110 protein-coding genes and 1 riboswitch (2 of these 111 running past the window's edge) are annotated in these 112958 nt (G+C 68.3%); of the genes, 42 read left to right on the forward strand and 68 right to left on the reverse strand.

Annotation, left to right across the window (positions count from 1 at the left end):
- Together IM776_RS13885 and IM776_RS13890 are read right to left on the reverse strand one after the other, a co-directional pair.
- Positions 1-343: the beginning of a branched-chain amino acid ABC transporter permease gene (locus IM776_RS13885; RefSeq protein WP_194420666.1), read on the reverse strand. Its footprint begins 515 nt before the window's first position; 343 of the gene's 858 nt are visible here — the first part of the coding sequence; its start codon is at positions 341-343; its stop codon lies beyond the left edge, outside the window.
- Between the two features lie 48 nt (positions 344-391).
- The gene (locus tag IM776_RS13890) at positions 392-1612 is read right to left on the reverse strand and encodes an ABC transporter substrate-binding protein (RefSeq protein WP_194420667.1); all 1221 of its coding nucleotides are present in this window, start codon (positions 1610-1612) and stop codon (positions 392-394) included.
- Between the two features lie 127 nt (positions 1613-1739).
- Here IM776_RS13890 and IM776_RS13895 point away from each other — a divergent pair, with 127 nt between their 5' ends.
- The gene (locus tag IM776_RS13895) at positions 1740-2519 is read left to right on the forward strand and encodes an SDR family NAD(P)-dependent oxidoreductase (RefSeq protein ID WP_194420668.1); all 780 of its coding nucleotides are present in this window, start codon (positions 1740-1742) and stop codon (positions 2517-2519) included.
- A 71-nt stretch (positions 2520-2590) separates the two neighbouring features.
- Here IM776_RS13895 and IM776_RS13900 read toward each other — a convergent pair whose 3' ends face one another.
- Together IM776_RS13900 and IM776_RS13905 are read right to left on the reverse strand one after the other, a co-directional pair.
- Positions 2591-3811 (reverse strand): ABC transporter substrate-binding protein, encoded by a 1221-nt coding sequence (locus IM776_RS13900; protein ID WP_194420669.1) that lies wholly within the window; start codon positions 3809-3811, stop codon positions 2591-2593.
- 95 nt (positions 3812-3906) lie between these two features.
- A complete protein-coding gene (locus tag IM776_RS13905; RefSeq protein WP_194420670.1) occupies positions 3907-4473 on the reverse strand; it encodes a PadR family transcriptional regulator in 567 nt (188 codons plus the stop codon).
- Between the two features lie 78 nt (positions 4474-4551).
- Between IM776_RS13905 and IM776_RS13910 the strand changes: the two genes are divergently transcribed.
- From IM776_RS13910 to IM776_RS13930, 5 genes are all read left to right on the forward strand, one after another.
- Positions 4552-5484 carry an alpha/beta hydrolase gene (locus IM776_RS13910; protein WP_194420671.1) on the forward strand — a complete coding sequence of 311 codons (933 nt, stop codon included), beginning with the start codon at positions 4552-4554 and terminating at the stop codon, positions 5482-5484.
- Positions 5481-7079: a flavin-containing monooxygenase gene (locus tag IM776_RS13915; RefSeq protein WP_194420672.1), complete on the forward strand. Its 1599-nt coding sequence runs from the start codon at positions 5481-5483 to the stop codon at positions 7077-7079. Before IM776_RS13910 ends, IM776_RS13915 begins: the two co-directional genes overlap by 4 nt.
- 93 nt (positions 7080-7172) lie before the next feature.
- Positions 7173-7919 (forward strand): SDR family NAD(P)-dependent oxidoreductase, encoded by a 747-nt coding sequence (locus IM776_RS13920; protein ID WP_194420673.1) that lies wholly within the window; start codon positions 7173-7175, stop codon positions 7917-7919.
- The gene (locus IM776_RS13925) at positions 7916-8353 is read left to right on the forward strand and encodes an acyl-CoA thioesterase (RefSeq protein ID WP_194420674.1); all 438 of its coding nucleotides are present in this window, start codon (positions 7916-7918) and stop codon (positions 8351-8353) included. Before IM776_RS13920 ends, IM776_RS13925 begins: the two co-directional genes overlap by 4 nt.
- A 1-nt stretch (position 8354) precedes the next feature.
- A complete protein-coding gene (locus IM776_RS13930; protein WP_194420675.1) occupies positions 8355-8786 on the forward strand; it encodes a nuclear transport factor 2 family protein in 432 nt (143 codons plus the stop codon).
- On the opposite strand, the gene IM776_RS13935 is transcribed toward IM776_RS13930, so the two are convergent.
- Entirely contained in the window at positions 8773-9801 is a 1029-nt protein-coding gene (locus IM776_RS13935; protein WP_194420676.1) for an MBL fold metallo-hydrolase, read from the reverse strand. The two genes, IM776_RS13930 and IM776_RS13935, sit on opposite strands and share 14 nt — an antisense overlap.
- Positions 9802-9879: 78 nt before the next feature.
- Between IM776_RS13935 and IM776_RS13940 the strand changes: the two genes are divergently transcribed.
- The gene (locus IM776_RS13940) at positions 9880-11277 is read left to right on the forward strand and encodes an MFS transporter (protein WP_194420677.1); all 1398 of its coding nucleotides are present in this window, start codon (positions 9880-9882) and stop codon (positions 11275-11277) included.
- Positions 11274-12434, forward strand: coding sequence for an NADH:flavin oxidoreductase/NADH oxidase (locus IM776_RS13945; RefSeq protein ID WP_228479774.1), 1161 nt, complete (start codon positions 11274-11276; stop codon positions 12432-12434). The genes IM776_RS13940 and IM776_RS13945 overlap by 4 nt, the downstream gene beginning before the upstream one ends.
- A gap of 3 nt (positions 12435-12437) precedes the next feature.
- On the opposite strand, the gene IM776_RS13950 is transcribed toward IM776_RS13945, so the two are convergent.
- From IM776_RS13950 to pulA, 6 genes are all read right to left on the reverse strand, one after another.
- Positions 12438-12887: a nuclear transport factor 2 family protein gene (locus IM776_RS13950; RefSeq protein WP_194420679.1), complete on the reverse strand. Its 450-nt coding sequence runs from the start codon at positions 12885-12887 to the stop codon at positions 12438-12440.
- On the reverse strand, positions 12884-13636 hold the full coding sequence (locus IM776_RS13955; protein WP_194420680.1) for a hypothetical protein: 753 nt from the start codon (positions 13634-13636) through the stop codon (positions 12884-12886). Before IM776_RS13955 ends, IM776_RS13950 begins: the two co-directional genes overlap by 4 nt.
- 99 nt (positions 13637-13735) lie before the next feature.
- The gene (locus IM776_RS13960) at positions 13736-15373 is read right to left on the reverse strand and encodes a cytochrome b/b6 domain-containing protein (RefSeq protein ID WP_194420681.1); all 1638 of its coding nucleotides are present in this window, start codon (positions 15371-15373) and stop codon (positions 13736-13738) included.
- A 2-nt stretch (positions 15374-15375) separates the two neighbouring features.
- A complete protein-coding gene (locus IM776_RS13965; protein ID WP_194420682.1) occupies positions 15376-16347 on the reverse strand; it encodes an electron transfer flavoprotein subunit alpha/FixB family protein in 972 nt (323 codons plus the stop codon).
- A 2-nt stretch (positions 16348-16349) separates the two neighbouring features.
- Positions 16350-17126: an electron transfer flavoprotein subunit beta/FixA family protein gene (locus IM776_RS13970; protein WP_194420683.1), complete on the reverse strand. Its 777-nt coding sequence runs from the start codon at positions 17124-17126 to the stop codon at positions 16350-16352.
- 153 nt (positions 17127-17279) lie between these two features.
- The gene (gene pulA, locus IM776_RS13975) at positions 17280-23444 is read right to left on the reverse strand and encodes a pullulanase-type alpha-1,6-glucosidase (RefSeq protein WP_194420684.1); all 6165 of its coding nucleotides are present in this window, start codon (positions 23442-23444) and stop codon (positions 17280-17282) included.
- A 141-nt stretch (positions 23445-23585) separates the two neighbouring features.
- Between pulA and IM776_RS13980 the strand changes: the two genes are divergently transcribed.
- The 3 genes from IM776_RS13980 to IM776_RS13990 are packed head-to-tail and all read left to right on the forward strand — an operon-like array spanning position 23586 to position 25048.
- On the forward strand, positions 23586-24122 hold the full coding sequence (locus IM776_RS13980; RefSeq protein ID WP_194420685.1) for a MarR family winged helix-turn-helix transcriptional regulator: 537 nt from the start codon (positions 23586-23588) through the stop codon (positions 24120-24122).
- 13 nt (positions 24123-24135) lie between these two features.
- Positions 24136-24594, forward strand: a complete 459-nt coding sequence (locus tag IM776_RS13985) for an SRPBCC family protein (protein WP_194420686.1) — start codon at positions 24136-24138, stop codon at positions 24592-24594.
- A 10-nt stretch (positions 24595-24604) separates the two neighbouring features.
- Positions 24605-25048, forward strand: coding sequence for a YdeI/OmpD-associated family protein (locus tag IM776_RS13990; RefSeq protein WP_194420687.1), 444 nt, complete (start codon positions 24605-24607; stop codon positions 25046-25048).
- A 100-nt stretch (positions 25049-25148) separates the two neighbouring features.
- Here IM776_RS13990 and IM776_RS13995 read toward each other — a convergent pair whose 3' ends face one another.
- The 5 genes from IM776_RS13995 to IM776_RS14015 form a co-directional block, all read right to left on the reverse strand.
- The gene (locus IM776_RS13995; protein WP_194420688.1) at positions 25149-25925 is read right to left on the reverse strand and encodes an enoyl-CoA hydratase; all 777 of its coding nucleotides are present in this window, start codon (positions 25923-25925) and stop codon (positions 25149-25151) included.
- A 41-nt stretch (positions 25926-25966) separates the two neighbouring features.
- Positions 25967-26854: a 3-hydroxyisobutyrate dehydrogenase gene (gene mmsB, locus IM776_RS14000; protein ID WP_194420689.1), complete on the reverse strand. Its 888-nt coding sequence runs from the start codon at positions 26852-26854 to the stop codon at positions 25967-25969.
- Positions 26851-28029 carry an acyl-CoA dehydrogenase family protein gene (locus tag IM776_RS14005; RefSeq protein WP_194420690.1) on the reverse strand — a complete coding sequence of 393 codons (1179 nt, stop codon included), beginning with the start codon at positions 28027-28029 and terminating at the stop codon, positions 26851-26853. Before IM776_RS14005 ends, mmsB begins: the two co-directional genes overlap by 4 nt.
- A gap of 8 nt (positions 28030-28037) precedes the next feature.
- Positions 28038-29540, reverse strand: coding sequence for a CoA-acylating methylmalonate-semialdehyde dehydrogenase (locus tag IM776_RS14010; RefSeq protein ID WP_194420691.1), 1503 nt, complete (start codon positions 29538-29540; stop codon positions 28038-28040).
- Positions 29541-29819: 279 nt separating this feature from the next.
- Positions 29820-30914: a ScyD/ScyE family protein gene (locus tag IM776_RS14015; RefSeq protein WP_194420692.1), complete on the reverse strand. Its 1095-nt coding sequence runs from the start codon at positions 30912-30914 to the stop codon at positions 29820-29822.
- Positions 30915-31138: 224 nt separating this feature from the next.
- Between IM776_RS14015 and IM776_RS14020 the strand changes: the two genes are divergently transcribed.
- On the forward strand, positions 31139-32293 hold the full coding sequence (locus IM776_RS14020) for an AI-2E family transporter (RefSeq protein WP_194420693.1): 1155 nt from the start codon (positions 31139-31141) through the stop codon (positions 32291-32293).
- An 18-nt stretch (positions 32294-32311) separates the two neighbouring features.
- On the opposite strand, the gene IM776_RS14025 is transcribed toward IM776_RS14020, so the two are convergent.
- The 6 genes from IM776_RS14025 to IM776_RS14050 all read right to left on the reverse strand — a co-directional run bounded on the left by IM776_RS14025 (position 32312) and on the right by IM776_RS14050 (position 38099).
- Positions 32312-33502 carry a bifunctional 2-methylcitrate synthase/citrate synthase gene (locus tag IM776_RS14025; protein ID WP_194420694.1) on the reverse strand — a complete coding sequence of 397 codons (1191 nt, stop codon included), beginning with the start codon at positions 33500-33502 and terminating at the stop codon, positions 32312-32314.
- Between the two features lie 3 nt (positions 33503-33505).
- Positions 33506-34408, reverse strand: coding sequence for a methylisocitrate lyase (prpB, locus tag IM776_RS14030; RefSeq protein WP_194420695.1), 903 nt, complete (start codon positions 34406-34408; stop codon positions 33506-33508).
- Positions 34408-35925, reverse strand: coding sequence for an MmgE/PrpD family protein (locus IM776_RS14035; RefSeq protein WP_194420696.1), 1518 nt, complete (start codon positions 35923-35925; stop codon positions 34408-34410). The genes prpB and IM776_RS14035 overlap by 1 nt, the downstream gene beginning before the upstream one ends.
- The gene (locus IM776_RS14040) at positions 35922-36587 is read right to left on the reverse strand and encodes a GntR family transcriptional regulator (RefSeq protein WP_194420697.1); all 666 of its coding nucleotides are present in this window, start codon (positions 36585-36587) and stop codon (positions 35922-35924) included. The genes IM776_RS14035 and IM776_RS14040 overlap by 4 nt, the downstream gene beginning before the upstream one ends.
- Positions 36588-36664: 77 nt before the next feature.
- A complete protein-coding gene (locus IM776_RS14045; protein ID WP_194420698.1) occupies positions 36665-37030 on the reverse strand; it encodes a VOC family protein in 366 nt (121 codons plus the stop codon).
- A 13-nt stretch (positions 37031-37043) separates the two neighbouring features.
- Complete coding sequence (locus IM776_RS14050; protein WP_194420699.1) at positions 37044-38099, reverse strand: EamA family transporter; 1056 nt, start codon at positions 38097-38099, stop codon at positions 37044-37046.
- A gap of 38 nt (positions 38100-38137) precedes the next feature.
- On the opposite strand from IM776_RS14050, the gene IM776_RS14055 reads away from it, so the two are divergent.
- The gene (locus tag IM776_RS14055; protein WP_194420700.1) at positions 38138-38668 is read left to right on the forward strand and encodes a CGNR zinc finger domain-containing protein; all 531 of its coding nucleotides are present in this window, start codon (positions 38138-38140) and stop codon (positions 38666-38668) included.
- 116 nt (positions 38669-38784) lie between these two features.
- Here IM776_RS14055 and IM776_RS14060 read toward each other — a convergent pair whose 3' ends face one another.
- On the reverse strand, positions 38785-39390 hold the full coding sequence (locus tag IM776_RS14060) for a glucose-6-phosphate isomerase family protein (RefSeq protein ID WP_194420701.1): 606 nt from the start codon (positions 39388-39390) through the stop codon (positions 38785-38787).
- Between the two features lie 99 nt (positions 39391-39489).
- Between IM776_RS14060 and xylB the strand changes: the two genes are divergently transcribed.
- The 4 genes from xylB to IM776_RS14080 are packed head-to-tail and all read left to right on the forward strand — an operon-like array spanning position 39490 to position 43991.
- On the forward strand, positions 39490-41085 hold the full coding sequence (gene xylB, locus IM776_RS14065; RefSeq protein WP_194420702.1) for a xylulokinase: 1596 nt from the start codon (positions 39490-39492) through the stop codon (positions 41083-41085).
- Positions 41085-42062, forward strand: coding sequence for an NAD(P)-dependent oxidoreductase (locus IM776_RS14070; protein ID WP_194420703.1), 978 nt, complete (start codon positions 41085-41087; stop codon positions 42060-42062). Before xylB ends, IM776_RS14070 begins: the two co-directional genes overlap by 1 nt.
- Before the next feature lie 40 nt (positions 42063-42102).
- Complete coding sequence (locus tag IM776_RS14075; protein ID WP_194420704.1) at positions 42103-43032, forward strand: shikimate dehydrogenase family protein; 930 nt, start codon at positions 42103-42105, stop codon at positions 43030-43032.
- The gene (locus IM776_RS14080) at positions 43032-43991 is read left to right on the forward strand and encodes a phosphotriesterase family protein (protein ID WP_194420705.1); all 960 of its coding nucleotides are present in this window, start codon (positions 43032-43034) and stop codon (positions 43989-43991) included. The genes IM776_RS14075 and IM776_RS14080 overlap by 1 nt, the downstream gene beginning before the upstream one ends.
- A gap of 257 nt (positions 43992-44248) precedes the next feature.
- Here the strand turns inward: IM776_RS14080 and IM776_RS14085 are convergent, their stop codons facing one another.
- The 3 genes from IM776_RS14085 to IM776_RS14095 form a co-directional block, all read right to left on the reverse strand.
- Positions 44249-45250, reverse strand: coding sequence for an ABC transporter substrate-binding protein (locus IM776_RS14085; protein ID WP_194420706.1), 1002 nt, complete (start codon positions 45248-45250; stop codon positions 44249-44251).
- Positions 45251-45331: 81 nt separating this feature from the next.
- Positions 45332-46363 (reverse strand): ABC transporter permease, encoded by a 1032-nt coding sequence (locus IM776_RS14090; RefSeq protein WP_194420707.1) that lies wholly within the window; start codon positions 46361-46363, stop codon positions 45332-45334.
- Complete coding sequence (locus IM776_RS14095; RefSeq protein WP_194420708.1) at positions 46363-47865, reverse strand: sugar ABC transporter ATP-binding protein; 1503 nt, start codon at positions 47863-47865, stop codon at positions 46363-46365. The genes IM776_RS14090 and IM776_RS14095 overlap by 1 nt, the downstream gene beginning before the upstream one ends.
- Positions 47866-48062: 197 nt before the next feature.
- Here IM776_RS14095 and IM776_RS14100 point away from each other — a divergent pair, with 197 nt between their 5' ends.
- Entirely contained in the window at positions 48063-48935 is an 873-nt protein-coding gene (locus IM776_RS14100; RefSeq protein WP_194420709.1) for a sugar phosphate isomerase/epimerase family protein, read from the forward strand.
- On the opposite strand, the gene IM776_RS14105 is transcribed toward IM776_RS14100, so the two are convergent.
- From IM776_RS14105 to IM776_RS14115, 3 genes are all read right to left on the reverse strand, one after another.
- Positions 48932-49351 carry an RbsD/FucU family protein gene (locus IM776_RS14105; protein ID WP_194420710.1) on the reverse strand — a complete coding sequence of 140 codons (420 nt, stop codon included), beginning with the start codon at positions 49349-49351 and terminating at the stop codon, positions 48932-48934. The genes IM776_RS14100 and IM776_RS14105 overlap by 4 nt on opposite strands.
- A 91-nt stretch (positions 49352-49442) precedes the next feature.
- A complete protein-coding gene (locus IM776_RS14110; RefSeq protein WP_194420711.1) occupies positions 49443-50405 on the reverse strand; it encodes an aldo/keto reductase in 963 nt (320 codons plus the stop codon).
- Positions 50392-51687, reverse strand: a complete 1296-nt coding sequence (locus IM776_RS14115) for an L-fuconate dehydratase (protein ID WP_194420712.1) — start codon at positions 51685-51687, stop codon at positions 50392-50394. The genes IM776_RS14110 and IM776_RS14115 overlap by 14 nt, the downstream gene beginning before the upstream one ends.
- A 124-nt stretch (positions 51688-51811) precedes the next feature.
- Between IM776_RS14115 and IM776_RS14120 the strand changes: the two genes are divergently transcribed.
- Positions 51812-52672, forward strand: coding sequence for a fumarylacetoacetate hydrolase family protein (locus IM776_RS14120; protein WP_194420713.1), 861 nt, complete (start codon positions 51812-51814; stop codon positions 52670-52672).
- Positions 52669-53421, forward strand: coding sequence for an SDR family NAD(P)-dependent oxidoreductase (locus IM776_RS14125; protein WP_194420714.1), 753 nt, complete (start codon positions 52669-52671; stop codon positions 53419-53421). The genes IM776_RS14120 and IM776_RS14125 overlap by 4 nt, the downstream gene beginning before the upstream one ends.
- A gap of 280 nt (positions 53422-53701) precedes the next feature.
- Here IM776_RS14125 and IM776_RS14130 read toward each other — a convergent pair whose 3' ends face one another.
- A complete protein-coding gene (locus IM776_RS14130; RefSeq protein ID WP_194420715.1) occupies positions 53702-54577 on the reverse strand; it encodes an amidohydrolase family protein in 876 nt (291 codons plus the stop codon).
- A 47-nt stretch (positions 54578-54624) separates the two neighbouring features.
- Here IM776_RS14130 and IM776_RS14135 point away from each other — a divergent pair, with 47 nt between their 5' ends.
- A complete protein-coding gene (locus IM776_RS14135; RefSeq protein WP_194420716.1) occupies positions 54625-55302 on the forward strand; it encodes a FadR/GntR family transcriptional regulator in 678 nt (225 codons plus the stop codon).
- 23 nt (positions 55303-55325) lie between these two features.
- Here IM776_RS14135 and IM776_RS14140 read toward each other — a convergent pair whose 3' ends face one another.
- Entirely contained in the window at positions 55326-55994 is a 669-nt protein-coding gene (locus IM776_RS14140; protein WP_194420717.1) for a transaldolase family protein, read from the reverse strand.
- A gap of 100 nt (positions 55995-56094) precedes the next feature.
- On the opposite strand from IM776_RS14140, the gene IM776_RS14145 reads away from it, so the two are divergent.
- Genes IM776_RS14145 through IM776_RS14170 form a run of 6 tightly spaced genes read left to right on the forward strand, consistent with a single transcriptional unit; the run spans position 56095 to position 60197 of the window.
- A complete protein-coding gene (locus IM776_RS14145) occupies positions 56095-57078 on the forward strand; it encodes a ribokinase (RefSeq protein WP_194420718.1) in 984 nt (327 codons plus the stop codon).
- Positions 57079-57090: 12 nt separating this feature from the next.
- Positions 57091-57489 (forward strand): D-ribose pyranase, encoded by a 399-nt coding sequence (gene rbsD, locus IM776_RS14150; protein ID WP_194420719.1) that lies wholly within the window; start codon positions 57091-57093, stop codon positions 57487-57489.
- The gene (locus IM776_RS14155; RefSeq protein ID WP_194420720.1) at positions 57490-58311 is read left to right on the forward strand and encodes a GntR family transcriptional regulator; all 822 of its coding nucleotides are present in this window, start codon (positions 57490-57492) and stop codon (positions 58309-58311) included.
- Between the two features lie 29 nt (positions 58312-58340).
- Positions 58341-58598 carry a hypothetical protein gene (locus IM776_RS14160; RefSeq protein WP_194420721.1) on the forward strand — a complete coding sequence of 86 codons (258 nt, stop codon included), beginning with the start codon at positions 58341-58343 and terminating at the stop codon, positions 58596-58598.
- Positions 58595-59656, forward strand: a complete 1062-nt coding sequence (gene cds1, locus IM776_RS14165; RefSeq protein ID WP_194420722.1) for an L-cysteine desulfhydrase Cds1 — start codon at positions 58595-58597, stop codon at positions 59654-59656. The genes IM776_RS14160 and cds1 overlap by 4 nt, the downstream gene beginning before the upstream one ends.
- 34 nt (positions 59657-59690) lie before the next feature.
- Positions 59691-60197, forward strand: coding sequence for a glycine cleavage system transcriptional repressor (locus IM776_RS14170; protein WP_194420723.1), 507 nt, complete (start codon positions 59691-59693; stop codon positions 60195-60197).
- 172 nt (positions 60198-60369) lie between these two features.
- Here IM776_RS14170 and IM776_RS14175 read toward each other — a convergent pair whose 3' ends face one another.
- The 4 genes from IM776_RS14175 to rlmN form a co-directional block, all read right to left on the reverse strand.
- On the reverse strand, positions 60370-61383 hold the full coding sequence (locus tag IM776_RS14175) for an aldo/keto reductase family protein (RefSeq protein WP_194420724.1): 1014 nt from the start codon (positions 61381-61383) through the stop codon (positions 60370-60372).
- 18 nt (positions 61384-61401) lie between these two features.
- Positions 61402-61896, reverse strand: coding sequence for a hypothetical protein (locus IM776_RS14180; protein WP_194420725.1), 495 nt, complete (start codon positions 61894-61896; stop codon positions 61402-61404).
- 109 nt (positions 61897-62005) lie between these two features.
- Positions 62006-63538, reverse strand: a complete 1533-nt coding sequence (locus tag IM776_RS14185) for a DUF4407 domain-containing protein (protein ID WP_194420726.1) — start codon at positions 63536-63538, stop codon at positions 62006-62008.
- A 73-nt stretch (positions 63539-63611) separates the two neighbouring features.
- Complete coding sequence (gene rlmN / locus IM776_RS14190; protein WP_194420727.1) at positions 63612-64853, reverse strand: dual-specificity RNA methyltransferase RlmN; 1242 nt, start codon at positions 64851-64853, stop codon at positions 63612-63614.
- A 117-nt stretch (positions 64854-64970) separates the two neighbouring features.
- Here rlmN and IM776_RS14195 point away from each other — a divergent pair, with 117 nt between their 5' ends.
- Together IM776_RS14195 and IM776_RS14200 are read left to right on the forward strand one after the other, a co-directional pair.
- Positions 64971-65609 carry a bifunctional 4-hydroxy-2-oxoglutarate aldolase/2-dehydro-3-deoxy-phosphogluconate aldolase gene (locus IM776_RS14195; protein ID WP_194420728.1) on the forward strand — a complete coding sequence of 213 codons (639 nt, stop codon included), beginning with the start codon at positions 64971-64973 and terminating at the stop codon, positions 65607-65609.
- Positions 65610-65611: 2 nt separating this feature from the next.
- Positions 65612-66358 carry a sulfite exporter TauE/SafE family protein gene (locus IM776_RS14200; protein WP_194420729.1) on the forward strand — a complete coding sequence of 249 codons (747 nt, stop codon included), beginning with the start codon at positions 65612-65614 and terminating at the stop codon, positions 66356-66358.
- Between the two features lie 175 nt (positions 66359-66533).
- Here IM776_RS14200 and IM776_RS14205 read toward each other — a convergent pair whose 3' ends face one another.
- Complete coding sequence (locus tag IM776_RS14205) at positions 66534-67367, reverse strand: SDR family oxidoreductase (RefSeq protein ID WP_194420730.1); 834 nt, start codon at positions 67365-67367, stop codon at positions 66534-66536.
- An 85-nt stretch (positions 67368-67452) separates the two neighbouring features.
- The gene (locus tag IM776_RS14210; protein ID WP_194420731.1) at positions 67453-68217 is read right to left on the reverse strand and encodes an SDR family NAD(P)-dependent oxidoreductase; all 765 of its coding nucleotides are present in this window, start codon (positions 68215-68217) and stop codon (positions 67453-67455) included.
- Between the two features lie 98 nt (positions 68218-68315).
- On the opposite strand from IM776_RS14210, the gene IM776_RS14215 reads away from it, so the two are divergent.
- The 3 genes from IM776_RS14215 to IM776_RS14225 are packed head-to-tail and all read left to right on the forward strand — an operon-like array spanning position 68316 to position 69814.
- Positions 68316-68675 carry a DUF488 domain-containing protein gene (locus IM776_RS14215; RefSeq protein WP_194420732.1) on the forward strand — a complete coding sequence of 120 codons (360 nt, stop codon included), beginning with the start codon at positions 68316-68318 and terminating at the stop codon, positions 68673-68675.
- Positions 68675-69409, forward strand: a complete 735-nt coding sequence (locus IM776_RS14220; protein WP_194420733.1) for an aminoglycoside 3'-phosphotransferase — start codon at positions 68675-68677, stop codon at positions 69407-69409. The genes IM776_RS14215 and IM776_RS14220 overlap by 1 nt, the downstream gene beginning before the upstream one ends.
- A 27-nt stretch (positions 69410-69436) precedes the next feature.
- Positions 69437-69814 carry an MmcQ/YjbR family DNA-binding protein gene (locus IM776_RS14225; protein ID WP_228479775.1) on the forward strand — a complete coding sequence of 126 codons (378 nt, stop codon included), beginning with the start codon at positions 69437-69439 and terminating at the stop codon, positions 69812-69814.
- Between the two features lie 2 nt (positions 69815-69816).
- On the opposite strand, the gene IM776_RS14230 is transcribed toward IM776_RS14225, so the two are convergent.
- Genes IM776_RS14230 through IM776_RS14240 form a run of 3 tightly spaced genes read right to left on the reverse strand, consistent with a single transcriptional unit; the run spans position 69817 to position 72736 of the window.
- The gene (locus tag IM776_RS14230; protein ID WP_194420735.1) at positions 69817-70626 is read right to left on the reverse strand and encodes an energy-coupling factor transporter transmembrane component T family protein; all 810 of its coding nucleotides are present in this window, start codon (positions 70624-70626) and stop codon (positions 69817-69819) included.
- Positions 70623-72194, reverse strand: a complete 1572-nt coding sequence (locus IM776_RS14235; RefSeq protein WP_194420736.1) for an ABC transporter ATP-binding protein — start codon at positions 72192-72194, stop codon at positions 70623-70625. The genes IM776_RS14230 and IM776_RS14235 overlap by 4 nt, the downstream gene beginning before the upstream one ends.
- A complete protein-coding gene (locus IM776_RS14240) occupies positions 72113-72736 on the reverse strand; it encodes an ECF transporter S component (protein WP_194420737.1) in 624 nt (207 codons plus the stop codon). The genes IM776_RS14235 and IM776_RS14240 overlap by 82 nt, the downstream gene beginning before the upstream one ends.
- A gap of 2 nt (positions 72737-72738) precedes the next feature.
- Positions 72739-72851: riboswitch (TPP riboswitch) on the reverse strand.
- A 69-nt stretch (positions 72852-72920) separates the two neighbouring features.
- On the opposite strand from IM776_RS14240, the gene IM776_RS14245 reads away from it, so the two are divergent.
- Complete coding sequence (locus IM776_RS14245) at positions 72921-74561, forward strand: D-alanyl-D-alanine carboxypeptidase family protein (RefSeq protein WP_194420738.1); 1641 nt, start codon at positions 72921-72923, stop codon at positions 74559-74561.
- Between the two features lie 50 nt (positions 74562-74611).
- Here IM776_RS14245 and IM776_RS14250 read toward each other — a convergent pair whose 3' ends face one another.
- From IM776_RS14250 to IM776_RS14260, 3 genes are all read right to left on the reverse strand, one after another.
- Complete coding sequence (locus IM776_RS14250) at positions 74612-76759, reverse strand: ABC transporter ATP-binding protein (RefSeq protein ID WP_194420739.1); 2148 nt, start codon at positions 76757-76759, stop codon at positions 74612-74614.
- Positions 76756-78483 (reverse strand): ABC transporter ATP-binding protein, encoded by a 1728-nt coding sequence (locus IM776_RS14255; protein ID WP_194420740.1) that lies wholly within the window; start codon positions 78481-78483, stop codon positions 76756-76758. The genes IM776_RS14250 and IM776_RS14255 overlap by 4 nt, the downstream gene beginning before the upstream one ends.
- 158 nt (positions 78484-78641) lie before the next feature.
- Complete coding sequence (locus tag IM776_RS14260; RefSeq protein WP_228479777.1) at positions 78642-79703, reverse strand: enoyl-CoA hydratase/isomerase family protein; 1062 nt, start codon at positions 79701-79703, stop codon at positions 78642-78644.
- Positions 79704-79812: 109 nt separating this feature from the next.
- Between IM776_RS14260 and IM776_RS14265 the strand changes: the two genes are divergently transcribed.
- Complete coding sequence (locus IM776_RS14265; protein ID WP_194420742.1) at positions 79813-81201, forward strand: ABC transporter ATP-binding protein; 1389 nt, start codon at positions 79813-79815, stop codon at positions 81199-81201.
- Positions 81202-81203: 2 nt separating this feature from the next.
- Here IM776_RS14265 and IM776_RS14270 read toward each other — a convergent pair whose 3' ends face one another.
- The 11 genes from IM776_RS14270 to hemE form a co-directional block, all read right to left on the reverse strand.
- Entirely contained in the window at positions 81204-81653 is a 450-nt protein-coding gene (locus IM776_RS14270; RefSeq protein WP_194420743.1) for a hypothetical protein, read from the reverse strand.
- 90 nt (positions 81654-81743) lie between these two features.
- Entirely contained in the window at positions 81744-83069 is a 1326-nt protein-coding gene (hemL, locus tag IM776_RS14275) for a glutamate-1-semialdehyde 2,1-aminomutase (protein ID WP_194420744.1), read from the reverse strand.
- Between the two features lie 150 nt (positions 83070-83219).
- The gene (hemB, locus tag IM776_RS14280) at positions 83220-84200 is read right to left on the reverse strand and encodes a porphobilinogen synthase (protein ID WP_194420745.1); all 981 of its coding nucleotides are present in this window, start codon (positions 84198-84200) and stop codon (positions 83220-83222) included.
- Positions 84197-84997, reverse strand: coding sequence for a uroporphyrinogen-III synthase (locus tag IM776_RS14285; protein WP_194420746.1), 801 nt, complete (start codon positions 84995-84997; stop codon positions 84197-84199). The genes hemB and IM776_RS14285 overlap by 4 nt, the downstream gene beginning before the upstream one ends.
- On the reverse strand, positions 84997-85989 hold the full coding sequence (hemC, locus tag IM776_RS14290; RefSeq protein ID WP_194420747.1) for a hydroxymethylbilane synthase: 993 nt from the start codon (positions 85987-85989) through the stop codon (positions 84997-84999). Before hemC ends, IM776_RS14285 begins: the two co-directional genes overlap by 1 nt.
- 8 nt (positions 85990-85997) lie before the next feature.
- Complete coding sequence (hemQ, locus tag IM776_RS14295) at positions 85998-86675, reverse strand: hydrogen peroxide-dependent heme synthase (RefSeq protein ID WP_194420748.1); 678 nt, start codon at positions 86673-86675, stop codon at positions 85998-86000.
- Between the two features lie 55 nt (positions 86676-86730).
- Positions 86731-87006, reverse strand: coding sequence for a hypothetical protein (locus IM776_RS14300; RefSeq protein ID WP_194420749.1), 276 nt, complete (start codon positions 87004-87006; stop codon positions 86731-86733).
- On the reverse strand, positions 86993-87400 hold the full coding sequence (locus IM776_RS14305) for a phage holin family protein (protein ID WP_194420750.1): 408 nt from the start codon (positions 87398-87400) through the stop codon (positions 86993-86995). The genes IM776_RS14300 and IM776_RS14305 overlap by 14 nt, the downstream gene beginning before the upstream one ends.
- Before the next feature lies 1 nt (position 87401).
- On the reverse strand, positions 87402-87809 hold the full coding sequence (locus IM776_RS14310; protein WP_194420751.1) for a hypothetical protein: 408 nt from the start codon (positions 87807-87809) through the stop codon (positions 87402-87404).
- 96 nt (positions 87810-87905) lie between these two features.
- Positions 87906-89399 carry a protoporphyrinogen oxidase gene (hemG, locus tag IM776_RS14315; RefSeq protein ID WP_228479778.1) on the reverse strand — a complete coding sequence of 498 codons (1494 nt, stop codon included), beginning with the start codon at positions 89397-89399 and terminating at the stop codon, positions 87906-87908.
- On the reverse strand, positions 89396-90415 hold the full coding sequence (gene hemE / locus IM776_RS14320; protein WP_194420753.1) for a uroporphyrinogen decarboxylase: 1020 nt from the start codon (positions 90413-90415) through the stop codon (positions 89396-89398). The genes hemG and hemE overlap by 4 nt, the downstream gene beginning before the upstream one ends.
- Positions 90416-90513: 98 nt before the next feature.
- Between hemE and IM776_RS14325 the strand changes: the two genes are divergently transcribed.
- Positions 90514-91818 carry a glutamyl-tRNA reductase gene (locus IM776_RS14325; RefSeq protein ID WP_194420754.1) on the forward strand — a complete coding sequence of 435 codons (1305 nt, stop codon included), beginning with the start codon at positions 90514-90516 and terminating at the stop codon, positions 91816-91818.
- Position 91819: 1 nt separating this feature from the next.
- Here the strand turns inward: IM776_RS14325 and IM776_RS14330 are convergent, their stop codons facing one another.
- The 3 genes from IM776_RS14330 to IM776_RS14340 all read right to left on the reverse strand — a co-directional run bounded on the left by IM776_RS14330 (position 91820) and on the right by IM776_RS14340 (position 95345).
- On the reverse strand, positions 91820-92386 hold the full coding sequence (locus IM776_RS14330) for a signal peptidase I (RefSeq protein ID WP_194420755.1): 567 nt from the start codon (positions 92384-92386) through the stop codon (positions 91820-91822).
- 125 nt (positions 92387-92511) lie between these two features.
- On the reverse strand, positions 92512-94701 hold the full coding sequence (locus IM776_RS14335; protein ID WP_194420756.1) for an ATP-binding protein: 2190 nt from the start codon (positions 94699-94701) through the stop codon (positions 92512-92514).
- Positions 94698-95345, reverse strand: coding sequence for a LuxR C-terminal-related transcriptional regulator (locus IM776_RS14340; protein ID WP_194420757.1), 648 nt, complete (start codon positions 95343-95345; stop codon positions 94698-94700). Before IM776_RS14340 ends, IM776_RS14335 begins: the two co-directional genes overlap by 4 nt.
- Positions 95346-95410: 65 nt before the next feature.
- Between IM776_RS14340 and IM776_RS14345 the strand changes: the two genes are divergently transcribed.
- The 4 genes from IM776_RS14345 (at position 95411) to IM776_RS14360 (ending at position 98471) form a co-directional block, all read left to right on the forward strand.
- A complete protein-coding gene (locus IM776_RS14345) occupies positions 95411-96025 on the forward strand; it encodes an HhH-GPD-type base excision DNA repair protein (protein ID WP_194420758.1) in 615 nt (204 codons plus the stop codon).
- 2 nt (positions 96026-96027) lie between these two features.
- Positions 96028-96450 (forward strand): DUF1801 domain-containing protein, encoded by a 423-nt coding sequence (locus IM776_RS14350; RefSeq protein ID WP_194420759.1) that lies wholly within the window; start codon positions 96028-96030, stop codon positions 96448-96450.
- Between the two features lie 84 nt (positions 96451-96534).
- Positions 96535-96996, forward strand: coding sequence for an SRPBCC family protein (locus IM776_RS14355; RefSeq protein WP_194420760.1), 462 nt, complete (start codon positions 96535-96537; stop codon positions 96994-96996).
- On the forward strand, positions 96996-98471 hold the full coding sequence (locus tag IM776_RS14360) for a phytoene desaturase family protein (RefSeq protein ID WP_194420761.1): 1476 nt from the start codon (positions 96996-96998) through the stop codon (positions 98469-98471). Before IM776_RS14355 ends, IM776_RS14360 begins: the two co-directional genes overlap by 1 nt.
- A 6-nt stretch (positions 98472-98477) precedes the next feature.
- On the opposite strand, the gene IM776_RS14365 is transcribed toward IM776_RS14360, so the two are convergent.
- The 5 genes from IM776_RS14365 to IM776_RS14385 all read right to left on the reverse strand — a co-directional run bounded on the left by IM776_RS14365 (position 98478) and on the right by IM776_RS14385 (position 104094).
- The gene (locus tag IM776_RS14365) at positions 98478-99296 is read right to left on the reverse strand and encodes a serine hydrolase domain-containing protein (protein WP_194420762.1); all 819 of its coding nucleotides are present in this window, start codon (positions 99294-99296) and stop codon (positions 98478-98480) included.
- 53 nt (positions 99297-99349) lie between these two features.
- Positions 99350-101035 carry an ABC-F family ATP-binding cassette domain-containing protein gene (locus IM776_RS14370; protein ID WP_228479779.1) on the reverse strand — a complete coding sequence of 562 codons (1686 nt, stop codon included), beginning with the start codon at positions 101033-101035 and terminating at the stop codon, positions 99350-99352.
- 246 nt (positions 101036-101281) lie between these two features.
- The gene (locus IM776_RS14375) at positions 101282-102667 is read right to left on the reverse strand and encodes a glycine--tRNA ligase (RefSeq protein WP_228479994.1); all 1386 of its coding nucleotides are present in this window, start codon (positions 102665-102667) and stop codon (positions 101282-101284) included.
- A gap of 94 nt (positions 102668-102761) precedes the next feature.
- Positions 102762-103382, reverse strand: coding sequence for a hypothetical protein (locus IM776_RS14380; protein WP_194420764.1), 621 nt, complete (start codon positions 103380-103382; stop codon positions 102762-102764).
- A 22-nt stretch (positions 103383-103404) separates the two neighbouring features.
- Entirely contained in the window at positions 103405-104094 is a 690-nt protein-coding gene (locus IM776_RS14385) for a GNAT family N-acetyltransferase (protein ID WP_194420765.1), read from the reverse strand.
- A gap of 56 nt (positions 104095-104150) precedes the next feature.
- Here IM776_RS14385 and IM776_RS14390 point away from each other — a divergent pair, with 56 nt between their 5' ends.
- A complete protein-coding gene (locus tag IM776_RS14390; protein WP_228479780.1) occupies positions 104151-105593 on the forward strand; it encodes an MFS transporter in 1443 nt (480 codons plus the stop codon).
- Between the two features lie 12 nt (positions 105594-105605).
- Here IM776_RS14390 and IM776_RS14395 read toward each other — a convergent pair whose 3' ends face one another.
- Together IM776_RS14395 and IM776_RS14400 are read right to left on the reverse strand one after the other, a co-directional pair.
- On the reverse strand, positions 105606-105992 hold the full coding sequence (locus IM776_RS14395) for a hypothetical protein (protein WP_194420766.1): 387 nt from the start codon (positions 105990-105992) through the stop codon (positions 105606-105608).
- 49 nt (positions 105993-106041) lie between these two features.
- Positions 106042-106665, reverse strand: a complete 624-nt coding sequence (locus IM776_RS14400) for an NADPH-dependent F420 reductase (protein ID WP_194420767.1) — start codon at positions 106663-106665, stop codon at positions 106042-106044.
- A gap of 108 nt (positions 106666-106773) precedes the next feature.
- Between IM776_RS14400 and IM776_RS14405 the strand changes: the two genes are divergently transcribed.
- Positions 106774-107247, forward strand: a complete 474-nt coding sequence (locus IM776_RS14405; protein ID WP_194420768.1) for a MarR family winged helix-turn-helix transcriptional regulator — start codon at positions 106774-106776, stop codon at positions 107245-107247.
- 227 nt (positions 107248-107474) lie between these two features.
- On the opposite strand, the gene IM776_RS14410 is transcribed toward IM776_RS14405, so the two are convergent.
- From IM776_RS14410 to IM776_RS14420, 3 genes are all read right to left on the reverse strand, one after another.
- Positions 107475-108383, reverse strand: coding sequence for a serine hydrolase (locus IM776_RS14410; protein WP_422730919.1), 909 nt, complete (start codon positions 108381-108383; stop codon positions 107475-107477).
- Between the two features lie 109 nt (positions 108384-108492).
- Positions 108493-110457: a M13 family metallopeptidase gene (locus IM776_RS14415; RefSeq protein WP_194420769.1), complete on the reverse strand. Its 1965-nt coding sequence runs from the start codon at positions 110455-110457 to the stop codon at positions 108493-108495.
- Between the two features lie 114 nt (positions 110458-110571).
- A complete protein-coding gene (locus IM776_RS14420) occupies positions 110572-111114 on the reverse strand; it encodes a DnaJ family domain-containing protein (protein ID WP_194420770.1) in 543 nt (180 codons plus the stop codon).
- A gap of 163 nt (positions 111115-111277) precedes the next feature.
- On the opposite strand from IM776_RS14420, the gene IM776_RS14425 reads away from it, so the two are divergent.
- Positions 111278-112603 carry an MATE family efflux transporter gene (locus IM776_RS14425; protein WP_194420771.1) on the forward strand — a complete coding sequence of 442 codons (1326 nt, stop codon included), beginning with the start codon at positions 111278-111280 and terminating at the stop codon, positions 112601-112603.
- Positions 112604-112605: 2 nt separating this feature from the next.
- Here the strand turns inward: IM776_RS14425 and IM776_RS14430 are convergent, their stop codons facing one another.
- A protein-coding gene (locus IM776_RS14430) for a TrmH family RNA methyltransferase (protein ID WP_194420772.1) crosses the window boundary here: on the reverse strand, positions 112606-112958 show its 3' portion. 262 nt of this gene lie beyond the right edge of the window; the window shows 353 of its 615 coding nt (coding positions 263-615); its start codon lies off the right edge, out of view; it ends in the stop codon at positions 112606-112608.

The following is a 112958-nucleotide window of genomic DNA, read 5'->3' on the forward strand; positions in this document are numbered from 1 at the left end:
CCCGCTTGGGCTCACCGCCCCAGATCACCTGCGCGACGCCTTCCATGATGATCGACGCGCCGAGGGTGGTGACCAGCAGGTTGTGCGGATCCTTCACGGGGCGGATCGCGATGCGCTCCTCGAGTGCAGCAATCGCTCCGACGATGACGGCAGCGCCGATCGCGACAAGCCACCACGGCAGGTTCCATACGACGATGCCGACGTATGCAAGGAACGCGCCCAGCATCATCAGCGCCGCCTGCGCGAAGTTGAAGGTCTTCTGCGAGAGGAAGACGATGTTGTAGCCGATCGCCACCAGTGCGTAGATCGCACCCAGCGCCAAACCGGACCAGATGATGGTCATTGAGGTCGGGTCCCTTCCATCATTTCGGGGGGGTTTATGTGCCGGTGGCTAAGGCTGGAACTGACCGTTGACCAGCTTGCCGGGAGCGATGAAAGAGAACTCTTCCGGCGCAAGGTGCGGGCCGTGCTCGTCGGCAGTGAAGCCGTACTTGCCCAGGATCGCCGTGCCCGCGGACTCCTGCACAGCAGGATCATTCAGTGCATCAACGAGTGCCTTCGGGTCATCTACTCCGTCGGCGGCTTCAGCCGCGGCCTTCAGCAGGAACATCGAGTCGTAGTTGTACGCGAGAATCAGCGAGGACTTGATGTCACCGGCGGCCAGCATGTGCTCGACCGCGTCGTTCACGAGCGTCGCATCCGGGTCGTACTGGGTGCTCGCATACACCTGCATCGTGAGGTTCTTCACCTGATCAGTGCCAAGAACGCCGGCTGGCGCTTCGGTCGCGATGAGCCCAGTGGCGGACACCGAGGAGTTGCCCATGATGGGCACATCCCACCCGAGCTTCTCCAGGCTCTGCAGCACGTACCCCAACGGGGCGCCGTACGCATCGAGCACCAGTACATCAGGGTCACCCTGCTTGAGAGCGGACAGCTGCGCCGTCATGTCCAGCGCGGCATTGTCAAAGCCCTCCACCCCGGTCACAGCGAATCCCGCGTCGGTGTACCAGTCCTCAGCCTGCGAGCCGAACAGCTCACCGTAGGCGCTCGAACCATGCAAGATGGCGACGTTCTCGTAGCCTCGAGCTTCGGACTCGGCCACGAAGGAATCGAGATAGTCAGGAACAGACGCACCGAGATCAAAGCTGTACGGGTTAACCGAGGGATCTCCCGAGCCTTCTGTAGGCCCGATGTTGAAAGACACGATCTCGTTCTGGGTCAGGATCGACAGTGTCGCCTCGGTGATGGTCGACGGACCGGAGTTCATCACGAGCGTGGGCTTGCCCTCCGTGGCGATGTACTCGCGAAGTTTCGTCACCGCGACGGTCGGATCGGCGTTGTCCTCAAGATGCGTGATCTCGACCTCACGACCGAGAATGCCACCCTCTGCGTTGATCGCATCAACGGATGCGAGCGCCGCCGTGACCGAGGTCGTCGCATTGTCCGCGAGGATGCCTTCCGCACCCAACCCTCCGAGAACGACCACCTGGATAGGGCCATCCTCTTCGCCACCACCGCCGGCATTGTCATCGCTGCCGCCAGAGCAGCCGGCGAGCACCATCGTCGATGCCACGATCCCCGCGGCCACTGCCGCGAACCTCTTGAACCGCATATCCGAAACCTCTCTCGTCATTGAGTAGTAGCGACCAAACGCTTGCTCAGTAAAGCACATTCCCTGCCGTCAATCAACAGGCAACCAAACAATTGCTTGGGTAGCACAGAACTGCTAGATTCCGGGCATGATCGAGCAGGATTCACCCACTTCACAGCCGACTGCCGCGCGTTCCGGCATCGCCGTCGTCACCGGGGGCAACGGAGGGATCGGAGCGGCTATCGTCCGCCGCCTGACGGGCGACGGCATCCGCACAGTACTCACCTATCGTTCCACGGTTCCCGACTCTCTTCTGGACGAGGTCGGGGCCTTGGCGGAGGCGGTTCGGCTGGACGTGACGGACTCGGATGCTGCATTTGACCTCGCCGAGTCGCTGCGCGCGAGCCACGGCGGCGTGCACACACTCGTCCACGCCGCAGGGCCGCACGTACCGATGGTGCATCTGTCGAAGGTGACGGTCGAACAGTTCTCGCAACAGGTCGACCAGGATCTCGTCGGGTTCTTCTCCGTTGCGCGCGCGTTCCTCCCCGCGCTGCGTGACGCATCCGGGTCGCTCACAGTCGTCACGAGTGCGGCGACCAAGCGCTACCCCGTGCGCGACGGACTCTCCGCCGCGCCCAAAGGCGGCGTCGAGGCACTCGCACGGGGCTTGGCCGCCGAAGAGGGTCGCTTCGGGGTGCGAGTCAACTGCGTGGGGCCAGGAATGCTGTGGGACGGCATGTCCGCACGCCTCATGGCGTCCGGCGACCTCGACGAGCGAGCGCTGGAGGTCGCGATGAGCAACATCCCTCTCCGTCGCTTCGGCACAGCCGACGACATCGCCGAGGCGGTGGCCTTCCTCGCCTCACCGCAGGCGGCGTTCATCACCGGCCAGAAGCTCGATGTCGACGGCGGCTTCGGCGTCTGACGACACCATCGGGCCGACGGCCCGGAGCGCATCGCGTCCGAGCCGTCGGCTCCGTCTGCGGCACCAGCCGCTTAAGGCTGGAACTGACCGTCGACCAGCTTGCCGGGGGCGATGAAGGCGAACTCTTCGGGGGCGACATGGGGTCCGTGCTGATCCGCCGTGAACGCGTACTTGGTGAGAATGACAGTGCCAGCAGAGTCCTGGACCTTCGGGTCCTCCAGCGCAGCCACGAGCGCGTCGGGGTCATCGACCCCGCCCGCCGCTTCGGCTGCTGCCTTGAAGAGGAACATCGAGTCGTAGTTGTAGGCGAGGATCAGCGATGACCTGATGTCACCGGCGGCAACCATCCGCTCGACCGCGTCGTTCACTCCCGCTGCATCCGGGTCGTACTGCGTGCTGGCGAAGACCTGCATCGTGAGGTTCTTCACCTGGTCCGTGCCGAGCACGCCGGCCGGTGCCTCTGTCGCGATGAGCCCTGTGGCAGACACGGACGTGTTTCCCATGATCGGCACATCCCAGCCGAGCTTCTCCAGGCTCTGCAGCACGTAGCCCAGCGGGGCGCCGTACGCGTCGAGAATCAGCGCGTCGGGGTCACCTGCCTTCAGTGCGGACAGCTGCGCAGTCATATCCAGAGCAGCATTGTCGAAGCCCTCCAGGCCGGTGACGGTGAGACCTGCGTCTTCGTAGACCTTCTTCGACTCTGCGCCGAAGAGCTCGCCGTAGGCCGATGAGCCGTGCAGGATTGCGATTCTCTCGTAACCGCGATCCTCCACCTCAGCGAGGAACGAACCCAAGTAGTCCGGCACCGTTGCACTCAGGTCGAAGGTGTAGGGGCTCGCCGCGGGGTCGCTCGACCCGGCGGTGGGACCGATATTGAAGTTGATGATCTGGTTCTGAGTCAGAATCGGGATCGTCGCCTCTGCGATGGTCGACGGGCCAGAGTTCATCACGAGCGCCGGCTTGCCCTCGGTGGCGATGTACTCGCGCAGTTTCGTCACTGCGACCGTCGGATCGGCGTTGTCTTCGAGGTGTGTGATCTCCACCTCTCGGCCGAGGATCCCGCCGTCATCGTTGATCGCATCGACCGAAGCCAGTGCGGCAGTCACCGCCGTGCTGGCGTTGTCGGCGAGGATGCCTTCCGCACCCAGCCCGCCGAGCACGACCACCTGGATCGGCTCGCTGGAGCTCCCTTCGCCATCCGCGGCGCTGCCTCCGTCACTGGCACAGCCGCTGAGAGCCAAGACCGTCGCGACGGCGAGTGCTGCGGCTGCTGTGAACTTCTTGTATCGCATGTGACTGTCCTTCTCATCGTTGAGTGGTGCTGACCAAACGCTTGCTCAGTAAAGCACAACACCAAACAGCGGGCAATCGTCTCCGGAACCGTGACTCAGCGCTCGCTGCGCAGCCGGTCGACGAGCCAATCGATCCGCGTTGCCTCGTCACGATAGAACCGCTCGGACCATTCCAGAGCGATGCCCGAGAAGCGCCACGCAGAATCACGGCCGGCCCCTCGTGCGTGAGCGGATGCAGCGGCCGCCTTCTCGATCGCAGCATCGCGGTATGCCCGCAACTCGTCACAGAGCCGCCCCATGTCACCGTTGTGCGCGGCCCACACGCGCAGGATGTGTGAGTTCTTGAGGACCATCGGATCCGGCTCGAGCTCATCGGCCCATGCGCGAATGGCCGCCTGCCCCTGGGCAGTGATTCGGTAGACCCGACGCGACTTCGCGACGTGGGTCTGCTCGACGCGGGATGTCGCGAGCTCCAGACGCTCCAGCCGGCGCAGCTCGGTGTAGATCTGGCTCTGCGAGGGCGCCCAGTAGAAGAATGCCAGGCTCTGATCCGCCCAGCGCTTGACGTCATAGCCGGACAGGTCGCTTTCGAAGGACAGAATCCCCAGTACCGCCCAGCTGGTGGACGGCAGATCCGGCATGTTCATGGCGCCCTCGCTCACTTGACCTCCCTCGAATTGCGTGCAATATTCCTAATCGTACTATGACTGTTAGTCATATCCGGGATCGAGGGAGATCACGTGAACGAGACACAGCAGATGCTCGATCTGCTCACTGCGAGCTTCCCTGACATCACGAGCCTGCCACCTTCTGAGGGACGGCGCCTCGTGGATGCCAGGGTGCGCGCGCCCGCGAACATCGATGACGTCGCGTCCACCGACGACGTCTTGATCGAAGCCGACGACCGCAGCATCGCAGTGCGCATCTATCGCCCCCACGAGCACGACGTGGATGCCGCTGTCACCGTCTTCGCCCACGGCGGAGGATTCCTGCACGGATCCATCGCCAGCCACGACGGATTCTGCCGCCTGTGGGCGAAGCAGACTCGTTCGCCCGTCATCTCGGTCGACTACCGACTCTCCCCCGAGAACGGCCCGCTGGCCGGGCGCGACGACATGGTGGCCGTGGTCGACTGGGCGCACAGCACCGGACTGACTGCACACGGCATCGTGCTCGCCGGCGACAGCTCAGGGGGCAACGTCGCCGCATCCGCCGGGGTCGTGCTGCGCGACCGCGGCGCGAGCCCGGTGACCGGTCAGGTGCTGATCTACCCGTTCCTCGATCCGAGCATGAGCTCCCAGAGCCACCACACCCGGGCCGACGGCTATTTCGTGACGCGGGCCCTGCTTGCCCACTACTGGCGCACCCACCTCGGTGAGCGCTTCGGCGAGCGCGCCGATGACCCGACCGTGGCGCCACTCGCCGTTGCAGATCTCACCGGCCTTCCGCCCACCATCGTGGTCACCGCGGGCCTCGACCCACTCAATGACGAAGGCTGCGAGTACGCTCGCCGGCTGCGCGTCGCCGGCACGACCGTGCTGCACCGACACTTCCCCGACCAGTTCCACGGCTTTCTCACCATCGCGGGGTACGGACCTGCTCGAAGCGCCACCGACATCCTCTGGAACGACATCCGCGCGCTCCGCCGCATCGACAGCAAGGACTGCAAATGACCACAGAACATGACCTCATCATCGTCGGCGCCGGCCTCGCCGGTATCTACACCACCATCCACGCGGTCGAGCGCGGACTGGACGTGCTCGGCATCGAGGCAGGCTCCGACGTCGGCGGAACCTGGTACTGGAATCGCTACCCCGGAGCACGATGCGATGTGGAAAGCATCGACTACTCGTTCTCGTTCGATGACGAACTGCAGTCGGAATGGCGCTGGAGCGAGCGCTATGCCACCCAACCCGAGATCCTCCGCTACCTGAATCACGTCGCCGACCGCTACGACGTGCGCCGCCACTACCGGTTCGACCAACGGCTCGACTCCGCCACCTGGGATGAAGAGGAGCATCGCTGGACGGTGCGCACGGAGGACGGCCTCGTGGCGACCGCGCGATGGCTCATCATGGCCACCGGGAGCCTCTCTCGTCCGCAACTGCCCACGATCCCCGGCCGCGACGCCTTCACTGGGGAGGTGCTGCAAACCTCTGCGTGGCCGGACGAACCGGTCGACTTCACCGGAAAGCGCGTCGCTGTCATCGGAACCGGCTCGTCGGGCGTTCAAGCGATCCCGCACATTGCAGAGCAGGCCGACGAGCTGGTCGTCTACCAGCGGAGTGCGAACTACAGCATCCCGGCCCTCAACAGACCTATCGATGACGAGGAATGGGATCGTCAGCAGGCGGGTCTTGCCGAACGAAGGGAATTGTCTTGGAACGGCGCGGCAGGCTCCCCCTGGACCAGCCACCCGGTGCCGTTCTCCGAGGTGCCCGAGGATGAGCGCGAGGCGATCTTCGAAGAGAGCTGGAAGCGCGGCGGGGTGCTCTTCGCCAAGGCTTTCCAAGGACTCACGGTCGACCGCGAGATCAATGACGCCGCGCGAGTGTTCTTCGAGCGCAAGCTCGCCGAGCGGGTCGAGGATCCACAGGTCCTCGCAGATCTCACGCCCGACGACCACCCGCTGGGCACCAAGCGGATCTGCACCGACACGAACTATTACGAGACATACAACCTGCCGCACGTGACGCTTGTGAATCTGCGGCGCGACCCGATCACCGAGGTGACGCCGAAAGGCATCAAGGCGGGCGACCAGTTACGCGAGCATGACGTCATCGTGTACGCCACAGGCTTCGACGCGATGACCGGGGCGCTCACTTCCGTCGATATCCGCGGACGCGAGAACCGCTCTCTGAAAGAGGAGTGGCGGGGCTTTCCCTCTACGTACCTCGGCGTTGCACTTCCCGGGTTCCCCAATCTACTGGTGCTGAACGGCCCCGGCACTCCGAGCGTGCTGTCCAATATGGCGCTCGGCGCCGAGCAACAGGGCGATTATGCGCTGCGCATCGTCGACCATTGCGGTGCGCACGGCATCACTTCGATCGAGGCACGAGAAGATGCGGCGGCGGAGTGGACTCAGCACTCGCTCGACCTCGCGAACGCCACGCTTTTCGGTTCGGCGCCGTCCTGGTACACCGGCTCCAACATCAAGGGCAAGGCGCGTGGTTTCCTGCCCTACATCGGCGGCTTCCGCAACTACATCGAGCGCGTCGACAAGGTCGCCGCGGACGGATACTCCGGGTTCGTCCTGAGCAGCCGCTGATCCGAGCGGCACCGTCGCTCTCTCGTGGGTGGCCCTGCCTACGATGAAGCGCTATGTTGAGTAACAAGCAATTGCTTGGTCAGGGAGGACGGCATGGCGTCAATCAATCTGGGCTTCTCATCCGACGATGCGGTACTGATAACGGGGGCCGGTAGCGGGATCGGGCGGGCCGTGGCACTTCGCGCGGCCGAGTGCGGCCTCGCGGTCAGCCTCTGGGACCTCAACCCTGATGGGCTGGCAGAGACGGCCGACCTCGTGCGCGCGGCCGCGGACGTGCGCACTCACACCTGGGTTGCTGACGTCTCGGACAACGATGCCGTGACATCCGGTCTCACTGATGCGCGCAGCGCGATCGGCCGCATCCGCTTCCTGCACAACAACGCGGGCCCCGCGTCCAGCTCCGACATCCCCTTCGACCGCGCCGTCGAGATCAGCGTGGGCAGCGTGCGTCGGATGACCGACGCCTGGGCCGCGCTCGACCCCGGCACGGGTGCCGCCATGGTCGCGACGACATCGGTCGCCGGCAACCTCGTCGGCACGGACAACGCATGGTATTCCGCGTCGAAGGCGGCGATCATGGGGTACGTCCGCCATCTCGCCGCGCACCGCGCCCACGAGTTCCGCTCCAACGGCGTGGCACCCGGCATGACCGACACTCCGCGCCTCGCCGGATTCGCCGCGAGCGACCTGGGGCAGCACGTGCTCAGTCGCATCCCACTGAAGCGGATGGCCGCCCCGGACGACATCGCCTGGGCGACGTTGTTCCTGTTCTCCCCGCTCGCGGCATACATGAACGGCGTCTTCCTCCCCGTCGACGGCGGATGGACGGTGACGCAGTGACCGAGCCAGACGAACGGCCCATCCTGCACACGCACACTCTCCGCCTCAGTTACGCCGACACCGACCCGGCCGGCATCCTGTACTACGCCGCCTGGTTCCCGAAGATGGAGTCCCTGCAGTCCGAGTTCTTCTTCCTCCAGGGCCTTCGCCAGGACACCCTCGTCGAGCGTTTCGGATGGTGGACGGTGTCGCGCGCCACGCACTGCGACTACCTCGCGGCCGCGAAGCTGTTCGACGAGATCCGCGTCGAACTGCGCATGGCGCACATCGGCAATTCCTCGTTCCGCTTCGCGTTCCGCATGGTCCGCCTCTCGGACGACGTCGTCGTCGCCAGAGCCGAGAACACGGTCGTCACAGTGTCGCCGGAGCAGACCCCGGTGCCGATTCCGGAAGGGCTGCGCACGCATCTGCTGGCCTGGGCAGGAACGGCCTGAGATGCCGGATCTGCACAGCATCGCCGACCGCCTCGAGCTCATCGATCTGATCGGTCGGATCGCTCAGCTCGCCGATTCGGGAACGCCCGAGGACTACCTCGACTGTTTCACCGAGGACGCCGTCTGGGACCTCACGAACGCAGCCGGTCTCCCCATGGACGTGCAGACGATCCGCGGCCGCGCCGCGCTCCTCGCCGGCGTGCACGAGCGACGGGACGCCGGCGTCCAGGGTCCTGGCACGCATACGCGGCACGACGTCTCCAGCATCGTCATCGAGGTCGATGGCGACCGCGCGCGGGCGCGCTCCTACTTCCGGTACTACCGCAAGACGGATGCCGTGCCGGAGCTGGTCGCGATGGGCGCCTACGTCGACGCATTCACGCTCACACCCGAGGGCTGGCGGTTGCAGCGTCGGATCATCAGCCGCGACTGAGCCACTTCTCAGCGCGACCGCTGCGCACCAGGTCTCGATGCATCTCGGTCTGGCGCAGCGCAGAGTGCAACCGGAAGCCGCGAAGGTTCGCCCAGCCTGCTGTCCATGGCAGGTGCTTGCTCCACTCCCACACCGACGCATCACCGAGCTCATTCGAGAGACTCGCCACGACGCGGGTGCGACGGAGATGATGCGCTGCGATCTGCGCTCGGCGCTGACCGAGTCCGGTGAAGCGGAATTCGTGACCGGGGAGCACCTGACAGTCGTCGAACTCGGCCAACCGTTCCAGAGACGCCAGGAGATCTCCGAGCGGATCGTCGCCGACCAGGATTCCGAGCCCCGCACCGGAATGGATCCTGGGGAGCACGTGATCGCCGGTGAAGATCATCCGGCGCTCCCGATCAGCCAGACAGATATGCCCCGAGGTGTGCCCAGGCGTTGCGATCACGGTCAGCCTGCGGCCGCCGAGGACGAGGACGTCGCCGTCGGCGACTTCAGCATCCGGCATGACGTACTCGATCAACGACGGAGCAGTGAAGGCGGCGATCAGCTCCGCCTGTCGATCGACCGGAACCTCCCATCGGTCCAGCACGTCACGATAGGAGACATCATCCCTGGCACCCACCGAGACGGCCGCGTCGATTACGCGACGTTCCACTGCGGAGAGGATGACGTGCGCTCCCGAGGCGGAACGGAGCCGCTCGGCGAGGCCGAGATGATCCGGATGATGGTGAGTGACGACGACCGTCGAGACCTCATCCACTGCCCGTCCGAGACCGGTGAGGAGGTCGACGATCCGCCCCATATTCGCATCGGAGTTCCAGCCGGGATCGATGATGTGGACACCATCGGCACCGTCGATGACGTAGGCGTAGCTTCCGGGCATCCGGTCGCCCGGCAATTCGAGCGGAACGCTCCACAGCCCGTCGCCGAGATTCTCCGGATCAGCCACCCGACCGGCATCCCACGCCTCGCGATGTGCGGGGTTGAGCGTCGTGATCGATTCGGCAATCATTCCCTTACCCTAGCAATCGCTTGCTTGTGACGATAGGGTGGTTCCGGCCAGGACTTCCTGCGAGCGGATACGGTGACAGTGACGGCACAGCGAGCGCGCCGCGAGCGCATGGTGGTGGGATTGCTCGCCGCGAGCGGAATGCTGACCTCGCTGCAGTTCACCTCGATGGTTCCCGTCCTACCCCTCATTCCTGAGATTCTCGACACGAATGCGGCCGACGCGTCGTGGCTCATCACTGTCACCCTCCTCGTCGGCGTCGTCGGCACCCCGGTCATGACGAGACTCGCAGACATGCACGGTCGTCGCAGGATGCTTCTCGCGTCGATGGCGCTCCTGGCGGCCGGCTCCATCATCGCGGCGGCGATCCCCTCGTTCACCGCCGTGCTCCTCGGCCGCGCCCTGCAGGGATTCGGCACCTCGGTCGTGCCGATCGGCATCGCCCTGCTCACCACTCTCGTCTCCCGCCAGCGCGCAATCATGGGCATCGCGTTGATGAGCGGAACTCTCGGCATCGGTTCCGCATTGGGGCTCACCTTGAGCGGCCCGCTCGCCGAGTGGGGCGGTCTCCCCGCGATCTTCTGGACCACCGCACTCGTCAGCGTCGCGTTCTGCCTGCTCATCCGCCTCTGGGTCGATGAGGTGCCGTTGCGCACGCCCGGACGTTTCGACTACGTCGGCTCCGCGCTTCTTGCGATCGCACTCACCGCACTGCTGCTCTGCATCTCGCGCGGACAGATCTGGGGCTGGACGAGCCCGGTCTCCTTCGCTCTCATCGCCACGGTGATCGTGTCCTCCATCGTGTGGGGAGCGTGGGAACTTCGGCATCCGAATCCGGTCATAGATGTGCGCACGGCGGTTCGCGCCCCGATCGCGCCGATCAACATCGCGAGCTTCTTCGCCACCTTCGGCATGTACGCCAACCACCTGCTCACCACGCAGGAAGCCCTGGCACCCGCGTCGACCGCGTTCGGGCTTGCCGCACCGGTGGCTGCGGCCGGGTTGTTCGTCTTGCCGTCCGCGCTCACGATGATCCTCCTCGCTCCCGTCGCCGCTCGGGCGATCAGCCGCCTCGGTGCCCGCTTCGCGCTGATGTTCGGCGCCGGGATCATGACGCTCGCGTTCCTCTTCAGGATGGTGGTGCACTCCGAGCCCTGGAGCGTTGCGACTGGCTCCGCACTGGTCGGGTGCGGCGTCGCTTTCGCGTTCGCTGCCATGCCGTCGCTCATCACCGCGTCCGTTCCGCGCGATCAGGTCGCGGCGGCGAACGGTGTGAACTCGGTGGTCCGCTCGCTTTCCGGCGCCGTCGCCGCAGCACTGTTCGCGTTCGTCATCGCCACTCTTCCTTCCATGACGGATGCGGCGTTCCTCTCGCACACCGCTCTGACGATCTCGTTCGGATTCTCCGCACTCTGCGGCATGATCACGGTGATTCTCGCCCTCGCCCTCCGCGTCCCTGATCGAAAGGATCCACAGTGAACCTGTTCTCCCCGCTTACGGTGCGAGCCGTGACGCTCCCCAACCGAGTCGGCGTCTCACCGATGTGCATGTACGCTTCCGAAGGCGGTTTCGTGACCGACTTCCACGTCGCACATCTCGCTCGATTCGCGCTGGGCGGCGCGGGACTGGTCATTGCCGAGGCCTCGGCCGTGCACCCCCGTGGCCGGATCTCACCTCGGGATGCGGGGATATGGAGCGACGAGCACATCCCGGGCTGGAGGCGGGTCGCCGAGGCGATCGACGCGCAGGGCGCCATCGCCGGCATCCAGCTCGGTCATGCCGGACGGCGCGCGGCCGTCCGCGAACCATGGCGGGCGGGAGCACCGCTGGATGCTGACGATGCGGCTGCAGGCCTCGGGGGGTGGCCGGTCGTCGGACCGTCGGCGCTTCCGGCTGGTCCGGGCTTCCCCGTTCCGGAAGAGCTCAGCGTTGCTGAGATCGCGCGCTCCGTGCAGGATTGGGGCGATGCCGCCCTGCGCGCGGTCGATGCCGGATTCCGATTCATAGAGCTGCACGGAGCGCACGGATACCTCCTGCACGAGTTTCTCTCGCCGGTGTCGAATCGACGCGACGACGCCTATGGCGGCGACCTGCAACGACGATTGCGCTACCCGCTCGAAGTCGTCAGCGCCGTCCGGTCGGCGATCGGCCCCGGAATCCCTCTGTCGTTCCGGATGTCCTGCGTCGACGGGGCCGAAGGCGGCAATGAACTCGACGACGTCATCGAGATCTCGCGACAACTGCTCGCCGCAGGCGTCGATGTGATCGACACATCCTCAGGCGGCATCACGACCGACCGCAGCACAGACACGAGAGTGCGACGAGGGTTCGCATTCCACGCGGACTTCTCCCGCCGCATCCGCGACGAAGTCGATGCCGTGACCGCGACCGTCGGGTTCATCGTCGACCCGCAGCAGGCGTCGCTGCTGATCGAGCGCGGCGATGCCGACCTCGTGCTGCTCGGGCGGGAGATGCTCGCGCACCCGAACTGGGCGCATCACGCGCGCATTGCACTGGGCGACACGAGCCACGCTTCCTGGAATGTGCGCTTCGGCAGCGCGCTCGGGCCACGCGCACGGACTCTCGCTCGTCTCTCCGAGTCCGGGGAGACACCGCTGACGCGCTTCGAGCGATGAACCTCAGTCCGTGAGCAGCGCGCGCGCTGCTGCAGCACCGTTGAGAAGGTGATTGCGGCGACGAGAAACGCGCCATCCATCGACGGTTCGCGCCAGCTCCCAGCGGTTCGCGCTGACTCGCTCGGCATTCCAGCGCTCTCCGTCGTGGATCATGACCACCGAGTGGGTCGTTGCGACAGCGGCGTCGCCGGTGAGCTGAATGCGTGGAGCGGAAATGACATGCGCGCAACCGGCGCTCATGTACTCCTGGTGCGTGGGCAGCTCGGTGAGAGTGCGGATGCCGCCGGCGTCGAGTGTCACGTCATCGATGACATAGGTGCCTTCATCCGTCCAGAGCGCGCGGACAGCATCTCCGTCGCCGGAATCCACGGCGGGTCCGTAACGCGCGATCAATGCCGCGATCTCGGCACGGTCCTCCAACGCCTGCAGACGCTGCTCGATCGAGGCGCTCACCAGTCCTGCCAGGGGATGATCGTCTTCGCCGGCGCTGAAAGCACAAGTGTCCCCTCACTCCCGCCTGCGACGGAACGCTCCGCTTCGAGCAGGGCTGGGGTCACGGCAGCCGGATCCTCCTCGAGATACACCAGTCGTACGCGCAGACTCCCTGGCAGATCGATCGGCGTCTCGTCGAAGGGCAGCGAGCTGTGCCGCTGCGGGTGGCTGTAGGAGAACGTCCAGGCTCCGGCGACGCCCTCAACGTCGAGGAGTGCGGGGATGACCTTCCGATCCTCTCGCTCGTGCGCGGCATGCGTAGCTTCGCCGTGCGCATCGTCGAAGCGCGTGATCGTCACGTGCAGACCTCGGTTGGGACGATACGGCAGCACATCAGCACTGACCAGCGCCCCCGGTGCAGCGTATCCCTTCACCGGGCGGAAGAACGCAAGCATCGGACGACGGATGCCGGGAATCAGCGGACCGCGCCCCCATTGGAACGACGCCTCACCGAGCGCATCCCATTCCGCCACCGACTCGTCGACTGGATCACGGAACCAATACATTGCGACGAAGTCGACGTCACCCGCGAGCTCACCGGACGCTAGCGCCGAATGTTCCTCGGCGAGCTCCCATCGATCCCCCCAGGCAACACCCGGAAGGGCGAGGTTCTCAGGACGATGGTCGAGCTGGTGCCAGCGGTTGTACGCCGTTCGCTGCGTGCGGTCGTCGAGCTTGACGAGAGAGAAGAAGGCGAGTGGGGCGAACATGCCCCCAGTCAAGCGTTTGCTTGGTGTTGTGTCAAGCGACCATTTCTCTTCACCTTGGCGGACTGACGTCGCCTAGACGGACTCGGCCCGTTCCAGGGCTCAGCGACTGCTGACTGTGCCGAACAGCTTCGCGATCGGTGCGAGCACCAGCGGCCGAGCGGCGATCCAGGCAGCCGCGATCACGACGAGGGATGCGACGAGGAACCAGAATCCGGTCCAGTTGTCGGCGTAGGCGTTCGGGTCGACGGATCCCTGCGCGGCGTACATGTGGTTCAGGTTGCGCAGCGCTCCGGTGGCGAGCACGAGGAACACGTGGATGGCGATGAACACGACGAAGTACAGCATCACCGGGAAGTGCAGCGCGCGGGCCCACTCGATCGGGTATGCCCGGCTGAGCCTCTCGGCGTTCTTCGGCCACATGCCGCTCATCCGGAACCCCGTGACGGCGGCCAGGGGGGCGGCGATGAAGATCGTCGCGAAGTAGGTGATCTGCTGGATCGAGTTGTAGTTGACCCAGCCGTTCTCGGTCGGCCAGTCCAGCGAGATGTACTGCAGCACCGCCGAGATGGCGTTCGGGAAGACCTCCCAGCTGGTGGGGATCACCCGCATCCACTGGCCCGTGACGAACAGCATCACGACGAACACGACGCCGTTGAGGAGCCAGAGGATGTCGAGGGCCTGGTGGAACCAGATCGTCAGGCTCACCTTTCCCTTGGGGTTGTTCCGCGGCGTCCAGAACGCGGTCGGCCGCTTCTCGTTTCGGATGCGGAGTCCTGAGCGGATGATCAGCACCATCAGGAACACGTTGAAGAAGTGCTGCCAGCCCAGCCAGCCGGGGAACCCGACCGGTGCCCCCGCGGGCAGGTGGTACTCACCCGGGTACGTCTGGATGAAGTCATGCAGGGGTCCGGCGCTCAGGAGCCAGCGAACGAACAGCACGGCCATCGCGGCAGCGCCCAGCAGCGCGATGCCGCCGACGATCACGGCGCCGGCCCACTGCGCCTTCGTGAACGGGCCGATGCGGGTGGGTTCCGGCTTCGATGCGGGGCGGGTGAAGGCGTTCTTCCCCGGGAAGACCGTCTGCTGGAACGGCAGCGGCGTGCTCACGTCGATCGTGGCGACGGCGGAGGACGGTGCGGGTGCCGGCTCGGATGCCGCGGCCTCGTCGGCAACGACAGCAGGCTCGGATGCCGCGGCAGGGCCGGCCGCGACAAGCGCGGTCGTGCCGGCAGGCGGCCAGGGCTCACCGCCGGGTGCACGGGGCAGGCCACGGCGCAGGGCTTCGCCGTCTGTGGATGCTGGGACCGGAGCGGAGGTTACGACTCGCTCCGCTCGCGGGGCCCGTTTCGTCTCGGTCGCTTCGCTCTCTCGCTCAACGCCCCGCGTGGATGATGCTTCTGCAGGGGTCGCAGCCACAGCGGTGGCGGCAGCAGACACCTCAGCGGCAACATCTGCAGGGGGCCACGGCTCACCGCCTGGAGTGCGCGGCAGCCCACGCCGCAGCTTCGTGCTTTCGGCAGCGCCGGCTTGCGGGTCGTTGAGCGCAGGCGGCGCAGGCGCCGGAGACGAAACGGGCTGAGCGAGCGCAGGCGAGTCGAAGCCGGCTTCCGCCGCCGGGGCAGCCTCGGACGCAGCAACAGGTGCCGCGGCATCCGCCACCTCCAGGTCGCCGGCCGGGGGCCAGGGCTCGCCGCCGGCCACGCGCGGCAGGCCGCGCCTGAGCGTCCGCGTCGCCATGGCTACTTCTTCCGCGCTTCGAGGGCCTCGACGACCTGCGGAACGATCGTGAACAGGTCGCCGACGATGCCGAAGTCGGCGACGTCGAAGATCGGTGCGTCGCCGTCCTTGTTGATCGCGACGATGTTCTTGGCAGTCTGCATGCCGGCGCGGTGCTGGATCGCACCGGAGATGCCGACCGCGACATAAAGCTGCGGCGACACCGAGACGCCGGTCTGGCCGACCTGGTGCGCGTAGGGGATGTATCCGGCATCCACCGCCGCGCGCGAGGCGCCGATCGCCGCACCGAGGGCGTCGGCGAGCTGCTCGATGAGCACGAACTGCTCCTTCGACCCGAGACCGCGACCACCGGAGACGACCTTCGTCGCGCCACGCAACTCGGGACGCGACGACTCGACCTCGACGACCTCGACCGCGCCTGCCTTCGCCGCGACTGCGCCGGATGCCGCGACCTCGAGCGCTTCGACGGCAGGCGTGCCGACGGCCTCGGCGCGAGCATCCACCGCCCCCTGACGGACCGTGATGACCGGCGCGCCGAACGTGGGAGCGGAGTCGACCAGATATGCGCCGCCGTAGACGGAGTGGTGCGCGACGATGCCCTCATCATCGCGCGAGACGCCGATCGCGTCGACCGAGACCGCGAGCCTCTCGCGCACCGCGAGGCGTCCGGCGACATCGCGTCCGGTGATCGAGTTCGAGATCAGCACCGCGTCCGGCTGCACCTTCTTGTACGCCGTCTGAACCGCGTCGACCAGCGGGACGGTAAGGGCTTCCGCGTCGGCATCCGCGGTGAGGATGACAGACGCGCCGAGCGCGGCTACGGCATCCACCGCGGCCTGCGCGCCACCGGGGACGAGCGCGACCGGGGAACCGATCAGCGACGCCGCGCCGATCAGTGCCGCCGTCGAACTGGCGGCCTCACCGAACGAGGTCACATCGACGAGGACGAGAATGGAATCTGCGGGGTAGCTCATCGTCACACCAGCCTGTTCTGCACGAGGAACTCGACCAGCTGCGCGCCGGCGTCGCCCTCATCGGTGATCTTCACACCCGCCGCGCGCGGGGGCTTCTCGGAAACGGTCGTCATGATCGTCCGAGGGGCCGCTGCAGGGTCCGCGGAGATGCCGAGGTCGGCGAGCGAGAGTACCTCGAGCGGCTTCTTCTTCGCTGCCATGATGCCCTTGAAGTTCGGGAAGCGCGCATCGGGAAGAGCCTCGGTGATCGAGATGACCGCCGGGAACGACACCGAAACCGACTGGTTGCCGTCATCCGCCGCCCGCGTGCCCGAGACACCATCCGCGGTGATCTCGACCCCACTCAGTGCCGTCGCCTGCGCAAACCCGAGGTGCTCGGCCAGCATCGCCGGGATCATCCCGCCCGAACCGTCCGTGGAGAGGTTCCCCGTGATGACCAGGTCGGGCTCGGCACGACGGATCGCCGCAGCGAGCGTCTCGGCGGTCAGGCCGAGATCTGCGCCGGCGAGCTGCTCGTCGACGATGTGCACAGCGGATGCCGCGCCGATCGCGAGGGCGCGGCGAATCGATGCCGTGGACGACTCGGGAGCCATCGCGAGGGCCACCACGTCGGTGCCGTCGTTCTTGTCCGCGAAGGAGAGAGCGACCTCGAGAGCACGCTCGGTGATCTCATCCAGAACCACATCACCGGCGCCTCGATCGGCCAATCCGGTCTCGAGATTCAGCTTGCGATCGCCATAGGTGTCGGGCACCTCTTTGACCAGGACGAAGATCTTCATCGAATGCTCCTCACGACAGGGCCGAGTCTATCTACGTTGTGGACAGTGTCGCGAATCCGCTGGGCTTCATGCCACCGAATGCGCACTGATTCACACACAATGTATACACACTGCACCATGCCCGGAGGAGCCGCGCACCCACGCGGCGAGGCATCAACGCACGTCGAACACTCCTCGCCTGCGGGTCACATAGATCACGGAACCCGCGACCAAGAGCAGCACGGCGAGCAGCGCCACGCCCCACGGTGCCTGCGCTCCCGTGATGGCGAGCTCCCCCGCTCGCACGACGGTCAGCGGCGCCGTGATCGGGTCGAGCTGGCCCGACGTGATGACGAGCGTGTGTGCGCCGAGTGCGAAGTCTGCGGGAATGGCCACATCGAAGCGCACGACGCCGGAGGCATCCGCGACCGGGATTCCAGAGATGACGCGAGGCTCGCTGTGCAGCGTCGCAGCGATCTGCTGACCGGGCTCGAGACCCGTCACGGAAACCGTGATCGTGCCGCCCTGCTCGACACGGTCAGACGACAGCGAGACCTTCGCCCAAGCGTGAGTGTCGCCGTCTCCCCCATCGCCCGGACCCTCGGGATCGGTGGGCCCACCAGGGTCGGTGGGCGATGTCCCCTGGCCGTCCACCAGCACGGCCACCGAGCGTGCCGGAACCGTCACCGTGCCGGTCGCGGAATCCCACACGGTCGTCTTCACCACGGCATCCGCACCGCTGGCCTGCGCGTCCGTCAGCGCGAAGTCGCGCCCTGCGAGCGCATCGATGGTCTGGGTCACCGCGTCAGGCGTCGCGTTGAACACGACGAGCGCGCCATCCAGAGCGGGGTCGACATCCTCTCCGACCAGGTCATCGATGTGCATCGCGATGACGCCGGGGGCAGCATCCGTCCCGCTGCCCGGGAAGCTGACCTTCTGCTCGATGAGATCCGCAGACCCCAGCTGCAGCAGATCGACTTCGCTGCGGACACGCAGCAGGTCGAGCGCGGACGCCTCGGCTGCGGCGATGTCCTCCGCGCCGGGCTTGAGCACGGGGTCGGCGAGCAGCGGCGCCATGATCGACCACTTGTCCTCGTTGTCGGCGGCCGACGGGAGGCCGGACCCGAAGGTCGACTCCTGACCAGTCCAATCGATGCGGTTGAACCAGTCGCCGGAGTCGTAGCTGTTGCGATCGAGGGACTTCGAGCGCAGCAGCTCAGTGCCTGCGTGCCAGAACGAGGGCGACTGCGACAGCGTGACCGTCGCGAGCGACAGCGTGTTCATGCGCACCCGATCGGCCATCTTCGTATCCGTCGGCAGTTTGAAGACCGACAGGTCGTAGAGCGTCTCATTGTCGTGCGCGTCGACGTAGTTGATGACCTCGCCCGGCTCGTCGGCGTATCCGGCCTGTGCACCTCGATAGTCGATGTCCTCTCCTGCGGTGGTCTCGCCGTCGCTGGTGACGAACGAGAAGTCGCGCAGGTTGCCTGCGAGACCCAGCTTCACGAGGTCGGTCTGGTGGCCGAGATCGGCGATCGCCTCTTCTGGCGTGCCGTTGATCGCGTTGCCGTTCGGGTCGGTGCCCAGTCCCGTGCCGAAGCCCTGCTGGTACGTGGATGCGCCGTCCACCGGACTGCCGCCGTGCACGGCATCGCGCAGCCGGTCGTTGAAGGTGCCGATGCCGGTCCTGCCGAGCTGCCCTTGCGTGGCCTGCTCGAACAGTGCGTTATCCACCACCTCGCCGAAGTTCCACCCCTCGCCGTACAGGTAGATCGCCTTGCCGTCGATGCCGTCGTTCTTCACGGTCAGCGCATCCAGCGCGTCCCGGACCGCCTGCATGTTGGTAGTGGAGTGATGGCCCATCAGGTCGAACCGGAACCCGTCGACCTTGTAGTCACGGGCCCAGGTGACGACGGAGTCGACCATGAGCTTCTGCGCGATGAGGTGCTCGGTCGCCACGTTCTGGCAGCACGTCGAGGTCTCCACAGCACCCGCCGCGTTGAGCCGGTGATAGTAGCCCGGAACGACCTGGTCGAGAACGGAAGTCTCAGCCTGACCGGAAGCCGCCGTGTGGTTGAACACCTGGTCGAGTACGACCTGCAACCCGAGGTCGTGGAGCGAGCCGACCATGGTGCGGAACTCGCCGATGCGCTCACCACCGTCGGCGTCCACGGCGTACGAACCCTCAGGTGCGGAGAAGTGGTACGGGTCGTAGCCCCAGTTGAAGCCGTCTTCGCCAGCGATCGCCTGCACGCACGCCTGCTGCTGGTCGGAGTCGGGTGCGAACGATTCGAGGTCGCAATCCGGGGTGGCCTGCGCCGCCCGGTCTTCCTCGATCGTCGCGATGTCGAACGAGGGCAGCAAGTGCACGGTGTTGATGCCGGCTTCCGCGAGTTCTTGCAGCTGGTCGGTGCCTGCGCTGTCTTCAGCGAAGGCGAGGTAGGTGCCGCGTACATCTTGCGGAACGGTCTCATCCGAAATGGAGAAGTCGCGAATGTGCAGCTCGTAGATCGCTCGGTCCACGGCGCGGTCCACAGTGGGTGCTTCAGCCTCGCGCCACTTCTCCGGCTGCCACTTCTCGTCATCGAGATCGACGGCGACGGAGCGCTCTGAGTTCGGCGTCAGGGCGACGGAAACGGGATCGGTGACGTTGTTGGTCTCGATCTCTCCGGTGCTCGGAGCGTAGACGACGACCTCCCAGAGGAACTCATCGCCCTTGAGCTCGTCCTCACCATCGACCTGCCAGACGCCGGTTGCGTCGTCCCGCTTCGCCTCGTGCCGAACCGCGTCGCCATCGGATCCTGCATCCCAGGTGAGCAGTGTCGCCGACTGCGCGGTCGGCGCCCACAGGCGGAAGGTCGGCGTGTCGCCGGAGAAGGTGACGCCGAGGTCGACACCCTCGACGGCATCCGCGTACAGGTCATCCAGCACGCCAGGAATCTGCATCCCGGTGTACGCCGTGACGGCGCCGTCGATGCCGAGCTGCCCGACGGCGAGCTGCGTGCGCACGAGCGCCGCGGCATCCGGATCGTCGAGCTTCAGTGCGACGTAGCCCTCGAGCGCGGGGAAGCGTGCGAGCTGCTCCTCGGACAGCGTGCCATCGACAGTCAGTTCGATGGCGTCGCCGCCGGAGACCTCGCCATCCGCCAACGCGAGCGAGGCATCAGCAGATGAGTAGAGGCGGTACCCCGCATCCGCGGGGCTTCCCAGATCCGCCGGCCACGCGATGGTCGTCTCATCGATCCACTGCGCACGCTGTTCACCGACACCGGGGAGCAGCGGGTCTTCGCTGGTGATCTCGAGGAGGTGGCTCTCAAGGGTGTACCGGAAGGTCGTGACCTTGCCCTCGGTGGCGCTGAACGAGATGTTCGCTCCGTTCAGGACCCCGTCGACGCCGTAATTCTCATCCCAGCTGAGGCCATGCGCAACCTTCAGCGCGTAGGCGCCGGTGGGCAGGTCGGCGGTCGAGAACTCGTAGACGCCATCGCGGTCGCCGTCGGCCATGAGGGTCCCCAGGCAGTCCGGCGTCCAATCGCCTTCGCAGCCCAGCTCGCTCTGCTGCGATCCGGGCAGGGTCACGATGGGTCCCTCTGCGGTGGACTGCACGATGTTCGTGCGCGGGTCGAAGTAGAAGGTGACCGGTCCGCCCGCGTGCGAGATGGCGATATTCGTTCCGTCCGGGACACCGTTCGCACCGTAGTTGATGCTCCAGCTGCCGTTGATGGCTGCCTTGTACTCGTAGTCACCGGCCGGCAGGTCGAAGGTGCCCGCCCAGACGCCGTCGGCACGCAGACTCAGCTTCGCCTTCTCGCAGGCCGGGTCCCAGTCGCCGGCACAGCCGAGCTCTGAATCGAGGCTTCCCGCGATGACCACCGAATCGATCGTCGTCTCGGGCTCCTCGGTCTCCGTCAGCGTGACGGCGTTGCCGACGGATGCGTAGGTGGATGCCGCAGCGTGGTGACCTGCAGCATCGGTCGTTACGGCTCGGTACTCGACGAGCGTGCCGTCGGCAAGGCCTCCCAGGTCGTGGAAGACGCGCGGGTCGGTGTTCTCTGCGGTGCCGAGGAGGTTCCACTCCTCTGACCCCACGACGCGCCAGGAGAAGCTGGTCTGCAGCCACTGGTCCGCGGTCTCGGCCTGTACGGCCGCCTGCCCGTTGATCCCGGCGCCGGCTGCGGGGACCGTGATGGTCACCGGAGCGGCTTCGTCCGGTGCGGACACTGTCGCGTTCGCTTTCCAGACCACGGCGGAAAGCGCGGGGACGGTGACACTCGTCGCCGCACCCGCATCCGTCGCGAGCGATCCGGCGTCTCCGTACACCACGTCATAGCCGGCATCCGCGGTGAGAGTCGTCAGATCAGCTGTCTGGGCGGATGCCGCGTTGTTGACCGCGACCAGATACTCGGTCTTCTCGTCGGCGTCGACGCGTGAGAAGGCGTACACGCCTGCGCCGTCCGCCGCGTACCGCTCGATCTGGGCCCCATCGGCGAGCGCAGGATGCGCCTCGCGCAGGTCGGAGAGCGCGGCGATCTGCGTGTACAGCGCGGCGTCGGTGCCGTAGCGATCGACGGACCCGGCGTGCTCGCCGGTGATGAGGTTCTGATCGGCGTACTCGTCCACCTGGGTGGCGAACAGCGTCTGACGGGCATCCTTGTCGCCGCCGGGGCCGGTGAAGCCCTGCTCATCGCCGTAGTAGATCACCGGTTGGCCACGGGTCAGGAACATCAGTTCGTGGGCGAGCTCGTCACGCTCGAGTGGAGCATCCGTGCCGTCGAGGAAGGAGCCCACACGGCCCATGTCGTGGTTGCCCAGGAAGGTGGGCAGTGCCGTCGCCGATGAGTCCGCGGTCGTGTAGTGATCGTCGCCGGCGAAGAGCGACTGCAGGCCCTTCGCGGAGTTTCCGGCGGCGTAGCCGACGGCTGCGGACTGGAAGGTGAAGTCGAGCACCGAGTTCATGTCAGTGCCTCGCACATATGGCGAGAGCTTGACGGGATCGGCGTCGTAGACCTCGCCGAACATGAAGAAGTCGTCCTTGCCGATGCTGTGGGCGTAGTCGAGCACCTGGGTGGTCCACTGCTCCCAGAACTCGAAGTTCACGTGCTTGACGGTGTCGATGCGGAAGCCATCGATTCCGAGGTCGATCCACTGGTCGTAGACGTCGACGAAGCCGTTAACGACCGTGGGGTGCTCGGTCATGAGGTCGTCCAGACCGTCGAAGTCGCCATAGGTGACCGACTCCCCCGACCAGGTCGAGTTGCCGCGGTTGTGGTAGAGCGTCGGGTCGTTCAGCCATTCCGGAACCTTGACGTCCTCGGTGACGACGGGCGAGTACGGGAAGCTGCTGTCCTTGTCGAGGGTCGGGAAGGGTGTCTTACCGTCGGCGAACTCTGCGGGATCGAACGCGTTGCCGTCGGCATCCTGGTACGGGCTGGTCGCCTGGTCGATGTAGGAGTACTCGGATTCCGAGTAGTCGATGACGTCGGCAGTGTGGTTCGTGATGATGTCGAAGTACACCTTGATGCCGCGATCGTGCGCTTCGGCGATGAGCGCCTCGAGCTCGGCGTTGGTCCCCAGGTGCGGGTCGATCTGGGTGAAGTCGGTGATCCAGTAGCCGTGATAGCCGGCGGAGGCATTCGCGCCCTCCCCCTGGACCGGCTTGTTCGCGAAGCTCGGGGTGAGCCAGATCGCCGTCGTACCGAGTCCCTCGATGTAGTCGAGCTGCTGGCGGAGCCCTGCGATGTCGCCGCCCTGGTAGAACCCCTTGTCAGTGGGGTCGAAGCCGGTGGTCATGCGATCGCCGGTGAGACCGCCGGTGTCGTTGGAGGTGTCGCCGTTGGCGAATCGGTCGGTCATGACGAAGTAGAACTGCTCGTCGGCGCCGGCCTGGCGCACGGGGGCTGCGACGAGCGCGTCATCGCCTGCGGTGTAGGTCGAGCGCAGACTCTCGACCTCGACGCCGACCCGCTTGAGGTTGTCATCGAAGGTGAAGCGCAGCGTCGCGGGTCCCGCGACTGTGAGCGGAAGGTTGTCCCCGCCGCCGTCCAAGCCGTACGCCTCGTCCCAGCCATCGTTGAGGGCGACCTTGTACTGGTAGCTGCCGGCCGGCACGTCGAAGGCGGCGCTGTAGACGCCGTCGGTCGCGGTGAGAGGCAGCTCGGTCTCGGCGCAGTCCGGCGCCCAATCGGCGGCGCAGCCGAGTGCGGTCTGCAGGTCGCCGACGAGGGCGACCGTCCGATCGGCGGCGGATGCGGGGGCGAGTCCGATGGCGGAGACGCCGGAGGCGAGGAGAGTTGCTGCGATCAGGAGGGCGGCACGACGCTGGGCGGTCTTCTTCGACACGAATGCTCCATCAGGTGTGGTGCGGGCACGACGACGTGACCGGCTGCTGTGGGAGTGAAGCTAGCAGCATCCTGTCGCTGACTGCAAGCGCTTCCAGAAAATAGGACGCACGCCGCCCGGGCACCCGATACCGTAGAGACCGTGCCACGTCCCCGTCCTCTCCCGATCGATCCGCTGGCCGAGGCCAAGCGGCAGTGGCTCGCGCACGGGTGGACGGATGCCGCCGACGGCATGACCGCCGTCGTCTCCGTCATGCGCGCACAGCAGCTTCTTCTCGCCCGGGTGGATGCTGCGCTGAAGCCCTTCGCGCTTTCGTTCGCGAGGTACGAGATGCTGCGGCTGCTCGCGTTCAGCCGATCGGGCAGCCTCCCGCTGTCGAGCGTGGTCGCGCGCCTGCAGGTGCACGCCACGACCGTCACAAGCACGGCGGAGCGTCTGGTGCGCGATGGGTTGATCCTGCGCGAGCCGCATCCTCACGATGGTCGTGCCGCCATGCTCAGCCTCACCGACGCCGGTCGGGATCTCGTCGAGCGCGCCACAGCGGCGCTCAACAGTCAGGTGTTCAGCGCCCCGGGCATGAGTGCAGAGGACACCACCGGTCTCGTCGGGATCGTCGCCCGGCTGCGCCGGGATGCCGGGGACTTCACCGAGCCGCGTCCACAGCCGGACCCGCTCTGATCGTGCCCTCCTGATGCCAGAGTTCACGCTCGAGCGCGTGATCCGGGCCGCGCCCGCCGAGGTGTTCGCGGCTTCCATCGATCCCGCGCTCCACGTCGAGTCGATGGCGCGCTACGGCGAGACGATGGTGGACGGCCCCGAGGGCGGCGTCTTCACCGAGGGCTCGACGGTCACGTGGCGCGCGCGCCATTTCGGCATCACGTTCCGCCTGACCTCGATGGTGTTCAGCATCGATCCGCCGTACCGGTTCTCCGATCGACAGATCAGGGGTCCATTCGGCGCCTTCCATCACGATCATGTCTTCCTCGAGCATCCTGACGGCACGCTCATGCGGGATACCATCACGTTCCACTCGCCGTTCGGGCCGCTCGGCGCGCTCGTCGACCGGCTCTTCATGCGCGAGTACCTGCGCCGGCTGATCGAAGAACGCAACCGCGTTATGGCCGTTTCGGTCGAGGGTCGACGCGCGTAATCTGATCGCTATGCCCGAATTGCATCTCACCACCACACTCGAAGGCCGCGGCCCGGCGGCGGCGATCGTCCTCACCGATGAGCAGGTCGCCGAGCTCGGCGCAGGCAAAGCGTTTCCGGTGGTCGTCGACTTCGGTGACCGCAGCATACGCCTCCGCCTGTCCCGCATGGGCGGCCAGAATCTGATCGGATTCAGCAAGGCGGCCCGCGCCGAGGCGGGGGTGGAGTCCGGCGAGCAGGTCGAGGTGACGATCCGCGTCGACGCGGACGAGCGCGTGATCGAGATTCCGCCTGCGCTGGCCGAGGCACTGGATGCCGATCCCGCCGTTCGCGCGGCATTCGAGAATCTCGCGCCGTCCAAGCGCAAAGAGATGGCCCGGCAGATCGCAGAGGCGAAGCAGGACGAGACGCGGGACCGGCGGCTCGAGAAGGTTCTCGCCGCCCTGCGCGGTTGATCGGCTGCACGGACGGCTGGAGACATGCACGGATGGCTGGCGAACGTCGTCGATCCGCCAGCCACCCGTTCAGCCGCCAGCCATCCGCCCGAGACGACACCTACCGGTTCGTGAAGTTCGGTGCCCGCTTCTCGCGGAAGGCCGACATGCCCTCCTTCTGGTCCGCCGTGTCGAAGAGGCCGGCGAACGCCTGCTTCTCGTGGGCGAGCCCCTCAGCGAGGGTCGTCTCCATGGCGGCATCCAGCGCAGCCTTCGCCGCGTACAGGCTCGGCAGTCCCTTCGACGCGATCGTCTCGGCGAGCTTCGTCGCCTCGTCGAGCAGATCGGATGCCGGCACCACTCGCGATACGAGCCCGGCACGCTCCGCCTCCTCGGCGCCCATCATGCGGCCGGAGAGTATGAGTTCGGCAGCCTTGTAATACCCGATCGCGCGGATGAGACGCTGCGTGCCGCCCATGCCCGGGATGACACCGAGGTTGATCTCGGGCTGACCGAACTTCGCGGTGTCGGCGGCGAGGATGACATCGCACATCATCGCCAGCTCGCACCCGCCACCGAGCGCGAAGCCGGAGACGGCCGCGATGACCGGTGTGCGCACCGCGGCGAAATCGCTCCAGGCCCCGAAGTGATCGGTGGCGAGCATGTCGGATGCCGACATGCCCTCCATCTCCTTGATGTCAGCCCCGGCGGCGAACGCCTTCTCGGAACCCGTGATGACGATCGCGCCGATGCCGTCATCGGCGTCGAAAGCGACCGCGGCCGCGGTGACTTCGTCGGCGACCTGTCCGTTCAGTGCGTTCAGCGCCTGCGGGCGATTCAGGGTGATCCAGCCGACGCGTCCGCGCTGCTCGACAAGGATGGTCTCGTACTCGGTCATCTATGACTCCTCACGTCCGGGTACAGTCTGCCCGAAGCCGGTCAGACGTTCCCATCGCGGATGTCGGTGATGATGCCGGAGAAGTCGCGACCGGCGCCGTCGCCAGCGGCGAAGGCCGCGTACAGCTCCTGCGCGAGCCGGCCCATCTTCGCGTCTGTAGAGGTCTGCTCGATCGCCTGCAGCGCGAGACCGAGGTCCTTCGCCATGAGCGCACCGGCGAACCCGGGCTGGTAGTCGCGATTCGCAGGACTCGTCGGCACCGGCCCCGGCACCGGGCAGTTGGTCGTCAGAGACCAGCACTGCCCAGACGCCTGTGAGACGACGTCGAACAGGGCCTGATGCTCGAGCCCGAGCCGCTCCCCGAGCACGAACGCCTCGGCGACCGCGATCTGCGACACCGCGAGCACCATGTTGTTGCAGACCTTCGCGGCCTGCCCGAGCCCTGGCCCGCCGCAGTGCACGATGCGCTTGCCCATCACCTCGAGCAGCGGGAGGGCCGCGGCGAAGTCGTCATCCGCCCCGCCGACCATGAACGCGAGTGTGCCGTTCTCGGCCCCGACGACACCGCCAGAGACCGGCGCATCGATGTTGCGATGCCCGGCCTCGACAGCCAGTGCATGCGCGGTCTGCGCTTCATCGACGGCGATCGTGGATGACTCGATGAACAGGGTGCCGGGGCGCGCCGCTGCGAGCAGCCCGCCCTGGTACGCGTCGAGAACGTGCCTGCCGGCGGGGAACATCGTGATGACGACGTCCGCGTCGGCTGCAGCATCCGCCCCGCTCGACGCGATCGGGATGCCGGCCGCGCGGGCCGCCTCGATCGCAGCCGGAACCGGATCAAAGCCCCGCACCTCGTGGCCCGCAACGACGAGATTCCTGGCCATCGGCAGCCCCATATGGCCGAGGCCGAGGAATGCGATGCGCGTCATGATGCCCTCCTCATGGTGGCGGATCCTGAGGGACGCAGCATCTCGCGTCCGACGATGAGTCGCATGATCTCGTTCGTCCCCTCCAAGATCTGATGGACGCGCAGATCGCGCACCACCCTCTCGATCCCGTAGTCCTGCAGGTAGCCGTAGCCACCGTGCAGCTGCAGAGCGCGATTGGCGACGTCGAACCCGGCATCCGTCGCGAAGCGCTTGGCCATCGCGCAGCGCATCGTGGCATCCGGAGCGTGCTCGTCGACCGCCTGCGCCCCGTCTCGAACCATGAGGCGCGCGGCCTGGAGATCGGTGCGCATGTCGGCGATCTGGAAGAGGATCGACTGCTTCTCGGCGAGAGGCTCGCCGAACGCGATGCGCTCGTGCACGTACTGCACGGCGCGGTCGAGCGCCCATTGAGCCCCGCCGAGCGAACAGGCGGCGATGTTCAGACGCCCGCCGTTGAGGGCGGACATCGCGATCGCGAAACCGCGTCCTTCGTCGCCGAGCATGGCGGATGCCGGCACCCGGACGCCGTCGAGGATCACCTGACGCGTCGGCTGTGCGTGCCAGCCCATCTTCTTCTCGAGGGCGCCGAAGCTCAGGCCCGGGGCAGCCGCGGGGACGAGGAAGGCGCTGATGCCGCTCGCACCGCTGCCGGCGTCGCCGGTGCGCGCCATGACGATGTACACGCCCGACTCGCCCGCGCCGGAAATGAACTGCTTCACACCGCTGATCTCGTACTCGTCTCCATCACGGACTGCCCGCGTCGCGAGGGCCGCCGCGTCGGAACCGGCACCCGGCTCGGTCAGACAATAGCTGCCGAACTCCGACATGGCGGTGAGCTGCGGCAGCCACTCGCCGCGCTGAGTCTCGTCACCGTAGCTGTCGATCATCCACACCACCATGTTGTGGATCGAGATGAAGGCGGCGACCGCTGGATCCCCCTTGGCGAGCTCCTCGAAGATCGCGACGGTGTCCGTGCGGCTGAGCCCTGTACCGCCGAACTCCTCGCCGACGTAGATGCCTCCGAGCCCGAGGTCGCCGCCGCGCTGCAGCGCGTCGCGCGGGAAGATGTGCTTCTCGTCGCGCTCCGAGGCGTACGGGGCGAGTTCGGTCTCGGCATACTCGCGGACGGCGCCGAGGATCGCCTCGCGCTCATCAACTGTCGTGACAGTGGTCATCGCAGCTCCTAGTGCATGGTCGGGATGACGAAGCTGGCGCCCTCGCGCACGCCGTGCGCGGGCCAGCGGCTCGTCACCGTCTTGGTCTTGGTGTAGAAGCGAAAGGCGTCGGCGCCGTGCTGGTTGAGGTCACCGAAGCCGGACTTCTTCCAGCCGCCGAAAGTGAAGTAGGCGATCGGCACCGGAATCGGCACGTTGACGCCGACCATGCCGACGTTCACCCGGGCGGTGAAGTCACGCGCGGCGTCTCCGTCGCGCGTGAAGATCGCCACGCCGTTTCCGAGTTCATGATCGGATGCCATCGCCAGCGCCTGCTCGTAATCGTTCGCCCTGGCGATGACGAGCACCGGTCCGAAGACCTCCTCGCGGTAGATCGACATGTCGGTGGTGACGTCGTCGAACAGTGTCGGGCCGAGATAGAAGCCCTCCTCATGTCCTTCGACGGAGAATCCGCGACCGTCGGCGAGCAGGGTGGCGCCGGCATCCACGCCCTGTTGGATGTAGCCCTCGACGCGCTCGACGGCCGCGCGGCTGACGAGCGGGCCGTAGTCGATGCCGTCTGCGAGCGAAGGCCCGACGCGCAGGTGCTGCACGCGCTCGGTGAGCTTCGCGGCGAGCGCGTCGGCGGTGTCCTTCCCGACCGGGACGGCGACGGAGATCGCCATGCAGCGCTCGCCGGCCGAGCCGTAACCGGACCCGATGAGCGCGTCGGCGACCTGGTCGAGGTCTGCGTCGGGCATCACGATCATGTGGTTCTTCGCGCCGCCGAAGCACTGCGCGCGCTTACCGTGCGCTGTCGCGGTCGTGTAGATGTACTCCGCGATCGGCGTCGAGCCGACGAAGCCGATGGCCTTGATCCGGTCGTCGGTGAGCAGCGTGTCGACGGCCTCCTTGTCGCCGTGCACGACGTTGAAGATGCCGGCGGGGAGCCCGGCCTCGAGGAACAGCTCGGCGAGACGCACGGGAACCGAGGGATCGCGCTCGCTGGGCTTGAGGACGAATGCGTTCCCCGCGGCGATGGCCGGACCGGCCTTCCACAGCGGGATCATGGCCGGGAAGTTGAACGGCGTGATCCCGGCGACGACGCCGAGCGGCTGTCGCATCGAGTAGACGTCGATGCCGGTGCCGGCCTCGGTGGAGTATTCGCCCTTGAGCAGGTGCGGGGCGCCGGCAGCGAACTCGATCACCTCGAGGCCGCGCTGGATGTCGCCCTTCGCGTCCTCGAGCGTCTTGCCGTGCTCGCTGGAGAGGAGCTTCGCGATCGACGCCATCTCGCGGTTCACGAGATCGAGGAAGCGCAGCAGCACGCGGGCGCGCTTCTGCGGGTTGGTCGCCGCCCACGCGGGTTGCGCCGCCTCGGCGTTGCCGATCACGCGGCGGACTTCGTCGGCCGAGGCCAGCGGCACGCGAGCCTGCACGGCGCCGGTGCTCGGATCGAGCACATCGCTGAAGCGTCCGGCATCCGGAGCGATGAGCGATCCGCCTATGAAATGTGGGATTGTGCGAGTCATTTTGTGCTGTCCCTTCACGCCATCATTGGCGTGATGTCCAGATTACTCGGCATCCCAGAGATTTACTAGGGTGTCCTTGCAATTACGGGAAAGCACCCCTTCCCGTTGTTCCGCGCGCGTTCACCGCCCGGACACTTTCAACGCGTACAACTTCTCTTGCGCGGAGCGACTCAGACCGGATCGGGTAGTCAGAAGCTTTCCGCGCATCGGTGAGCATGGCTCCCGAAAAGACCCCCGCCGAATCGGGTCGGCGGGGGTCTTATCTTGTGCGGTGTCGATTCAGCGGACGATGTTGCCGTTCACGTGCACCTTGCCCTTGGCGATACTGACGATCGTCCCCGGTCCGCCGGTGAGGTCCATCGTCGCCGCCCATACGGTGCCATTGGATGCGACCGCCACTGAGAGCGCCCCGTTGAGTGCGGCGTACGGCGACGCAGCGCCGTCGGTGACCTTGGTCACGCCGGCGCCGAACAGCTCAGCGACGTAGACGTCTTTGCCCTTGACCGCTGCGCTCGTCGGACCGGACAGTCCGGATACGAGCTGTGTGACCGTTCCGCTGGAGGCGTCGACCTGCCACAATGCGCCCTGCGAGGCGCTCTCGCCCGGAAATCCCGGCAGCGTCGTGACGTAGATCGTGTTGCCGCTGCCGACAGTGATGCCGGTAGGCACCGGTTCCACGTAATAGGTGTCACCAGCCGCGCACGCGGGGAGGCCGAGCATTCCAGCGGTCTCGGCCGTGAGCGTCACCGGCACCGGCGGCAGCACGGCCAGCGTGCTTATCCGGCCCGAATCCGTCACCCTCATCACGGTGTTGGCGCCCGCGTCGGCGACCAGCCACTCGCCCTTCCACGACGCGACGTTGTACGCGTGCGCGTCGACCAGGCCGGTATAGCTGAGCGGAGCACCACCTGTCGCCTCGACGACGCACGGGTTCGGATCGGTGATGCCGTAGGTGCTCGCGGCGTCAGGGTTGTTCGCAACCTCGTAGGCATGCAGATCGGCGTAGACCGTCGTGCCCTTGGGGCCTCGGATGTTCAGCCCGCTCTCCAGGATCACCGGCGGTTCGGTGGAGCCGTCCTCGACCGAGGATCCCCATGCCATCGACGCGCCGCGGATCGCCAGTCCGGTGAGCCCGGGGATGCCCTCGACGACCGGGGCGATCTGTCCGTCGGGCTGCAACTGGCCGATGGTGCCGGTCGCACCGTCTGCGACGTACACGCGCGTGCCGTCGAGGGCGATGCTGAACGGCGCGCCGAGCTGCGTCGACCATTCCTGTGGGGGCGGCGGTGCGGATGCTGCCGACGCGGCCGCCGGGAGAGAGAGGGCCAACGCTGCGGCAGCCGCCGCCGCGAGGACCGTTCGAGTGCTGCGCATACCTGTCTCCGATCTGGGTACGAGCCGTCCTCAGCGACGACCCATCCGGATTCTCTCCCGGAGCATGGCGGGTGCAATCGGGGATTCGCCCCGTCTTTAGCCGACTCGTCCCCCTTCTGGGCGGACCGGAGTCGTCGCCCCGGCGTCCGCCTCGCACATGGTCTGCAGCCCGTAGCGGCCGTCGATCTCCGCGAATGCCGTGATGTCGGGTTAGCCTGAGGCGCATGGGACTGTTCCGGAAGGATCCTCAGCGAGTACGACTCGAGTCGCAGGATGTCGTGCTGAAAGCAACTCGGGCGCCGTGGAGCCTCTGGACCGATAGCTTCGGCAGACTCAGCATTCGATCGATCCAGATCATCGTCGTGGTCATCGTCGCAGTCGCGATCATCTTCGCGTTTCAGCAACTCACGCTCGTCACGATCCCGCTCATGATCGCGCTGATCCTGTCCTGCGCATTCAATCCGGTGATGAGCTGGATGCGGCAACGCGGGGTGCCGTCGCTGCTGGCGACGATGATCACGCTTCTCGGGATCGTGGTGATCATGGGGGCACTCGGCTGGTTGATCGTGTGGGCCGTTCTCGACCAGTGGGACGAGCTGTACTCCCAGGCGGAAGAAGGCTTCCAGCATCTACTCGCATGGCTGCAGACTCTGCCGTTCGATTTCCTCCAGCCGGATCAGATCGACGAATGGATCGACACGCTCGTCGGATTCCTGACCAGCGCCCAGTTCGGCTCAGGTGCCATCGCCGGCGTCAGCGCCGTCGCCAGCTTCGTCACCGGCCTCGTGCTGATGGTTACCGTCCTGTTCTTCTTCCTGAAGGACGGACCGCAGATGTGGGAGTTCCTGCTGCGCCCGTTTCACGGTCAGAGCTACGTCCGAGCCCGTCGCGTCGGTGACAAGACCGTGAGCACCCTCGGCTCCTACGTGCGCGGCACCGCGACCGTAGCCGCCGTGGACGCCGTGGGGATCCTCATCGGCCTGCTCATCTTGCAAGTTCCCCTCGCCATCCCTCTCGCTGTTCTGGTCTTCCTCCTCGCGTTCATCCCGATCGTTGGTGCGACCGTCGCCGGAATCCTCGCCGCGCTCGTCGCACTGGTGGCCAACGGCTGGGTGAACGCCCTCATCGTGGTCGGCATCGTCATACTCGTCAATCAACTCGAGGGCAACTTTCTGCAACCCTTCCTCATGGGACGATCGATGAGGCTGCACGCGTTCGTCATTCTCGTCGCCCTGACCGTCGGAACAGTTCTCGGCGGAATCGTGGGGGCAGTTCTCGCCGTGCCGATCACCGCCGCCTTGTGGGGAGTGATCAAGGTCTGGGACGGACCGCAGCTTCCCGCACGATGGGCTCGGCCGAAACAGCCTGCGAGCAACTGAGCACGCAGCGCTCCCGCACTAGCCCGCGGCCTCTTCCGGTCGCTCCTGCACGTCGATCGCAGCCGTGTCCGGCTCGTACTCCTCGATATGCCGCTCGTCCACGCCGTTGTACGCGGACAGCGGACGGATAAGCGCGTTCGACGCCTGCTGCTCCAGGATGTGCGCGGTCCAGCCGGTGATCCGCGCTGCGACGAACAGCGGCGTGAACGTCAGGGTGTCGTAGCCGATGAGGTTGTACGCCGGCCCCGACGGGTAGTCGAGGTTCGGGTAGATGCCCTTCCGCCCGACGAACTCGCTCTCGAGCTTGTCGTACAGCTCGGCGACATCCGGACGATCGTAGTGCTCGACGAGGGTGTCGAGCGCTGCCTTCATCGTCGGCACCCGCGAGTCGCCGCGCTTGTAGACGCGGTGGCCGAAGCCCATGATCTTGCGCTTCTCGGCGAGCGCGGTGTCGAGCCAGCCCGAGACCTCGGACGCCGAGCCGATCTCATCGAAGATGTGCATGACAGCCTCATTGGCCCCGCCGTGCAGCGGGCCCTTCAGCGCACCGATGGCGCCGACGACAGCCGAGTACAGGTCACTCAGCGTCGAGGTGATCACACGAGCCGTGAACGTGGATGCGTTGAACGAGTGCTCCGCGTACAGGATCATCGACCGGTTGAAGGCATCCACGACGACAGCATCCGGCTCCTCACCGAACGTCAGCCACAGGAAGTTCGCGGCGTAGTCGAGATCGTCGCGCGGCTCGACAGCATCCTGTCCGCGGCGACGACGCTGGCCGTACGCGACGATCGCAGGAAGCGCGGCGAACAGCTTGAGGCTGCGCTCGAGGTTCTCCTCGGGAGTGCCGACGGCATCCAGCACGTTGCTGATACCGGCCGTCTCGATGGCGCCGATCACGCTGACCGCGGTGCGCACCTCGTCCATCGGGTGCGAGTCGATCGGCAGACGATCGATGGCGTCCTTCACCTCGGGCGCGAGCGCACGGTGCTGACGCTCCGTCGCGCGGAAAGCCTCCAACTCCGCGGAAGTCGGCAGCTCACCATGCCAGAGCAGGTACGCGACCGCCTCGAACGACTGCGTCGATGCGAGCTCCTGCACGGGGTACCCGCGATAGAGCAGGCTGTTCGTCTCGGGATTGACCTTGCTGACCGCCGTCTCATCCGCGACGACCCCTGCGAGGCCCTTCTTGATCTCGTTGTCAGCCATGGTTCACTCCTTCGTGATGGTGAAGTTGAAGACGCCGGAGTCGAAGTGGTTGTACGACTCGTAGTCGATCAGGTCGTAGAGGTCGGCGCGGTGCTGCATCTCACCGAGCTTCGAGGTCAAGTGCCCCTCATCCAAGAGCGTATCGAGCGCACGCCCGGTCGCGCCCATCGCGATGCGCAGCATGGATACCGGCCAGATCACGATGTTCACGCCTACATCGCGCAGCTGATCCACCGAGAACAGGTCCGATTTCCCAAACTCGGTCATGTTCGCCAGGATCGGCACGTCCACGGCGTCCCGCACCGCGGCGAACTCCTCGAGCGACCGCATCGCCTCGGGGAAGATCGCGTCGGCACCGGCATCCACCAGCGCCTTGGCACGGTCTTTCGCCGCCTCGAGACCGTCGACTGCGGCGATATCCGTGCGCGCCATGATCAGGAAGTTGTCGTCGCGCCGCGCGTCGACGGCGGCACGGATGCGCTTGACCGCCGTGTCGGAATCGACGACGGCCTTGCCGTCGAGGTGACCGCAGCGCTTCGGGTTGATCTGGTCTTCGATGTGGGCGCCGGCGAGCCCGGCATCCTCGAGCGTCTGGATCGTGCGCGCCACGTTCATCGGCTCGCCGAACCCGGTGTCGGCGTCGATGATCGCCGGCAGCTCGGTCATGCGCGCGATCTGCTGACCGCGGCCGGCGACCTCCGTGAGCGTCGTCAGCCCGATGTCGGGCAACCCGAGGTCGGCGGAGAGCACGGCGCCCGAGATGTAGACGCCCTCGAACCCTTTCTGCTCGATCAGCCGCGCCGACAGCGGGTTGAACGCGCCGGGGAACCGCAGCAGCTCGCCGGTCGCGAGACGCTCCCGGAACAGCCGCCGCTTCTCGGCGGGCGGGGTGTGCGAGTACAGCATCAGAACAGCCCCTGGGTGGCGGGGTCGGATGCCACGACACCCGGCTTCGCGATGATCGACAGTTCCGCGACCTCAGCGGCCGTGAGCTCGGGCAGGCGCTGCACCAGAGAGAGGAACCGCTCGATCTCCTCCGGTGCGAGCACCGGCTCGGCCAGCAGCCGGAACTTGTTGATGTAGTTCTCACGGGCGAACGGACGCGCGCCCAGCGGGTGCGCATCCGCCACGGCGATCTCGTCGACGAGCGTCGTGCCGTCCTTGAACGTGATCTCCACGCGACCGCCGAACGCCTTCTCGCTGATGTCGTTCGAGTGATAGCGACGGGTCCACTCGGCATCCTCACGCGTGGTGACCCTGTTCCACAGTTCGACGGTGTCGGCGCGCGAAGCCCGCTCAGGCGCGTAGGAGTCGACGTGATGCCAGGTACCGTCCTGCAGCGCGACGGTGAAGATGTACGGGATCGAGTGGTCGAGCGTCTCGCGCGACGCTGTCGGGTCGTACTTCTGCGGGTCGTTCGCCCCCGAGCCGATCACGTAGTGCGTGTGGTGGCTGGTGTGCAGAACCACCGATTCGATCGAAGCCGTGTCGACGCCTTCATTGTGCAGCTTCCGCGCCAGGTCGATCCAGGCCTGCGCCTGGTACTCGGCCGAGTGCTCCTTCGTGTACGAGTCGAGAATCGCACGCTTCGGCTCACCTGCAGCGGGAAGCGGCACCTCGTACGCGGCATCCTTGCCGTCCAGCATCCAGGCGATGACGCCGTCCTCGCCTTCGTAGATGGGCGACGGACTGGTCTGGCCGCGCATGGCGCGGTCGACGGCCTCGACGGCCATCTTTCCCGCGAATGCGGGGGCGTGCGCCTTCCACGTCGAGATCTCGCCCTTGCGGCTCTGGCGAGTGGCGGTCGTGGTGTGCAGTGCCTGACTGACGGCTTGGTAGATCGTCTCGGCATCGAGGCCGAGCAGAGTTCCGATGCCGGCCGCGGCCGACGGGCCGAGGTGCGCGACGTGGTCGATCTTGTGCTTGTGCAGGCAGATCGCCTTCACGAGGTCGACCTGGATCTCGTACCCGGTCGCGAGCCCGCGGACGAGCGCGCGTCCGTCACTGCCGGTGTGCTGTGCGACTGCGAGGATCGGCGGGATGTTGTCGCCGGGGTGCGAGTACTCGGCGGCGAGGAACGTGTCGTGATAGTCGAGCTCGCGCACGGCCACACCGTTGGCCCAGGCCGCCCACTCGGGGCTGGTGCGCTGCTCGAGCGGGGCGCCGAAAACGTTCGCGCCCTCGCCGCCGGTTGAGACCGGGTGGCTGAACGCCTGGTCGCGGGCGGCGATGATCGGGCCGCGCGTGAGGGATGCTGCGGCCACCGACGCGTTGTCGATGATGCGGTTGATGATCATGTCGACGACGTCCTGCTCGACCTCGACGGCGTCGGTGGCGACCTCGGCGATCTTCCAGGCCAGCTGCTCCCGGCGGGGCAGGTCCTCTTCGCTCTTGTAGACGCGGACGTGGTGGTTGACGGTCATGACTGCCCTTCCCTAATGGAATCGAGGATGCTGGTGAGCGCATTGCGCAAGTGCACGTGCGTGGCGTGTGCGGCGAGGTCGCCGTCGCGTTCGGCGAGAGCCTCGGCGATGAGCCGGTGCTCGGCGACGGATGCCGCAAGCCGTTCGCGATTGTCGCGCGCCATGCGTCGCACCCGCACGAGGTGCGTGCGGACCGTGCGCAGTGCCGCGGAGATGTAGTCGTTGTCGACGGCGGCGTCGACGGCGGCGTCGAACCGGGCGATGAGCGCGTAGTAGTCCTCGCGTCCGGTGGCGGCATCGAGGGATGCTCCGGTAGCCGCGAATTCGGATGCCAGGGCCCCGAACAGCGCGGCATCTCCGCGTTCGGCCGCGAGCCGCGCGGCGGACTCCTCGAGCGCGCGGCGGATCTCGAACAGGGAGCGGATGTCGTCGGCGTCGATGCCGGTGACCACCGTGACGCGCGGGGACTGCTGCTCGACGAGGCCGTCGGCGCTCAGCTGCTGGAGCGCCTCGCGAAGAGGTGTGCGGCTCACGCCGAGACGGGCGGCCTGCTCGACCTCGGCGAGGACGGTGCCCGGCGCGAGTGCGCCGGACTGAATCTCCTCCAGCAGGGTCGCGTATGCGCGATCACTCGCTCTGGTGCGCTCGACGGTGGTGCTCACACGGCTAGTGTATACACAAATCGCACCGTGGGGCACACGGAGTCACGCTGGAGCCGGGAACGTATACAGCGAGCCGCTCAGCTCGCGTGCGTCGCGCTCTCGTACAGCCCGATCGAGTTGCCGTCGGGGTCAGCGATCGCCGCCCACCAGCTCGTCTCGCTGATCGGCTGTTTCTCCAGCAGCACGGTCGCTCCGGCCTCGACCGCCTTCGCGATGGTCTCGTCGATCGAGTCCACCTCGACGTACGAGCGCGGCTGGCTGAAGTCGGCGCTGCGTGGGGCGAGGCCACCGCCGCTGACCTTGTTCGGCGCCTGCCACATCGGGTACCCCTCGTACCCGGGCACCTCGGCGATCTGCCATCCGAACAGTCCGGAGTAGAAGGCCTTCGCCGCCTCCATGTCCGCGACCGGGATGTCGATGTGTGTGATGTCGCCGTGTGCCATGTCGGCTCCTCTCCTACGGGTGGTCCGGCCCCGTGCGGGCACCGGCACGGCCAGCTTCGTCCGATGAGGCGCCGTCTTCAAGGGCATCCGCGGACTGTTCACCCGGCGGCGCCAGGACGGGATCCCCCGACATGGATGCCGCGGGCTCGCCGAGTTTCACGACGACGACGCCCGCGAGCACGAGCGCCGCGCCGATGCCCTGCAGCAGGTTCGGCAGCTGCCCGAGCAGCAACCATCCGAACAGCAGCGCCGCGACGACCTCGGCGAGCGCGATGAACGAGGCCAGCCGCGAGCCGAGCAGGCGCGTGGACGCGATCCCGAGCACGTACGCCAGTGCCGTGGCGATGATCCCGATCGCCAGCACCGGCACGAACCACGGCACGGTTCCGAATCGATACGTGACATCATCCGTGTTCCACGCCATCGGGAGGACGCCGACCAGACCGGCGACCGTGAGACCCGCCGCACCGACGAGAAGACCAGAACCCGCCAGCACGAGCGGCGGGAGTCCCGTGTCGCGCTTACCCGACAGGATGAAGTACGCCGCAGCCCCGACCATGGCGCCGAACGCCCAGAGGATGCCGCCGACATCGACGCTGCGACCCGAGAGGACGTCGAGCATGAGCACGAGACCGGCGAACGCGATCACGGCGCCGAGGATGCTGCGCCCAGTGGGCTTCTCGCCCCGCCGCATCCAGAGCCACAGCACGACGGCGATCGGAGCGGTGTACTCGATGAGGAGGGCGAGTCCCACATCCATCACGGCGACGGCCTGGAAGTAGAACAGCTGCGTGGCCGTCACGGCGAGCAGTCCGTAGGCGGCGATGACGCCTAGGTTGCGGCGCAGCACGCCCCAGCGTCCGCGCAGCGCGACGAGAGTCGGCACGAGCAGCACGAGCGCCGCCACCCAGATCCGCACAGTGACCGCCGCGCCCGGCGTCCAGCCCGCATCGATGAGCCCGCGAGCCCAGGCGCCCGACATCCCGAACGCGAATGCCGCCCCGATCGCGAGAGGAATGCCGAGCCGCAGGCGCGATCGCACACGCGTGTCATCTGCCAAGGCGCTCATGATGAATGACGCTAGTCACCTGCGTGTAAGGTGTCAACATGCTGTTCACCGATGACACTGTTGAGGCGCTGCGCGCCGCGGCGCACCTCGTCAACAGCGCCGAGGAACCGGACACGCTCGCGTCACCCGACGACTTCGAGGCGTTCCTCGCGGCGTTCCCCTACACAGGCCGCATCGACCGCGACGCCGACGAACTGGCAGCCCTGCGAGCCCTGCGCCGGCGCCTGCGCCAGATGCTGCTCGCACCGCGCGACGGCATGGTCGACGGCATCAACGAGGCGCTGCGCGATGTGACCTTCGACGCGCACGTCGTCCGCCACGACGGCGCCGACTGGCACCTGCATGCGGTCGCCGACGACCGCCCGCTCGCCGAGCGCATCCTCGCCGAGACCGCCATGGCGCTTCTCGACGTCGTCCGGGCCGACGAGGGCAGCCGACTCACCGTGTGCGCCGACGCGGACTGCGAGGGCGTCGTACTCGACCTCTCCCGCAACCGGTCGCGCCGCTACTGCTCCACGGCCTGCACGAACCGTAACGCCGTCGCCGCATACCGCGCGCGACAGCGCTGACGGACGCGCGCCGGGTTCAAGCGCGTTCAGGTCGCGAATACGGCCGCTCTGCACGCGTCATACCGACGGAAAGTGCGACCTGGACATGGGTTGGTTCACCTCACCTGGACATGGGTTCAGCCCGCGCGGTACCCCGTGTGGTCGGGGTTCGGCTTCAGCGCCCAGCCGTCCCCGTCCGCGACGACGAGGTTCTTCATGCCACCGGCCTCGGCGATCACGCCGTAGTCCTGCCCGGCATCCGCGGCGTAGCAGAACAGCGTGACGAACGGCTCGTCGCCCACGTTGACGCTGCGGTGGATCCAGTGCCCCGGCACGTCGACGGCCTTGCCGGGGGTGAGCTCGATCGCAGACGTCTGCCCATCGAGGGTCTCCAGCAGCATCACGCCGCGCCCGCTCAGGCAGTAGTACAGCTCGGCACGATCGGCCACGGCGTGCAGGTGCCCGCGCGTGACGGCGAACTCCTCGCCGTACCGGCCGGGCAGCAGCGTGCTCGTGCCGACGATCAGCGCACCGGGCCCCTCCTGGTAGCGGTGGTCGTCAACCCAGTAGACCAGGTCGTCCGTTCCGTATTCGCCGACGGCATCCTGCCAGGCCTTGTCGTCGCGGTACACGCCGTCCATGTCGCCGAGGAACTTCTCATAGCGACGCGAGCGCCCCTCGATGCCGCCCTGCGGCGAGATCTCCAGAAGGGTGGGGATGTCGACGGCGGGTGGGGTGCTCACGATGGATCTCCTACTACTTGTAACTACAGGACTTGTAATTACAGGTATACTCCAAAACAGCACGATCCGGAACCGCAACCATCGAAGCAGGCACGAACTGTGATCATCGCCCACGACCTCGGCACCACCGGGAACAAGGCCTCGCTGCACCACGACGACGGCCGTCCGGTCGCCTCCACGACCGTCGGCTATCCGGCGCACTTCGCCGCCGGCGGCATCGCCGAGCAGGATCCCCAGGACTGGTGGAACGCCGTGGTGTCAGCCACCCGCGACCTCCTCTCTCGCACCGGCACAGCGCCCGCCGATGTGCAAGGCCTCGTGGTCAGCGGCCAGATGATGGGCGCCGTGCTGCTCGACGGCGATGGCGTCCCGGTGCGCCCGGCGATCATCTGGGCCGACACGCGCGCCGGCGCGCAGCAGCGCGAGCTCGAGGGCGTGCTCGGCGCCGAACACGCGTACGAACTGCTCGGCCACCGGTTGAACCCCACCTACTCCGTCGAGAAGGTCATGTGGGTGCGCGACAACGAGCCCGACGTCTGGGCCCGCGTCCGGCGCTTCTGCGTCGCGAAGGACTACATCGTCCTCGGCCTCACCGGGCGCCTCGCGACCGACCGCTCCGACGCCTCCGGCACGAACGCCTACGATCAGCGCACCGGCGACTGGTCCGACGAGGTTCTGCAGGCCGCCCGCCTCAACCGCACGCTCTTTCCCGAGATCCTCGATTCGACGGCGATCGCCGGCACGCTGACGGATGCCGCCGCCGAAGCCCTGGGCCTGACGACCGCAGTGCGCGTCGTGATGGGCGGCGGCGACGGGCCGATGGCCGCCGTCGGATCCGGCATCGTCGCGCCGGAGGACGGCGCTTACGTGTGCCTGGGCACCTCCTCATGGATCTCGTTCGCGAGCGACACCCCCCTGATCGACAAAGGCCTTCGCACGTTCACATTCGACAACGTCGTGCCCGGGTCGTTCGTACCGACGGCGACGATGCAGGCCGGTGGCGCCTCGATCCAGTGGATCTCCGAGGCGCTCTCCGCCGATCCGGCGAAACCCGAGACTGCGCGACTCACGTCGGAGGCCGGCGGCGACCTCGATACCGAGGACCTCTACTTCCTCCCGTATCTGCTCGGCGAACGGTCTCCCATCTGGGATCCGAACGCCCGCGGCGCCTTCGTCGGCATCGGCCGCCATCACACCCGCCACCATCTCGTCCGCGCGGTGCTCGAGAGCATCGGGTACAACCTGCTCACCAGCATCCACGCGTTCCGCGAGTCCGGCGCGACGATCGACCGGATCGATGCTGTCGGCGGCGGAGCGCAGAGCGACGCGCTGCTGCAGGTCCTCGCCGACGTCTGGGGCGTGCCCGTGCGCCGGCGCACGATCGTCGAAGAGGCGAACAGCCTCGGCGCTGCGGTCACCGGCGCCGTCGGCCTCGGGCTCGCCGACTTCTCGGCCGCCCGCGCCCTTAGCGAGGTGACGGCGGAGTTCACCCCGGATGCCGGTCGCCACGGCATCCACGCCGAGCGCCATGCCCGCTTCACCGCCGCGTACGACGCCCTGGCGCCATGGTTCGCGTCCGGACCCGCACAGTCCGGGGGCCGACCCGACACAGGTCGGACCGATTCGCCGGATGCGTCCGACATCCGTGCATCCGGCCCCCAGAGTTTCTCCGCCGAGCCGGGAGATGACCGCTGATGGGCATCATCCTCGCCACCAGCCGATCGTTCTCGGACGGCGACCTCGACCTCGTCGCCCGAGCGGCGGATGCGGGACACGAGATCGTCCGCGGCCCCGCGCACCACGAGCTCCACGAGCTGGCGCCGCTGCTCGCGAAGGCGGACGCCTGGATCGCAGGCACCGGCCCCGTCACCGCCGCGCACCTGGATGCTGCACCGAACCTCAAGATCGTCGCCCGCTACGGCGTCGGCACCGAGGCGGTGGATCTCGACGCTGCAGCGACCCGCGGCATCCTCGTCACGAACACACCCGGTGCCAACGCCGATGCCGTCGCCGACCACGCCGTCGGCCTCATGCTCGCCGCGCTCCGCCTCATCCCGGACGGCGACCGGCGCGTGCGCGACGGCGACTGGAGCGTCCGACGCGGGCGGGAACTCGGCGCCGCCACCGTCGGAATCGTCGGTTTCGGTCGCATCGGCCAGGGCGTCGCGAAGCGCCTCGACGGCTTCGGCCCGCGCATCCTCGCCGCCGACCCCTTCCTCACCGCCGAGCGCATCCGCGAGCTGGGCGCCGAGCCCGTCGAGCTCGACGAGCTGTTCCGCACCGCCGACCTCATCACCCTGCACGCTCCGGGCGGGCAACGGCTCGTCGACGCCGACCGGCTCGACGGCATCCCGCCCGGAACAATCATCGTCAACACCGCCCGGCCCGATCTCATCGACGAATGGGCGGTCGCCCACGCACTGCGCGACCGCATCCTCGCCGGCTACGCCGCCGACACGCTCGACGGCGACACCGCGGCATCCGCCAGTCCCCTCCTCGCCGCGGAGCTCGCCGAGCACGTGATCGTCACCCCGCACCTGGGTGCACAGACCACGCAGGCCGTCGACAACATGGGCTCGATGTCGCTCGACGACGTGCTCGCCGTCCTCGCCGGCCGCGAGCCCGCTCATCCCGTTCAGGTCGCAGAGAACGCCGCAAAGCCGGCGTCATAGCGACGATATTCGCGACCCGAACCTCTACGAAAGGCCCCCGATGACCAGCACTTCCGCCTCCGACTACATGGGTTTCGTCGGCGTCACCACCGGTTCGTCGTCGATCATGAAGGTGTTCCCGCTGTGGGCCGACATCCTGGCGCTGCCCACTCGCACGCTCGTGGGGCACGATCTGCCGATGGATGCCACGACCGAGCAGTACCGGGCGATGGTCGAGCAGATCCGCGACGACCCGCACCACCGCGGCGCTCTGGTCACCACGCACAAGATGAACGTTTACGCCGCGGCATCCGACCTGTTCGATGAGCTCGACCCGTTCGCGGAGTCGTGCTCGGAGATCTCCAGCATCGCCAAGCGCGGCTCGCGCCTGTCCGGCAGGGCGAAGGACCCGATCACGGTAGACCTCGCGCTGAACGACTTCCTGCCAGCCGACCACTTCGCACGCACCGGGGCCGAGGTCATCATCCTCGGCGCCGGCGGCTCGGGCACGGCGCTGAGCTGGGCCCTGTCCGAACGTGCGGATGCCCCCTCGAAGGTGACCGTGACCGCTCGCGACGACGCGAAGCTCGAGCACCTGCGCGAAGTCCATCGCCAGCACGGCACTCGTGACGGACTCATCGAGTACGTCCGCACCGACTCGGTCGAGGATGCCGCAGCACTGGTCGCCGCGGCGCCGCCCGGATCGCTCGTCGTCAACGCGACCGGGCTCGGCAAGGATCGCCCCGGCTCCCCGCTGCCCGACGACGTCGTCTTCCCCGAGGGCGCGTACGTATGGGAGTTCAACTACCGCGGCTCACTGGAGTTCCTCCACCAGGCCCGCGCGCAGGAGGCCGAGCGCGGCCTGCACGTGGTCGACGGCTGGCGCTACTTCATCCACGGCTGGTCGCAGGTCGTCGCCGACGTGTTCGAGCTGACGCTGACCCCGGAGATCGTCGAGCAGCTCGCGGAGGCCGCCGAGGGAGTGCGCTGATGATCCGCACCGTGCTCGGCGACGTCGCACCCCCAACACTCGGGCCGACGAACTATCATGAGCACCTCTTCCAGGCGACCCCGCTGCTGCCGGGCGACGAGCTCGACGATGAGGACGCCTCGAGCGCCGAAGCCGTTCTCCTTCGAGACAGCGGCTTCGCCGCGATGGTGGATGCCACGCCCTTCGGCCTCGGTCGTGACCCGGAGGCCGTCGCGCGCATCAGCGCGGCGACCGGCCTGCGCATCGTCGCCACGACCGGCCGGCACCGCGAGGCGCACTACGGCGACGACCACCCGATGCAGGTATGGAACGCCGAGCAGCTCGCCGAGCTGTTCATCGCCGATATCACCAGGGGGATGCCTGCCGACGACGCCGTGGTCTTCGAGAGCCCCGACGTGCCGATCGCCCGAGCGCCGCAGGGCCGTCCGGTGCGCGCCGGCATGCTCAAGGGCGGCATCGACTACTGGCGGATCAGCGCGTTCGAGCGGACGACGCTCGATGGCCTGGCTGCCGCGCACCGCGCGACGAACGCGCCGGTCATGGTGCACTTGGAGTTCTGCACGGCCGCGCACGAAGTCCTCGACCTGCTGGCGGCGGAAGGCGTGGCATCCGATCGGGTCGTCCTCGCGCACGCCGACCGCGACCCCGATCCGGCGCTGCACGCCTCGCTTGTGGAGCGTGGCGCCTACCTCGGGTACGACGGCTTCGCACGCCCCCGCACGCGATCCGATGCGGAGCTGCTCGCGCTTACAGAGCAGGTCGTGGAGCGCGTCGGCGCCGACCGCATCCTGCTCGGCGGGGACGTCGCCCGCCGCACCCGGTACATCTCCTACGGCGGCATGCCCGGCCTCGCCTACCTCGGCGAGCGCTACCTGCCGCGGCTGCGTTCGGCGATCGGCACGGATGCCGTGGAGCGGATGCTGGTCGCCAATCCCGCTCGGCTGCTCGACCTGGGGTGAGGGGACGCTTCGACTCGTCGCTCACCGCGTTTCGTCTCGCTCCGCTCGCTCAACGACCCGCGGATCAGATCCTGCAGGGAGTTGAGCGAGCCAACGACCAACGGCGTCAGATCCTGCGGGTCGTTGAGCGCAGGCGGCGGAGCCGCCGAAGACGAAACGGGCTGAGCGACCGAAGGGAGTCGAAGCCACCCCACAGCATCCGAACGACGAAGCGGCCCCTCACCCGAAGGTGAGCGGCCGCCCGCGTCAGAAGAGGATCACTCGTAGAGGACTGCGGCGATCTTCTCGTCTTCCATGTTGTCGGCGTCGTACCAGTACGAGCCGGTGTCGTAGAACTCCTCGACCGAGTCGCCGTTGGCCGCGTCGTACGCGGCCTGGACGACCTGCTCGCCGATGCCGATCGGGTCCTGCGTGATCGCGCCGGCCATGGTGCCGTCCTTGATCGCGTTGATCTGGGCTGCTCCCGAGTCGAAGCCGATGATCGTCAGCTTGCCCTTCTCGAGGTTGAGCTCGTTCGCCGCGTTCACGACGCCGATGGCCGAGCCCTCGTTGGTGCCGTAGATGCCCTTGAGGTCAGGGTGCGCGGCGATCATGGCCTTGGCGATGTCGGCGGACTTCAGGTGGTCGCCGTCGCCGTACTGGATGTCGACGATCTCGATGTCCGGGTAGTCCGACTCGATCTTCTCGACGAAGCCGTCACGACGCTCGACACCGGTGGAGTTGATCTGCGAGTGACCGACGATCGCTACCTCGCCCTCTCCGCCGATGAGCTCTGCCATGTGCTCGGCAGCCAGAGCGCCGGCGACCTTGCTGTCGGTGGCCGCGAGGCTGAGGCCCACGTCGCCGTTGCACGGAGCGTCGAAGTAGACGACCGGGATGTCCTGCGACTTCGCCTTCTCGAGCGGGGCGACGCATGCCTCTGGGTCGAGGGCTGCGTACGCGATGGCATCCGGGTTCTTGTCGATCGCCGCCGTCAGCATCTCGAGCTGCTGGGCGATCTCGGTCTCTGCGGCCGGGCCCTCGAAGGTGATCCGGACGCCGAGCTCTTCTGCCTTCTGCTCAGCGCCCTTCTTGACGGCCTGCCAGAACTGGTGCTGGAAGCCCTTCGAGACGAGGGCGATGTACATCTCGCCGTCGCCACTGCCACCGCCTGTGTCGCCACCCTCTTCGATGACGTCACCACCGCCGGCACAGCCGGCCATGACGAGAGCGGATGCGGCCACCAGGGCCGCGAATGCGGTCTTCTTGCCGAATTTCATGGAAACTCCATTGTTCGTGATGGGTACTGATCTGTGATGGGTGCCGGCCGGGGCCGACGATGTGGACAGGGAAGGGAACGATCAGGTTCGCTGGCGGTTGCGCAGCGAGTCGAGGAACACCGCGAGCAGGACGACGATGCCGACCACGACGTTCTGCCACTCGGTCTGGATCGACATGATGCGGAGGCCATTGACCAGCACGCTCATGATCAGCGCGCCGATCACAGTGCCGAGGATCGAGCCGCGGCCACCCAGCAGCGAGGTGCCGCCGATGATCACGGCCGCGATGGCCTGCAGCTCGTAGCCCATGCCGATCTGCGGTTGAGCCGAGTCGAGGCGGGAGGCGATGACGATGCCGGCGATGCCGGTGAAGGCACCGGCGAACATGTAGATGAAGATCGTCCAGCGGCGGGTGTTGACTCCGGACAGGCGCGTGGCCTCTTCGTTCGACCCGATCGCGAACGTGTAGCGACCCAGCAGAGTCTTCGACAGGACGATCGCGGCGATGATCGCGAGGACCGCCGTGATGAGGACCGCGTTCGGGATGCCGGGGATGATGACGCCGAGTGCGATCTTCTTGAAGTCCGGGGCGGACGACGAGAAGTAGATCGGCGCGACGTTGGAGACGACCAGGGCCAGACCGCCGGCGATCATCATCATCGCCAGCGTGGCGATGAAGGGAGGCAGGCGCAGGAACGTGACGTTGACACCGTTGATGAGTCCCATCAGCACACCGGTGCCGACGCCGCCGATGAGGCCCAGCCACACCGGCAGCCCCCAGTTCGTGATGAACACACCGGTCATGACGGCGCACAGCGCCATCCCGGTCCCGAGCGACAGATCGATGCCGCCGGTGATGATCACGAAGGTCGTGCCGAGGGCGAGGATGCCGATCACCGCAGTGGACAGCAGCACCGTGGCGATGTTGCTGAACGTGAAGAAGTTCGGGCTTGCGATGGCGAAGAAGATCACGAGGATCACGAGCGTGCCGAACGCCAGCGACTGCTGAACCTGACGTTTCAGGAAGCCGGCGACGTCGCGCTTGTCGGTGTCCTCATTGACGGCCTGCTGGATGACGGTCGTCGTCTCTCCGGACTGCTGTGGGGTGCTCATCAGTCTTCCTCCCCGTGGGCTGCGAGTTGCATGATCTTCTCCTGGCTGGCTTCTTCGTTGCGGAGCGTTCCGGTGATCCGGCCGTTCGCGAACACGACGATGCGGTTCGCGACGCGCAGGATCTCCGGGAGCTCCGACGAGATGACGATGATGGACTTTCCGGCGTCTGCGAGCTGCTGCATGAGCCGGTAGATCTCCTCCTTCGCACCGACGTCGATCCCTCGGGTCGGCTCATCGAAGATGAGGATGTCGCAGTCGCGCATCAGCCATCTGGCGATGACGACCTTCTGCTGATTCCCACCGGAGAGCAGCTTGACGATCTGTCCTACCGACGGGGTCTTCACCCGCAGCTGCTGCACGTACTGCTTGGTCTGGTTCTTGGCCTTGCCGTCGCCCATCCAGCCCAGTGCACCCGCGTAGCTGCTCAGCGAGGCGAGGACCGTGTTGAACGTGACGTCCTGTTCGAGCATGAGGCCGAGCTGCTTGCGGTCCTCGGAGAGGTATCCGACGCCGCGCTTGACAGCATCCTCGGGCTGATGGATCTTGGCGTCGCGACCGTTGATCCTGATGGTTCCGGCACTGCGAGGGTCGGCGCCGATGACGGCGCGAGCCGTCTCGGTGCGCCCCGCGCCCATCAGGCCCGCGAACCCGAGGATCTCTCCGCGGTGCAGCTGGAAGGAGACGTCCTTCAGCAGGACTCTGGTGGACAGGCCGTCCACATCGAGCACGATGGGAGCGTCCTGGTGATCGCGGGCGGCGGGGCGGGTGCCCTCGTCGATGACGCGGCCGACCATCATCTCGATGATCTTCGGGACGCTGATCTCGCTCTTCTCGAGCGATCCGATGTACTGCCCGTCGCGGAGCACGCTCACCCGGTCGGCGAGGCGGCGCAGCTCGTCCATGCGGTGCGAGATGTAGACGATTCCGGTGCCGTCCGCCTTGAGCTGCTCGATCAGGGTGAACAGCGTCTCGACCTCGCTGTCGGTCAGCGCGGAGGTCGGCTCGTCCATGATGAGCACCTTGGCGTTGAAGGACAGCGCCTTGGCGATCTCGACCATCTGCTGCTCGGCGACCGTGAGCTCGCCGACCTTCTGGCGCGGATCGAGCCGGATGTTCAGACGCTGCAGCAGTTCGGCGGTCTGCCTGTTGAGGCGACGCTCGGAGAGGAGGCCCGCAGAGGTGGGCTCGCGGCCGATGAAGATGTTCTGCGCGACGGTGAGGTCGGGCATCAGGTTGAGCTCCTGATGGATGATCGTGATGCCGAGCTGCTGGGCCTGGAGCGGGCTGGTCAGCTCCACCTCTTTGCCCTCGAACGTGATGGTGCCCTCGTCGCGGGTATAGATCCCGGAGAGGATCTTCATCAGAGTCGACTTGCCGGCGCCGTTCTCGCCCACGAGCACGAGCACCTCGCCGGCGCGCACCTCGAGGTGCACATCCTCGAGTGCCTGCACACCGGGGAAGCCCTTGCTGATGCCTTCCACCCGGAGGATGGGATCGCTCATGTGCTCACCTGCTTCCTTGAAGGGTCTTTCGGGTCGATTCCTTCGTGGAATCCATTTCAAACATCGGGTCAATTGTGCAGGCTCGATCGGCTCTGCGCAAGTTGTATCTAAATGTACCTAATGCGTTCTCCCCATGGTAGACCTGTAATAACAACTTTGTCACGGATGCGCTCGAACGCGCAGTGGAAGGGATCGAAATGCTCATCGGCGCGCACGGATTGGTCTTCACCGGCACCTTCGACGAGGCGGGCCTGCGGCGCGCCATCGAGGGGACGAAGAACGCCGGCTTCGACCTCATCGAGATTCCGCTGATGGATGCAGCGGGCTTCGACTCGGACCTCGCCGGCCGGATGCTGCGCGACAACGACCTCGCGGTGACGGCATCCCTCGGGCTGACGCCCGCCACCGATCTCACCAGCGACGACCCCGCTGTCGTCGCCGCCGGTGTCTCGACGCTGGAGCGCTGCCTCGACCACGTCGCGACCATGGGCGGCGACGTGCTGTGCGGCGTCATCTACTCGGCGATGGGCAAGTACATGACCCCGGTGAGCGCCGCAGGCGTTGCGAACAGTCGGGAGGCGATCTCCGGTCTCGCGGCGAAGGCCGCGGAGCGCGGCATCCGACTCTCGCTCGAAGTCGTCAACCGCTACGAGTCGAACGTCTTCAACACCGGACGCGGCGCTCTGGCCTTCCTCGACGACGTCGCGGAGGACGTCAGCGTTCACCTGGACACGTACCACATGAACATCGAGGAGTCGGACTTCTTCCAGCCGGTGCACGACGTCGCGAGGGCCGGCAAGCTCGGCTATGTGCACATCGGCGACAGCCACCGCGGATACCTCGGCACCGGCACGGTCGACTTCGCGACGTTCTTCCGCGCGCTGCACGACGTCGCCTACGACGGACCGGTCGTGTTCGAGTCGTTCTCGTCTGCCGTGGTGAGCGCCGAGCTCAGCAACACGCTGGGCATCTGGCGCAACCTGTGGCAGGACTCCGACGACCTCGCCGCGCACGCCAACCGCTACATCCGCGACGCGCTGCACGCCGTCGGGACCATCGACCTGCACTAGGCGGAGGCATGCCCGACGACGCCCTTGCGGAGCAGCGCGTTGCCGTACTTTCGGGTCTCGCCGGTGCGAACCATGAGGTAGGCGTGTTTCGCCACCTCGTAGTACGCGAAGCGCTCGACGAACCTCGTGGTCTCGAGGGTCGTGCCCGCGGCATCCATCAGCTCGCGCTGGACGTCCAGCACCTCGCCGTCAGCGGACTCCATGAGGTCGAGTCCCGGCGCGTCATCCAGCGGGACGACGGTGCGGATCGCGGCGAGCACCTCCGGCGTCGTCGTGCCGGGCAGATCGACCGCGCGCTCGCCCAGCGCCCACGCGGGAAAGTGCGCGTCGGCGATGACAACGGCATCCGAGTGGCCCATGCGGTCGAGGTGCAGCAGCAGCTCACCGGTCAGCAGCGGGTTGATTCCTTCGAGCATGGTTCCTCCTCGGTCGAGCGGCGTGTTCAGGTCGCACATTCTGCCGGTATACGCGTCTCATAACGACAACGATCGCGACCTGAACGCGTGGTCAGGTCCCAATCAGCTTCTCGGCGGCGAGTTCGGCCCAGAAATCCGCAGGAATCTCGACAGCCGCGAGTCCGGCGTTCTGCCGCACCTGCTCCGGGCGGGAGCTGCCGACCACGACCGATCGGGTGGCGGCATCCCGGAGCGGGAACTGGATCGCGGCCGCAGGCAGCGGCACGTCGTGGGCGCGGCACACGGCGACGATGCGCTGCAGCCGGTCCCAGATCTCGTCGGGCACGCCGCCGTACTCGTAGCGGCTGTCGCGGGTCGGCTCGACCTTCGCGAGCAGGCCGGAATTGAAGACGGATGCCGCGACCACACCGGTCCCGCGCTCATGGCAGACCGGCAGCACCTCTTCGGCGGCGGGCTGCTCGAGCAGCGTGTACCGGCCGGCGATCATGACCGCATCGAGGTCGGCCTCGCGCACCGACCGCGCGAGCGCCTCCGACACCATCGAGCCGACGCCGACCGCACCGACCGCACCCTCAGCGCGCAGCCGTTCGAGCGCGGGGAACGCCTCCGCAATCGCCAGGTCGAGATCGTGGCGCTCCGGGTCGTGCAGGTAGACGAGGTCGATCCGGTCGATCCCCAGTCGCTCGCGCGATTCGTCGAGCGAAGTTCGGATGCCGGCATCCGAGAAGTCCCACACCCGCTGCACATCGTCCGGGACGAAGAAGTCGTTGTCGGTGTCGAGACCGCCGGCGTACGCGGTGTTCGGGCGCAGCAGCCGTCCGGCTTTCGTCGACAGGAAGTACTCCTCGCGCGGCTTGGTCTGCAGGAACGCGCCGAGCCGCCGCTCCGACAGACCCAGCCCGTAGTGCGGCGCTGTGTCGAAGTAGCGGATGCCGGCATCCCACGCGGCATTCAGCACTGCCCAGGCCTCGTCATCCGTGAGCGCTCGGAAGAGATTGCCGACGTTCGCGGCGCCGTACCCGAGCGTCGGGATCTCCAGCTCAGTCCGTGACATGCGCACCCGTCCAGGCGTACTTCGCGATGCTCTCCGCCTTCATCTCCATGCTCGCACCGGCGGCGGTCGGCGCCATGTAGGAGCCGCCCCGGATGTCGGTGGGCACCACGAAGTGCTCGTGCAGGTGGTCGACGTATTCGATCAGGCGCCCCTCACGGGTTCCCGTGACGGCGACGAAGTCGAACATCGACAGGTGCTGCACGGCCTCGCAGAGGCCGACTCCGCCGGCATGCGGGCAGACCGGCACGCCGAACTTCGCCGCGAGCAGCAGGTTTGCGATGTTCTCGTTCACGCCGGCGACGCGCACGGCGTCGATCTGCATGACCTCGATCGCCTCCGCCTGCAGCAGCTGCTTGAAGATCATCCTGTTCTGCGCGTGCTCTCCGGTCGCGACCCGGATCGGCGCGACGCCGCGTGCGATCTCCGCGTGACCGAGGATGTCGTCCGGGCTGGTGGGCTCCTCGATCCAGGCCGGTTTGAACTCGGCGAGCGCGTTCACCCATTCGATCGCCTCCGACACCTCCCAGCGCTGGTTCGCGTCGATCGCGATCGGGAAGTCGGGCCCGAGGACCTCGCGGGCCTTGCGGAAGCGGCGGATGTCGTCGTCGAGGTCGGCACCGACCTTGAGCTTGATCTGCGTGAAGCCGTCAGCGAGCGCCTCGCGCGCGAGGCGCTCGAGCTTCTCGTCGGAGTAGCCGAGCCAGCCGGGGCTGGTCGTGTACCCCGGGTAGCCGGTGGCCAGCAGCTCGGCCTCGCGCTCTTCGCGTCCGGCCACGCCGGCGCGGAGGATCTCCAGCGCCTCCTCGCGGGTGAGCGCGTTGGTGAGGTACCGGAAGTCGACGAGGTCGACGATCTCCTCCGGCGTCATCCTCGAGAGCAGCTGCCAGAGCGGGAGTCCCGCGCGCTTGGCCTTGATGTCCCACAACGCGTTGATCACGGCGCCGATGGCCATGTGCATGACGCCCTTCTCCGGGCCCAGCCATCGCAGCTGCGAGTCGCCGATGATGTCGCGGAATGTGCCGCCCATGTCATCCAGCAGCGGTTCGATCTCGCGGTCGACGAGGTGACCGGCGAGCGCGTCGATCGCGGCGACCTGCACGTCGTTGCCGCGACCGATCGTGAACACGAAGGAGTGGCCGGCGATGTCGTCGGATGCGTCTGTGCGGATCACGACGTATGCCGCCGAGTAGTCCGGGTCTGGGTTCATCGCGTCGGAGCCGTCCAGGCTCAGAGACGTGGGAAAGCGGATGTCAGTCGTCTCAAGGGCGACGATGCGGCTCACAGCGGTCCTCTCCTGCGTGCAGCGAATCAATCTGCACGGATCCCTTGGAGTGTAAACATCGGATGTCTATACTGTCAATCAGACATGCCGCCTGATGGCGGCTCCCCAACGAGGTAGGAGAACCATGAAGTTCGCGCGGCTTGGCGCCCCTGGATCCGAGATTCCCGTCCTGATCGACGGCGACCGACACCTCGACCTCCGGCCTGTGACATCCGATGTCAACGGAGACTTCCTCGCCGGCGACTTCCGCACTCGCGTGGCCGAGGCGCTGGCAGCCGGAGAGCTTCCCGAACTCGAGAACGCTGCGGATCTGCGCATCGGCGCCCCGATCGCCCGGCCGAGCGCGGTGATCTGCATCGGCATGAACTACGCCGCGCACGCGGCGGAATCGGGTTCCGAGCCGCCGAAGATCCCGATCATCTTCCTGAAGACGCCGAACACCGTGGTCGGCCCGAATGACACCGTGACGATCCCCCGAGGCAGCGAGAAGACCGACTGGGAGGTCGAGCTCGGCATCGTCATCGGCGCCCGCGTCGCCTACCTCGACTCGCCGGACGAAGCCGACTCGCACATCGCCGGCTACGTCACCGCGAACGACGTCTCCGAGCGCGACTTCCAGATGGCGGTCTCGGGCGGACAGTGGTCGAAGGGCAAGATCGCGGCGGGCTTCAACCCGACGGGCCCTTGGCTCGTCACCCCGGACGAGGTCGACGCCGGAGCCCTCAACCTGCGGAGTTTCGTGAACGGCGAGCCCCGTCAGGACTCGAACACCTCGGACATGATCTTCGACGTGCGCACCATCGTGCACCACCTGTCGCAGTACGTGACTCTCGAGCCCGGCGACCTCATCCTCACCGGCACCCCGCAGGGCGTGGCGCTGTCGGGCAAGTACCCGTATCTCACCGATGGTGACGTCGTCGACATCGAGATCGACGGGCTCGGACACCAGCGCCAGAAGTTCGTCGCGTGGGAGTCGGCGAAGTGAGTGCACAGCTGGAAGGTCTCGTCGCGATCGTCACCGGCGGCGCATCCGGCATCGGTGCGGCCATCGCCGCACGGCTGCACGCCGACGGCGCGCAGATCGCCGTGCTCGACCGCGACACGTCCGGCGCCGACGAGCGCTTCGCCGCGTTCACGGCCGACGTCTCGGATCGCGCGAGCGTGGATGCCGCGGTCGCGGCGGTCGCGGAGAGGTTCGGCCGCATCGACATCGTCGTGAACAACGCAGGCATCGGCGCGGTCGGCGACATCAGCGTGAACGACGACGACGAGTGGGCCCGTGTGCTGTCCGTGAACGTAACCGGCATCGCGCGCGTGACTTCGGCCGCCCTGCCGTGGCTGCGCCGGTCGACTGCGGCGGCGGTGTGCAACACGGCATCCATCGCGTCGACGACGGGACTGCCGCAGCGCGCCCTGTACAGCGCGTCGAAGGGCGCCGTCTCTGCGCTCACCCGCGCGATGGCGGCGGACCATCTGCGCGAGGGCATCCGCGTGAACGCCGTGAACCCGGGCACTGCCGACACTCCGTGGGTCGGGCGTCTGCTCGGTCAGGCGGCCGATCCCGACGCGGAGCGCACGGCCCTCGAGGCCCGGCAGCCGCACGGCCGGCTGGTCAGCCCAGACGAGGTCGCGGCTGCCGTCGCGTATCTGGTGAGTCCCGCTGCCGGATCGACGACCGGCACGTTCATCGAGGTCGACGGAGGCATGGCGCAGCTGCGCCTGCGCGCGGAGTAGCCCCCGGGCGCAGGAACTCTCCGGTCGTTGAGCGGAGTCACCGGGATGCTGTCCCACGCGGGTCGTTGAGCGGAGTCGCGCAGCGACGCAGACGAAACGGGCTGAGCGAGGAGCCGGAGGCGACGAGTCGAAGCCTGGACCTCTGTCGTGGCTTCGACTCGCTTGCGCTCGCTCACGCCGTTTCGACTCGCTGACGCTCGCTCAACGACCCACGGGGAGGCTGCAACGTCCGCGGGGATACGCGACTCGGATCAGCCCGCGCGCGCTTCACCCATGGTCGCTACGCGAGTCCGTAGAAGCGCGCGGCGTTGTCCCACATGATCGCGTCGACGGCGAGATCGCGGGATGCCGCCCAGGACGCGACCGCGTCCGCCCACGCGCCGATCACATCAGGGTCGATGACTGCGCCGCGCGGGGAGGAGGTGACCGCTGAGACCGGCCAGTCGCTGCCGAACATCAGCCGATCCTCGCCGAACGCCGACAGCGCGACATCGAAGAACGGCTCCAGCTGGACGGGGCTCCAGTCACCGCCCGCCTCGGCCGGCAGGCCGGACAGTTTGCAGAACACCTGTTCGTGCGCGGCAACAGCGCGCAGAGCATCCGCCCATTCCGCAGACGGTGCGACCGGCGACCCCGCGGTCCCGACCTCGGGCTTTCCCAGGTGGTCGAGCACCATCCGCAGCCGCGGGAGATCGGCGGCGAGCGCGGCGACGTCGCGCAGCTGGGTCACGCCGCGCACACATGCATCGAAGGTCAGGTCTCGCTCCGCGAGCATCTGAGCGCCGGCGCGGAAAGCCTCGTCCCCGGCGAACCCGTCCGCCTCGCCCTGCAGCAGATGCCGGACGCCGACGACAAGCGGATGCTGCGCGACAGCATCCAGGTCTCGTTCCGTCTCAGCGCCGCGATCGAGCCGGACACCTGCGACGATGCCCTCGACGCCCGTGGTCGCGGCGATCGAGGCGACCCACTCGACCTCGTCGAAGAACTGCTCGGGCGCGCAATCGGCCTGCACGAAGACCGCCGCGTGCTCGTCTTCCGGCCTTCGCGCCGCCGCCACCTCCTCCGCGGCGAAGCGCGCGAGCAACGGTCCCTCCAGCCAGTCGTACGCCAGTCGGGACGGGTTCCACAGGTGCAGGTGTGAATCAAGAACACGCATACGACCATCCTGCCGCAGACATCCGACCAATGGCTAGAATGACGGTCATGGCTGTCACCGATGAGGCGATCGAGAAGATCAAGGCGATGATCGTGTCCGGAGAGCTCTCCCCCGGCGACCGCCTGCCGCCCGAGAAGGAGCTCGCCGAGCGGCTCGGACTCTCGCGCAATTCGATGCGCGAGGCGGTGAAGGCCCTCGAGGTCATCCGAGTGCTCGATGTGCGCCGCGGCGACGGCACGTACGTCACCAGCCTCGAGCCTCACCTGCTGCTCGAGGCGATCTCCTTCGTCGCCGACATGCACGACGACGACTCTCTCCTCGAGATCTTCGCCGTGCGGCGGATGCTGGAGTCCCAGGCCACCGGACTCGCTGCGACGCTGGGCACCGATGACGCCGTCGCCGCGCTCCACGCCGAGATCTCGTCCCTCGACGCCGACGTTACGATCGACGATCTCGTCGATCACGACATCCGCTTCCACCGTGAGATCGTGCGGATGGCCGGCAACACCTACCTCGCGAGCCTGATCGAGAGCCTCAGCGGCCAGACGGTGCGGGCCAGGGTGTGGCGTGGACTCACCGAGCAGGGCGCGGTCGAGCGGACGCTGTCCGAGCACCGTGCGATCGCCGACGCGATCGCACAGCACGATCCGAACCTGGCCACATCGCTCGCCACCGCGCACATCGCCGGCGTCGAGCGCTGGCTGCGTCAGGCCGCGACTGCCTGATCCGTGCTCGCGCTGCCGCCCGTCTACGCGCCGATGCGGCCCATCGCGGCCTCGAACTCCGCTGCCGAGCGGTCGCTGACCTCGTGGAACAGCAGTTCGTCGAGCACGTCCGGCGCGGCCGTGAAGTACGGCACGCCCGCCAGTCGCAGCGAGACGATGTCCTCCGCAGAGCGGAGGCTCGCAGCGAGCACGTTCGTCTCGCTGCCCGCACAGACCTCCTGCATCCTGGCGATCAGCGTGTCGCCGTCGACGCCCGCGTCGCGCAACCGGCCGAGGTACGGCGCGATGTACCGCGCGCCGATGCTCGCGGCGGCGAGCGCCTGACCGACCGAGTACACGGCCGTCACGAGAACGCTCACCCCGTCGGAGACGAGGGCGGATGCCGCGGCGAACCCCTCGGCCGTGGCGGGGACCTTAACGGCCACCCGGTCGCCGAGCGTGCGGATGGGCTCCGCATTGGCCAGCAGCTCCCGGCGCGACGCGCCCCAGGTCTGGAAGAAGATCTCCCGCGCGCCCTCGTCCTTCCAGCGGGCGTAGAGGTCAGGGATCTCGTCGGCACTGCGCCCGCCCCGCTCGAGGATCGTGGGGTTGGTCGTCACGCCGTGCACGACACCGGCGCGCAGCAGCCGGGAGACCCGATCGAGGTCGGCGCTGTCGACGTACAGGCGCGGAGCGGAGGCGGCAGCAGACATGGGAGTGCTCCTCGGGAACAAGAGGGGAGACGCAACCTGTCGTTACAGGTGCGGATTCGGCTAATGTAATGACAGGAACCGGCGAAGTCAAAGGAGCCCCATGCCCGCCTCCCCCACCGAAGGACGCACCGGCGTCGTCATCGTCGGAAGCGTCACGGCGGATGTGACGACCTTCTCCCAGCGCCTCCCCGCCAGGGGCGAGACCATCCTCGGCGATCAGTTCACGCTGTTCCTCGGCGGCAAGGGCGCGAACCAGGCGGTCGCTGCCGGACGCGCCGGCGCCCGCACCAGCTTCGTCGGCTGCGTCGGCGACGACCTGTTCCACGACCTCATCGTCGACGGCCTGACGGATGCCGGCGTGGACCTCGCGCACCTGCGCACCGTCCCCGGCCCGACCGGCATCGCCCACATCCGGGTGGATGCCTCGGCGCAGAACGACATCGTCATGGTTCCGCTCGCGAACGCCGAGCTCAGCACTGCGCAGATCGACGCGGCGCTGGACGACCTCGCCAGCACGGCATCCGTTCTGCTGACCCAGCTCGAGACGCCGTCGGCTCTCACCACGCACATCACGTCGCGCGGACAGGAACTCGGCTTCACCGTCATCCTCGACCCGGCCCCCGCCGCTCCCCTGCCCGCCGACGTGTGGGGCAGCATCGACATCGTCACGCCGAACGAGACGGAGGCCTCGGTGCTCAGCGGCATCGAGGTGACGGATGCCGCAAGCGCCGAACAGGCCGGACGCTGGTTCCTCGACCAGGGCGTCGGCGCCGCCGTCATCACCCTCGCCGCGCAGGGCTCCTGCGTCGTGACGCCGGAGGGCAGCACCATCGTCACGCCGATGCCTGTGGAGGCCGTCGACACCACCGCCGCAGGCGACGCGTACGCCGGGTACCTCGGCGCCGCGCTCGCGAACGGTGCGACGCTGACCGATGCCGTCCGCGTGGCCACCGCCGCCGGGGCCCTCACCGTCACGAAGCACGGTGCCTCTCCGAGCCTTCCCGTCCGCGCCGATGTCGACGCCTTCCTCGCCCAGCGCGGCGACGGCACCCTGCATAACGACAGCGCCGCGCGCGCATCCTGATCAGGAGCCACCATGCGAAAGACCTCGACGACGATCAACCCCGCGCTCTCGCGCGTGATCAGTGAGACCGGGCACACGGATCTCATCGTGGTGACCGATGCCGGTCTCCCCATTCCGCCCGGCTCCGAGCGGATCGACCTCGCCTATCGCCCGGGCGCCCCTGCGTTCTTCGACGTGCTCGACACTGTGCTCGCCGAGATGGTGGTCGAGGGCGCGACCGTGTCGGCGGAGGTCGCCGACCACAGCCCCGAGGTGCTGGCGCAGTTGCGCGACCGGCTCCCCGGCATCGAGATCGAGCTCGTGCCGCACGTGGAGTTCAAGAAGCGCACGCACGGAGCCCGCGCGTTCGTCCGCTCGGGCGAGTTCACGCCGTACGCCAACGTCATCCTGCACGCAGGGGTGGCGTACTAGATGTCCGCCCAGCGCGGCGCCGATGCGATCGACCGGCACTCCGCAGCGCCGATGTACGACCAGTTGCGCCAGCTCATCATCGACGGTATCGAACGCGACGGCCTCCAGCCCGGCGATCCGCTCCCCGGCGAGCACCGGCTGTGCGAGCGCTACGGCATCTCCCGCACGGTGGTGCGGCAGGCGCTCGCCCAGCTCGAGCACGAGGGCATGGTGGAGCGGGTCAAGGGCAAGGGCACGTTCGTGTCTCGCCCGCGGACGAGCGAGTCGCTGGTGCACACCCTGATCGGCCTGTACGACGATGTCGAGCGGCGCGGCGGTCACGTGCACAGCGACATCCTGCGCCATGAGCGCGAGGATGCCGACCCCGAGGTCGCCGCCGCTCTCGAGGTGCCCATCGGCTCTCCCGTGATCGCCCTCGAGCGGCTCCGGCACGTGGACGGCGAACCGTGGTCGCTGTCGACGACCTGGATGCCGGAAGCCGTCGGCGCCGTCACCCTCGGGGTCGACCTGTCCGAGGCATCCCTCTACCGGCTGCTCGCCGACCACGGCATCCAGGCCACGGACGGCGTGCGCTCCGCCGAGGCGACCGTCGCGACTCACGATCACGCTCAGCACCTGGGCGTCAGCGCGGGGTCGGCGCTGCTGCGCCTGCGCAGCGTCAGCCGAGATGCGTCCGGAATTCCGATCGAGTACTTCGTCGCGCTGCACCGCGGTGACCGCTCGAGATTCGAGTTCCGGCTGCGACAGGAGCAGTCCCAGGCGTCGCTTCTGCATGTCGATGGCACCGGTGGCACGTCCAGGGCGGGTACAGTCTCTGTCTGAGGTGACCACGCGCCTCGGAGAGGACGACGATGGTCGACGCTGATCCCACTTCCGGCCGGGCGCCCGGCAACGAGCGCGATGACGCCGAGACGGATTCTCCGCCGCCGCTGGCAGATCTGACCGACCGCCCCTCCCCGGCACCCGGTCCGCTCACCAAGCCCGCACCGGTGGTGCGTCCGCCCAGGCAGCGGGCACGCTGGATCGTCCCGGTCACCGTGGTCCTGGTACTGGCCGCCGTGGCCGCCGGGATCATCGTGTGGCAGGCGGCGCAGTCCGGCATCGCATGACGTCCTGGACCAGCAACGCGATCGCCCTGCTGGAGGCCGACGCCAATCGCAGCGCCGACACGCACCTGCACGTGTTCCCGCTGCCCGCCGAGTGGGGCATCGATCTCTACCTGAAGGACGAGTCGGTGCATCCGACCGGCTCCCTCAAGCATCGCCTCGCCCGCTCGCTCGTCCTATACGGACTGGTGAACGGGCGCATCCGCGAGAACACCACCCTCGTCGAAGCATCCAGCGGATCGACGGCGGTGTCGGAGGCGTACTTCGCCCGGATGCTGGGACTCGACTTCATCACCGTCGTGCCGCGCTCCACCAGCCCGGAGAAGATCGAGCTCATCGAGTTCTACGGCGGACGCTGCCATTACGTGGACCGCGCACCGGACATGTACGGCGAGGCCGAGCGGCTCGCGTCCGAGTGCGGCGGGCACTACCTCGACCAGTTCACGTACGCCGAGCGCGCGACCGATTGGCGCGGCAACAACAACATCGCCGAGAGCGTTTTCAGCCAGCTCGAACGGGAGCGGCATCCGATCCCGGAGTGGATTGTCGTCGGCGCCGGCACCGGCGGCACCAGCGCGACCTTCGGCCGGTACGTTCGCTACCGCCAGCATCCGACCCGCATCGCCGTCGTCGATCCGGAGGGGTCGGCGTTCTACGGCGGCTGGAGCACGGGCGCTGCGGACTACACGACCGGCACGCCCAGCCGCATAGAGGGCATCGGGCGGCCGCGGGTCGAGCCGTCGTTCGTTCCGAGCGTGATCGACGAGATGCTGCAGATCCCGGATGCCGCGTCGGTGGCCGCCATCCGGCTGCTGAAGGAGCGCACGCTGCACTGGGCGGGCGGGTCGACCGGCACCAACCTGGTCGGCGCGTTCCAGCTCATCGCCCGGATGCGCGCTGCCGGCCGGACGGGCAGCGTCGTGACGCTGATCTGCGACGGCGGTGCTCGCTATGCCGGCACGTACTACTCCGATGAGTGGGTCGCGACGCAGAGCTGGGATCTCGCCCCGCACCGCGACCGGATGGAGCGCTTCCTGGAAACCGGCGTCTGGTTCCCCTGACCCGAGTGGGCGGGCGCCGGGCTACGCTGGCCGCATGACCACTCTGATCCTCACCGTCGCCGGATCCGACCGCCCCGGCCTCGTCGCCGCCGTCGCCGACATCGTGGACGCCCACGGCGGCAACTGGGAGAGCAGCCAGCTCGCCGAGCTCGCGGGCGTCTTCGCCGGAGTCATCCAGGTGTCGGTCGCATCAGAGCGGGAGGGCGACCTGCAGGATGCCCTGCGCGCGCTCGACGGACTGCTGACAGTCTCGGTGCACACCGGCGCGGATGCCGTGACCGCCGCCGAGCAGCCCATCACCCTGCAAGTGCTCGGCAACGACCGGCCCGGCATCGTGCGCGAGGTCTCGACCGTGCTGCGCGCGCACGAGCTCAGCATCCAGGACATGACCACCGAGACGCGGGATGCCGCGATGGCCGGCGGCCGGTTGTTCGAGGCATCAGTGGCGGCCACGGTGCCGGCATCCGCCGATCTGGCGGCGCTCCGCGCCGACCTGGAGCGGCTCACTGCCGAGCTCCAGGTCGACATCACGCTGGAGTGAGGGTGGCGAGGCTTCGACTCCCTTCGGTCGCTCAGCCCGTTTCGTCTCCTCGCTGCGCTCGTCGCTCAACGACCCGTACAGAAGTTGCGGGTCGTTGAGCGAGCGAAGCGAGACGAAACGGCTTGAGCGAGGAGCGCAGCGACGAGTCGAAAGCCCTCGCTCCGCCCGGCGCTCAGGCCAACCGTGTCTTCGGCGAGACCGAATAGGTGTGCTCGGCGTCGCGGTTGACCGTGCCGCCGAGCGCCTCATCGATCGCCGCGAGCGTGTCGGCGTCGAGTCCGACGCCCGAGGCCTTGACCGTGTCGGCGAGCTGCTCGGGCCGGGATGCTCCGACCAGCGCCGCCGCGACGTTGGGGTTCTGCAGCACCCACGCGATCGCGAGCTGCGGCATCGTCAGCCCTGCCTGCTCGGCGATCGGCTTCAGCCGCTGCACGGCCGTCAGCACCTCGTCATTCAGGAAGCGCTGGATGAAGTGCGCACCACTCTTCTCATCCGTCGCACGCGATCCCTCCGGCACCGGCTGCCCGGGCAGGTACTTGCCGCTCAGCACGCCCTGCGCCATCGGCGACCACACGATCTGCGAGATGCCGAGCTCTTCGGATGCCGGCACCACCTTGCCCTCGATGGCTCGGTGCAGCATCGAGTACTCCGGCTGGTTCGAGATGAGCTGCACGCCCAGCTGCTTCGCCAGCGCGTGCCCCTCGCGCAGCTGCTCTGCGGTCCATTCGCTGACGCCGATGTACAGCGCCTTGCCCTGACGAACCACATCGGCGAACGCCTGGAAGGTCTCCTCCAGCGGTGTCTCGTAGTCGAAGCGGTGCGCCTGGTACAGGTCGACGTAGTCGGTGCCGAGGCGCTTCAGCGAGCCGTTGATCGACTCGAGGATGTGCTTGCGGGACAGTCCGGTGTCGTTCGGGCCCTTGGGTCCGGTCGGGAAGTACACCTTGGTGAAGATCTCGAGGCTCTCGCGTCGCTGGCCCTCGAGCGCCTTGCCGAGGATGACCTCGGCCGCCGTGTTGGCGTAGGTGTCGGCGGTATCGAACGTGGTGATGCCGGCGTCGAGCGCCGCGTGCACGGTCCGAACCGCGGCGTCGTCTTCGACTTGGGATGCGTGGGTGACCCAGTTGCCGTAGGTGATCTCCGAGACCTTGAGGCCGCTGTTTCCGAGGTAGCGATAGTTGACCATGGGTCCACGCTACGGCCTTCAGGCAGGAGCGGGCTCGTATCGCGATCCGATCGCTGTGCTGACGGCGAGGACGATGACGGCCACAGCGGCGAGAGCGCTGATCGCGTAGAGCGGGAGGTGCCCTGCCGAGTAGCTTCGACCGGAGATCATGAACGTGTCGGCGAGCGCCATACCGGGTCCGAACGATGCCATGAAGTACGCGGGCGCGCCGAGCACCAGCAACGCGAGCGGACCGGCCGCAGCCACGATCGGTGGGGCCTTCGTCGCGATGCACACCCATGCCGCAGCGACCGCGAGAACCACGCCGATTCCGAGGATCCCGAGGACCCAGGCCATGCTGAACATCTGGCCGGCTTCGGCGATCGCGGCATAAATCTCATCGAGACTGCTCCCGGGCACTGCGGCGAGCGGATTCACCACAAGCACGTGCACCGCTCCCCACACGGCGTATGCGGCGACAGCGAGCGCGCCGATGATCGAGATGAGGAAGGTGCCCCGCCGCGATGAGGTCATACCGCGATTCTAGGCAGGGCAGCAGAGCCATGCTGTATGAGTCATGCCGGTGCTGAGCACTGAGAATCGGCACAACGTATACAGCATCCGGCGCGTCCGCGCCGAGACGCTACACAGAGACCGACTCCCGCAGGTCGGCGCGCGTCACCGGCTGAGTGGGGACGTCGCTGGTCGATCCGCCGGGATCGGACGCAGGGTCGGATGCCGCGGCATCCGCCGTCGTGACGATCGACGCCCTGTCGCGGAATCCCTCTGCCGTCACCCTGTCGAGGTCGACCTGCTTGCGGATCGCGTACGCCTTCTCGTACAGCGACGGGTCGCCGTAGCTCGTGAGCACCTTCACGATCACGGGCAGGAGCTCGATCATGAAGAACAGCGCCGCGATGAGCCAGTGCGCCCACCAGATGGTCGGCTCTTTCTCGGCCAGGCGGTTCAGCCCGCTGATCTGGCTGAGCAGCCCGACCGCTCCGGCGTTGCCCTCCGCGACGGAGTCCGCGCGCGCGTTGTAGGCGTCGAGCGCCTGCTGATACGTGTCGCGCGCGGCCGGCAGCTGGTCGTTGGCCTGCTGCCGGTTGGCGGTCTCGGAGGTGGCGGTGTTCTCCTTCGCAGACGTCTCGGCGGCGGCGAGGTCGTCGTTCGCGGTGCGCAGCTGGGCCGCGAGCGCGTCGTAGGTCTGCTGTGCCTGCGCGAGCTGAGCCTCCGCGGCGTCGGAGCTCGAGCCCTCGCCGTTGACGCCCGTGCAGCCGGGCACCTCTCCCGCGCCCTCGCCGGTCAGCTCGCACTGGTACAGCGCCCGCGCGGAGTCGATCACCTTCTGCTGCTCGGCCATCTTCGCCGTGATGTCGTCGACGGTGCTCTGCGCGGCAGAGGTCGATGCCGACCCGGACTCGGTGTCGGCGACGATGCCGGTGGCCGCCTGGTTCTCGAGGGTCGCGACGCGCTCGGATGCGGCATCCAGCGCCTTCCGCTCGGGGCCGCTCTCCAGAGCATCCTGATCCGACTGCGCCTGCACGATGTTCGTCGCGGCGACCTCGCGGGAGATGTCATTGTGGAACACCTGCAGTACGAGCGGCTCGGCCACGAGGAATCCGATCAGCATGGCCATCGCGACGCGGGGCAGCGCGAGGCCGATCAGCTTCCAGATGCTGCGCGTCGACGTCATGGTCGAGGTGAGGAAGCGGTCGAGGTTGAAGATGACCGCCGCCCAGATGATCGCGAGCGGCACCGCGATCCAGATGGCCGCCTGCACACCCGTGGTGAGGGCGAAGAGCATCGAGATCGCCGAGACCAGGGCGGTGCCGGCGAGCACGAAGAACATCTGCACGAAACGCGGCGTCTCGCCCGGAACACGGTCGAGCACTTCGCCGTCGGCTCCTCCGAGGATCGCCATGGTGCGCATGCGCGACCCGGGCGTGCGCGGCTTCTTCACACGAGCCGATGCCGTCGGTGCCGTGCCCGTCGACTGGTTGGCGGTCGGCCGGCTGGCGGTCGGCTCGCTGGCGGTCGACTGGCTGCCGACCGGCTCGTAATCGCGCAGGAAGTCGATGTCGTCATCGTCGACCGAGCCGTTCGGGGCGTCGGTGTCGAATGAGATCTTGCCGTCAGAACCCATGCGGCCGTCACGATGTGCGGAATAGGACATCCCTAGAGACTAAGAAACTCCGCCTGTGGGACAGCCGGAAGGCGCCTGAGAGCGGCGCCCCAGGAAGCTCGAGTCACAGCGCGGCCGCAGCCGCTTCATCTTCCGTCGTGGCCACGAGCTGGCCGCAGGCGCCGTCGATCTCCTTGCCGCGGGTGTCGCGGAGGGTGGTCGGGATGCCGGCGTCGTTGAGACGGCGGACGAACTCGGCCGTGACGTCCTTCTCGGACGCGGTCCACACCGACTCCGGGGTCGGGTTCAGCGGGATCGGGTTGACGTGCACCCAGCCGCGGCCGCGCTGGTTGAGCTTCTCCGCCAGCAGGTCGGCGCGCCAGGCGTGGTCGTTCATGTCCTTGATGAGCGCGTACTCGATCGAGACGCGGCGGCCGGTCTTCTCGTAGTACTCGCGTGCGGCATCCAGCGCCTCGTCGACCTTCCAGCGCGAGTTCACCGGGATGAGCTCGTCACGCAGGTGGTCGTCCGGCGCATGCAGCGACAGCGCGAAGGTGACCGGGATGTTCTCGTCGGCGAGCTTCCTGATCGCCGGCACCAGTCCGACCGTCGACACGGTGATGCCGCGGGCGCTCATGCCGAGTCCGTCGGGCTGAGGGGCGACCATGATGCGCACGGCATCCATCACCCGCTTGTAGTTCGCGAGCGGCTCTCCCATGCCCATGAAGACGATGTTCGAGACGCGCTCCATGCTGTGATCGTCGGCCTTCTTGCCGCCCAGGCCGCCCTCGGCGATGAGGCGGTTGGCGCGGACGATCTGCTCGATGATCTCGGCGGTCGACATGTTGCGGGTCAGCCCCGCCTGGCCGGTGGCGCAGAACGGGCAGTTCATGCCGCAGCCGGCCTGGCTCGACACGCACAGCGTGATGCGGCCGGGGTAGCGCATGAGCACCGACTCGACGAGCGCGCCGTCGTGCAGTCGCCACAGGAACTTGATCGTGTCGCCGCGATCGGTCTCGAGACGACGCACCTCGGTGAGCAGCGGCGGCAGCATCCCGGCTACCAGCTCCTCGCGCTGCGAGGCAGGGAGGTCCGTCATCTCGGCCGCGTCGGACGTGTAGTGCGTGAAGTAGTGGGTCGAGAGCTGCTTCGCGCGGAAGCCGGGAAGCCCCAGCTCCTTGACCTTCTCGGTGCGCTCGGCGGGCGTGAGGTCGGCGAGGTGCACCGGCGGCTTGCCGCGCTTCGGGCTCGCGAACTGCAGCAGCGGGCGGCCCGACTCGTCCGTCTTCTGGGTCCAGCCCTCGGTCCGCGGGCGCACCTGCGGTTTTGCGGGACCCGTCGAGCGGATGCGGGAGTTCTCGGTCATACCCTCCAGGGTACGGGCTCGCGAGTGAGAAGACGCTGGAGTGCTCGGCATCCCGCGCACTTGTCATTACAGGTTGTGATCCGGGAGAATGGGACCGCACCCCGATCAAGGAGCCTCATGACCGACCGTCTCGCCCGCGCACGCACCACCGGCGTCCTCGCCGTCCTGCGCGCGCCCTCCCCCGAGCTCGCCCTCGAGACCGCCGAAGCGATCATCCGCGGCGGCATCACCGGCATCGAGGTCACGTACTCCACGCCCGACGCCCCGGCCGTCATCCGTGAACTCATCGCCCGGCACGGGGATGCCGCCTACATCGGCGCCGGCACCGTAACGACCGCCGAGCAGGCGCGGGACGCGGCCGACGCAGGCGCCGAGTTCCTGGTGAGCCCCGGCACCCTGCCCGACCTCACGCGCGCGATGCTCGACACCGGCGCCGTCGTCATGACCGGCGCGATGACGCCGACCGAGGTCATGGGCGCGCTGGCGCTCGACGTCGACGTGGTGAAGATCTTCCCGGCATCCCTCGGCGGGCCCTCGTACCTCGGCGCGCTCCGCGGACCGTTCCCGGATGCTCCGCTCATGCCGACCGGCGGCGTGAAGCCCGACAATCTCGCCGACTGGTTCGCGGCGGGCTCGGTGGCCGTCGGCGCCGGCGGCGACCTGGCGAACTCCGCGTCGATCAAGGCCGGGGACTGGGACGACATCACGCAGCGCGCCGCGCGTTTCGCAGCCGCGCTCTCCGCAATCCGCGGCTGAGCGTGATCGAACTGCTGCCGTGGGCCTGGGCCGCCCTCGGCATCGCCGCCCTGACAGTGGGGCTGGCGAAGACCGCGATCCCCGGTGGCGGCATCCTGCCCGTCGCGATCTTCGCGACCGTGCTCCCCGCGCGCACTTCGACCGCAGCGCTCCTGCTGCTACTGATCGTCGGCGACGTTTTCGCGCTGATCGCCTATCGTCGGCATGCGCATTGGCCGACGCTGCTGCGGCTCGCCCCGGCCGTGCTGGTGGGGCTGCTGGCCGGGTTCGCGTTCCTCGCGATCGGCGATGACGCCCTCGTGCGCCGCGCGATCGCCGTCATTCTGCTGGCGATGATCGCCGTGACCCTGTGGCGTCGCTGGCGGCAGCGCCGCCAGGATGCCACGCCCACCGCGCACGGTCTCGTCGCGGCATCCGCCTACGGCGGGTTCGCCGGCTTCACGACCATGGTCGCGAACGCGGCAGGACCGGTGATGTCGATGTACTTCCTCGCCATGCGCACGCCGGTGCAGGTGTTCCTCGGCACCTCGGCGTGGTTCTTCGCGATCGTGAACGTGTTCAAGGTGCCGTTCCTCGCTGGCATCGGACTGTTCGATGCCGAGGTGCTGCTGATGGATGCCGTGCTCGTCCCGCTCGTCGTCGCAGGAGCGTTCGCCGGGCTCTGGCTGGCACGCCGCATGAAGCAGCAGGTCTTCGACCGCATCGTGATCGGCCTGACGATCGTCGGCGCGGTGTACCTGCTGTTCTGAGTCGGTCGCCTGTCCGGAAAGGTGCGGGTGTCACGGCATCCGACCCGCCGCAACCCGGACACGCTCCGGAGGCATGTCCGGGAAGGTGCGAATGGATGCCGTACGCACCCACAACACCCCGGACATGCTGCGGTTGGCGCGACGGCGCGGGCGACGACGGGCGCGGGGCGACGGGTCAGTCGAGGAAGATGTCCGGGAACAGCCGGTCGTCGGGCGTGCCGGGAATCGCGGCGTAGCCGGAGAAGTCGGTCACGCCGTCCGCTTCCAGGACGTCCTCGACGATCAGGCTCTGCCCGGTGTACTCGGCTGCCGTCTTCGTGAGCACGGCGTATGCGGCATCCGCATAGATGTCGGCGGTGCGGCTGGCGGCCATGACCTTGTCGCCGCCGAGCAGGTTCTGCACCGCGGCGGTCGCGATCGTCGTGCGCGGCCACAGCGTGTTCGCCGCGATGCCGTCCGATGCGAACTCTGCGGCGAGGCCGAGCGTGACCATGGTCATGCCGTACTTCGCGAGCGTGTAGCCGGTGTGCGCGCCGAGCCACTTCGGCGTCGGGTTCAGCGGCGGGGACAGCGAGAGGATGTGCGGATTGGCGGCCTCGCGCAGCTGCGGGATCGCCGCGCGCGAAAGCATGAACGTGCCGCGGACGTTGACGTCCTGCATGAGGTCGTACTTCTTCGCGCCGAGATCGAGCGAGCGCGACAGGTCGATGACGCTGGCGTTGTTGATGACGATGTCGATGCCGCCGAACTCGCCCTGCGTCGTCATGACCGCCTCGGTGATGTCGTCGTCCTCGCGCACGTCGCCGACGATCGGCAGCGCGTTGCCGCCGGCCGCTCGGATCTGCTCGGCAGCGGTGTGGACCGTGCCCTCGAGCTTCGGATGCGGGGTGTCGGTCTTCGCGAGCATGGCGATGTTCGCACCGTCCCGCGCGGCGCGCAGCGCGATCGCGAGGCCGATGCCGCGGCTGCCGCCCGACATCAGGATGGTCTTTCCGGCCAGGGTGGTCATGTCTCTCCTCGGTTTCGGGTCGCAGATTCTGCTGTCATCCGCGGCTCAGAACGGCAGAGAACGCGACCTGAGCAGCTGAATCGGGTCACTTGGGCGCCATGCGGATGGCACCGTCGAGGCGGATGGTCTCGCCGTTGAGGTAATCGTTCTCGACGATGCTCTGGACGAGCGCGGCGTACTCCGCCGGTTTTCCGAGGCGAGCGGGGTACGGCACCTGCTCGCCGAGCGAGGCCTGCGCGGCCTCCGGGAGCCCGGCGAGCATCGGCGTCTCCATGATCCCCGGGGCGATCGTGCACACGCGGATGCCGTACCGGGCCAGCTCGCGCGCGATCGGCAGGGTCATGGCGTGCACGCCGCCCTTGGACGCCGAGTACGCCGGCTGGCCGATCTGCCCGTCGAACGCGGCGACGGATGCCGTGTTCACGATGACCCCGCGGTCGGTCGACCCGGCCGCGGGGTCGTTCTTGGCGATGACCGCGGCCGCCTGAGAGGTCAAGTTGAACGTGCCGACCAGGTTGATGCGGACGATGCGCTCGAAATCGGCGAGCACCGCGGGGTTGCCGTCCCTGTCGATGACCTTGGCGGGCGGGGCGATGCCCGCGCAGTTCACGACGATCCGCAGCGGCACGTGCTCGTTCGCCGCGGCGACGGCGGAGGCAGCATCCTCAGCGCTGGTGACATCGCCGGGGGCGAAGGCGCCACCGAGCTCCGCAGCCATCTCCGCGCCGGCGGATGACGGCAGATCGAGCAGCGTGACGTGCGCGCCTGCGGCGGCGAGCGCACGCGCGGTGGCGAGGCCGAGGCCGGAGGCGCCGCCGGTGATCAGCGCACCGGATCCCTGAATCTGCATGGGTTCTCCTTCGAACGATTCTGCAACTCGGTCTCAGCATACGCGGTGCTCAGTGTCATCCTCTGGCGTCCGCGGGCGCTGAGGTGTTGGCTGGAGCCATGGAACTGCGTCGCAAGCGAGCCTACGACACCGCCGAAGCCTCAGACGGCTTCCGCGTGCTGGTCGACCGGCTGTGGCCGCGGGGCGTCTCGAAGGAGCGGGCGGAGATCGATCTGTGGGCGAAGGACGCCGCGCCCAGCCCCGACCTGCGCAAGGAGTGGCACACGGCATCCGATGCGGACTGGGATGTGTACGCCAACCGCTACCGCGCTGAGCTCGCCGGCGAGAGCGCGCCCGCGCTCGAGGAGCTGGCCGACGAGTTGAAGACGCACAAGGTGGTCACGCTCGTGTACGCGGCCCACGACGAGAATCACAACCATGCCGTGGTGCTCGACGAAGCGCTGCGGGAACTGCTGTGATGACGATCCCGACGGGTGAAGTGGTCGTTCCGGCACAGGTGCGGGAGCTCGCCCGCGGCGCCGACCTGACGCCGGTATGGCACAACGACTACGGCGGAATCACCTTCCGCGCGAGCGGCGACTTCGACCCGTTCTACATCAAGTGGGGTCCGCGGAACCTCGAGTTCGCATTGCGCGATGAGGCCGAGCGGATGCGGTGGGCGGAGCGATGGATTCATGTGCCCCGTGTTCTCGACCACGGGGAGGACGAGACGCATGAGTGGCTGCTCACCGCAGCGATCGAGGGACGGAGCGCCGTCGATCCGCGCTGGGTCGCCGATCCTGCGACAGCGGTGCGAGCCGTCGGCGAGGGCCTGCGTGCGATGCATGATGCACTCCGCGCGCGGGAGTGCCCGTGGGACTGGAGCGTACCCGGACGGATCGCGAACGCCGAGTCACGCGGCATCCGGGTGCCGAGCGCCCTGCGAGACGCACCGCCGATCGACCGTCTCGTCGTCTGCCACGGCGACGCCTGCTGTCCGAACACCCTCGTCGGCGATGATGGCCGCTGGATCGCCCACGTCGACCTCGCGCTGCTGGGCACCGCCGACCGCTGGGCGGACATCGCCGTGGCATCCATGAGCACCGAATGGAACTATGGCCCGGGGTGGGAGGATGCACTCATCGAGGCATACGGTCTCGAACCCGACCGCGAGCGTCTCGCCTACTACCGCGATCTGTGGAACGCGACCTGAACGGGAGCCACGATGCCGCATCCGCTGATGTTCTCGCCCGACGATCCGCTGCTGGCGCGCGTGCGGGAGATCGCGCTCGCGCTCCCCGAGGCCGATGAGAAGGTCAGTCATGGCCGACCGGCTTTCTTCACGCAGAAGGTGTTCTGCTATTTCGGCGGCTCGCAGCGGATCAATGAGGAGTGGGTCGCGCACGACGCGGCGATCATTGTGCGGCCGGATCCGGATGATGATCCCGCCCTGCGGCAGGATCCGAGGTTCTGGGTGCCGGCGTACCTGGGCCCATCGGGCTGGCTCGGCATCGACATCGACGAGGGCACGGACTGGCAGGAGATCGCAGAGCTGATCGACGCCTCGTACCGCGTGACGGCACCGCGGCGGCTCGTGAAGGAGCTCGACGAGCGCTGACCTCAGCCGGCGACGGACGGCCCGAGGATGAAGTTCCAGGTGCCGAAGACGACGGCGGCGGTGATCGCCGCGGCGGGGATCAGTATCCCGATCAGCACCAGCACGGTGTCGCCGCGGTCCCACCGTGACGGTCGCGCCCAGCTGCGGGCGGCCGGGCCGCCGAAGCCGCGCGCCTCCATCGCCGTGGCGAGCGACGACCCGCGCCGGATCGCGAGCACGAAGAGCGCGAACGCCATCCCGATGCCCCGCCGGATCCGCCCCTGATCGGCCACGCCGCGCGCCCTGCGCGCCAGTGCGAGCGCCCGCCAGTCGTCGGCGAGCAGTCCGAGCATCCTCATCCCGGCCAGCGCGCCGATCACGAACCGTGCCGGAAGGCGCGCCCGCTGCGCCAGATCGTCGGCGAGATCGGTCGGATCGACCGTGACGAAGAGCACGATCGCCGGGAGGCCGATCGCCAGAACGCGCACGGCCGTCGCCGCGGCGAGCGCGAGCGACCCGTCACTGACGCGCATCACGAACCACTCGAAGTGGATGGTCCCGCTCGTCGCGCCGTAGAGCGCGATCGTCACGGCGCTGAGCGGAGCGGCGATCCACAACACCGCGGTGCGCAGCCAGAACTCTCTCGCACGGAGCCCCGCGAGCAGCAGCAGCGGTATCTCCAGCACCAGCGCGACGGCGGCCGAGAGCACATCGATGGTCAGGATGAGGGGGATGCTGACCAGCAGCGCCGCGGCGAGTTTTGCCAGAGCGCTGCGCGGTGCGATGGGGCCGGAGCGCTGGACGCGACCGGAGTCCGCGGAGAGGTCGGTCATCGTCCGACCTCGATCCGCCGCGCGTGCAGCGCCCGCAGCACATCCTCGTCGTGCGAGACGACGACGATGGCGGTGCCCTGATCTCGCAGGCGCGCGATGATCGCCACGAGCTCGGCCCAGGTCGCGGCATCCTGCCCGAAGGTCGGCTCGTCGAGCACGAGCACGCGCGGCCGGGTGGCGAGCGCCGCGGCGACCGTGAGGCGCCGTTTCTCGCCACCGGAGAGCGTGTACGGGTTCGCCTCGGCCAGCGCGCTGAGACGAAGGCGCACAAGCAGGTCATCGACCCTGACGGCCACCTCGTCGGGGCCGAGGCCGAGCGCGCGGGGGCCGGTCGACAGCTCCTCGCGTACCGTGCGCGCCAGGAGCTGATGCTCGGGGCTCTGCAGCACCGCACCGATCCGGGTCAGCAGCGCGCGCGATGACCACCTGCCCGGTTCGGGCTTCTCGCCGGCAGCGAGCGCGGCGGATGCCGTCACCCGGCCGCTCTCGGGCGCGATGAGGCCCGCGAGGGTGAGGCCGAGCGTCGACTTGCCCGCGCCGTTCGGGCCCACGACCCCGAACACCTCACCTGCGCGCAGGCCGAGGTCGAAGGGACCGGCGACCGGCACGCCTCTGCGCCGCGCGACGACGAGTCCCTCGGCGCGCAGCAGCTCCTCTCCCGGCGGAGCGGCGGGCGGCGGGGGGAAGACCGGCGGATGCCCCGGAACCCATACCCCGGCGGCGGCGAGCTCGTCACCGCGGGCGCCGAGCACGGCATCCGGTGTGCCGTCGGCGAGCACGACCGTCGTCTCGCCCTCGACGCCGCTCCCGCTGCTGCCGAGGACGATCACGCGATCGACCAGGGGGAGCCACACGTCGATGCGGTGCTCGATCACGACGAGCGTCGCCCCGGTCGCGTCCAGCACGCGCTTCACCGCGTCGCGCACTTCGCCGACCCCGTCGGGGTCGAGGTTCGCGGTCGGCTCGTCGAGCAGGATCGCGCCCGGGCGCATCGCCAGGACACCGGCGAGCGCGAGTCGCTGCTTCTGGCCGCCGGACAGCGCCGCCGTCGAGTGCTCCAGTGGCAGATCGAGGCCGACCGCGTCCAGAGCGGCGTGCACGCGCGGCCAGATCTCCTCGCGCGGCACTCCGAGGTTCTCGCACCCGAACGCCACGTCGTCGCCCACCCTGGCGAGGATCGTCTGGGTGTCCGGGTCCTGCAGCACCATGCCCACGCGCCCATGGGCCTTGGCGGCCGGCATCCCGTCGATGAGCAACTCGCCGACCTCCTCGCCCTCGTCGGCACCGCCGAGCACGCCGCCAAACGCCTGCAGCAGGGTCGACTTGCCGGATCCGGATGCTCCCAGCAGCAGCACACGCTCGCCCGGGGCGATCGTCAGCGAGACGTCGCGCAGCGCCCAGCGCAGGCGGGTGGCGTAGCGCCACCCCCACGACCGGGCCTCCAGCGTCGCGGGGATGGGCGCCGCGCCCTGGCCTGCCGGGATCGTCACACGCGCGCGGTCGCCGCGCGTCCCGAGGCGAAGCGGTTCAGGGCGCCGGTGGCGGCGAGACCGCGGGCGATCAGCCATCCACCTAGACCGGCGATGACGGCACCCGAGACGGTGGTCGAGGCGATGTACACGCTCGTGAACAGCAGGTCTGCGCCCGGATACCAGAGGATGCGGTCGTTGATGCCGCAGGCGAGTCCTGCACCCGCGCCGGCGAGGATGGCAACCGGCAGACGCCACACCCCGTAGAGGAAGATCAGGAAGATCAGTTCGGCGCCCAGCCCCTGCACGAGGCCGGAGGCGATCGTCAGCGGGCCCCACTGGTTGCCGATGAGCGCCGAGATCACCGCGGCGACCAGTTCGGTGTAGAGGGCGGCGCCGGGCTTGCGGATGATGAGGCCGCCGAGCACGCCGGCGATGAGCCAGGGACCGGCGAGCAGACCCTGCACGCCGGGCAGCAACGGCTTCAACAGAGTGCTCGGCGCCTCGTAGCCGACGTTCCACAGCAGGAAGATCACGGCGCAGGCGACGGCGATGACACTGGCGACGACGATGTCGACGACGCGCCAGCGCCACAGATCCGGGCGACGGAGACCCTTCGCGGTGGTTGCCGAAGCAGACATGGGTGTACTCATCTGAACTCCTCCCTGCGCCGGCATGATCCGGATCAGGTTCGACGGTCGAAGCGCGGTTCGCTTCCTCTCAGCCCGGCTGGCCCGGACTCCCGTGGTTGTGAAGTCGATCATACCCACTGCACTCCGGCCGCGGCTTCACGCCGGCACGCGCGCGATTGGGTAGCGTGAACTGGTGATCTCCGACGATGTGACGCCTGCTGCAGGCGCGACGACCCGACGCGCTCGGCGCGCGATCCGTCGTGCGGCCGAGTTGTCGCGCACGCCGACGCTCCCGTTCAGCGATGCGGACGCCACCACTGTCCTCGAGGCTCCCCTCCCCCGACCCGCGGAATCCGCGCCCGAGCAGGTGGATGTAGCACCCGATGCTCTCGATGAGGCACCGGCGGCCGACCTGCCGCCCCTGCGCGCCGAGGACTCTGATCCCGTCGAGGAGAGCGCGGCCGAACGCCTCGTGGAGTGGGCGGGCCCGTCGCGCCCGGCGACCGCGCTGAGCTGGCTCGCGACGACCGATGTCGCGGAATCCAGCCGCCCTGCCGATCTCAATGCGATAACGATGGACGGCCCGGTCACGGATCTGCTCGCGGATGCGAAGCTGCGACCCGCACTCCTGCACGGTCGATGGCTGGTTCCGCTGGGAACCCTCGCCACCTGTGCCATCGCGTACAGCGCGAGCATGCTGGTGTGGCCGCTGCACGAAGTGCCGCCGATGGTGCAGCCCGTCGAGTTCGCGACCGTGGCATCCGCGCCCGCCGAGATCGTGTGGCCGTCGGCGGGCAGCGCCGGTCTGAGCATGGCAGGCGTCTCGTCCGCGGCATCCGCCACGCAGGCTGTGTCGATCGCCAGCGTGACGAAGGTGGTCAGCAGCCTGATGGTGCTCGATCAGATGCCGCTGCAAGTCGGCGAGCAGGGGCCCGAATTCGCCTTCGACTACGGCGACACCCTGGAGTACTGGGATTACCGCAGTGCCAACCAGTCCGCGCTCGACGTTCCCGTCGACGGCGTGCTGACGGAGTACCAGCTGCTGCAGGGCACGCTGATGGGGTCGGCGAACAACTACATCGACCGGCTCGCACGAGAGATCTGGGGTTCGGACCAGCAGTTCGCCCAGGCCGCCGAGTCGTGGCTCGCCGAACGCGGCCTCGACGACATCACGGTCGTGACGCCATCGGGCTTCGACGAGGGCAACATCGCCACCCCGGAGGCGCTGCTGCGCCTCGGCGAACGCGCCATGCAGAATCCCGTGTTCGCGGAGATCGTCGGCACGGTCAGCGCTGAGATCCCGGGAGCGGGGCTGGTCGAGAACACCAACGGGATGCTGGCAGATCCCGGCGTCGTCGGCATCAAGACCGGTACGCTCGTCGGCTGGAATCTGCTCACCGCGAAGGACGTCACGGTCGGCGACACCACCGTGCACCTCTACGCATCGGTGCTGAACCAGAGCGACGACGCGGAGCGGCTCGCCGTGACGCGTTCGCTGTTCGATCAGGCCGAGGCTGCGCTGGCGACGATCTCTCCCGCTCTGCCCTCTGGCACCGTGGTCGGCGAGATCAGCACCCCGTGGGGCACGAGCGTCGACATCGTCTCGGATGAGGATGCGACCGTGGTGCTGTGGGACGGCACCACCGCGACCGCCGCTGCCACGTTCGATCTGGGCGACCAGCGCGCAGACGGCGAGGACGTCGGCACGGTCACGGTGACGGGCCCCGTGGACCAGGCGACCGTCGACGCGTCGCTGGCGGAGGAGATCGCGGGCCCGAGCCCCTGGTGGCGCCTGACGCACCCGCTGGAGCTGCTCGGCCTCAGCTCGAAGTGACGTGAACGGGGTGGACGGTCGCGTCGCGCCGCCCACCCCGTTCACGTGCGTCACCGCTCGGCGGGCTCGTCCACCGTCTCGGTCGCCTCGGCCTCACCAGACGCGACGACGGGAACCGCGTCGGTCATGGCCTCTTCGGCATCTATATCGGTCGCAGCCTGCTCGAACTGCGACTGGTACAGCCGCCAATAGGCGCCCTGCGCCGCGATGAGCTCGTCATGCGAGCCCTTCTCGACGATGTCGCCGTGCTCCATCACGAGGATGAGGTCGGCATCGCGGATCGTGGAGAGGCGGTGCGCGATCACGAACGACGTACGGCCCTTGCGGAGCGCCGCCATCGCGTGCTGCAGCAGCAGCTCGGTGCGGGTGTCGACCGCGCTCGTCGCCTCGTCGAGGATCAGGATCGACGGCTGCGACACGAACGCGCGGGCGATCGTGATGAGCTGGCGTTCACCGGCGGACACGTTCGAGGCGTCCTCGTCGAGAACCGTCTCGTACCCCTCGGGAAGGGCGTGCACGAATCGGTCGACGTACGTCGCCGTAGCCGCTTCGATGACCTCTTCATCGGTCGCGGTGGAGCGTCCGTAGCGGATGTTCTCGAGGATCGATCCTGCGAACAGCCACGGGTCCTGCAGCACCATGCCGGTGCGTGAGCGCAGCTCGGAGCGGGTGACGCCGGCGATGTCCTGTCCGTCGATGAGGATGCGGCCGGAGCTCAGCTCGTAGAACCGCATGATCAGGTTGACCAGGGTGGTCTTCCCCGCCCCCGTCGGTCCGACGATCGCGACGGTCTGCCCAGGCTCGACCCGGAACGACAGGTCCCGGATCAGCGGGCGATCCGGCGTGTACGAGAACGACACGTCCTGGAACTCGATGACGCCGCGGCCTTCGACTGCGGGATCGGGCAGTGAAGCGGCATCCTGGGCGTCGGCCTCCTCCTCATCGGCGTCGAGGAAGTCGAACACGCGCTCGGCCGAGGCCGTACCGGACTGCACGACCGCCGCCATGCCGCCCAGCTCGGACAGCGGCTGCGTGAACTGCTGCGAGTACTGGATGAACGCCTGCACGTCGCCCAGGCGGAGCTGCCCGCTGGCGACCATGAGCCCGCCGAGCACCGCGATGCCGACGAAGGTCAGGCTGCCGACGAAGGTCATGGCCGGCATGATGATGCCCGACAGGAACTGCGCCTTGAAGCTCGCCTGGTACAGCTCCTCGTTCTCGGCCTGGAAGCTCTCGAGAGCCTCCTGCTCGCGACCGAAGACCTTGACCAGCGCGTGACCGGAGAAGGACTCCTCGACGCGGGCGTTCAGACGTCCGACCTTGCGCCACTGGCTGCCGAAGGCCTTCTGCGAACGCGGGCCGATGACGCCGAAGATGACGCCCATCAGCGGCAGTGCGACGAGCGCGACCAGTGCCAGCTGCCACGAGATCGAGAACATCATGATCAGCACGCCGATCACGGTCAGGACCGACGTCAGCGCACCGGACAGCGACTGCTGCATGGTCTGCGTGATGTTGTCGATGTCGTTCGTGACGCGGGAGATCAGCTCACCGCGCTGCACCTTGTCGAAGTAGGACAGTGGCAGCCGGTTGATCTTCGCCTCGACGGATTCGCGCAGGCGCCACATCGTGCGCACCATGATCACGTTGATCACGTACCCCTGCAGCCAGCTGAGGAGGGCGGCGACCACGTAGATCGCCAGCACGGCGATGATCACCCAGCGCAACCGGTCGAAGTCGATGCCGGCCCCGACCTGGAAGCTGTCGAACGCGGCGACCATGTTGGCGAAGTCGTCCTCGCCCTGCGATCGCAGCATCTCGACGACCTGCTCCTGCGTCGTGCCGGCCGGTACGCCGTTGTCGCCGAGCATCTTGGAGATGTAGCCCTCGTAGATGAGGTTGGTGGCCTCGCCGAGCACCTTCGGGGCGGCGACGGTCAGCACGACGCCGATCGCTCCGAAGAACGACACCAGCACGAACCAGAGTGCGGAGGGCTTGAGCAGCCCGATCATCCGCCCGAAGCTCCTGCCGAAGTTGTCGGCCTTGCCGGGGGCTACGGCATCCCAGTCGCCGGAGTTCTGACGTGCTTGCTCGGCGAGCTCCGCCTCGTACTGCTCGTCGGGGGTCAGCGTCGCGGTCGGGCCGACCTTCGTGTCGATGGGAGCCCCTTCGACGGGCTCGGGAAGCGACGTGCTCATGCGTCCACCCCCAGCTGCGACTCGACGATCTCGCGGTAGGTGTCGTTGCTGGCGACGAGTTCCTCGTGCGTTCCGACGCCGACCATCTCTCCTCCTTCGAGGACGACGATGCGATCGGCGTCCGTGATGGTTGACACGCGCTGGGCGACGACGATCTTCGTCACCTGCGGCAGTTCTCGCCACAGCGCTTGCCGCAACCTCGCGTCCGTGGTCAGGTCGAGCGCCGAGAACGAATCGTCGAAGACGAGGATCTGCGGCTGGTGCACCAGGGCACGGGCGATCGCGAGACGCTGACGCTGACCGCCCGACACGTTCGTGCCGCCCTGTGCGATGCGGGACTCGAGCCCCTCGGGCATCTCGGAGACGAAGTCCTTCGCCTGCGCGATCTCGAGCGCATGCCAGAGTTCCTCATCTGTGGCATCCGAACGGCCGTACCGGAGGTTCGAGGCGATCGTCCCGGTGAACAGGAACGGACGCTGCGGCACCAGGCCGATCGTCTTCCACAGCGCGTCCATGTCGGCTTCGCGCACGTCTACGCCGCCGACCCGAACGGCACCGCCGGTGACGTCGAACAGGCGGGGCACGAGCGAGACCAGGGTCGTCTTCCCGGCACCGGTCGACCCGACGATCGCGACGGTCTCGCCGCGCTCCGCGCCGAACGAGATGTTCTGCAGCACGGGTGCATCGGCTCCCGGATAAGTGAACTCGACGTTCTCGAACATGACCGTTCCGGGAACGGGGAAGTCCGTGGCACCGTCCTCAGGGCGCTCGAGGGTCGACTCCGCGTCGAGGACCTCACCGACGCGCTCCGCGGAGACCGCGGCGCGGGGGATCATGATCGCCATGAAGCTGGCCATGATCACGCCGCCCATGATCTGGCCGATGTACTGCATGAAGGCGAACAGCGTTCCCACCTCGACGTTGCCGTTCTGGACCTCGAGGCCGCCGAACCAGATGACACCGACGACGGTGACGTTGAGGATCAGCATGAACAGCGGGAACAGCAGTACGAACAGCGAGCCGATGTTGCGGCCGAGGATCATGAGGTCGGTGTTCGCCTCGCGGAACCGCTCCTCCTCCACGCGCTCTCGGACGAACGCACGGACGACGCGCACCCCGGTGAGCTGTTCGCGCATGACGCGGTTGATCTGATCGAGCTTGCCCTGGTTGCGCCGGAACAGCGGCACCATGCGCCCGATCACGAGTACCGCCGCGATGAGCAGGACGGGGACCGAGACGCCGATCAGCCAGCTGAGCCCGACGTCCTGCTGCACGGCCATGATGATGCCGCCGATGGCCAGCATCGGGGCCATGACGAACATCGTCGCGCCCATCATCGCCAGCATCTGCACCTGCTGCACGTCGTTGGTGTTGCGGGTGATGAGCGATCCGGCGCCGAACTGCGAGACCTCTCTCTCAGAGAAGCCGCTGACCCGCGCGAACACGTCGGAGCGGATGTCGCGCCCCACGCTCATGGCGGCTTTGGCGGCGAAGTAGGTCGCGATCACGGAGCTGACGATCTGGCCGAGGGAGACGACCAGCATCCAGACGCCGGTGCGCCAGATGTAACCGGTGTCGGCGGTGGCGACGCCCTCGTTGATGATGTCGGCGTTCAGCCGCGGGAGGTACAGCGCGGCCAGCGCGCTGATGAACTGGAACACGAGCACGCCGACCAGCAGCGGCCAATATCTGGAGAGGTAGCGGAAGAGGAGTTTTCCGAGCATGGTGGGTCCTTTTGGGGAGCGGGCCGAATGGGCCACCAGATAGCGTGCCACGCCCCACGGACATTGCACATCCCTGATCCGCATTATCCGCTCAGGGCGAACGAGTCGCTGAAGACAGCGGTTTTCTCGCCCGGGTCCAGAAAAGGAAGCCGCGGGATTCAGTCGAACAGCGGCACGTCGGGCACATATGCGCGGGCATCGGCGCCGGCGTCCTCGGCGAGCTGCGAGATCGTCGCCGGCTGCCACTTCGGCGAGCGGTCCTTGTCGACCAACTGGGCGCGGATCCCCTCGACGAGGTCCGGATGCCGCCGCACGAACCACATCACGCGCCGGTACTCTCCGACCAGCGCCTCGCGCAGGTCCCCCTCGCGTGCTTCGCGGACCGCGTCGAGCGTGACCGCGAGGCCCGTCGGCGAGAGCTCCGAGAGCATGGCGGCCGTGGCGGATGCCGACACCTCCGTACGCACGGAGAGCCGCTGTGCGATCTCGGTGACGGTGCCGGCCGAGAATACCTCGTCGATCCACGCGCGCTCGGCGGAGAGCCCAGATCGTTCGGGGGTCTCGTCGAACAGCAGCACCAGTTCCGACGGACTGGTCGGATCGGCCCGCTTGCCCAGCGCCTCGCGGAGCTCTCCCAGGTGCTGCGAGGGCACGTAGTGGTCGGCGAACCCGGCGTACACGGCATCCGCCGCCGACATCGTGCCGCCCGTGAGCCCGAGGTACTCGCCTATCCGGCCAGGCGCCCGGCCCAGCAGGTACGTGCCGCCGACATCGGGGGTGAATCCGATCCGCGTCTCCGGCATCGCCAGCCGGCTGCGCTCGGTGACCACGCGGATGTCGGCGTGACCTGCGACGCCGATCCCGCCGCCCATCGTGATGCCGTCCGCGATCGCGACGACCGTCTTCGGATAGTCGGCGATCATCAGGTTGAGCGCGTACTCAGCGCGGAAGAACTCGGATGCGCCCTGCGCATCGCCCCCTACGATCTGGTCGTACAGCGCACGCACGTCGCCGCCGGCGCACAGCCCGCGCTCTCCCTCCCCGTCGATGAGGACGATGTCGATGTCGGTGTCGTCGCGCCACGCGTCCAGCGCCGCGGTCGCCTGCCGGATCATGTCGAGGTCGAGCGCATTGATCGCCTTCGGCCGGTTGAGGGTGAGTCGGCCGAGGGCTCCTTCTGTGCGAACGAGAACAGTCGGGGCCGCATCGATGTCAGTCACGGATGCCACGTTACATCCGCCTGTTCTGGACTTTATGCGTGCGGCCGATGCGAGATTCTGCGGCTTTTCCGGCAAGATGGGGAGAACGCCCATGCAGGAAAGGCACCGGATGGCAGACGGACAGCTGATCGAGTTCGACCACGCGACCAAGCGCTTCGGCGCCGTCGCGGCAGTGTCGGACTTCTCCGCGCGCGTCAATCCTGGCGTGGTGACCGGATTCCTCGGCCCGAACGGAGCCGGCAAGACCACCACGCTGCGCATGCTGCTCGGGCTGGAGCGCCCGACGAGCGGTACGGCCACGATCGGCGGCAGCCGCTACGCCGAGCTGCGCAGTCCTGCGCGTGTGATCGGCGCGATGATGGAGGATCCCGGCTTCCGCCCTCGTCGCTCGGTCGAGCGTCATCTGATCACCGCGGCCAAGGCGGGCGGCATCCCGCTGTCGCGCGTGGGCGAGCTGCTCTCGTTCGTCGGCCTCGGGAACGACGCCGATACCCGGATCGCCGCGCTCTCGCTGGGGATGCGTCAGCGTCTGAGCGCCGCCACGGCGCTGCTCGGCGACCCCGGTGTGCTCGTCCTGGACGAGCCGGCCAACGGTCTCGACCCCGAGGGCATCCGTTGGATGCGCACCCTCATCCGCGGCCTCGCCGATGAGGGTCGCACCGTGCTGGTCTCCTCTCACGTGCTCTCGGAGGTCGAGCAGATCGCCGACGAGATCCTGGTGATCGCGCACGGCGAGCTCAAGTTCGCCGGCACCATGGAAGACCTCGCCGATCCGCAGACCGGTCCGGTCGTGGTGGATGCCGCGGACCGCAGCGCGCTGTCGGAGTCGCTGAAGGATGCCGGGTACGAGTTCGAGATCCTGCGCTCAGGGCTGACGGTGCGTGGCAGCGACGCCGCGACCATCGGCGGCATCACCGCTCGCGCCGGCGTCGCACTGACCACGCTGCAGCAGCGGGGCCCGACTCTCGAAGACGTGTTCCTCGACCTCGTGCACGACCGATACGTGAAGCCCGCTCCCCTCACAGACGAGACGGCTCTCTTCGAGCTGCCGGTCGACGCTCCGGAGGACGCCGTAGAGGCCGTCGAGGACGCGGAGCAGGAGCAGGTGCAGGCCGAAGAGGAGCAGGTCAACGACCCGCAGGAGACCGACGCCTCGGAGGCGGACACCGAGCGGGTCGCCCCGCGAGCCGAAGGCGAGACGAAACGCGCTGAGCGAGCGGAGCGAGACGAAGCGTCCTCCTCCGACGAATCCGCCTCCGCCGACGAGCGTCCGCTCCCAGGCATCGCCGATCTGGCCGCAGTTGCCAGCATGTTCGCCAATCCGGTCACCGATCCCAGCATCGCGGCCGCGGGGATCGAGGCCGCCGAGGCCGAAGAAGCGGAAGAAGCCGACCCCGAGAACTTCGACGCGACGCGTGTCATCGACGTCGTCCCGTCGTTCGAGGCAGACGCCGATGCGGGCTCAGACGCCGAGAACTCAGACGCCGAGCAGCGCTGACGTCAGACCGGTCGCGGCCTGATGACCGGGCGCTGACGACCGGTCACGACCGGGACCGGAGCGGTGCCCGCGATCTCGACGACGTCGACCGGCTCCTCCGACACATCCAGGCGGAGCGCCTGCGTCAGCGCGAGCCCGTGGCGGGTCGTGAAGATGAGGCGCTGGAACTGCTCGTCGCCCTCGAGGTCGATGACGACGCTCGGACGACGCCGACGGATCAGGACGAAATCCGTGGTCGCCGCGGCCTTCCACGTGCCGGCCGCGAGGATGCCGGGGATGTGGGTGCCCGGCCCCGGTACGCCGCGCAACCAGGTCCATGCGTCATCCGTGAGCTGCACCTTCGTGATCGTCTCACGGGCGACTCGCAGATTCTCGCGGTGAAACGTGGCAGCACGCTCGAGCGGAGAGAGCACAACCTCAAGCTGTGTCTGGTCCAGGAGCAGGGTCACCATTCGTCCAGTCTGCCAGCGTCCGCCGCGATTCTGTCTGCGACTTCCTCACAGGACCACAACGATCCCCTTGTGCGTGTGCGCCAATGCGCGTCAGGCGGGACGAGCGGATGCCGCGGCGCGAGCCGCCGCAGGAAGCGCAGCCTCGATGCGGCTGAGCGCCGTGTCGTCATGTGCTGCGGTGAGGAACCACGCCTCGAACACGCTCGGCGGCAGAGCCACACCCTGCTCGCGCATCGAGTGGAAGAACGGCGCGTAGCGGAAGGACTCCTGCGCTTGGGCCTCGGCATAGGTTCGCGGCGCCTGCGGCGCGAACGCCACGCCGAACAGGTTGCCCGCGCGCGGAATTGCGTGCACGACTCCGGCCTCGGTCAGCGCAGCGCCCAGGGCGTCTGCGATGCGGGCCGCGGCGGCATCCACCTTGGCGTACACGGCGGGGGTCGCCAGACGCAGCGTCTCGAGTCCGGCTGCGACCGACAGCGGGTTCCCGGACAGGGTGCCGGCCTGGTACACGGGGCCCGTCGGGGCGAGCATGTCCATGACGCCGGCGCGACCGCCGAGAGCGGCCAGCGGCATCCCGCCGCCGACGACCTTGCCGAACGTGATGATGTCGGGCAGGTACTCCTCGCCGGTCGCGGCCTGCAGCGCCCAGAAGCCTGCGTGGTGCACGCGGAATCCGGTGAGCACCTCGTCGAGGATCATCAGCGCGCCGTGCGCGTGCGCGGTGTCGGCGATGAAGCGGTTGAATCCGGGCTCGGGCACGACGACGCCCATGTTGGCCGATGCGGCCTCGACGATGACGGCGGCGATCCGGTCGCCGTGCTCCGCGAACACGGCCTCGAGCGCGGCACGGTCGTTGTAGCCGATCACCAGCGTCTGCGCGGCGATCGGCGCCGGCACGCCGGCCGAGCCGGGCAGCGCGAGCGTCGCGACGCCGGAGCCCGCTTCGGCGAGCAGGCCGTCGGAGTGCCCGTGATAGTGGCCGGCGAACTTCACGAGCAGATCACGTCCGGTCGCGCCTCGGGCGAGACGGATCGCGGTCATGGTGGCTTCGGTGCCGGTCGAGACGAGGCGGACGCGTTCGATCGGCGCGAGGTCACCGAGGCGCACACGCTCGGTGATCTTGCGAGCGAGTGCGACCTCGCCCTCGGTGGGAGCGCCGAACGAGAGCCCGCGGGTCGCGGCTTCCTGGACTGCGGCGACGACCTCGGGATGCGCGTGCCCGAGCAGCGCAGGCCCCCAGGACGCGACCAGGTCGACGTACTCGTCGCCGGCGGCATCGGTCACATACGGGCCGCGTGCGGATGCCAGGAACCGGGGCGTCCCGCCGACGGAGCCGTAAGCCCGCACGGGCGAGTTCACGCCGCCGGGGGTCACCGCTCGCGCGGCGGAGAACAGCTCGTCGTTGCGATCGGTCATGATGTCTCCTCGGTCTTGTTTCGGTCCGGCTTCGACTCGCCTGCGGCTCGCTCAGCCCGTTTCGTCTCGCTTCGCTCGCTCAACGATCCGCGTGAAGTCCTTCCGACAACCACGGGACCACCCTCGCTCAACGACCCGCGCGACACCGGGTCAGCGGTCGCGGAGCCAGTGGGCCGCCTCGGTCGCCCAGTACGTGAGGACCGCGTCTGCGCCTGCGCGCCGGATGGACAGCAGCGATTCGAGCACGGCGGCACGGCGATCGATCCAGCCGTTCGCCGCGGCCGCTTCGATCATCGCGTACTCGCCGGAGATCTGGTACGCCCAGACCGGCACGTGCACGGCGTCGCGCACCTCGCGCAGCACGTCGAGGAAGCTCATGGCGGGCTTGACCATCACGACGTCGGCGCCCTCGGCCTCGTCGATCAGCGCCTCCCGGACGCCCTCCCGACGGTTGCCGGGGTCGAGCTGATACGTGCGGCGGTCGCCCTCCAGCTGCGAGTCGACGGCTTCGCGGAACGGTCCGTAGAACGCGCTCGCGTACTTGGCCGCGTAGCCGAGCAGCAGCGTGTCGGTGAAGCCCTCGCCATCCAGGCCCCGACGGATCGCCGCGACCTGGCCGTCCATCATCCCGGAGAGCCCGAGCAGGTGGGATCCGGCGCGCGCCTGCGCGAGCGCCATGGCGACGTACCGATCCAGCGTCGCGTCATTGTCGACGGAGCCGTCGGAGGCGAGCACGCCGCAGTGGCCGTGGTCGGTGAACTCATCCAGGCACAGGTCGGTCTGCACGACCAGCGCATCTCCGACCTCGCGGACGAGCGCGCGCGTGGCCACGTTGAGGATGCCGTCCGGATCGTCGGCACCCGAGCCGATCGCATCACGAACGGCGGGTACGCCGAACAGCATCACGCCGCCCACGCCCGCCTCGGCGGTCTCGACCGCAGCGCGACGCAGCGAGTCCATCGAGTGCTGCGCGACACCCGGCATCGATGAGATCTGTGCGGCCTCGGTCAATCCTTCGCGGACGAACATAGGCAGCACGAGCTGCCGCGGCTCGAGCGACGTCTCGCGAGCGATTGCGCGGACTGCCGGCGACCTGCGCAGACGCCTGGGCCGTATCTCGGGGAAGCTCACGGCGCGAACTCGTCTGCTGCGTGCGGAAGCGTGAAGTGCGAAACCGCGTCGATCAGTGCGTCGACTGTCTGCTTGTCGGCGACGACGGTGATCGGGAGCCCTGCCCGGCGGGCGTCCTTCGCGGTGCGCGGACCGATCGCGGCGAGCAGCGTGTCGTCGGGGATATTCGGGAACTGCTCCCGGACCTGCTGCGCCACCGAGCCGCTGGTGATGAGGATCGCGTTGATCCGGCCGCTGTCGACGTCGCGGCGGATCCGATCGGTGACGGGCACGCCGACCGTGCGATAAGCGACGATGCTCGACACGTCGTGCCCAGCGGCGATGAGCGAGCGCGTGAGGACGGGCTTGGCGATCTCGCTGCGCAGCGTCAGGATGCGGCGAGGCTCCGGCTCGAGTGCGATGAGCTGCTCCGCCATGCCCTCGGCAGAATTGTCCGTCTCGGGAACGAGTGCGACCTCGTAACCGACCGCCTGGAGGGCGGTCGCGGTGGTCTCGCCGACGGCGGCGATCTTCGTCGACTTCGGCACGACGGCGCGGTGCGCGAAGAGCACGTCCACCGTGGTGGCGCTGGTGACGGTGAGCCAGTCGAACTCTCCTGCGGCCAGTTTCTCGAGCGCGTCGTCGAGAGCGGCCTGGTCGGTGGTCGGCCCGAAGTTGATCAGCGGAGCGACGACCGGGACAGCGCCCTGGGCGCGCAACGACGCGGCGACGCCGTCGCCCCACGGGCCTCCTCGCGGGACGAGGACGCGCCAGCCGCTCAACGGCTTCTCATGCTTCGATTCGGGTGTCGTGGTCATCAGGGTTGCTCTCGGGGTACGAGGTCGGCCGCCCCTTGTTCGAGCAGCCGACGGGCGACAGAAAGCCCGAACTCGCGTGCTGCGTGATTCGGGTCCGCACCATCGGCAGCATCCGCATCGTTGCCACTGCCGTGACTCCGAATATACCCCCGGTTCAGGGATTCAGTGACGTCGAGCCCGATCCGCCGCTCTCCGTCCGGATCGTAGACGATCGTGCGGACCCGGAGCGACGTGCCGGTGACGACGGCGTGCGCGGCCATCGGCGCCTGGCATCCGGCGTCCAGTCCCTCGAGGATCGCGCGCTCCACGGTGATGGCGAGACGGGTGTCCTCGTCGTCGAGTTCGGCGAGCGCTGCGCGCAGATCGGATGCCGCATCGGCGGTGGTCTCGACGGCCAGCGAGCCCTGCCCAGGGGCGGTCGGCCACTCGGCGAGCCCGAGCTCCTCGCGTTTGAGAGTGGTCTCCGAGCCGAGCCGGGACAGGCCCGCTGCGGCGAGGATGACGGCATCCAGATCGCCGGTCTCCACCCGCGCCAGACGCGAGTCGACGTTGCCGCGGATGTCGACGACCTCTGTACGCGGCGCACGCAGGCGGACCTGCGCGATGCGCCGGGGCGACCCGGTGCCCACCTTGGCGCCGGCGGGCAGCGCGTGCAGCGGGATGCCGTCGCGGGTGATCACGACATCGCGGGCGTCCTCGCGTGGCGGGGTCGCGGCGATGACGAGCCCTTCTGGAACCGCGGTGGGGAGATCCTTCAGGGAGTGGACGAGGAAGTCGCACTCACCGGCGAGCAGCGCCTCGCGCAGGCGGGTGGCGAAGACGCCGAGCCCGCCGATCTGCGACAGAGACGCGCGGTTGGTGTCGCCCTCGGAGACGATCGGAACGAGTTCGACCCTGCGTCCGGAGATCTTCTCGAGGGCCGCGGCGACGTGCCCGGACTGCGCCTGGGCGAGAGCGCTTCGGCGCGTGCCGAGACGAATGGGGGTGGACATGGCGGGGCCTACTGGAGGACGTCCGCGATCTCGTCGAAGCGGAGGCGCCTGCCGGTGTAGAACGGCACCTCCTCCTTCACATAGCGGCGCGCATCGGTGTAGCGCAGGTCGCGCATGAGATCCACGAGTTCGGTGACATCGTCGGCCTCGAGCGGCAGCAGCCACTCGTAGTCGCCCAGTGCGAACGCGGCGACGGTGTTGGCGATAACGCCCGTGAACGCGGCGCCCTTGCGGCCGTGGTCGGCGAGCATCTTGCGACGCTCGTCCTCAGGGGCGAGGTACCACTCCGGCGTGCGGACGAACGGGTACAGGCACAGCCATCCCTTCGGCTCGACACCGCGCAGGAAACCGGGCACGTGCGCGCGGTTGAATTCGGCGTCGCGGTGCGCCCCCATGACGTTCCAGACCGGCAGCAGGGTGCGCAGCAGCTCGGTGCGGCGCAGTCGGCGCAGGGCCTTCTGGAGCTCCTCCGCCGTGTCGCCGTGCAGCCAGACCATCAAGTCGGCGTCGGCCTTCAGCCCGGAGACGTCGTAGAAGCCGCGGACGGTGACGCCGGCATCCTCGATGTGGCCGACGATGGTCTCGAGTTCGGTGGCGTCCGTCTCGGCGACGGGAGCATCGGGGTTGCGTCGCCAGACGGCCCAGAGGGTGAAACCGGACGGGTTCTGTTCACTCACTTCGGACATGCTCCCAGTCTGCCCCTTTCCTTGACGGGGAGCGAATGCGCGACGAAGAGGACCCTCAGCGGGCGATGGCGCGGGCGATGGCCCAGACCAGTCCGCCCGCGACGGCGGCGACCCCGACCGCAGCGGCGATGGCGCCGACAGGGTTGCGGTCGGCGAAGGCGCGCGCCTTCGCGGCTCCACGGCGGGAGGCCTTCTCGATGCGGCGCGGGAAATTGCCCTTGACCTCGATGGCGGCCAGCGCGGCCTTCAGCTCGGCACGTGCGGATTGCACGGGATCGCTGATCCCGGCGGGAACGGCGGTGCGGGGCAGGGCGGACTCAGAGCTTGTCATCACCGGCATCCTTCACAAGTCGAATATCGGTCGCGACGGCCTGGCCGGGATTCTCGCGACGCAGCACCTTCCGGAACTTCAGCAGGCCGAACAGCACGCACACGATCACGCACAGAAGCAGCAGGCCGATGACCGCCAGCGCGGAGAGCCACACCGGCCACCACGACGACAAGCCGGCGACGGCGAACACGAGGATCATCGGCACGAGCCAGAACAGGAAGAACAGCGCGATGACGAACCAGACGCTGCCGATTCCGGCATCCTTCGCGGTGCGCGAGATCCACGCCTTCGCGGCATCGACCTCGGCCTTGACCAGCTTCGTGACGAGTTCCGGGAGGTCGCCGAGGAGGGTCAGGAGACTGTCGTCAGCGCGGTCACGGTATCCGCGGACCATGTCACTTCCCGTTCGTCGTGGTGTTCTTCGCGCCGGTCGAAGACGTCGACGTGCTCTTCTTGGACGATGCGGACTTCTTGGCCGCGTCGACCGCGTCCTCCAGCGCATCCTCGACGTGATCGACGGCCTTCTTGCCGGTTGCGATCGCCGAGTCCAGCTTCTCACCGGGAGTGTCTCCGTCGCCGGCGGCCTTGGCGACCTTCACGACACCGTTCCAGATCGCGCCGGGCACCTCTGATGCCTTCGCGCCGACGAAGGCCTTCGCCTTCTCGACCTGGTTCTGGACGGAATCCTTGTTCCAGACCTTCAGCCACTGCGTCTTGATCTGCTCGTAGCGCTCGCGTCCGGCGCGTGTTCCGAGTACGTAACCGACGCCGAGTCCGACGACGAGTCCGATCTTCCCCTTCATGGGGTCTCCTCACGTTGTTCCGGTCGAGCCGCTGGCGTGGGTGCCGTCGGCCAGGGCTCCAGCGTAACGCCGTATGCCGAAATCGGCATCTACGGCTCAGGGGGTTGACAGCGGGCCGCCATCACCCCAAAGAAGCGCTCGGCGGACGCGGTCCGCCTCGGTCATCGCGTCCGGGACGACCTGCGCGAGGCCCGTACCCGACAGCCAGGCTCCGACGACGCCGAGGCCGTCGACCTTCTGCACGGCGGTGCGAACCGCACGGCGGCGGTCGGCCGCTCCTATCAGGGAGGACGGCTGCGACTGCGCGAACCGCGCACGGTGCGCCGCGATCAGCACGGACTCCGGCAGCGCGACGCCGAGGAGCGCCTCGGCCTCCGTCAGCGCGAGGCGCGCGGCCGCGTCGTCGTCGAGCTCGCCCGTCGCCGCCGGCTCGCCCTGGGCGCCGAAGGAGACCCGCACGACGTGCCGGCCGCCTGCGGCCGCACGGAGCCACTCCCACTTGGCAGTCGCGTGCGTGAGCGCCTTCGCGATGTGGCTGCCGGGCACCGTGAGCACACCGGTGCCGCGGGGCGCGGCATCCAGCGACGGGGCGTCGAGCAGCAGGCTGACGATCTCGATCTGCGGCGCCTCGCCCTCGGCGCCGAGGCCGGTGACTTGTCCGTCGAGCAGGGCGCGGGCGCTCGGCTCGGCGGTGGCCACGATCAGGGCATCCGCCGACACGGTCTCAGCCGATGGCTCCTCGCCCTCGGCGGCGATCGGGAAGCTCACGGTCCAGCCGTCGCCGTCCCTGACGATCGCGTCGACCGGTACTCCGGTGCGGACGACGGCGCCGAGCTCCTCGAGATCCGCGGCGAGCGCGTCCACCAGGACGCTCATGCCGCCCGCGATCGCCTCGACCGCCGAGCCCGGCGCCTTCTTCGCACGATCAGCGCGATCGGCCAGCAACTGCGCGACGCCGCCGGAGAGAGAGCCGGCCCGGGTGAGGGCCTCGTTGAGTCCGGGGGCGGCGATCTCGGTGTCGACGTCGTCCGGGTCCGCCGAGTACACGCCGGCGGTGACGGGTGCCACCAGCAGGTCGCGCACCTTCGCGCCCATCCGCTTCGAGACGAGCGTGCCGAGGCTGCGCTCCTGGCCGATCGTCAGCGGCGGGCGGAGGCGGTCGACGTAGGCCCGCCACGCACCGCCCCAGCCGATGATGCGGCGCACGTCATCGGCGAACGGGTTGGCAGGGATCCCGAGGATCCCGCCCTTGGGCAGGGGCGCGGCGTCGACTCCGAGGGCGCCGACCAGCCAGGCGCCGGCCGGATTCGGGGTGACGATCGCATCGGTGAGTCCGAGCTCGTCGAGGAGGGTGCGGACGTGCCCGCCGCGGGTCGCGTAGCTCTCGGCGCCGGCATCCACCGTCACACCGTCGAGCTCCGCCCGGCGGATCGCCCCGCCGAGTTCCGCTGCCGCCTCGAGGACGGTGACGTGCATTCCGACCTTCGCGCATTCCCGCGCGGCGACGAGTCCTGCCATGCCGCCGCCGACCACGACGACGTGACGGTGCGCCGCCCTGGCGGCGAGGTCTGCGGTGCCGTCCGTGCTCATGAGTGCGCGAGCTCGACGATGCGGGTGAGCTGGTCGGGGTCGGTCTCCGGGGGCACGCCGTGGCCGAGATTGAGGATGTGCGCGCATGCGGCGCGGCCCCTTTCGATGACGTCGCGGACGTGCGCTTCGAGCACCTCCCAGGGCGCCTGCAGCATGGCCGGGTCGATGTTGCCCTGGACCGTGACGTCGTGGCCGAGGATGCCGGCGGCCTCGTCGAGCGGCTGACGCCAGTCGACGCCGACGGCGGATGCCGCACCGTCCAGGCGCATGTCTGCCAGGAAGGGACCGGTGCCGACGCCGAAGTGGATCACCGGCAGGCCGAGGTCGGTGACCGCCGCCCGGGAGTGCGGGGCGACGTGCGCGCGGTAGTCGGCCGGGTTCAGCGACCCCGCCCAGGAGTCGAACAGCTGCACGGTCGCGGCGCCCGCGTCACGCTGCGCCTCGAGGAAGCGGCGGGAGACGCGTGCCAGCCAGCCGGCCAGACGGTTCCACGCTTCCGGATCGGTGTGCATCATGGCCCGTGCGCGCAGGTGCTCCTTGGAGGGGCCGCCCTCGACGAGATACGCGGCGAGGGTGAAGGGAGCTCCGGCGAAGCCGATCAGCGGGGTGTCTCCCAGTTCGTCCGTGACGATGCGTACCGCCTCGGCGATGGCCGTGGTGTCCAAGCCCTCCGGGTCGATCGCCGTGATGCGGTCGACGTCGGCACGGGTGCGGACGGGATCGGCGAACACCGGGCCGCGCCCCGGCTCGATGACGACGTCGACGCCGGCGAGGCGCAGAGGGATGACGATGTCGCTGAAGAACACGGCCGCGTCGACCCTGTGCCGGCGCACCGGCTGCAGCGTGATCTCGGCCGCGAGGTCGGGGGTCAGGCAGGCATCCAGCATCCGGGTGCCGACGCGCAGCTCACGGTACTCCGGGAGCGATCGGCCGGCCTGGCGCATGAACCAGACCGGAGTCTGCTCCGGTCGGTCTCCGGCGAGTGCGCGCAGCAGCGGGGCGTTCGAGGAAGGCATGATCCCATCCTCCCATCCGGGACGCATGAACCGCCTGTCAGTGCATCGTCAGGCGCCCCTCGGAGAAGGCTCCCGGCGAAGCGGCGTAGAATGGTCAGGTGCTGCTGTGTGTGACGGCGAGTCACAAGACCGCCTCCTTCGACATGCTCGAACGATTGAGCCGCACCCCTGACGACGTCGCGCCGAACCTCCTTCGCCTGGCCTCGTGCGTGCAGGGGGCCGTTGTGCTCTCCACGTGCAACCGCTTCGAGGCGTACATCGAGGTCGACGAACCGGTGACCGCCGCAGGCGCGGTCGGGGTCGAAGCCGTGCTCGAGGCGATCGAGGAGTCCACCGGCATCCCCTCGGCCGAGCTCGACGGCGCCTACGCGGTGCACTCGGGCCGCCGGGTCGCCGAGCACCTGTTCGCCGTGGCATCCGGACTGGAGTCCGTCGTCCCCGGTGAGGGCGAGATCGCAGGCCAGGTGCGCCGCGCGCTGACGGCGGCGCGCAAGGAGGGCACCACCTCCCCCGAGCTCGAGCGTCTGTTCCAGCGCGCGAGCCAGGCCCAGCGCAAGGTCAAGAACGTCACCGCGCTCGGCCGCGCCGGCCGCTCGCTGGTGCGACTGTCGCTCGAACTGGCCGACAGCCGCATCGCCGACTGGTCTGCCGAGCGCGTGCTGCTGGTCGGCACCGGCGCGTACGCCGCCGTCACCCTCGCCACGCTCCGCGAGCGCGGTGCGACGGACATCTCGGTGTATTCGCCGTCCGGTCGCGCCGAGCTCTTCGCGAAGAAGCACGGTCTCACCGCCGTCGCCGACGAGGACTACGCCCGCGTCGCATCGCGGTCGAGCCTGCTGATCACCTGCACGAACGCCGCGGAAGAGCCGGTCCTGGGGCCCGCGCACCTGCAGGCGCCGACCGGACCCGTCGCCGTCGGCTGCCCGATGGGCGCGCCCACGTCGCAGCTGGTCATCGATCTCGGGATGCCGCGCAATGTGGATCCAGCCGTCGCGAACCTGGAGGGCGTCGCGCTGCTGGATCTGGAGACGATCCGACTGCACGCGCCGCTCGAGGAGCTGCAGGCGACGGATGCCGCCCGCACCGTCGTGCGCGATGCCGCCGACACGTTCAACGTGGTGGGCGACCGGCAGAGCGTCACCCCCGCCGTCGTCGCCTTCCGCTCGCACATCTTCGCGCTGATGGAGGCCGAGATCGAGCGCGCCCGCGCCCGTGGTGACGAGGACGGCCGCGTCGAGCAGGCGATGCGTCACCTCGCAGGCGTCCTCACGCACACGCCCACGACGCGCGCGCACGAGCTGGCCGCCGACGGCCGCGGCGCCGACTTCGTCGCGGCGCTCGAGACGATCTACGGCATCCGTCCTGCGAACGAGGGCCTCGACGAGCAGTCTGCGACCGCCTGAGTCACCGTTGCCGATTCCGGCGCCTCGACCGCGACCGCAGCACCAGGGTCCACGCCGCATAGCCGCACACCACGGCCGCGACGACGGGCAGCGCGGCTGCGCGCCACGGCCCCGTCACTGCCGCGTTGAGCCAGCCCAGCAGCGGCACGCTGTACCAGAGACGCCCGAGGACCTGCGTCTCGTGGACGGGCTCAGGGTCGGGAGCGGCGTTCGCATCGCCCTTCGTGATGAAGTGGCCGCGCGCTGTGTCGACGACTCGGTGCGTGACGACCGTCGGATCACCGGCAATGGGGCGAAAGGCGATGACGTCGGCGATCTCGATGTCTTCGGCGCGCACCGGTTGCGTGACGATCAGGACTCCCTGTGGAAGCGCCGGAGCCATCGAACCATCACTGCTCGTGAACGCGCTCGCGCCTGTCGCCCATGGCACCCCCAGCACCAGCATGGCGGTGAGCACGAGCATTCCCATGATGCCCGCACTCACGCCATACCAGAGCGCCACCCCCATCGACCGCGGCTTCGCTTCGGTCGTTGACGGCTGATCCGGCTCCTTGTTCTGCTCGGTCACCGGCTCTGCCTCGTCCCCAGCAATCCGATTCCGGCCCCTCGTTCCGGGTGCCCCTTTCGGGAGCAACGCTGGCCCGTCATCGATAATCAAACGATATTGACCTTTGGCCAGCAGCACTAGGTCTTTCAGCCACCAAAACGGGTGGATGCGGCATCCGATGACGCAGTCGCCAGCGCGTCGCGACCGGCCGGGAGAACCCTGCCGATGAAACTGCCGGAGGCTCCGTCCAGCTCTTCCACGAGCCACGCGCGCAGCAGTTCGAGTTGTTCGTCGTCGATCTCCCGATCGGCGACATCGTCGATCAGCACGACATCGACGCCTCGGGCCCGTGCCCTCGCGGCCGCGGCCACCACGACGGGCGCCCCCAGTCGGCCGGCGCGATATCCGTCCCGCAGCTCCCCCTCGTGCACGAGGCACCGGCGGATCTCTTCATCGGTCAGCTCGGTGCCCTCGCCGATGCGGGTGAGCAACGGCCCGAACGTCTCATCCCACCGCGCGACCTTCTCCTCTGCACGCGCCGTGACCTCGGCGAGCCATGCACGCTCGCTGGTGGCTCGCAGCGCGGCTGCCCTGTCGCGCTCGGCGTGACGATCCAGCACTCGGAGGGAGACCGCGAGCCCAGCGGCTGCCCCCACCACCACGATCGCGCGCATGAGAGCGGCGCGCACCTCGTCGAAGGGACCGGGGACGACGGCGAGCGCCAGCAGCGCGGTCGCAGGGATCATTAGCATCAGCGCCGCCGCGGGTCGCACCCGGAGGCACAGCATCCCGAGCACGACGGATGCCGTCACGTACGGCCACATCCCCGCATACGTAGGCGCGCCGGCGGTGTCCGGCACGACGACGCCTCCCAGCATCGTGCCGACGGCCCCGAGGGTGAGCGTCCCCGCTATGGCGACAGTCGCGGTGCCGGCGCGTCCGGCGCGCCACGACACGACCACGAACGCGGCGGCGAGGGCGACTCCCGCTGCGACCGCCGGAAGGGGCTGACGCAGCCAGAAGAACGAGTAGAGGGCGAGCGTGAGGGGGCCGGCGGCGAGCAGCGCGCCGGCCAGGCGCATGTCGCGGTCTCGCAGCAGCCCGTCGGCCGGCGGCGCGAACCGTTGCGCGGGACTGCTCGGGTTCCACGAGGTGTCGACGACAACGCCCTCACCCGGTGCCGTATGCACCTCGGCGCGCCCGCCGACCGCCCGCAGCCGAGCGATGATGCTCACGGCGATGCCCAGCCGGCCCGGCACGACGGCGTCCTGATCGAACCCCGGCCCGTCATCGCGGACTTCGACGCGGATGCCATGCCCGATGCGGGTCAGCGTCACGCTCGCCGCGTTCCCGGGCGCGTGCGTGCGGACATTGACGAGCGCCTGCTGCGCGGCGCCGCTCATCGCCTCGGCGACGTCGCCGGGAACCACGGCCGCCGTTCCAGGCATCTCCAGTTCGGGAATCTCGCTGAACTGCGCCCCGTGGTTTCGGGCGAGCTCCTGCAGCCCCGCCCGGAACGTGGCGACGGCGACCTCCTCTGTCGACGGAGTCATCAACGCGTTCAGCGACTCACGTGCCTGGCGAGCCTGTGCGGCCAGGGCGGGCCGCATCTCGGCCGTCGCCCGCGCGGCGAACGCGAGCGTCGCCAGCACCTCGTCGTGCACGAGCGCCTGCGCCCGGGCATCGACGTCGCGGCGCGCGGCGCTCTCCGCCTCGCGCGCCGCGGCGTCGCGCGCGAGGGCCGCAGCGGCATCCGCTCGCTGCGCGCGGGCGAGCGTCGCACTCGCCAGCGCGCACAGCAGCACGGCCGTCGCGAAGGACTGCACATTGTTCGCGACGGCGTTGGCGGAGCGGTCATCCATCGCGATGCGCAGCAGCGGCACGAACACTCCGAGGGCTCCCAGCACGATCCACCCGCCCGCGGGCCCCCAGGCGATCACGGCCGCGAGAACCGGCAGCGAGGTGACGGTGAGCAACCAGGAGAGCTGACCGCTGGGCGAAGCTCCGCTGAGCGCGAGCACCGGCCAGGCGAGCGCGACGAGAGCGAGGTACCCGCACGCCGCGACGCCGTTCATCACGGCGATCATGCGCCGCCCACTCCACTGTGCGAGCAGACCGACGGCGATCAGGATTCCGATGATCGTCAGGATCGCGGCCTGGAACGCGGGCGGATGCTCAGCGGGATCACCCTGGACGACGACGGTCGCGACACCCAGCGCGGCGAGCGCAGCCAGAGCGCCGTTGCCGGCGGTCAGCACCCGCGCGGCTAGCAGTTCGTGACGTTCGGCAGACGACTCCTCGGCGCCTTCCGCGCGGAGGGACGCAGTGCGGCTCATGTGCGACCGGGGACGGGGAGGTACCCGTCTTCGACTCCGCGTCGGTACAGCTCGACCTTGGTCGGGGCGGGGCGCCCGAGCCGCTGATAGACCAGTTTGATCCGCTTGAGGTGGTCATTGACCGTGTTCTCGCTGATCCCGAGTCGCGTCGCGACCTGCTTGGCTCCGATGCCGGAGGCGTACAGTGCGAGCACGCTCCGCTCGCGGTCGGTGAGCGGAGCGCTCTCCAGGTCGGGGTCCGCGTCGACGGTCACGGCCCATTCGGTGTCGACGATCGGCTCTCCGCGCGCCGCACGCTGGATCGCCGACAGGATCGCCGACGGCGGCGCGGACTTCCGCACCACCCCCAGCGCGTCGGTGCGGAGCGCCTCGCGAACGAGGAAGCGGTCCTCGCCCGAGGTCAGGAAAAGCACCGCGGCCTCGCGTTCCCGCAGTCGTTGCACGTTCTCGACGGGGGTGGTCCCATCGCGGAGCATGAGGTCGAGCACCACGAGATCGGGGTGCAGATCGGCCTGCCGGAGCTCACCGACCGACGAGACGGCTCCGACGAACTCGAGATCGCTCGCGCCGTCGATGAGCGGACCGATCGCCAGACCGACCAGTGCGTGGTCGTCGACGATCGCGACGCTGAATGTGCCCGCCATGGCTCAAACCTAGAGCAGTCCAGACATGCCGACACCTGGTTGCCGGTCGGTGCCAGACTGGATGCATGGCCCTGCACATCACCGACGACGCCGCTGCCGACCGGCTGCTCACCGAGAATCCGCTCGCCCTCCTGATCGGCATGCTCCTCGACCAGCAGGTCCCGATGGAGACGGCGTTCGCCGGACCGCTGAAGATCGAGCAGCGCACGGGGCGGGTCGATGCTGTCGCGATCGCCGGGATGGAGCCGGATCGCCTCTTGGAGGCGTTCAAGGAGACGCCGGCCGTGCACCGGTTCCCCGGCTCGATGGCGACTCGCGTGCAGACGCTGTGCCAGGAGCTCGTCGACTCCTGGGGCGGCGATGCCTCGGCCCTGTGGACACAGGGGGACCCGGACGGGGCGGAGGTGCTGCGCCGTCTGAAGAAGCTGCCGGGCTTCGGCGAGCAGAAGGCGAAGATCTTCCTCGCACTGCTGGGCAAGCAGTACGGATTCACGGGTGAAGGCTGGCGCGAAGCCGCCGGAGCCTACGGCGAGGAGGGGTCGTACCGCAGCGTCGCCGACATCGTCTCGCCCGAATCGCTCACCAAGGTGCGCGAGCACAAGCGGGCCATGAAATCCGCCGCGAAACTTGACGGGGCGCGGTTGAGCGAGCGCAGCGAGTCGAAACCCAGAAAGGGCTGATCATGCAGAAGACAGGGGGCAGCGTCGGCGCCTTCATCGCCGATGTCACGCCGGCAGTGCGGCGCCGGGATGCCGAGACGCTGACCGCGCTGCTGCAGGAGATCTCCGGCCGCGAACCCGAGCTGTGGGGCACGATCATCGGATTCGGCAGCTGCCATTACCGCTACCCGACCGGCAACGAAGGCGACATGCCGGTGCTCGGCTTCGCCCCGCGCAAGGGCGCGTCGACGCTCTATCTCGACAGCACCTACAGGCACCGCGACGCGCTCGCGGGGCTCGGACCGCACACCGTCGGCGCGGGCTGCCTGTACATCAAGGACCTCGAGAAGGTCGACCTCGACGTGCTCCGTCCGATCCTCGAGGACGTACTCGCGTGGACCGAGGCCGGCGGCGACGACTACGCCCGCATCACCGTGATCGACTGAAGATCGTCCGCGGCGGCGTTGTCAAGGCCGCTGCGCCGCGTCGCCCGACGTCGCATGATGGAGGCGGCCGACAGAAGGAGCCGCATGTCGAGGAACGTCCGAAAGCTGCTTTGTCCACCAGATTCCGTGTTCCGCGTCCTCGCGGACGGGTGGCTGTACCCCTCCTGGGTCGTCGGAGCGTCGCGCATGCGTGACGTCGACCCCGAGTGGCCACGGGCCGGAGCGCGGCTGCACCACTCCGTCGGCGTGTGGCCCGCGCTGCTCGACGACACCACGAGCAGCGTGAGGTGGCATCCTCCTCACCAGATGGTGATGACCGCGCGAGGATGGCCTCTCGGCGAAGCCCGGGTGACAGTCGACGTCAAGACCGCGGCAGGAGGATGCCTGGTGCGAATCCAGGAGGAGGCGATCAGCGGGCCGGCCAAGGCGATACCGGCCGCCGTCGCGGACATCCTTCTGCAGTGGCGCAACGCCGAGACTCTGCATCGGCTGGCGTATCTGGCCGAGGGGCTCGCGCCGCAGCACGTCGCATCGGAGACCGCTTGATGGCGCGCTCGTTCGACGTCGACGCGACCGTCGTCGGAGCAGGTCCCAACGGGCTCGCGGCCGCCGTGACCCTGGCGCGAGCCGGACTCAGCGTGCGTGTCTTCGAGCGCGCACCGAGCGCCGGCGGCGGAGCGGCGACCGCGGAGCTCACACTGCCGGGATTCCGTCACGATGTGTGCTCGGCGGTGCACCCGCTGGCTTTCGAGTCCCGGTTCTTCCGCGAGTTCGGGCTGGCTCGGCGGGTGGAGTTCGCCGTGCCGGAGATCTCGTTCGCACACCCGCTCGATGGCGGCCGCGCGGGGATCGCGCATCGCTCGCTGGCCCGCACCGCGGAGGGACTCGGTGCCGATGGCACGGCGTACGCACGGCTGATGCGGCCGCTGGTCGACCGCGCGACGCGAGTGTCGGACTTCACCGGAGACACGCTTCTGCGCGTGCCGCGTGACATCCCGACCGCGGCCGTGTTCGGCGCGGCGGCTCTGGAGCAGGGCAGCCCGCTGTGGAATCTCCGATTCCGCGAGGACGTCGCACCGGCCATGCTCACCGGCGTGGCCGCGCACACGATCCTGCCCATGCCGGGTCTCGCGGGCTCGGGCGCGGGGCTCGCGTTGACGGCGTATGCGCATGCGAAGGGGTGGCCGATCCCGATCGGCGGAAGCCAGGCGATCGTCGACGCCATGATCGCCGACCTTCGCGCGCATGGCGGCGAGCTCGTGACGGACCACGAGGTGGCATCTCTGGACGAGCTGCCGCCGTCGCGGGTCACCCTGCTCGATGTCACCCCTCGCGCGCTGAGTCGGATGGCCAGCGATCGGATGCCGGACGCCTACCGTCGCGCGCTGGCGCGCTTCCGCTACGGAAACGCCGTGGCGAAGGTCGACTTCGCTCTGTCCGACCCCGTGCCGTGGACGAATCCGGAACTCCGACGAGCGGGAACGCTCCATCTCGGCGGCACGCGCGAGGAGATCGCTGCCGCCGAGAACGCCGTCACGCGCGGCATCCTCTCCGACGCTCCCTATGTTCTCGTCTCACAGCCCTCGATGTTCGACCAGACCCGCGCTCCTGCCGGTCAGCACACCCTCTGGGCCTACACGCACGTGCCGGCCGCATCACAAGAGGACAGGTCGGAGGCGATCATCCGGCAGATCGAACGTTTCGCGCCAGGGTTCCGCGACACGATCCTGTCGACCTCGTCGCGGACGGCCATCGAGGTCGAACGCCACAACCCGAACTACGTGCGCGGCGATATCTCCTCGGGCAGCCCTGACCTCATGCAGCTGCTGCGTCGGCCGGTGCTGAGGCCGGATCCGTGGTGCACCCCGATGCCGGGCGTCTACCTCTGCGGCGCCTCCACGACCCCTGGCCCCGGCGTGCACGGACTGCCCGGCTGGCACGCGGCCCTGAGCGCGCTCAGGCACGACTTCGGCAGCCGCGCGCTGCCGGATCTCTCGCCGACCTCCGACGAAGCGGCGTGACATCCGTCAGCTGCGCCCGTAGCGCGCCACGATCTCCTCGGTCAGCGACGGCCAGATGCGCTTGTGCTCGTCGCCGAACGCGACGCCCGACAGGAACGCGGCCGCCAGGTCACGGGAGCGGTCGATGAACAGGAAGCTGCCCTGTCCGCCGAAGTGCCCGGCGGTCTCCGGCGGCATGGCGTCGCCGAGCCAGTGCGGGCTCTTGGCGCCCTTGAGCTCGAACCCCAGCCCCCACTGGTTGTCGTCGAAAGAACCGTAGCCGGGCACGACACCGCGCAGTCCGCGCCGCGAGACCATGAGCGCGAGGTCGCGCAGCTCGACGGGGACCAGTGTCGGACGCAGTACCTCGCGGCCGAACTTCATCAGGTCATCGATCGACGCTCGGTACCCGGCCGACGGACGACCGCTCACGTCGATGTCGCGCATGCCCAGGGGACCGGTGACCTCACGAGTCATCCAATCGGCGAACGGCTCGCCCACCGCTTCGGCGACGTGCGCGCCGAGAGCGTCGAACCCGGCGTTCGAGTAGATGCGGCGCGTTCCGGCAGCCGCCTGTGTCTGCTCGCCCTCGAACGGCAGCCCGCTGGTGTGGTCGAGCAGATTGAGCAGCGTCGACCCTTCCGGGCCGGCCGGCTCGTCGAGGTCGACCAGCCCGCGCTCGACGGCGATCAGCGCACCCCACGCCGAGATGGGCTTCGACACCGACGCGAGCGCAAGCGCCGCGCGCGCGTCGCCCTGCACCGCGAGAGTCTGCTCCGAACCGGTCACCCCCACCAGTGCCGCATGAGGGAAGCCTTCTGTCGCTGCGAAAGTCGTCGTCTCCACGCTGCCATCGTCGCACGACCTGCCATCGGCGCGCGGGGCACGGCACACGTGCGTCAGCCGCCGCAGACCTCCGCTCGCCCCTCGCCCACCCGCACGTGCGGCGATCCGGCCGCGTGCCGAAGCCAGCGGCGATCGTGCGTGACTGTGACGACCGCGCCCGGATGCGACTGGACGGCATGCTCGAGCTGCTCGACCAGTTCGGGGTCGAGATGGTTCGTCGGCTCGTCCATCAGCAGCAGATCGCTGGGAACGCTCAGCGCCATAGCCAGGTCGAGCCGGCGCCGCTGACCGATCGACAGATCGCGCACCGGACGCTCGAACTCCTCCTCAGGCAGCAGTCCCAGCGCCAGCAGCCTCGCCGCCGCATCATCACGGAAGGCCGAGACGGCACGCGCGAACGCGTCGACGACCGCGCCGGCTGGTGGTGCCGTGACGTCCTGACGCAGCCAGGAGACGCGCAGTCCGGGTGCCCGTTCGACGAAGCCGGCCTCGGGAGCGAGCTCACCGGCGAGCAACCGCAGCAACGTCGTCTTTCCCGAACCGTTCGGGCCGATCACGGACCAGCGCTGTCCAGCGTGCAGCATCCATCCTGCCATCCGGATCCGCGGCTCGGCGTCCCGGCGCACGCCCTCGATCAAGACGAGCGGGCTCTCGGAGGAGGGCGCGGAGCCGGCGCCGAGGTCGGCGGCGAACCGCAGCGGCTCCGGCGGCGGCGCGACCGGCTCGGCACGCAACCGGGCTACCCGCTCTTTCGCCATGCGGATACGGCCCATGGCGCCGTGATCGCGACTGCGTGCGCGGAACGCGCCATGACCGAATCCGTCGAGCTCGAGCTTGCGCGGGATCGCGCTGAGGCGGAAGCCGTTCGCCGCCACGAGCCCCTCGTTGCGGGCGAGCTCGGCCTTCCATTCCTCGTGCCGCTCGGCCTGACGGCGGCGCTCGGTGGCCCGTGCGACGAGGAATCCGGCGTAGCCGTCGCCATAGCGGCGCAGAGCGGCATCCTGTACGTGGACGATGTCGTCTGCGAACCTCTCCAGGAAGGCGCGGTCATGCGTCACCACCACCAGAGCCCCGCGGTGGCCGGACAGCCTCTCCTCGAGCCACGCCAGCGCGGCATCGTCGAGGTCGTTCGTCGGCTCATCGAGCAGCAGCAGTTCGGCCATCGACGACAGCGCCACCGCAAGCGCGAGGCGGGCTCGCTCGCCGCCGGAGAGTTCGGCGACCGGCCGTCGCCGGTCCAGCCCGCCCACGCCGAGCTGATCCAGAGCCGCGTCGATGCGCGCGTCGACGCGATAGCCGTCGCGCGATTCGAACCGGTCGATCAGCTCGGCGAGCTCGTCGAGCAGCCCCGACTGCACGGCGCCGACAGCGTGCGCCAGCCGCTCGGAAACGGTCTGAATGTCCTGCTCAAGAGCGCGCAGGTCGGCAATCAGCAGATCGACGGCATCCTGCACGGTTGCCGCGTCGGGGAAGCGTGGGTCCTGAGCGGCGTGCGCGATGCCACCGGGGATGACGACCCGCGCCTCGCCAGAGACCGGAATCACCGGGCCTGCGATCAGATCGAGCAGGGTCGATTTGCCGGCGCCATTGTCGCCGATGATCGCCAGTCGGTCGGTGCGGCCGACGACCAGATCGACGCGGTCGAGCACGACGCGGTCGGCGAAGCGGACTGTCGCCGACCGCAGAGCGCACATGCGGTGGTCGCGACGAGATGGTGTGGAAAGAGCAGATGGGAACATGAGGACTCCTCTCCGCAGCGGTCTGCGACCGTCGCGGCGATTCACGCATCACGGATGCGGATCGGAACAGGGATCTCGAGCGCGCCGGAAGGACGACACGATCGCTCAGGACCCGCTGCGGAGATGTCTCGACGCAGCGTCCCGATCTAGAGAATCAGAGTACCCACGGTCGACGACCATAGCAGAAAAGCAGAGCCCCGATTCAGATGTCTGAATCGGGGCTCCGGATGCTGCGAATGCTGCGGGTCAGGCGCCCTTCAGACGATCCGCGAGGTATGCGTGCAGGCCGTCGATCGAGATGCGCTCCTGCGCCATCGAGTCGCGGTCGCGCACGGTGACCGCGTGGTCGTCGAGCGAGTCGAAGTCGACCGTGACGCAGAACGGCGTGCCGATCTCATCCTGACGACGGTAGCGACGGCCGATGGCACCGGCGTCGTCGAAGTCGATCGTCCAGCGGCCGCGGAGCGAATCGGCGACCTCGCGCGCCAGCGGCGACAGGCGCTCGTTGCGCGACAGCGGCAGGACGGCGACCTTGACCGGCGCCAGGCGCGGGTCGAGCTTGAGCACCGTGCGGGTGTCGGTGCCGCCCTTGGCATTGGGCACCTCTTCTTCGACGTAGCTGTCGACGAGGAACGCCATCATCGAGCGGGTCAGGCCGAACGACGGTTCGATCACGTACGGCGTGTACCGGTCGCCGGAGGCCTGGTCGAAGTAGGTCAGGCTCTGGCCGGATGCCTCGGAGTGGCTGGACAGGTCGTAGTCGGTGCGGTTCGCGACGCCCATGAGCTCGCCCCACTCCGAGCCCTGGAAACCGAAGCGGTACTCGAAGTCGATGGTGCCGGCCGAATAGTGCGCGCGCTCGTCCTCAGGGACGTCGAATTGGCGCATGTTCTCGGGGTCGATACCCAGGTCGATGAACCAGTTCCAGCAGGTCTCCACCCAGTGCTCGAACCACTGCTGCGCCTCGGCGGGCGGCACGAAGAACTCGATCTCCATCTGCTCGAACTCGCGCGTGCGGAAGATGAAGTTACCCGGCGTGATCTCGTTGCGGAACGCCTTGCCGACCTGGCCGATGCCGAACGGCGGCTTCTTGCGGCTCGCAGTGAGCACGTTCGTGAAGTTGACGAAGATTCCCTGCGCGGTCTCGGGGCGAAGGTAGTGCAGGCCCGACTCGTCATCGACGACGCCGAGGTAGGTCTTCACCAGGCCGGAGAACGATTTCGGCTCGGTCCACTTGCCGCGGGTGCCGCAGTCGGGGCAGACGATGTCGGCCATGCCGTTCTCGGGCTTGCGGCCCTTCTTCGCCTCGAAGGCTTCGATGAGGTGATCCTCGCGGTGGCGCTTGTGACACTGCAGGCACTCGACCAGCGGATCGCTGAACGTGGCGACGTGACCAGAGGCCTCCCACACGCGCTTGGGAAGGATGATCGAGGAGTCCAGGCCCACCATGTCGCCGCGTCCGCGGACGAAGGCCTGCCACCACTGACGGCGGATATTCTCCTTCAGCTCGGTGCCGAGGGGGCCGTAGTCCCATGCAGATCGCGAACCGCCGTAGATCTCACCCGCTTGGAACACGAACCCGCGGTGGCGGGCGAGGCTGATGACCTTGTCAAGACGGGACTGTTCGGCCACGGTGGCTCCAATGGTCGGATGCGACGGGAATGCGCCCGTGATCACGGGCATCTCAATCCTATCCGCGCCCCTGCTGTCGATCAGCCCCACCCGATCACGGGGTGGGGAACGCCTGCCCGCCCTGCTCGGCGAGTGCCTCGGCCACGATCTCGATGTAGTCGCGCATCATCGTTTCGGGCATCTCCGTCAGCATCCCGTCCCAGTACGACAGGACGGCACCGCGGCCCTGCATCATCCCCGCCGGGCGCGCGAAAGCCCACAGGTGCAGGTGCGCGGATCCGTCGTTCCAGCGCGAGAAATGGCACCGCGCCACGGATGGGATCGTCTTGACCGCCTGGGAGATCCGCTGCATCAGCGGTCCGAGCCCGGCGAGCATCTCGACCGGGGCATCCTCGAGCAGCCAGTGCTCGCGCGGCGATATCGCTCCGATGAACGGCAGTCCTCCGGTCTCCCAGCCGCCTCGCACCTGCCAGTGCTCGTCGTGCCAGATCGTGTGCTCGCTCGGCCGGCAGGAGTGGCAGTCATTCGGGTCGAGCTCGCCGCCGCGCGGCTTCTCCGGCACGAGGAACGGTTCGAGCGGGCGCATGGTAACGCTCGCGTACGCGTTGGCCGGCCCGCGCGTGACCCACGATCCGTCGGGAACATCCCCGACCTTCTGCAGGCGGTGCCATTCCGTATCAGCCGGATGCTGTGCGAGATCTTCGTCGAGGGTCATCCGACCATGAAAGCAGAGGCGCTCACTCGGTGAACAGGTACCCGCGCTTCACGTAGAAGCCCGCGACGCGCAGACCGCGACCGAGCAGCTCCTCCATCTCGCCGCGCAGACGCATGCGCCACTCGTGGGCGGCATCCGGATCCGTCTCGCGCATCGCCTCGACATCCGAGGGGATCTCGAGAGTCGCGACGACCACCTCATCCGCCGGCGGCTTCGCGATGTCGGCGAGCGCCCACTCGACGTCGAGTCGGTCGCTCTCGTCGCCGGCATCCCCTCCGCCGAAGATGCCGTAGTTGTTCACGGAGTAGCCGGTCACCCGTGCGCCGAGCACGGTGAGGAAGAAGTGCGCGTTGCGCGCGACCAGCGGATCGAATGTCCAGGTGATGCCGCCGACGTCACGGGAGAACGCCCACTGGCGCTGATGCTCCTTGAGCTCGCGGCCCCAACCGCGCCCACGGTACTCGGGCAGCAACGCGGTGATGTGGGAGTGCATTCGGCGCCGTGCCGGCACACCGAAGAACGCGATGGATGCCCCGACCATGCGCTCCTGACCGCCCTCGTCGTCGAAGAGGCCGACCACGTAGTTGCCGGACTGCTGCAGCGCGCGCAGCGTGCCCGCGTCGATGACGCGCTCGGGTCCGCGGATGGAGTCCAGCAGGCTCTGCGCGTCGATGATGAGTTCAACGGTGTCGAGGTCACGGATGGTTCGCACGAACCCAGTCTGCCCCTCCCACGTCCATCTGCGGAATCGACCGATAGCCTTGACGAGTGGATGACAGGGATGAGAGAGCCAGAAAGCGACTCTCCCGCAACCCCAACCGGGCAGCCACCGTCGCCGTGCTCGCCTTCGCAGGTCTCGCGTCGTCGTTCATGTTCACGCTGGTCGTCCCGCTCCAGGCCGAGCTGCCGACGCTGCTGAACGCGTCTCGCGAAGACACCACCTGGGTCGTCACGATCACGCTGCTCGTCGCAGCGATCGCGACGCCGATCTCCGGTCGCCTCGGCGACATGTACGGCAAGCGGCGCATCGTCGTCGCGCTGATGATCATGCTCATCGTGGGATCGGTGATCGCCGCACTGTCGACCTCGATCGTCGGCGTGATCATCGGACGGGCGCTCCAGGGCGGGGTCACGGGGGTCATTCCGCTCGGCATCGCGATCATGCGCGACATCCTGCCCTCGAAGCACCTCGGCACCGCGGTCGCACTCATGAGCGCGACGATGGGTGTCGGCGGAGCGCTCGGGATGCCGCTGGCCGCCTACCTCGCCCTGAACGCCGACTGGCACTCGCTGTTCTGGCTCGCCGCCGGACTCGGGGTTGCCGGTCTCGTACTCGTCTTCCTGTTCGTCCCGGAGGACGTGCTGCTCTCCCCCGGCCGACTCGACGTGCTCGGAGCCATCGGGCTCGCGATCGGCCTGACGGGCCTCCTACTCTACGTCTCGCGCGGCGCTGAGTGGGGCTGGACGTCGCCGCTCGGCCTCAGCCTCGTGATCGGCGGTGTGCTGGTGCTGCTGCTGTGGGGCTGGTACCAGTTGCGCACGAAGGATCCACTGCTCGACCTGCGCGTCGCCGCCCGCCCTGCCGTGCTGCTGACGAACATCGCCGCGATCGGAATGGGCTTCGCCCTGTTCTCCTCCAACGTCACCTTCCCGCAGATGCTCGAGCTGCCGGTCGAGACCGGGTCCGGCTTCGGGCTCGACATGATCACCGCGGCGTTCATCGTGATGCCGGCGGGCCTCGTCATGATGGTGATCTCACCGCTGTCCGGCTGGCTGGAGCGGACCATCGGCCCGCGGCCACTGTTCACGGCAGGGTCCGCTGCGATTGTCCTGGCCTACGGCTACGTGCTCATCTGGTCGTCGGAGTGGATCCACATCCTCATCGCCAACGCGATCATCGGCGTCGGCATCGGCTTCACGTTCGCGGCCATGCCAATGATCATCATGCGCTCAGTGCCGTCGAACGAGACCGGCGCCTCGAACGGACTGAACGCCCTGTTCCGCTCGGTGGGAACGTCGAGCGCATCGGCCGTCATGGGCGGAGTGCTCGCCTCGATGAGCATCGACGTCGACGGCGTCGCCGTGCCCACCCACGAGGCCTTCCAGGTCTGCTTCTGGCTCGCGATCGCTGCCGGCCTCATCGCCCTGGTGCTGTCGCTGTTCATCCCGAGGATCCGCCCGTTCGAACGGCATCCCTCGCTTCCCAGCTGACCACCCTGAGCGTCAGAAGGTGAAGCCGTCGGGGTCGCCGGGTTGCGGCGGCCGGAGCCGGTGCGGCAGCGGCCACGAGAGCTCGATCGGCTCGGATGCCGGGCGGGTGAGGTCGCCGTAGTCCTCGGCCTTCACGACGATGCGGCCCGGGATGCCGTCATGATCGGGCGTGACTTCGACGATGCGGACGCGGGTCGGACGGCCCGCATCCTCCAGCATCCACGGTTCGGCGAGCCATGCGAGCCCGTGCGCCTCGAGCGCTTCCTCCGCGACGAGCCAGTCCACGGCATCCGACACGGTGCGCCCGAGGATGTCGACGGCGGTCCAGTCGCTCCCGGCGGGGCGGATCCAGCCGAGCAGTTCGCCATCATCACGGCGGTGCGGGGTCCAGTCGTCCATGCGACGAGAGTACCCGCACCGCGTGCGCGGGTCAGACGCTGTGCGTCGGTCAGGCGCGGACGGCGAAGCCGCCGGTCCACCCGATCTGCTCGCGAACGGCGAGCACCATCTGCAGGAAGCCGAGGGCCTCGAGCTCACGCGCGCGCTTGAGCGCACCGGCATCCGCGACCTTCAGTCCGCCAGCGGTGACCACGTCGGCGAGGAGCTTCTTCGCGGCATCGTCGTCACCGGCGATCTGCACGACGGTCGGTTCGCCGCCGAGCTCGCCCGCGGCGAGCGTCGCGGCGAAGTTGGTGTTGAAGGCCTTGACGACCTTGGCTGCCGGGACGAGAGCTGCCAGCTCGGCGGCCGCGGAGGAGTCGGTGGGCACGACGAGGCCGTCGAACGTGGCGAAGTCGACCGGGTTGGTGATGTCGACGACGGTCTTGCCGGTGAGCTGGGTCCCGTAGGTGTTCGCGATCTCTGCGAGTGCAGGGTACGGCACGGCGAGGACGACGATCTCACCCGTGATCGCGTCGCCGACGACGCCGGCGCTCGCGCCGATGGATGCCGCGGCAGTCCCGGCCTTCTCGAGGTCGCGCGCCAGGATCTGCACGGCGGAGCCGCCCTTCGCGGCGATGCCGGCGATGGCCTGCCCCATGTTTCCGGTTCCGATGACGGTGATCGCAGTCATGTGTGATGCCTTTCGTTGAATCTTTGTGAGCCGTCGCACTTGGTTGCTTCGGCAACTAAAGATTCAAACGCGCTTGTCTCGACAACTATTCCCGACAGAATGGGGAGCATGGCCGTATCGATCGCTCGCATGACGCCGCAGCAGTCCCGCGCATGGCTGGCGCTGATCAGCACTGCTGAGCTGCTGCCCGCGGCACTGGACGCGCAGCTGCAGCGCGACGCCTCGATGACGCACTACGAGTTCATCCTGCTGAGCGCCCTGCAGCGCAGCGGCGCCCTGCGCCTGAGCGACCTCGCCGCCGCGACCAACGCCACGCTCCCCCGCACGTCCAAGGTCGTCAGCCGGCTGCAGCAGCGCGGGCTCGTGACGCGTCAGGAGAGCGAGCAGGATCGGCGCAGCGTGCTGCTCGAGCTCACGAAGCAGGGAAGGCGTCAGCTCGTGCTCGCGACCCCCGACCATTTCGACACGGCGCACCGGCTCGTGCTCGACCGACTGACACCCGAGCAGCTCGACCAGCTCGCTGACGCGCTGGAGCCCGTCGTCCAGGCCCTCGACCCGCAGCGGCGGTTCGGGCCGTTCTAGTGCCGGGCCGGCTTCGACTCGCTCCGCTCGCTCAGCCCGTTTCGTCGCCGTCGCTTCGCGACTCCGCTCAACGACCCGCATGACGATGTCCACGGAGGAACGAACGGGCGGAGATGCCGCGGGGCGTTGAGCGAGCGCAGCGAGACGAAACGGGTTGAGCGAGCGCAGCGAGACGAAACGGGTTGAGCGACGAGCGGAGCGAGGAGTCGAAACCTCCTCGGTCCGTCCTAGTGCGTGTACTCCATGAGCTCGACGCCGAGCACGCGGAAGGCGTCGTGGGCGCGGAGGCGATGTGCGATCGACAGGTCGTCGAAGCAGACGATCATCGAGTACGCGACGCCCGCGCGGGGCCCTGCGAGCACACCGGCCTCGGCCCGCACGCCGCGATCCTGCCCCGTCTTGTTGATGAACAGCAGCCCGTGTGCGTCATGGTCGTGCGCGAAAGGGTCGAGCCCCGTGGATGCCGCCACCAGGCTCAGATCGTGATTGAGGCTCAGCCACTCCGACACCTGTGCGCTCACCGCGGCATCCACCGCTTTGGAGTTCACCAGGGCGGAGAAGAGGCCGGCCAGCTCGCGGGCGGTGCCCACGGCGACGTGCGGGGCGTCATCCGGTCCGCGCACATCGCGGAACCTGTCGAGCACAGCGGTGTGCTTCAGCCCGAGGGCCTCGATGCGCTGACGGACGCGGTCGAGTCCGACCTGCTCGAGCAGGATGTTGACGGCGAGCGGGTCGCCGACGGACGCGGCCAGCACGGCGAGGTCGCTCAGCGGTAGCGCGGGTGCGCGCAGGCTTCGCCAGATACCGGAGGTCGTGACGGCATCCGTCGAGGCGCGATCGACGATCTCGAGCGGGTCGAGAGTCCCCGACTCGAACCCCGCGGCCACCTCGATCAGCAGTGGCACGACGCCGAGCCCTGCGACCGGCAGCGTCACGTGATCGTCGCCGGCGAGCACCTGCGACCCGGTGTCGAGGTCGATCACGTGCACCGAGACCTGGGCACCGGCATCCGCCAGCTCTTCCAGCGCGCGCATGGTCGCCACGAAAGAACGCCGCCCCACGGCGGCTCGGCGCGGCAGTCGACGCCTGCTGCGCTGCGATCTGCGCATCATCGCAGGCTCGGGGGGAGTGCCCACGCGAGTTCCTTCCGAGAAGGTCGAAGAGACGCCGATGGCCAGCGCCACCGGCGGCACTGGCCATCGTAACCCCGCCCACCGACGGCGGGTCAAGGATTGCCGGTAACGGTCACCAGATCGTCACGCGCTGGTCGCCCGGCAGGTGCAGCGCGTCGTCCTCGGTCACCCCGAACGCCTCGTAGAAGGCGTCGATGTTGCGGACGATCTGGTTGCAGCGGAACTCGTTCGGCGAGTGCGGGTCGATCGTCAGCAGGCGGATCGTCTCGGCTTCGCGGCTCTTCTGCTGCCACACCTGCGCCCAGCTCAGCAGCAGCCGCTGCACGCCGGTGAGGCCGTCGATGACCGGCGCCTCGGCTCCCCCGAGCGAGAGCTCGTAGGCCTTCAGCGCGATCCCGAGGCCGCCGAGGTCGCCGATGTTCTCACCGATCGTGAGAGCGCCGTTGACGCGGTTCTCATCGGCGAGGCCTTCCGGCACGAGTGCATCGTATTGAGCGATGAGCGCCTTCGTCCGCTCCTCGAAGGCTGCGCGGTCGGCATCCGTCCACCAGTCGTCGAGCTTGCCGGTGCCGTCGTAGCGGCTGCCCTGGTCGTCGAAGCCGTGACCGATCTCGTGACCGATGACCGCGCCGATCCCGCCGTAGTTCGCCGCCGCGTCGCGGCCGGCGTCGAAGAACGGGTACTGCAGGATCGCGGCGGGAAAGACGATCTCGTTCATCGAGGGGTTGTAGTACGCGTTGACCATCTGCGGCGGCATGTGCCACTCGTTGCGGTCGATGGGCTTGCCGATCTTGTCGACGTTGCGGTCGTGCTCGAAGATGTTCGCGCGGCGGACGTTGCCGAAGATGTCCGCGGGGTCGATCTCGAGGGTCGAGTAGTCGCGCCACACCTCGGGATGACCGATCTTCGGGGTGAACGCGTCGAGCTTGGCGAGCGCACGCTCACGCGTCTCCGGGCTCATCCATTCCAGCGTCGTGATGCTCTGCCGGTACGCCTCGATGAGGTTGGCGACCAGCTCGTCCATCGAGGCCTTCGCCGTCGGCGGATAGTGCCGCTCGACGTAGACCTTGCCGATCGCCTCGCCCAGCGCGCCCTCAGTGACCGAGACGCCGCGCTTCCAGCGCTCACGGATCGTAGGGACGCCGGTGAGCTCGGTGCCGTAGAACGAGAAGTTCTCCTGCACGATGTCGTCCGTGAGGAACGGAGCCGCGGCGTGCACGACCTGTGCGCGCAGCCACGCCTTCCAGTCATCGAGCCGCCCCGCGACGAGCAGCGTCCCGAGACCCTCGAAGGCGCTCGGCTGGCTGACGACGACCTCGGCGAAGGCATCCGGGTTCGTGGGCCCCGCGGCATCTCGCCATGGCGCGAGATCGACACCGACGAGCGTCTGGAAGTCGTCCCACGACTTGAGGTTGTAGGTCTTGACGGCGTCGCGGCTGGCGACGTTGTCCCAGTGGTGTGCGGCGATCTCGGTCTCGAGGGCGAAGGAGCGCTCGGCGTCCCCTGCGGCATCCGCGACACCGGCGAGCGTGAGCAGACGCTCGAGGTGGGCGCGGTACGCGGCGCGGGTGCCCTCGAAGCTGTCGAGGCGATAGTAGCTCTCGTCGGGCAGCGAGAGGCCGGACTGCACGAGGACGGGGACGTACCGCTCGGGATCGCCGGGGTCGCCGTCGATATAGAGGCCGATCAGGTGGGCGCGACCGTCGCGCTCGTACGCGCCGGCCACGGCGAGCAGGGCCGGGATGCCGTCGATGGCGTCGATCTCGGCGAGGGTCTCCTGCAGCGGCTCGATCCCCGCGGCGTCGATGCGCTCGGTGTCCATGAAGCTGGTGAAGAGGTCGCCGATCTTGCGTTCGAGCGTGCCGATCTCGGCATCCTGGGATTCCTCGATGATCGTGCGCACGTCCTTCTCGGCCTGCTCGGCGAGCATGTGGAAGGATCCCCAGCGCGCCTTGTCACCGGGGATCTCGGTGCGCTCGAGCCAGGCGCCGTTGACGTGACGGTACAGGTCGTCCTGGGGGCGGATGTCGGAGCTGAACTCTTCGGTCGAAAGACCGGCGGGAAGAACATCAGTCATGACGCCAGCCTATTCGCGGGTCGGGCGGGCGGCGTCACTGCGCGTCCGCGACGCTGTATGAGTTGTGTCGGTCAGCGCGGCACCAGAACCGGCACAAGTCATACAGCCTGGGGATCACGGGCGACGGCGGAACAGACCACGGCGCGGCGGCGGAGCGGGTTCCTGCCGTGCGGGCGCCGGACCGGCTGCGCGCCGCTCTTGCCACGCCGCGATCTCGGCATCCACATCTCGCGTCTTCGTGACGACCGGCGGCCCGCCCATCAGCTGGCGACGGGCTGCGATGACGCGGCGATTGAAGTCCTCGAGGACCTCGCGTACGTCGCCCTCCCGCCCGAGCCGGTCGAGGTTCGCGTCGAGCTCGCGGTCCTCGGTGCGCAGCAGGATCGCGGGTGGACCGAGCCCGGTGAGGTTCTCGGTCTCGATCTTGCGACGGATCCACCAGTCCGGATCGTGGTGCGTCCCGAGCCCCTCGAGCGGCTTGCCCGCGCCCGGCAGATCATCGAACTCGCCGCGCCGCATCGCGACCTGGATCGCACTCTCCACGAACTGGTGCTTGTTCTCGGCGGTGAGCTGCATCGGAGCCGGTTCGGTCTCGGCATCCGGCTCACCGTCCTGCCGCGCCCGGTAACGAGCCGCGGCGTCTCGAGGATCAGTCATCGTCCACCTCCGGATGCCGGTACGCTCAGCCTACGCGCGCCGGCTCGACGCCGGGCGCGACCGATGCGGGATGCTTTCGGTCGGTTTCCGACGCTCGAGACCGACCGAAAGCATCCAGCATCACGACACGCCGACGTCCGACGGCACGCCATAGGCTCGTGGGATGACCGCGCGCCCCGTGACCCTGAATCGGGAGATCCTGCGCCTGGCGGTCCCGGCCCTCGGCGCGCTGGTCGCAGAGCCTGCGTTCCTGATGGTGGATGCCGCGCTCGTCGGCCACCTCGGCACCGTGCCGCTCGCGGGGCTCGGCATCGCGAGCGCTGTGCTGCAGACGATTGTCGGTCTGATGATCTTCCTCGCCTACTCGACCACGCCTGCCGTCGCCCGCCGCTTCGGCGCGGGAGACCACAAGGATGCCGTCTCGGTCGGCATCGACGGCATGTGGCTGGCGCTCGGCCTCGGCGCTGTGCTCGCCATGGCCGGAGCGATGTCGTCGGGGTGGCTGGTCTCGCTGTTCGGCGCCCCCGATGATGTCGCAGCGCAAGCCGATACGTACCTGATGATCAGCATGTGGGGACTGCCCGCCATGCTCATCGTCTTCGCCGCGACCGGGCTGCTGCGCGGCATGCAGGACACCGTGACGCCGCTGTGGATCGCGGGCCTCGGGTTCGGCGCGAACGCGCTGCTGAACGTCCTGTTCATCTATGGTCTCGGCTGGGGCATCGCCGGTTCCGCCGCAGGCACGATCACCGCCCAGTGGGGCATGGTCGCCGCCTACGTGATCATCGTCGGACGACTGGCCCGCAAGCACTCGGCATCGCTGCGGCCGCAGCGCGACGGCGTCCGCGGATCCGCCCGCGCCGGCGGGTGGCTGTTCCTGCGCACGGTCAGTCTGCGTGCGGCCTTGCTGATCACGGTCGGTGTGGCCACCGGCATCGGAACCGACGAGCTCGCCGGCTGGCAGGTGGTGTTCACGATCTTCTCGGCCGCGGCGTTCGCCCTGGATGCTCTCGCCATCGCCGCGCAGGCGCTCATCGGCAAGGGCCTGGGCGCGGGTGACATCGTCGGAGTGAGGCACGTGCTGGCTCGCACCGTCGCCTGGGGCACCTGGTTCGGCGTGATCGTCGGCGTCGTGATCGGGGCGCTGTCCGGCGTCATCGGCCTGGCATTCACCGGCGACCCCGACCTCGCCGCGCTCATCCAGCCGGCACTCATCGTTCTCGCCGTCGCGCAGCCGATCGCGGGCATCGTCTTCGTTCTCGACGGGGTGCTCATGGGTTCCGGCGATGTGCGATATCTGGCGATCGCAGGCGCGCTCAACCTCGTGCCGTTCCTGCCCGCACTGCTGATCATCGCGCTGGTCGGCGCGAACGGCGTCGCCGGAGTCACTTGGCTCGCCGTGGCATTCTTCGGCGTGTACCTGCTCGCCCGATTCGCGACCCTCGGCTGGCGCGTGAAGACCGGCGGGTGGCTGCGCCAGGACGCGTAGGGTCAGGCGTGCCTTCGGCACCACTCGTACATGATCACGGCGCCCGCGGCGCTGGCGTTGATCGAGCGGGTCGAGCCGTACTGCGTGATCTCGATATGACCGGATGCCACGGTGATCGCCTCTTCGGTCAGCCCGGGCCCCTCCTGACCGAACAGCAGCACGCAGCGCTCGGGCAGATCAGCCTTGTCGACGGGGACGGCGCCGTCGACGTTGTCGACCGCGATGATCGGGATGCCTTCTGCGGCGGCCCACGCGGCGAATGAGGCGACGTCCTCGTGGTGCACGACGTGCTGGTAGCGATCGGTGACCATGGCCCCGCGCTTGTTCCAGCGTCGACGGCCGATGATGTGCACGG

The sequence above is a fragment of the Microbacterium abyssi genome, assembly GCF_015277895.1.
GTDB lineage: Bacteria > Actinomycetota > Actinomycetes > Actinomycetales > Microbacteriaceae > Microbacterium > Microbacterium abyssi.

Coding starts and splice junctions, on each gene's coding strand:
- IM776_RS13890 (WP_194420667.1), bottom strand. CDS start 1,612: ATGCGGTTCAAGAGGTTCGCGGCAGTGGCCGCGGGGATCGTGGCATCG.
- IM776_RS13895 (WP_194420668.1), top strand. CDS start 1,740: ATGATCGAGCAGGATTCACCCACTTCACAGCCGACTGCCGCGCGTTCC.
- IM776_RS13900 (WP_194420669.1), bottom strand. CDS start 3,811: ATGCGATACAAGAAGTTCACAGCAGCCGCAGCACTCGCCGTCGCGACG.
- IM776_RS13915 (WP_194420672.1), top strand. CDS start 5,481: ATGACCACAGAACATGACCTCATCATCGTCGGCGCCGGCCTCGCCGGT.
- IM776_RS13920 (WP_194420673.1), top strand. CDS start 7,173: ATGGCGTCAATCAATCTGGGCTTCTCATCCGACGATGCGGTACTGATA.
- IM776_RS13930 (WP_194420675.1), top strand. CDS start 8,355: ATGCCGGATCTGCACAGCATCGCCGACCGCCTCGAGCTCATCGATCTG.
- IM776_RS13935 (WP_194420676.1), bottom strand. CDS start 9,801: ATGATTGCCGAATCGATCACGACGCTCAACCCCGCACATCGCGAGGCG.
- IM776_RS13955 (WP_194420680.1), bottom strand. CDS start 13,636: ATGTTCGCCCCACTCGCCTTCTTCTCTCTCGTCAAGCTCGACGACCGC.
- IM776_RS13960 (WP_194420681.1), bottom strand. CDS start 15,373: ATGGCGACGCGGACGCTCAGGCGCGGCCTGCCGCGCGTGGCCGGCGGC.
- IM776_RS13965 (WP_194420682.1), bottom strand. CDS start 16,347: ATGAGCTACCCCGCAGATTCCATTCTCGTCCTCGTCGATGTGACCTCG.
- IM776_RS13970 (WP_194420683.1), bottom strand. CDS start 17,126: ATGAAGATCTTCGTCCTGGTCAAAGAGGTGCCCGACACCTATGGCGAT.
- IM776_RS13985 (WP_194420686.1), top strand. CDS start 24,136: ATGCCAGAGTTCACGCTCGAGCGCGTGATCCGGGCCGCGCCCGCCGAG.
- IM776_RS13990 (WP_194420687.1), top strand. CDS start 24,605: ATGCCCGAATTGCATCTCACCACCACACTCGAAGGCCGCGGCCCGGCG.
- IM776_RS13995 (WP_194420688.1), bottom strand. CDS start 25,925: ATGACCGAGTACGAGACCATCCTTGTCGAGCAGCGCGGACGCGTCGGC.
- mmsB (WP_194420689.1), bottom strand. CDS start 26,854: ATGACGCGCATCGCATTCCTCGGCCTCGGCCATATGGGGCTGCCGATG.
- IM776_RS14005 (WP_194420690.1), bottom strand. CDS start 28,029: ATGACCACTGTCACGACAGTTGATGAGCGCGAGGCGATCCTCGGCGCC.
- IM776_RS14010 (WP_194420691.1), bottom strand. CDS start 29,540: ATGACTCGCACAATCCCACATTTCATAGGCGGATCGCTCATCGCTCCG.
- IM776_RS14015 (WP_194420692.1), bottom strand. CDS start 30,914: ATGCGCAGCACTCGAACGGTCCTCGCGGCGGCGGCTGCCGCAGCGTTG.
- IM776_RS14020 (WP_194420693.1), top strand. CDS start 31,139: ATGGGACTGTTCCGGAAGGATCCTCAGCGAGTACGACTCGAGTCGCAG.
- IM776_RS14025 (WP_194420694.1), bottom strand. CDS start 33,502: ATGGCTGACAACGAGATCAAGAAGGGCCTCGCAGGGGTCGTCGCGGAT.
- prpB (WP_194420695.1), bottom strand. CDS start 34,408: ATGCTGTACTCGCACACCCCGCCCGCCGAGAAGCGGCGGCTGTTCCGG.
- IM776_RS14035 (WP_194420696.1), bottom strand. CDS start 35,925: ATGACCGTCAACCACCACGTCCGCGTCTACAAGAGCGAAGAGGACCTG.
- IM776_RS14045 (WP_194420698.1), bottom strand. CDS start 37,030: ATGGCACACGGCGACATCACACACATCGACATCCCGGTCGCGGACATG.
- IM776_RS14050 (WP_194420699.1), bottom strand. CDS start 38,099: ATGAGCGCCTTGGCAGATGACACGCGTGTGCGATCGCGCCTGCGGCTC.
- IM776_RS14055 (WP_194420700.1), top strand. CDS start 38,138: ATGCTGTTCACCGATGACACTGTTGAGGCGCTGCGCGCCGCGGCGCAC.
- IM776_RS14070 (WP_194420703.1), top strand. CDS start 41,085: ATGGGCATCATCCTCGCCACCAGCCGATCGTTCTCGGACGGCGACCTC.
- IM776_RS14075 (WP_194420704.1), top strand. CDS start 42,103: ATGACCAGCACTTCCGCCTCCGACTACATGGGTTTCGTCGGCGTCACC.
- IM776_RS14080 (WP_194420705.1), top strand. CDS start 43,032: ATGATCCGCACCGTGCTCGGCGACGTCGCACCCCCAACACTCGGGCCG.
- IM776_RS14085 (WP_194420706.1), bottom strand. CDS start 45,250: ATGAAATTCGGCAAGAAGACCGCATTCGCGGCCCTGGTGGCCGCATCC.
- IM776_RS14090 (WP_194420707.1), bottom strand. CDS start 46,363: ATGAGCACCCCACAGCAGTCCGGAGAGACGACGACCGTCATCCAGCAG.
- IM776_RS14095 (WP_194420708.1), bottom strand. CDS start 47,865: ATGAGCGATCCCATCCTCCGGGTGGAAGGCATCAGCAAGGGCTTCCCC.
- IM776_RS14100 (WP_194420709.1), top strand. CDS start 48,063: ATGCTCATCGGCGCGCACGGATTGGTCTTCACCGGCACCTTCGACGAG.
- IM776_RS14105 (WP_194420710.1), bottom strand. CDS start 49,351: ATGCTCGAAGGAATCAACCCGCTGCTGACCGGTGAGCTGCTGCTGCAC.
- IM776_RS14110 (WP_194420711.1), bottom strand. CDS start 50,405: ATGTCACGGACTGAGCTGGAGATCCCGACGCTCGGGTACGGCGCCGCG.
- IM776_RS14120 (WP_194420713.1), top strand. CDS start 51,812: ATGAAGTTCGCGCGGCTTGGCGCCCCTGGATCCGAGATTCCCGTCCTG.
- IM776_RS14130 (WP_194420715.1), bottom strand. CDS start 54,577: ATGCGTGTTCTTGATTCACACCTGCACCTGTGGAACCCGTCCCGACTG.
- IM776_RS14135 (WP_194420716.1), top strand. CDS start 54,625: ATGGCTGTCACCGATGAGGCGATCGAGAAGATCAAGGCGATGATCGTG.
- IM776_RS14140 (WP_194420717.1), bottom strand. CDS start 55,994: ATGTCTGCTGCCGCCTCCGCTCCGCGCCTGTACGTCGACAGCGCCGAC.
- IM776_RS14145 (WP_194420718.1), top strand. CDS start 56,095: ATGCCCGCCTCCCCCACCGAAGGACGCACCGGCGTCGTCATCGTCGGA.
- rbsD (WP_194420719.1), top strand. CDS start 57,091: ATGCGAAAGACCTCGACGACGATCAACCCCGCGCTCTCGCGCGTGATC.
- IM776_RS14155 (WP_194420720.1), top strand. CDS start 57,490: ATGTCCGCCCAGCGCGGCGCCGATGCGATCGACCGGCACTCCGCAGCG.
- IM776_RS14160 (WP_194420721.1), top strand. CDS start 58,341: ATGGTCGACGCTGATCCCACTTCCGGCCGGGCGCCCGGCAACGAGCGC.
- cds1 (WP_194420722.1), top strand. CDS start 58,595: ATGACGTCCTGGACCAGCAACGCGATCGCCCTGCTGGAGGCCGACGCC.
- IM776_RS14170 (WP_194420723.1), top strand. CDS start 59,691: ATGACCACTCTGATCCTCACCGTCGCCGGATCCGACCGCCCCGGCCTC.
- IM776_RS14175 (WP_194420724.1), bottom strand. CDS start 61,383: ATGGTCAACTATCGCTACCTCGGAAACAGCGGCCTCAAGGTCTCGGAG.
- IM776_RS14180 (WP_194420725.1), bottom strand. CDS start 61,896: ATGACCTCATCGCGGCGGGGCACCTTCCTCATCTCGATCATCGGCGCG.
- IM776_RS14185 (WP_194420726.1), bottom strand. CDS start 63,538: ATGTCCTATTCCGCACATCGTGACGGCCGCATGGGTTCTGACGGCAAG.
- rlmN (WP_194420727.1), bottom strand. CDS start 64,853: ATGACCGAGAACTCCCGCATCCGCTCGACGGGTCCCGCAAAACCGCAG.
- IM776_RS14195 (WP_194420728.1), top strand. CDS start 64,971: ATGACCGACCGTCTCGCCCGCGCACGCACCACCGGCGTCCTCGCCGTC.
- IM776_RS14205 (WP_194420730.1), bottom strand. CDS start 67,367: ATGACCACCCTGGCCGGAAAGACCATCCTGATGTCGGGCGGCAGCCGC.
- IM776_RS14210 (WP_194420731.1), bottom strand. CDS start 68,217: ATGCAGATTCAGGGATCCGGTGCGCTGATCACCGGCGGCGCCTCCGGC.
- IM776_RS14215 (WP_194420732.1), top strand. CDS start 68,316: ATGGAACTGCGTCGCAAGCGAGCCTACGACACCGCCGAAGCCTCAGAC.
- IM776_RS14220 (WP_194420733.1), top strand. CDS start 68,675: ATGACGATCCCGACGGGTGAAGTGGTCGTTCCGGCACAGGTGCGGGAG.
- IM776_RS14225 (WP_228479775.1), top strand. CDS start 69,437: ATGTTCTCGCCCGACGATCCGCTGCTGGCGCGCGTGCGGGAGATCGCG.
- IM776_RS14230 (WP_194420735.1), bottom strand. CDS start 70,626: ATGACCGACCTCTCCGCGGACTCCGGTCGCGTCCAGCGCTCCGGCCCC.
- IM776_RS14235 (WP_194420736.1), bottom strand. CDS start 72,194: ATGGCTGATCGCCCGCGGTCTCGCCGCCACCGGCGCCCTGAACCGCTT.
- IM776_RS14240 (WP_194420737.1), bottom strand. CDS start 72,736: ATGTCTGCTTCGGCAACCACCGCGAAGGGTCTCCGTCGCCCGGATCTG.
- IM776_RS14250 (WP_194420739.1), bottom strand. CDS start 76,759: ATGAGCACGTCGCTTCCCGAGCCCGTCGAAGGGGCTCCCATCGACACG.
- IM776_RS14255 (WP_194420740.1), bottom strand. CDS start 78,483: ATGCTCGGAAAACTCCTCTTCCGCTACCTCTCCAGATATTGGCCGCTG.
- IM776_RS14265 (WP_194420742.1), top strand. CDS start 79,813: ATGGCAGACGGACAGCTGATCGAGTTCGACCACGCGACCAAGCGCTTC.
- IM776_RS14270 (WP_194420743.1), bottom strand. CDS start 81,653: ATGGTGACCCTGCTCCTGGACCAGACACAGCTTGAGGTTGTGCTCTCT.
- hemL (WP_194420744.1), bottom strand. CDS start 83,069: ATGACCGATCGCAACGACGAGCTGTTCTCCGCCGCGCGAGCGGTGACC.
- IM776_RS14285 (WP_194420746.1), bottom strand. CDS start 84,997: ATGACCACGACACCCGAATCGAAGCATGAGAAGCCGTTGAGCGGCTGG.
- hemC (WP_194420747.1), bottom strand. CDS start 85,989: ATGTCCACCCCCATTCGTCTCGGCACGCGCCGAAGCGCTCTCGCCCAG.
- hemQ (WP_194420748.1), bottom strand. CDS start 86,675: ATGTCCGAAGTGAGTGAACAGAACCCGTCCGGTTTCACCCTCTGGGCC.
- IM776_RS14300 (WP_194420749.1), bottom strand. CDS start 87,006: ATGACAAGCTCTGAGTCCGCCCTGCCCCGCACCGCCGTTCCCGCCGGG.
- IM776_RS14305 (WP_194420750.1), bottom strand. CDS start 87,400: ATGGTCCGCGGATACCGTGACCGCGCTGACGACAGTCTCCTGACCCTC.
- IM776_RS14310 (WP_194420751.1), bottom strand. CDS start 87,809: ATGAAGGGGAAGATCGGACTCGTCGTCGGACTCGGCGTCGGTTACGTA.
- hemG (WP_228479778.1), bottom strand. CDS start 89,399: ATGAGCACGGACGGCACCGCAGACCTCGCCGCCAGGGCGGCGCACCGT.
- hemE (WP_194420753.1), bottom strand. CDS start 90,415: ATGCCTTCCTCGAACGCCCCGCTGCTGCGCGCACTCGCCGGAGACCGA.
- IM776_RS14335 (WP_194420756.1), bottom strand. CDS start 94,701: ATGAGCCGCACTGCGTCCCTCCGCGCGGAAGGCGCCGAGGAGTCGTCT.
- IM776_RS14340 (WP_194420757.1), bottom strand. CDS start 95,345: ATGGCGGGCACATTCAGCGTCGCGATCGTCGACGACCACGCACTGGTC.
- IM776_RS14345 (WP_194420758.1), top strand. CDS start 95,411: ATGGCCCTGCACATCACCGACGACGCCGCTGCCGACCGGCTGCTCACC.
- IM776_RS14350 (WP_194420759.1), top strand. CDS start 96,028: ATGCAGAAGACAGGGGGCAGCGTCGGCGCCTTCATCGCCGATGTCACG.
- IM776_RS14355 (WP_194420760.1), top strand. CDS start 96,535: ATGTCGAGGAACGTCCGAAAGCTGCTTTGTCCACCAGATTCCGTGTTC.
- IM776_RS14360 (WP_194420761.1), top strand. CDS start 96,996: ATGGCGCGCTCGTTCGACGTCGACGCGACCGTCGTCGGAGCAGGTCCC.
- IM776_RS14370 (WP_228479779.1), bottom strand. CDS start 101,035: ATGTTCCCATCTGCTCTTTCCACACCATCTCGTCGCGACCACCGCATG.
- IM776_RS14380 (WP_194420764.1), bottom strand. CDS start 103,382: ATGACCCTCGACGAAGATCTCGCACAGCATCCGGCTGATACGGAATGG.
- IM776_RS14395 (WP_194420766.1), bottom strand. CDS start 105,992: ATGGACGACTGGACCCCGCACCGCCGTGATGATGGCGAACTGCTCGGC.
- IM776_RS14400 (WP_194420767.1), bottom strand. CDS start 106,665: ATGACTGCGATCACCGTCATCGGAACCGGAAACATGGGGCAGGCCATC.
- IM776_RS14405 (WP_194420768.1), top strand. CDS start 106,774: ATGGCCGTATCGATCGCTCGCATGACGCCGCAGCAGTCCCGCGCATGG.
- IM776_RS14415 (WP_194420769.1), bottom strand. CDS start 110,457: ATGACTGATGTTCTTCCCGCCGGTCTTTCGACCGAAGAGTTCAGCTCC.
- IM776_RS14420 (WP_194420770.1), bottom strand. CDS start 111,114: ATGACTGATCCTCGAGACGCCGCGGCTCGTTACCGGGCGCGGCAGGAC.
- IM776_RS14425 (WP_194420771.1), top strand. CDS start 111,278: ATGACCGCGCGCCCCGTGACCCTGAATCGGGAGATCCTGCGCCTGGCG.